Here is a 112,870-nt window from a genome sequence, read left to right on the forward strand (position 1 = left end):
GCTTCACGCCGCCTGCAGTGCCTCGCCGAGGTCGCGGAGGGTGCCGGCGTCCTGGGCGCGCAGGTGCTGGAGCGCGCTGCGCTCCAGTTGCCGGACCCGCTCGCGGGAGAGGTTGATCATCTCGCCGATCTCCCGGAGCTGCCGCGGCTCGCCGTCGCGAAGCCCGAACCGCAGCTCCAGGATGCAGCGTTCCCGTTCCGGCAGCGTGGCCAGCGCTTCGACCAGCCGGGCGCGCAGGTCGGCGACCTCGCTGCTGACCTGCGGGTCCACCGCGTCGGGATCCGGCAACAGGCTGCCGAGCGTGGCGTCGCCGTCCTCGCCGACGGGCAGGTCCAACGACCGGACGGGGCGCAGGGCGATCCTGACGTCGGCGACGCGATCCACCGGCAGGCCCACCTCGGCGGCCACCTCGTGGTCCTCGGGCTCGCGCAGCAGTCGGTCGCGCAGCGCCTGCTCGGCCCGGCGAACCACGGCCGCCTGCTCCCACACCCGCGAGGGGGCGCGGATCGTGCGGCTGCGGCTCGCCAGCCCCCGCTGGATCGCCTGCCGGATCCACCAGACGGCGTAGGTGCTGAACTTGTAGCCCTTGGTGGGGTCGAACTTCTGTACCGCCCGGATCAGGCCGAGGTTGCCCTCCTGGATCGCCTCCAGCAGCGGCAGGTCGCTGCCGGCGTACTTCTTGGCGGTCGGCACCACGAGGCGCAGGTTCGACTCCACGAGCCGGTCGAAGGCGGCCTCGCCGTCACGGGCGATGCGCCGCAGACGGGCACGCGCCGTCGCGTCGTGGCCGTCCTCCGCCAGCAGCCGGCGTGCCTCCTCGCCGGCGAGGAAACGCTTGGACAGGTCGGCCTCCTGCTCGGGCTCCAGCAGGTCGTGCCGTGCGGCCCGGCGCAGGTACGCGGCCAACGGGTCGTTCAGGTCCGCACTGGCGACGTCCTGCGGCGCGGTGGTCGCGGCGGTCGTCGCGGCCGTCGAGGCCGTCGCGGCCGTCTCCTCGAGTGCGGCCTCGACGTCGTCGGCGCGTGCGTCCTCCACGATCGTCACGCCGAGGTCGGCCAGCTCCTCCTCGAGGTCCGGCATCGAGCCCGGGACGTGCACGTCGGCGTCCTCGATCGCGGCCAGCTGCGAGCGCAGCACGAACCCCTGCGCCCTGGCCTGGTCGAGCAGCTCGGCCCGCGTGGCGTCGGACACGCCTTCGAGCAGGCCGGTCTGCATCGGGGCTCCTTCGGGTCCGCCGGGGGTGCGTCCCCGTCAGCATGCTGCTCCCGCGGGGAGCGGCGCACCGATCGACCGGCACGATCGTCCCCGGCCGGACGTTCTGCGGCCCGGCCGGACGCCTCCCGTGGCCGGCAGCCGTGGTCAGTCGTAGGTCACGACCATGCGCACCGGGTCGCCTTCGCGGGCCTCCAGCCGGCGCAGCGCAGCGGGGAACTCCTCGATGCCCAGCCGGTCGGTGACGGACCGGCTGAGGTCGAGGCGGCCGGTCTCCACCAGGTCGTAGAGTTCGCCGAGGTCCTGCTGCGTGTAACCGAACGAGCCGACCAGTTCGGTCTCCTGGGACACGAACAGGGCGACCGGCACGGTCTGGATCGCCTGTGGTCCGAGCCCGACGACGGTGGCGCGACCGCCGGGGCGCAGCGCCTTGACGGCCTGGTCGACGGTCGAGGCGAGCCCGACGAACTCGAAGCTGCGGTCGACGCCGCCCTCGCTGAGCTCCCGGATGCGGCGCGCGACCCCGCCCTCGCCCGCGTCGACCACCTCGTCGGCACCCCAGTCGAGCGCACGCTGCAGGTTCGCCGGGGCGACGTCGACCCCGACCACGTGGGCGCCGGCGAGCTTGGCCAGCAGCACCGCGTGCATACCCAGCCCGCCGAGCCCGACCACGGCGACCGTCATGTCCGGCCCGACGCCGCCGCGCTTCAACGCGTGGTAGGGCGTGGCCACCGCGTCGGTGACGATCGCCGCCTGGTCGAAGGGCAGGTCGGCCGGCAGTGGGACGAGGAAGCGCGCGTCGGCGACGGCGTACTCCGCCTGCACGCCGTCGACGTCCACGCCCGCGACCGCGGTCGTGACGCAGAGGTTCTCACGCCCGGCACGGCAGTACCCGCACGTCCCGCACGGGCGGGACATGACCCAGGCGACGCGGTCGCCGACCTGCCAGTCGTCCACGCCGGAGCCGACGCCGGCGATCACGCCGGCGGGCTCGTGACCGAGGATCTGGGGCAGCTCCGGGCCGTGCGGCGTCACGCCGGTCACCACGTGCAGGTCGCTGGCACAGATCCCGCAGGCCTTGACCTGCACGAGCACCTCGCCGTAGCCGGGTGCGGGGACCGGGATCTCGTCGATGCGTACGTCCTCGGGCTGCTCGGCGGTCCTCGGCCGGTGCAGGCGGGCGGCACGCATGGTCTCGGGCAGGCTCATCGTCGCTCCGGGGACGGCGGCGGACGCGCACCCTAGGACACCCCGCCGCCATGCCGGATCGCGAGCGTCCCCGTCAGTCGCGCGGCGCTGCCGGCGGGGGAGGCGGCGAGGACGGGCCGCCGCCGGCGTCGTCGGCGTCGCCGGGCCACGGCGGCAGGTCTTCCAGGTTGACCCGTCGGGGACGCACGCCGCGGTCGTAGTCCTTCATCCGGCGCGGGTAGCCGACCTTCGCCGCGTCGTAGAGCGGGATGTTGGTCCGCTTGCAGAACTCGGCCGCCTGCCCACGGTCGCGGACCGGCCGGCGCAGGTACTCGCCGTCGTCGGCGACCAACAGCAGCGTCGTCGAGTAGATGGCCGTCTTCGGCTCCAGGTAGGCCTCCACCCCGGCACGCGAGCCCACGAAGCCCTCGAGTTCCTTCACGGTGGTGCGGCTGGCACGGTCCGTGCTGGGGCTGGGTGCCGAGCGCTTGGTCTCACCCTTGAACCAGGCGCGCATGCGGTCGGAGAAGCCCATGTGGGACCTCAGTGCGGGTCGTCGACGAGGGGCGCGGAAGCGTGCGACGAGGCTACCGGAGGTGCGGGTCCCCGCCGTCCGGAACGGTCGGCCGGCCGCGGTCGGCGACGCCCGTAGACGGTCTGCGCACGCCTCTCGCGCGCGGTCAGTGCGCCTCGGCGTCCTCGACCAGCTCGACGAGGACGCCGCCGGTGCCCTTCGGGTGCACGAAGGCGACCGTGTGCCCACCACCGCCGGGGCGCGGCTCCTCGTCGATGAGGCGCACATCCTCGTCCCGGAGGTGGTCGAGGGCGTCACCGACGGACGCGACGCCGAAGCCGAGGTGGTGCAGGCCGGGCCCGTTCTTGGCGAGGTACTTCGCGATCGGCGAGTCGTCCCGCGTCGGCTGCAGCAACTGCAGGTAGACACCGCCCACGTTCAGCATGGCCTCCTCGACACCGTCGGAGTCGACCCGCTCGCGGTACTCCGGCGTGAGCCCGAAGGCGCGCTCGTAGAACGCCAGCGCCTCGTCGAGGTCGGGGACGGCGATGGCGATCTGGTCGATGCGGGTCACCTGCATGCTTGGCCTCCTGGCGGCTCGTCGCGGCCATCCTGCCTCGCCGCGGGCGGCGCGCGAAAACCGGCTCAGCCGGGGTTCGGGAGGGAGGCCTCCAGACGGGTCAGGATCGACCGTGGGACGGCCGCGGGCCGGCCGAGGAAGTAGCCCTGCCCACCCAGGCGCGGCGAGACGAGGTTCGGGTCGTGCGTGGCGTGGAAGCTGCGCAGGTCGCCCGCCGTCTCGATCCCCTCGGCGATCACCCAGCCGCCGGTGCGGGCCGCGAACATCCGCGCGGCCGCCAGGGTCGCGTCGGCGGCCGGATCGATGCCGCTGCGTCCGACCACGGCCCGATCGAGCTTGACGACGTCGAAGTCGATGTTGCCGAGCGCGCGCAGCCCGGCGTTGCCGGCCCCGAGGTCGTCCAGCGCCAGCAGGAATCCCGCCTCGCGCAGGCTCTTGAGCGCCCGGATGTCCTCCGCGCGGTCCAGGTCGGCCTGCTCGGTGACCTCGACGACGACCTCCGAGGCCTGCAGCCCGGCCGCCTCGACGTCCGCGACCAGGTCCGCCACGCGCAGGGTGCGCAGGCTCGCGGGATGCATGTTGAGGAACAGCAGCCCGTACCAGGCGCAGTCGGCGACCCGCTGCAGCACGGCTTCGCGTCCGAGGGCGTCCAGCAGCGGTGCGCAACCGAGCCGGTCGGCCAGCCGCAGGGCCTCCGAAGGACCGTCGAGCGGCGCGTCGACGGGCAGGCGCAGCAGCGCCTCGTGGCCGAGGACCCGCCCCTGCGCGAGGTCCCAGATCGGCTGGAAGACGACGCCGAAACCGTGGTCGCCCGTGAGCAGGTCCTGGGTCGCGGCAAGCTTGTCCGCCGTCACCGCCACGCCCTCGGCGATGCTGGCGAACAGCACGGTCTGCCGACGGCCCCGGCGCTTGGCCTCGTAGAGCGCGGCGTCGGCGCGCTCCCACAGTTCGTCGGGGTCGACGGCGCCGCCGGTGGGTGCGGACGCCACCCCGATGCTCATGGTGACGTCGAGTTGCGCGACGGTGAACGCGGCCCGGGCCCGCTCGAGCACGCTGGCGGCCTGCTGCTCGTCGACGCCGGGCAGCAGCACGGCGAACTCGTCGCCGCCGATCCGGAAGGCCAGGTCGGTCTCGCGCAGGTGCTGAAAGCTGTCGGCCAACTCCCGCAACACCCGGTCGCCGTGACGATGGCCGAGGCGGTCGTTGATGTACTTGAAGTCGTCGAGGTCGATCAGCGCGAGCGCCCACTGGTCCGGTTCGGGTGCCGCCAGCGCGGCGCGCAACGCGGGCGCGAACGGACGGCGGCCGAGCAACCCGGTCAGCGCGTCCGTGTCGGCCGACCGCTGGTCGCGCCGCTGGTCGCGCAACAGCCACCATCCACCCAAGGCGAACGACAGCGGCACCGCCACGCCGGCGACCACCAGCAGACCGGCGCCGTGCAGCCGGCGCAGGTCCGCCAGCAGCGTCTGCACCAGGTCGGAGGGCATGTCCACCGCGAGCACCATCGGACCGCCCGGCGCGCGCACCGGCACCAGGTGCTCGTGGACGATGCGCTCGTCGGCGCCGCGGCCGTCGCGGTCGACCCTCGCCGTCGCGCGACCGCTGCGGCGAACCTCGCGGATGGCAGCAGCGTCCGGCGCGTGGTCGACGCGCCCGACGCTGGCGATCACCGCACCGCCGGGCCCGTGGAGCGTGACGTGACGCGCGCCGCGCAGTCGCCTCACGTCGTCGAGGCGGTCCAAGAGGTCGGCCTGGGCGGTTCCGCTCTGGGCGTCGGGGCGCCGCAGCAGTTCCTCGACGCCGCGCACGCTGCGGGACAGTTCGGCGGTCGTCTGGGCGAGCACCCGTTGCTCGACGATGCGGCTGACGGCGAGGAACTCCACCACCCCCACGAGCAGCACGGCCGCGCCGATGGCGGCTGCCCAGCGCAACAGCATGGAACGAAAGGTGCGCGCGTCCGTCCGCCCGCGCTTCCGTCGCCCGTCGTGCGTCTGGGCAACCCGTGCCCGCGACATACCTGGCCCCTGTCCCCGGTCGCCCCCGTTCGCGACCGTCGCCCCGCCACGCCCGGTGGCAGCGCGACCGCCAACCGTACACGCCACGGCGGCGGCATGAGGACGGTTGCAGGATTTGCACCGTTGGCCCGGGAGGCGCTCGCCGGCCGCGCCGGCCGCGGGCACCTTTGCCGGCATGAGGACACCTGCCGAACTCCCGATGACCGCGGCGACCGCCGGGGACCCGCTGCCCTGTCCGGTCGCCGACGTCATGCGGCGGGTGCAGGCGCAACTGCGGGCGGGGGAGGCACCCTCGTTCGAGGCGCTGCTCGCCCTCGGCGAGCCCCGCTCGACGTCACGGCTGACGGCCGCCTGAGCCTGCCGAAGCAGGGTCCGCCCGTCCGGTCGGTTCGGCCGCGTCCCGCGTCGAGCCCTACCATGGCCCGCGACGCAGCGCCGTGCCGGCCACGGCGTCGAAGAGTCGAGGGAGGGCGTCGTGAACGAGGTCGTCGTCGTCGGAGCTGCCCGCACCCCCGTCGGCAAGTTCGGTGGGTCGCTGGCGTCGCTGAGTGCGATGCAACTCGGCGGCCGCGCGATCGCCGGCGCGCTGACCAGCGGCGGGGTGCCGGCCGACCAGGTCGGCTACGTCGTGATGGGCCACGTGCTGCAGGCGGGCCAGGGTCAGATCACCTCGCGCCAGGCCGCCGTCGAGGGCGGGATCGCCATGGGCGTCGCCTCGGAGACCGTGAACAAGGTCTGCCTGTCGGGCATGACGGCCGTCGCCCGCGCACGTGATCTGATCCGCGTCGGGGACTTCGACCTCGTCGTCGCCGGCGGCATGGAGTCGATGTCGCGGGCGCCCTACGTGCTGGACAAGGCCCGGTTCGGGCTGCGGATGGGCGACGCCACGCTCACCGACGTGATGATGCACGACGGGCTGACCTGCGCCTTCGACGGGTGCGCGATGGGCCTGGCCACCGACAACCACCAGACCGCGAAGGGTCTCGGGATCACGCGCGAGCAGCAGGACGCGTGGGCCGCGCGCTCGCACGAGCGTGCCGCCCGTGCCTGGAAGGACGGGCTCTTCGACGACGAGGTCGTGCCGGTCGAGGTGCCCCAGCGCAAGGGCGACCCGTTGACCGTGCGCGAGGACGAAGGCATCCGCGAGGGCACCACGGCGGAGTCGCTGGCGGGTCTGCGCGCCGCCTTCACCAAGGACGGCACCATCACCGCCGGCAACGCCTCGCAGATCTCCGACGGCGCGGCGGCACTGGTCCTGGCCAGTCGCGCGAAGGCCGACGAACTCGGCCTGCCGGTGCTGGCCACCATCCGCTCGTGGGGCACGGTCGCCGGCCCGGACACCTCGCTGCACCTGCAACCCTCGGCCGCGATCCGCGACGCCGCCCGGCGCATCGACGCCGACCCGGCCGGCTTCGACCTCTACGAGATCAACGAGGCGTTCGCGTCGGTGGCCATCGCCTCCGGCGGCGACCTGGGACTCGACGAGGACAAGGTCAACGTCCACGGCGGCGGGATCGCGCTCGGGCACCCCATCGGCTGCTCCGGCGCCCGCATCACGGTCTCGCTCATCAACGCTCTGCGCCAGCGCGGCGGCGGCACCGGCGCGGCCGCGCTCTGCGGCGGCGGCGGCCAGGGCGATGCACTGATCGTCTCGGTGGCGTAGCGCGCCTCCTGCGGGATGCGACCCCCGTCGCGAGGGGTCGGCCGGCTGCGGTCTCCGTCGTGGTCGCGGGACCGTTGCGCTGGGTTGAAAAAACCGAGCGCTCGCTCTTTACTTCTCCACGGGAGAGGGAGCGGCGCATGGCACCGGCCAGGACCCAGGAGCAGCGGCGGGCCGCGACGCGGGCGAAGCTGCTCGCGGCGACGGCCGCGTGCCTGACCGAGCACGGCTACGTCGGGACGACGGTCGGGCGCGTCTGCAAGCGTGCGGGCGTGTCGTCGGGTGGCTTGTTCGCCCACTTCGACTCGAAGGCCGAGCTGCTCGCGGCCACCGCGGCCGAGATCCTGCGCCGCGCGCGTGAGGACGCCGCGGCCGACTTCCTGGCGCGGGACCACGGCGACCCGATCGCCGACGCCGTGGCGGTGGCCTGGCGGTTCTACCGCCGCCACGACCTGCGGGCCGCGCTCGAGCTGTTCGTCGCGGGCCGCACCGACCCGGAGCTCGCGGCCCATCTCGACGCCGTCGACGCCCCGCACCGCGAGCAGCTCGGCCACCTGGTCCGGCTGATGCTGCCGGCGCAGGCGGGGCACCCCGACTTCGACGACGTGGTGGAGCTCGTGCTCGCGACGATGTTCGGCCTCGCGCTGGACGTCGGGACGATCCGATCGGCCGAGCTGCGCGAGCGCGAGGTCGCACTGCTGACGGAGCTGGTCCGTCACCGTCTGGGAGGTACGGACGCATGATGGAAGCGTTGCGCGGGTCGTTGGCGGAGGTGGTCGAGCTCGACCTCATCACCCCGGCCATCCCGGTGTTCATCCTGCTGATGGTGCTCGAGGCGTACGTGCTGCACCGGGAGAAGCGCATCGACGACCTCGAGGAGCTGGCCGAGCAGGGCCGCCTGGTCGCCGGCTACGAGCTGCGCGACACGGTCGCGAGCCTGTCGATGGGCATCGGCAGCCTGGTCGTGCCGGTGGTCATCACCTCGCTGCTCGGACTGGGCGGCTACCTCCTGGTGTGGAACCTGACCCCGCTGGACCTCGGCTCGGGGTGGCTGGCCTGGACGGTCGCGCTGGCGGGCAAGGATCTCGGCTACTACGCCTTCCACCGGGCCAGCCACGAGAACCGGTTCCTGTGGGCGGCCCACGTCGTCCACCACTCGAGCCAGCGCTACAACCTGTCGACGGCGCTGCGCCAGAGCTGGACGCCACTGACGAGCTGGATCTTCTACGTCCCGCTCGTGCTGCTGGGCGTGAACCCGGCGATCCTGGTGATGAGCGGCGCCATCAACCTGCTGTACCAGTTCTGGATCCACACGGAGGCGATCGACAAGCTGCCGCGCCCGATCGAGTACGTGTTCAACACGCCCAGCCACCACCGTGTCCACCACGGCAGCAACCCGCAGTACCTCGACCGGAACTACGGCGGCATCCTCATCGTGTGGGACCGGTGGTTCGGCACCTTCGAACCCGAGGTGGAGCCGGTCCGCTACGGGCTGACGAAGAACATCGAGACCTACAACCCGTTGCGGATCGCCACCCACGAGTACGCCGCGATCTGGCGCGAGGCGCGGGCGGATGCGTCCTGGGGGGCGCGGCTCGGCCGCCTGTGGCACGGCCCCGGCTGGCAGCCCGAGGTCGCGGAGCGGGTGTGAGCGCACTCGCGCAGTAGCCTCCCGGCCCACGACGACACCGGGCGGTCGAGGCGTTGGCACAGACGGTCGAGGAACTGGTCGAAGGGCTCGGCCGCGGCGAGCGGCGGGCGCTTGCGCGGCTGCTCACCCTGGTCGAGGACGGCAGTCCCGAACGGCTCCGCGAGGTGGTCGCGAGCCTCTATCCGCGCACCGGCAACGCCCGGGTGATCGGCATCACGGGTTCCCCGGGCGTGGGCAAGTCCACGCTGACCAACGCGATCGCCACCGCGTTGCGGGGCCGCGACCGGTCGGTCGCGATCCTCGCGGTCGATCCTTCGTCGCCGTTCTCGGGCGGGGCGCTGCTGGGGGACCGGGTGCGGATGCAGGGCCACCACGCCGATCCCGACGTGTTCATCCGCTCGATGGCCTCGCGTGGGCACCTCGGCGGGCTGTCGTTCGCGACCCCCCAGGCGGTGCTGGTGCTGGACGCCGCCGGGTTCGACGACGTGATCGTGGAGACGGTCGGCGTCGGTCAGTCGGAGGTGGAGATCGCCGCGACGGCCGACACCACCGTCGTCGCCCTCGCACCCGGCATGGGCGACGGCATCCAGGCGGCCAAGGCCGGGATCCTCGAGGTGGCCGACGTCTTCGTGATCAACAAGGCCGACGCGTCCGGCGCGGGCAAGCTCGAGTCGGAACTGCGCGGCATGCTGGAGATGGGCCACGCGCTGGAGGATCCGGCCGGCCCCAGCCCCTGGTGGCCGCCGATCGTGCGCACGGTCGCGGTCCGTGGCGAGGGGATCGGCGACGTCGTCGAGGCCTTCGGTACCCACGCCGACTGGTTGGAGGACACCGGCCGGGGCCGCCAGCGGCGCCGCGACCGGGCGCTGCACCTCATCCGCGAGATCGCGCTCGAGCAGGTGCGGCTGCGCTTCGCGCGGCTCGACCGCGGCGACGACCCGCTCCTGGACAAGCTCGCCGAGCAGGTGGCCGACCGCGAGGTGGACCCCTACACGGCGGCCGACGACCTGCTCGACGCACTCGAGGGGGGTGAAGCATGAGCCTGCAGGACGAGCTGCTGGACCAGGAACGCGCCTTCTGGGGGGCCGGTGGCGACGCCGACTTCTACCGTGAGCACTTCGCCGACGACGGCCACTGCGTGTTCGCCGTCGGCATCCTCGACAAGGACGCCGTGCTGCAGGCCATCGCCGCCGGGGCGCCGTGGACCGACCTCCAGGTCGACGAGGTGTCGGTCGCGCCGATCGGGGACGACGCGGCCGCGATCGCGTACCGCGCCAGCGCCCTGCCCGAGGGCGGCGACGTGCGCTACGAGACCTACGTCAGCAGCGTCTACGTCCGCCGCGACGGCCGTTGGCAGCTGTTCCTGCACCAGCACGTCCCGCCGGCCTGACCCACGCGCCCACGGGCTCGGTCACACCGCCCGCCGCAGCAGGCGTCGGGTCGCCAGCCATCCCAGCACGACCAGTTGCGCGCAGCCGACGAACAGCAGCGGCCAGAGCGATCGCCCGTCCGCGGACGCCAGCAGCGTCCACACCGGGAACGCCGTGGGCAGCACCCCGAACGGCCACACCAGCGTGCCCGGCAGCGCGACCGCCAGCACGGGCAGCGCCAGCGGGAGGGTGAGCGCCTTCGTCACGGCGATGCCCTCGAGGCGGTCGCCGGCCAGTGAGCCGACCAGCAGCGCCACGACCTCCGAACAGCCGGCCGCCAGCACGCCCGTGACCAGCACCCCGGCGACCGCCACGCCGCCGTGGAGGAGCAGGGCGAGCACCGTCACCACGCCCCCGATCGCGGCTGTCCAGGCGCCGCGGACGACGAGGTAGGTCCGCAGTCCCGCCGGTGACACCGCGACCGCCGGCAGCACGCCGCTCTCGCGGTCCTCGAGCAGCAGCAGCCCGGCCATCGTGCCGGCGAACAGCGGCAGCGCGACCGCGGCGATGAAGGCCATCACGGCTGGCCGGTAGGGGCGCAGGTCGAGGTCGTAGGCGCCGGCCAGCCACCCTTCGACCAACGGGACGCCGACGACCAGCGCACCGATCATCGCGACCGGCGCGAGCAGCAGCAGACGCAACATCGGGTCGCGGCCCAGCGCCCGCAGGTCCGCGGCGGCGAACGCCGTCGTCGCGCCCACCTAGAGCCTCCCCGCCCGCAGCAGGTCACGGGAGACCCGCACGACGGCGAGACGCCCGAGCACGACCGACGTGACGACGGCGCCCAATACGGCCGCGACCGTCGCCGTGGGCGAGGGCAGCGGCCCGCCGACCCCGGCCCGCAGCAGCAGGTAGGGGCCGTGGGTCGGGCTCAGCCACCCGCTCCACGACGGCAACCATCCGGCGGTCACCACCAGGGGGAGCGCCGCGGGCAGCAGCGGGCCCTGCAGGCCGAACAGGTAGCCGGTGACCGTCGCGGCGCGCGCCACGACGACCAACGCGAACAGCAGCACCGGCACCGACAGCAGCAGCACGCCCGCGAGCAGGGCGGCCCAGCGCACCGTGCCCGGGCGCGCCACCACCACGATGACCGCGGTGGCGGCGAGCGCCAGCACGGTCAGCGAGGCGACCTTCGACGCCACGTACGTCGCCGGCCGCACGGGTGCGACGGCCAGCGCCTCCAGGCTGCCCTGCCGCCGTTCGATGAGCACCATGCCGCCGAGGAACAGCAGGCCGACGATGGCGGCGTCGAGGTACAGAGCCGGTGCGGCGAGGTCGGCCCGGATCGTCGGAGGCAGCGCCGCCAGCAGCCCGGCCCAGGTGGCGGTGACGACCGCGACGGCTGCGACGACGCCGTGGCGGGCGAGCAGCGTGGCGTCCAGGCGCAGCAGCGGTACGAGCGTGCCCGTCACGGCCGCGCCCCTCCTTCCGGCGCGGCCGGCGGCCGCGGTGCCGTCTCCGGGGCGGCGTCGAGCTGCTCGCCCGTGAGGCGGACGAACAGGTCCGCCAGCGACGGCTCGGTGGTGTGGACGGTGGCGACGTCCGGCCGTCGCAGCAGGGCCAGGAACGCGGGATCGTCCCCCGCCCCGGCCAGCGGTCGGGCGAGACGGTCGCCGCGGGCGGTGGTGACCACGATCGAGCGGTCACCGGCGGCCAGCGCGAGTTCGTGCGGCGGCCCGTGGGCCACGAGCCGTCCGTGGGCCAGCAGCGCCACCCGGTCCGACAGGGCCGTGGCCAGGTCCATGTCGTGCGTGGTCAGCAGGACCGCCGCGCCGCGGTCGCGCTCGGCGGCGACGACCTCGCGGACGAGCGCCGCCGAGGCGGGGTCCAGCCCGCCGGTGGGCTCGTCGAGGAACAACACCTCGGGGCGGTGCAGCAGGGCCCGGGCGAGATCGAGACGCACCCGCATCCCCTTCGAGAACGACGTCACGCGCTGGTCGGCGGCGTCGGCGAGGCCGAGCCGACCGAGCACCTCCACGGGGTCGCGGGCGTCGCCGCGGCCGCCGAGCGCGGCGAAGAACGCCAGCTGCTCGCGTGCGGTGAGCTTCGGGAACAGGGCCGGCTGCTCGAACGACACGCCGATGCGGATCCGGTCGGCGGGGCGCAGCCGGGTGGGCTCGACACCGAGCACCTCGCGACGTCCCGTTCCGCCGCGCAACCGCCCGGTCAGGAGCTGTTGGGTCGTGGACTTGCCGGCGCCCGACGGGCCGAGGAAGCCCAGGATCTCGCCCGGCGCGACCGTGAACGACAGCCCCTCGACGGCCGGCTGACGGGCGCGCGGGTAGGTGAAGCCCAGCGCCTCCACCACGATCGCCGGCGCGCCGGTGGCGGACGGGGTCGTCACGGTGGTGGCCTCGGCGGCGGACATTGGCGGCTCGGCGGGGGACGGGAACGTGCCACGGCGGCAACGTCGGGAGGCGACGACCGGCACCGTCGCACGGCATGGCAGTCAGTGTCAAGTGGCATTCTGTGACAGCGATGCTAGGGTGCCGGTATGGACGCCCACCTCCCCAGCACCGACCTCGCCGCCGACGAATCCGCCAGCAGCGACCGCCGCCAGCGCAACCGGCGGCGCACCCGCCGGGCGCTGATCGACGCCGCCCTCGACCTGTGCGTGCGCGACGGCTTCGACGCCGTGTCCGTGGAGCGGATCGCCGACGCGGCCGGCGTGTCGCCACGGACGTTCTTCCGCTACTTCCCGACCAAGGACGAGGTCCTCTTCGCCGACTACGAGCAGGAGTTCGACGTCTGGTCGCAGATCACCGCGAACCCCCGGGCGGGCGAGACGCTGCTGGACACGATCCGGCGCGGCACCCACCAGGTCGCGGCCGACTACCTCGACCGCCAGGCGCACTGGGACCGGTGGTTCGACCTGGTCCGGGGCGATCCGCGGCTGCAGCGACGCTTCCTCGAGTCGCGCGCGCGGCTGCAGGTCCGGGCCGCGGCGGCCATCGCTGGGCTCCTCGGCCTCGACGTCAGCCGCGACCCGCGCCCGCTGGCGATCGCGGCGGCCGCCATGGCCGTCACCGACGCCGCCATCCGCCGCTGGGACGCCGACGGCCGCACCCGCCCGCGGGGTGAGGTGGTCGACGAGGCGCTCGACGCGCTGCTCGACCTCAACCCGCTGCTGGCTGCGCCGGTCCGGGCGCCGAGCGACGGAGCACGGTGAGCTCGCGGTCGAGCACCTCCAGCGTGTGCCCGAGCCGTTCCTGCGTCGTCCGCAGGTTGCCCAGCGCCAGCCGCAGCACGTAGCGGCCCCGCAGTTCGGTGTGCGACAGGTACGCCTCGCCGCCGGCGTTGACGCGCGCGAGCCAGCCGCGGTTGAGCTCGCGCAGTTCGTCCTCGTCGGCGCCGGCGAACCACGACGGCGCCGCACGGAAGCAGACCGTCGACAGGGGCGTGGGCGCCATCAGCTCCAGATCGGGGTGGTCCGCGACCCACGCCGCGACCTGGCGTGCCTGCGCGACGTGGTCGCGGATGCGCGCCGCCAAGCCGTCCGCGCCGAAGTAGCGGATCACCAGCCACAGCTTGAGCGCCCGGAAGCGGCGGCCCAGCTGCACGCCCCAGTCCATGTAGTCGGTCACGCCCTCGTCGTCGGTCGTCAGGTACTCCGGGACCAGGCTGAACGCGCGGGTGAGCAGCTGCGGGTCGCGAACGAACAACGCCGAGCAGTCGATCGGCGTGAACAGCCACTTGTGCGGGTTCGTGACGAACGAGTCCGCACGGTCGACCCCGTCGAGGACGTGGCGCAGCTCGGGGCAGATGGCCGCCATGCCGCCGTAGGCGCCGTCGACGTGCAGCCACAGCGGATGGCCGAGCTCCTCGACGAGGCGGTCGCGCAGGTCCGCGATGGCCGGGACCGGGTCGATCGAGGTCGTCGAGGTGCTGCCGACGGTCGGGACGATCGCGATCGGCCGGTACCCGAACCGCACGTCCTCGCGGATGGCCTCTTCCAGCGCCGTGACGTCCATGCGGAAGACGTCGTCGACCGGCACGGTGCGGACACCGTCGCGACCGAGCCCGAGGGTGATCGCGGCCTTCTCCACCGAGGAGTGGGCGTGCTCGGAGGTGTAGACGCGCAACAGGGGCACGTCGGGGCGCCCGGCCAGGCCACGCTGTCGGATGTCGAGGTCGGCCTGCTCACGGGCGGCCGCGAGCCCGAGCAGCGTCGACATCGAGGCGGTGTCGCTGATGATCCCCCGGAAGTCCCCGGACAGCCCGAGCAGCTGCCGCAGCCAGTCCAGCGTCAGCTCCTCCAGCTCGGTTGCCGACGGCGAGGTGCGCCACAGCATGCCGTTGACGTTCAGGGCCGCGGTCAGGGCCTCGCCGAGGATGCCCGGCCCGGAGCCCGTGATCGCGAAGTAGGCGTGGAAGGCCGGGTGGTTCCAGTGCGTGATGCCGGGCAGCAGGACCGCGTCCAGGTCCGCCAGCGCGTCCGCGAACGGCTCGGGAGCGGCCGGCGGGGCGGCGGGCAGGGCCGCGCGTACCTCTCCGGGGCGCACCTGGGCCAGCACCGGCCGGTCCCCGACGCCGGCCAGGTAGTCGGCGATCCACTCCACGACCTCGTGGCCGTGGCGGCGAAAGGCCTCCGCGTCCATGTCGCCGAGGCCGAGCTGGGCGGGGTCCAGGGATCCGTCCCGGTCGGCGGCGCTCACGGGCTGTCGCCCGTCTCCGCGCCGCCCCCGTCGGGATCGGCGGGCGGCTCGGGCTCCGTCGGCGGCTCGGTCGGCTGCGGCTGCGTCGTCGGCTCCGGCGACGGCTCCGGCTCGGCCGTCTCCTGCGGCGGCGGAGGTGCCGAGGTGGGCGAGGGCGCCGGTGCCGTCGTGGCGGTCGTGGTCGGGGTGGGCGTCGGCGTCGCGGTGGCCGTCGGCTCGGGCTCCGCCGTCGGCTCGGCCTCGACGGTCGGCTCCTGCGGCGCGGCAGGTTCGGCCGCGTCGTCGGACACGCTGGGGAACGTGAAGGTCGGCGTGGGCTGGACGTCGTCCTCCGGCTCCACCTCGACGGCGGCCTCGTCCACGATCGGGTGGGCCCGCAACTCCTCGGTCGCGCGTTCCGGCGTCTCACCCGCCAGCACGACCAGCGTCGGGACCAGCGCCGCGAGGGCCACCAGGCAGGCGACCAGCGCCACCCGGCGCAGGCCGGTTCGCTGCGGCCGCCGGCGTCCCGGCCAGGCGGCGACGAGGCTGGCCCAGATCGCGTCCCGCTCCTCTTCGCGCAGCGGGACGATCGGGTCCGGGACCGTCTCCACGCCGGCGATGTCGAGCAGCCACGTGCGCACGGGGACGTCGGGGTCCATGCCCGGCAGCTCGGCCAGGGCGGTCATGAACACGTCGCGCGTGGCCACGATCGGGTCGGGCGCGTCGGCGACGGCACTGCGCACGGCCGGACCGTGACGGTGGAGCAGCACGGCGAAGGCCGGGGCCCACCCGGCCTGGGCTGACGCCATCAGTTCCGCGTCGGTGCGGTCGCCGTAGCGCACGGTGGCTCCCGGACGTCGATGGCCGCGAGCGTACCGCCGGACGGACACCGTCTGGTGCTGGCGTGCCCGTCCGCGACCGAGCGCACGCGCCGGGTGCCTAGGCTGCCGGCGCCGCTCCCGGCGGGTCGCGACGAGGAGGCAGGGCGGTATGGAGGATCCCGGCACCCGGCTGGCGTTCGACCCGATCGCCGAGGCCGAACGCAACTGGCGGGCGCACGGCTGGCCGGCCCCCGCGGCGATGGCCGCCGTGACCTCGATCACCCGTGCCCACCAGATCCTGCTGCGCCGCGTCGACGAGGTGCTGCGTCCGCTCGGACTGACGTTCGCCCGCTACGAGGCGCTCGTGCTGCTGCACTTCTCCCGCGAAGGGGAGCTGCCGCTGGGCAAGATGGGGGCGCGGCTGCAGGTGCATCCGGCGTCGGTGACCAACGCCGTGGACCGCCTGGAAGCGGCGGGCTACGTCCGCCGCGCGGCGCACCCGACCGACGGCCGTACGACGCTGGCGAGGATCACCCCGACCGGTCGCGAGGTGGTGGAGACGGCGACGGCCGCACTCGGCGAGATCCGCTTCGGGGCCGCCGGCCTGGACGACGCGGCCGCCGCGCGGGTCACGGACGAGCTGCGGGCCATGCGCGAGGCCGCCGGCGACTTCTGACCAGCCTGCCGGGACCGGCGTCGGGTGGCGGAAGCTTTGACGTCCAAGTACTTTTCCCTCGGAGCCCCCGGGAGGAGCCGTCGATGTCGTGGCAGGAGCAGTACGAGCGCTGGAAGTCGGCCTACGAGCGGGCCGGTGAGCGCGACGCCGATTTCACGACGCTGTCCGGCATCCCACTCGAGCCGCTGTACGGCCCGCACAACGTGTCCCTCGACCCCGAACGCATCGGGTACCCGGGCGCCTTCCCCTACACCCGCGGCGTGTACGCCTCGATGTACCGGACCCGCCCCTGGACGATCCGGCAGTTCGCCGGCTTCGCGGACCCGGGGGAGACCAACAAGCGGTTCCACGACCTGGTCCAGGGGGGCCAGCACGGCCTGTCGGTCGCATTCGACATGCCGACGCTGATGGGGCTGGACTCCGACGACCCCCGCTCCGAGGGCGAGGTCGGTCACTGCGGGGTCGCGATCGACACCGTCGCCGACATGGACCGGCTCTTCGACGGCCTGCCGCTGGGCGAACTGACCACGTCAATGACCATCAACGCGCCCGCGGTCACCTTGTTCTGCATGTACGCGGTCGCGGCCGAGCGGCAGGGCTGGAGCCTCGCCGACCTCGGCGGGACCCTGCAGACCGACATCCTGAAGGAGTACATCGCGCAGAAGGAGTGGCTCTTCCCGCCCGAGCCCCACCTGCGCCTGATCGGCGACCTGGTCGAGTTCTGCACGCGCGAGGTGCCGCGCTACCACCCGGTCTCGATCTCCGGCTACCACATCCGCGAAGCCGGCTCGACCGCGGTGCAGGAGCTCGCCTACACGCTCGCCGACGGCTTCGCCTACGTGGAGCTCGGCATGCAGCGCGGCCTGCACCCCGACCAGTTCGTGCCCCGTTTCAGCTTCTTCTTCGACGCGCACATCGACTTCTTCGAGGAGATCGCCAAGTTCCGCGCCGGCCGGCGCATCTGGGCCCGCTGGCTGCGCGAGCGCTACGGCGCGACCGCGGAGAAGGCGATGCTCATGCGGTTCCACACCCAGACCGCCGGCGTGTCGCTCACGGCCCAGCAGCCGGACAACAACATCGTGCGCACCGCCATCGAGGCGCTGGCGGGCGTGCTCGGCGGGACCCAGTCGCTGCACACCAACGCGCTCGACGAGGTGCTCGCGCTGCCCTCCGACCACGCCGCCAAGGTCGCGCTGCGCACCCAGCAGGTGATCGCCGAGGAGACCGGCGTCACCAACGTCATCGACCCGCTCGGCGGCTCCTGGTACGTCGAGTGGCTCACCGACGAGATCGAGCGCCGCTGCGAAGAGGAGTTCGCCCGCATCCTCGCGCTCTCCGCGGACGAGACGATGCTGGGCGGCATCCTGCGGGGCATCGAGGACGGCTACTTCACCTCGGAGATCGCCGACGCCGCGTTCGAGTTCCAGAACCGGATGGAGAAGGGCCGGTTCAAGATGGTCGGCGTCAACGCCCACGTCGACCGGGACGACGACGAGCTGGAGATCCTGCGCATCGGCGCCGAGGTGGAACGCGGTCAGGTCGAGCGACTCCAGCGCATCAAGTCCGACCGCGACCCGCACCGGCTCGAGGCCGCGATGGAGCGTCTGCGGGCGGCGGCCGACGGCGAGGAGAACCTCGTGCCGCTCATCATGGACGCGGTCCGGGCCGACGCCACGGTGGGCGAGATCTCGCGGCTGCTGCAGGACGCCTGGGGCAGCTACTCGGAGACGCCCCGGCTCTGAGCCTGCTCCGGGGCGGCGAGCTCGCGCAACTCGTCGCTGCGGCCGGTGAGCACCACCAGTTCGTCGCCGTCCTGCAGCAGGGTGTCACCGGTCGGCACGACCACCTCGCCGTTGCGGCGGACACTGGTGAGCACGCTGCGTTCCGGCCAGGCGACCTCGCGAACGGCCCGGCCCGTCAACGCCGAGCCGGGTTGCAGTACCACCTCGACGAAGCCGACGCCGGCCAGGTCGCGCAGCCGCCCGGACGCCGCCCGCTGCTGGGCGCCCAGGCTGCGGGCGATGCCGCGCTGGTAGGCACGGACCACGTCCCCGCGGCGGAGCACGCCCACGACCTCGCGGGTCAGGGGGTCGACGACCGGCAGCCGGCCGACGTCGAGGCTGGCCATGCGGCGCACGGCCCGGAAGACCGGGTCCTGGGCCGTCACCGTCAGCACCTTGCGGGTGGCCAGATCCTGCGCCGTCGTGCCGGGCCGGGCGAGGTCGGAGCGCGACACGACCCCCACCAGCCGGCCGCGCTCGTCGACGACACTGACCCCGTGCGAGCCGCTGCTGGCGAAGTGGGCCCGCAACGCGTCGGCCGAGGTCGTGGCCGGCACGACGTGGCCCTCGGGCGCGGACATCACCTCGCCGACCGTGACGGTCTGCAGCACGTCGAGTTCGTCGATCTGGCCGTACACGACCCCGCGCTGGCGCAGCTGGTGCAGGTACAGCGAGTCCCAGCCGAGCAGTTCCGTGACGAACATGGCGATCCCGACGGCCAGCATGAGCGGCAGCACGAGGTCGTAGCTGCCGGTCAGCTCGAAGACGATCAGGATCGCCGTCAGGGGCGCACGGGCGGTCGCCGCGTAGACGGCCGCCATGCCGACCAGCGCGAACGCTCCGGACTGGACCAGGTCGGCGCCGAGGAACTGCGCGGCGACGATCCCGAACGCCGCCCCCAGCGCCGCGCCGGTGAACAGCGTGGGCGCGAACGTGCCCACCGCCGACCCGGACCCCACGGCGAACAGGGTCGCCAGCAGCTTGGCCCCCGCCAGGGCCAGCAGCAGCCCGGCGGCCGTCCACGACGTACCGAAGCCGCCGTCGAGCATCGCCTGGATCGGCTCGCGGAAGCCGTCGATGCCCGGCAGGTGCGAACCCTCACCGAGGACCTCGGGGAACACCAGAGCGACCAGCCCGACGCCCAGGCCGCCGAGGGCGACGGTGAACGGCACGCCGATGCGGGACCGCACCCGGGCGAACCGACGGCGGGCGACGTCCTCGCCCCGTCGGAACCCGAACGCGACCACGACGGCCGCCAGGCCCAGGCCGGCGTACAGCAGCAGCTCGGCCGGCGCACCGAGTCCCAGGCCGCTGCTGGCCTGGAACAGCGGCAGGCTCTCGCCGACCAGTTGGCGGGCGGTCACGGCGCTGACGACCGACGCGACCACCACGACCTGCAGGGAGCCGGCCCGGCGGATGCCACCCAGCAGCAACTCGATGGCGAACAGCATCCCGCCGATCGGGGCGTTGAAGGTGGCGCCGATACCGGCGGCCGCGCCGGCCGCGACGAGCGAGCGCATGCGGTCGTCGTCGAGGCGGACGCCACGCCCGACGGCCGAGCCGATCGCGCCGCCGATCAGCACGATCGGTCCCTCGCGCCCGCCCGAGGCGCCGGTCCCCAGGGCGAGGCTGGTCGCCGCCGTGCCCGCCAGCGGGATGCGTCGGGACAGCTGACCGCCGCGGATGGCCAGCGACTCCATCGTCGGCACGACCCCGCCGCCGCTGCTCTCCGGGACGACCTTCCACACCAGCAGCCCCACGAGCAGGCCACCCATGGTGGGCACGACCACGATCTGCCATGCGGGCACGTCGGGGGACCAGGCGACGCGCTGGACGAGCTCGATCCCGCTGATCAGCAGCCAGACGACCACGCCGGTGCCGAAGCCGGTGGCCGCCCCCAGGCCGAGCATGACGGGTTCCATCGCACCCGGGCGATGCAGCCGTCGCCGCAGCGCCGCCAGCAGCTCACCCAGTTGCTCACCCATCAGAACGTGGCGTCCCTCGCCTCGAGGTGCCGAGACGCTACTGCGCGGGACCCGTGGTGTGCGATCCGGCGAGTGCGTCCGCCTTTCCATGCAGGACGGCACGCTCGCGCTCGTTGCCGGCCAGCTCCGCGGCCGCGCGCAACTGCGCGCAGGCCTCCTCGACACGTCCGAGCCTGGCCAGCAGCTCGCCGCGTACGCTCGGCAGGAGGTGGGAGCCGGCCAGGGTGCCCTCGGCGGCCAGCCGCTCCACGATCGGCAGGGCGTCGGCCGGTCCCGTGGCCATCGACACGGCCACGGCTCGGTTGAGGTCGACGACGGGGCTCGGGGCCAGCCGCCCGAGCGCCTCGTAGAGCAGCACGATGCGGTCCCAGTCGGTCGAGGCGACGCTGGGCGCGACCGCGTGACACTCGGCGATGGCCGCCTGCAGGGCGTAGCTGCCCCGACCGCGGCCGAGGGCGTCGACGCGGCGCAGCGCGGCGCGTCCGCGTTCGATCTGGACGCGGTCCCACCGCGAGCGGTTCTGGTCGGCGAGCAGGACCGGCGACCCGTCGCGCGCGACCCTGGCGGCGAATCGGGCTGCCTGGAACTCCATGAGCGCGACGAGCCCGTGCACCTCGGGCTCGCTCGGCATCAGCCCGGCGAGCACCCGGCCGAGCCGCAGTGCCTCGTCGGCGAGCTCGGTGCGGATCCAGCGGTCACCGCGGGTCGCGGCGTAGCCCTCGGTGAAGATCAGGTAGACGACCCCGAGCACGGCCCCGAGCCGCCCGCCCCACTCGTCGGGTTCGGGCGTGACGATCGGCACCCGGGCGGCGGAGAGCGTGCGCTTGGCCCGGACGATCCGCTGCTGCACGGTCGGGACCGGCACGAGCAGCATGCGGGCGATCTCGTCGGTGGTGAGCCCACCGACGAGGCGCAGCGTCAGCGGGATCTGGGCCTCGCGCGACAGGACGGGATGGCAGGCCGTGAAGACCAGCCGGAGCACGTCGTCGTCGATCGGCTGCCAGTCGTCCTCGCGGGCCTCCTCGAGCTGCTGCGCGAGCACGCGGTAGCGCTCGTCGAGGCGTGCCCGGCGCCGCCAGCCGTCGATCGCCCGGCGCTTGGCGACGGCCGTGAGCCAGGCGCCCGCGTTGCGCGGGACGCCCGACTCCGGCCACTGGCGCAGCGCGTCGACCACGGCCTCCTGCGCGAGGTCCTCCGCCAGGCCGACGTCCCCGGTCATCCGGGCCAACGTCGCCACGATGCGCGGGCCCTCGATCCGCCAGATCGCGTCGATCCGGCGGCGCACGTCGGACACCGGCCCCGTCCCGTGCGCCGTCACTTCGTGCCGAGCTGCTCGCGCCAGCCGGCTTCCTTCTGGACGTACTCGTTGTCGGCGTAGGCCTCGAAATCGGCCTCGTCCGTCACGCGGCGCACCTCGAGCTTGCTGCCCGGCCCCAGTGGCGCGCGGCTCGCCCACTCGGCGGCTTCCTCCTTGCTGGCGACCTGGAGGATCCAGAAGCCGCTGAAGAGCTCGTGGGTCTCGCCGTACGGGCCGTCGGTGACGATGGGACGGTCCGCCTCGAAGTCGACGACGAACCCGTCCTCGGGATCGGACAGACCCTCACCGGCCAGCAGGACGCCGGCCTTCATCATCGATTCGTTGTAGGCGCCCATCGCGTCGATGATCTGCTCGAAGTCGAGCTCGGTCGCCGCGGCCTTGGCCTCGTCGGTGGTGCGCAGGATCAGCATGTACTTCATGGTGGTTCCCCTCGTGCGGGTCGAGGCCGCCGGTCGCGACCTTCTACCACCACGTCGAATGGGTCCAGGGCAGATCGACACGGGCGAGAAAGAAGTTCGGTGCCAGGTCGGTCGCCGTGGCCCCGGGCCCTTCTCAGCGGCCGGCCAGCACCTGCAGCAGGGCGTCGGCGTACGCCTCGGACGCCCCTGGAGCCGCCACTTCGACCAGCTGCCGGCCGACACGGACGGTGCAGCGCCAGCCGTCGTCGGCCCGGACCAGGGACAGCAGGGACTCGCCGAGCGCCTCGCGCAGCTGCGACTCCCGCGGCAGCCAGATCGCCTCGGCCTGCTCGATCGCGTCGAGCGCCCACTCCGTCGTGCCGTTGAAGGCGATCAGGTGTCCGGCCGGTGCGGCACGCACCTCCACGACCATCTCGGAGATGGTGAACACCTCGTCGTCCATGCCCCGGTCGGGCAGCACGAAGCGGTCGCCGTCCTGGGGTAGCCAGGCGAGGCCGGCGTCACGCAGGCGGCGGGCGGTGGCGATCGAGATCACGCGGCACGGTCCTCGTCGGGCGAGCGGAACGGTAGGTCATGGTGCCGGCTCGTGGCCCACCGTCGTCAGCTGCGATGCTCGCGGCTCCCGTCCTTCGGAGTCGCTGCCGTGCCTGTCCTCGTCACCGGGGCCCACCGCCCGCTGCCCCGCCGGATCGCGCTGCGGTTGCTGCGGGAGGGCGGCGAGGTGCGTGCGTTCGCCGACGGCGACACCTCGGCGCTGCGGACGGCCGGCGCATTCGTCGCGACCGGCACCCCCGACGACGAGGGCCGCCTCGAGGCAGCGCTGGCCGAGGTGCACACCGTGGTCCACGTCGGTGGCGGCCTGCTGGGGCGGGACGCCGACCGGGACGTGGCTGCGGCGGAGGTCATGACCCGTGCGGCGACCAACGCCGGGGTGCGGCGGATCATCGTGCTGTCGCTGCCCGGCGCCGCCCCGCAGGCGGACGAGCCCTACCGCCGTGCCCGCGGCCGCATCGAGGAACTGGTCGAACACGCGCCGTCGCCGAGCATCGCGCTGCGCGTGTCCCTGCTGGACACCCCCGCCGTCCGCGACGCCCTGGCCACGGCCGGCCTCGGCCCGCGCCATCTGGACACCCCGGTCGCGCCGGTGGCGGTTGACGACCTGGTCGAGCTCGTCGCCGCCTTCGACCGGGCGCGCTCGCGGGCAGGGACCGGGCACCTGGTCGTCGGCGCGGACGGTCCGGTGCGCCTGTCGCTGGGGGAGTGGTTGGACCGGGTCGGGGTCGCCCGGCCCGGCCGTGGCTCGCTGGTCGGGCGGCGGCTCGCCGACCCGACACGGGCACCATTGCTGGCCGACGCGATCGGCGCCGGCCCGTGGTGGAGTGCGCCGCCGGCGGTCCTCGACGGCTGGCAGTTCGCCGGACTGCACCCGCGACCACCGGCGGTCGTGGGCTGACCTCGCCCGGCCGGTCGCCCCGCCCGGGATCAGCCGACGCGCTGCAGCACCCGCCCCACGTCCGGCGCGAGGTGGCCCTCGGGGGCTTTGCCGGCCCGGCCGAAGTGGTCCAGCAGGAACCCGTCGGCGAACGCCTCGTCGAAGCGCTGACAGTCCGCACCGACCAGCCAGCCGCGCAGCGCGAGCGGCGCCGACAGCGGCGCGTCCGTGAACGGCGCGACGATCAGCCCACCGCCGGCGCGATTGGCCAGTCCCGCGCTGTTGCGGTCCTCGGCCCAGTCCTCGAGCGCCGCGACGTCCGGTTCGGACAGCGCGTCGGGGTCGTACCACGCCACGACGCCACCGTGTTCGAGGTTGTGGACGGCGGCGCGTTCGTCCACCGCGCCGCGGTAGACGCCGACGGCCAGCCAGGAGCCGAAGTGGGCGCCCGAGGCCGGCGGCCGCTCCGCGTACAGCTCGTCAGGATCCGGCGCGCCGGCCTGATCGAGGTGGGCGGCCCCGCCCTCCGGCGCGCGCTCGTCGACCGTGCAGCCGGCGTCGTTCGCGCCCGCCGCGGCCGCTTCGGCGTCGATGGTGCGCGTCGCCGAGCACCCCGCCACGGCGGCCAACGCCAGCACCAGCGTGCCCACGCCCAGACCCCGCCGTGCCCCCCGCACGGCCACCCTGCCCCAACGCATCCCGCCACTCCCTCGTAGCCGGCGCGCAGCCTAGTGAGCGGCCCGGTGCCGCCCTGTCCGCATGCCCACGTCGGGCGCAGGCCGCCTCCCCGCCGGCCGGTTAGCGTCGACGGGCGACGAGGAGGCTTCCATGCGACGGACGACCGGCGTGGCCCTGACGGCCGCCGCGGCCCTGGCGGTGGCCGGGTGCGAGACCACCAGCGAGGAGCCCGGCCCGGAGCTGGGCGAGCTGGACGACTCGGCGATCGAACCGACCGACCCGCCCGAGGACCCGTGAGGCCGTCCGCCTACTCGAGCTCTTCGGTGGGCGTGTCGATGAACGGCATCATCTGACGCAGTTGGCGGCCGACCTGCTCGATCTGGTGGTCGCGGCCGGCCTTGCGCATGGCCGCGAACGTCTCGCCGCCGCCCTCGATCTCCGCGACGAACCCCCGGGCGAACGTGCCGTCCTGGATCTCGGTCAGGATGTCCTTCATCGCCGCCCGGGCCTCGTCACCGATGACCCGCGGCCCGGACACGTAGTCGCCGTACTCCGCGGTCGTCGACACGGAGTGGCGCATCCAGGAGATGCCGCCCTCGTACATCATGTCGACGATCAGCTTGAGTTCGTGGAGGCACTCGAAGTAGGCGGCCTCCGGCTGGTAGCCCGCCTCGACCAAGGTCTCGAACCCGGCCTGCACGAGGTGGCTGACGCCGCCGCACAGGACCGCCTGCTCGCCGAAGAGGTCGGTCTCGGTCTCCTCGGCGAAGGTGGTCTGCAGCGTGCCGGCGCGCGTCAGCCCCAGGCCGGCCGCATACGACTTCGCCAGCTCCAGGGCGTTGCCGGAGGCGTCCTGGTGCACCGCGACCAGGCCGGGCACGCCCTGCCCCTGCTCGTAGGTCCGGCGGGCGATGTGGCCGGGCGACTTGGGCGCGACGAGGAACACGTCGACGTCCTCGGGCGGTGCGATGAGGCCGTAGTGGACGTTGAAGCCGTGGCCGAACACGAGCGCCTTGCCGGCCGTGAGGTGCTGGGCCAGGCCGTTCTCCCACATGCCCTTCTGATGGGTGTCGGGCGCCAGGATCACCACGACGTCGGCCTCGGCCGCGGCGTCGTTGGTGTCCAGGACACGAAGCCCCTGCTCCTCGGCGCGCGTGCGCGAGGACGAGCCGGGACGGAGGCCGACGCGCACGTCCACCCCGGAGTCGCGCAGGTTGAGGGCGTGCGCGTGGCCCTGGCTGCCGTAGCCGAGGACGGCGACCTTGCGCCCCTGGATCAGGGAGAGGTCGGCGTCCTGGTCGTAGTAGATCGTGGCCATGAGTGCTCCTGGGGATGACCGGCGGTGTCGGCGGCGCGCCGCAGCCTACGGGTGGTGCGCGCAGCGGCCACAAACGGCCCCCCGACGCCGTGCGGGTTCCGGTACCCCGCGAGCGCCCCGGCCCACCGGGTCTCGGTCGACGGTCCGCCTCCCGCGAGGTGGGGACAGCTGCCCCTGTGAGCGCCGCGGAGGCCGGCAGGACGCTGCGCTTCGTGGGACGAGGTCCCGCCGACGCGACGAGGCGGACGGGGAACGTCGCGGCGAGGCAGCACCGACCGAGCGACGATGCCGAATGGATGCTCCAGCGTCACCACCCCCTGCCACCGACGCGTCGGCCGACCGGCTGACCCTCTCCACCGCACGACAGGATCCGGCCTGGGACCGCTTCCTGCAGCAGTCCGGGGCCAGTCACACGCAGAGCGCCCTGTGGGGGGAGGTGAAGGCGGCGCTCGGTTGGCGCGCCGCGCGGGTGGTCGCCCGCCGGGGCGACACGATCGTGGGCGGTGCCCAACTGCTCATCCGGCCCGTCGCCGGCCTGGGCGCGATCGGTTACGTGGCCAACGGGCCGGTCCTCGCCGCCGACGACCCGGCCCTGGTCGGCGCGGTGCTGACGGGTCTGCGGCGGGCGGCCCGGCGTCTGCGGGTGCAGCACACCACGATCCAGCCCCCGCTGCACGGCGACGCGCTCGCGCGGACCATGCGGGAGCGTGGGTACCTGGTGAGCACCACCCGCGTCACCCCGCCGGCGAGCGTGCTGCTGGACTGCACCGTGGGGCGTGACACGCTGCTGGCCGCCATGAACCCCCGCACCCGCTACAACGTCCAGCTGGGCGCCCGTCGCGGTGTCGTCGTCCGTGAGGGCGACAGCGACGACCTCGACGTCTTCGCGCGGTTGCTGGAGGCCACGGCCCGCCGTCAGCGCTTCACCGCGCTGCCCGGCGACTACTTCCGAACGATGTGGGAGATCCTGCAGCCGTACGGCCACGTGCGGCTCACGTTGGCCGAGTACGACAGCGAGGTCGTCGCCGCGCAGCTCGCGGTCGTCTTCGGCGGCACGGTCACCAACAAGATGAGCGTGTGGTCGGGCCGTCACGGCAAGCACCGCCCCAACGAGGCCCTGCAGTGGGCCACGATCCAGTGGGCCGCGGAGCAGGGCCACCGCTGGTACGACCTCGAGGGCATCGACGTGAAGGCCGCCAGGGCCGTGCTGGCAGGGCGGCCGCTGCCCGAGCGGGCGCACCAGTCCGTCACCTCCTACAAGCTCGGGTTCGGCGGGCGGGTCGTCGTCCTGCCCGACGCGTACGACGACCTCTACAACCCGCTGCTGCGGACCGCCTACGGCTGGACCTACCCCCTGGTCCGCGACCGGCGAGCCGTCCGGCGGCTCGTCAAGCAGGTCCGCAGCCGCCCGCGCCGCCCGTCCGCCCCGGCGCCGTCGTGACCGGGGTGCCGACGACCGTGCTGTTCATCGCCGGCAGCGGCCGCAGCGGCACCACGCTGCTGCAGAACGTGCTCGGCCAACTCGACGGGTTCTTCGCGGCCGGCGAGCTGCGCTACCTCTGGGACCGCGGCGCCGTGAAGGACCGGTTGTGCGCCTGTGGCGAACACTTCCATGCCTGCCCGACGTGGCAGTGCGTCCTCGCCCGCGCCTTCGGCGGCCTGGAGCCCGAGCACGCCCGGCGGACGGCAGCCGCCATCGAGACCTTCCGCATCGCCCACCTGCCCAGGACGTGGCTGCCGGCGACACGGCGCCGGGAGCTGCGACGGCTCGACGGGCTGCTGGCCGATCTGCGCCGGCTGTACGCCGCGATCGTCGACGTGACCGGCTGCCGGGTGATCGTCGACTCCTCCAAGAACCCCGCGTACGGCTACCTGCTGGCGCAGGCGGGTGTCGGCGAGCTGGCCGTGCTGCACGTCGTCCGCGACGCCCGCGCCGCGGCGTTCTCGTGGGGGCAGCGCAAGGAGTTCGAGCCCGGCCACCTCATGCGCCGGCGTTCGGCGGCCACGGCGGCGGTCGAGTGGGACGCGCACAACCTGGCGACGGAGGCGTTCCTGGCCCCCGCCGCGACGCGCTTTCGGCGACTGCGCTACGAGGACCTCGTGGCGCGGCCGCGCGAGGAGCTGACCGCCGTCGTGGACTGGTTGGGGCACGGGACCGTGCCGCTGCCGCTGCGTTCCGACCACGAGGTCGAGCTGTCCGAGCGGACCCACGCCGTCTTCGGCAACGCGTCGCGGTTCCGCGACGGTGCGGTGCCGTTGCGGCGCGACGACCGCTGGCGCACGCAGATGCGCCGCCGCGACGTGGTGACGGTGTCCGCGCTGACCGGCCCGCTCGGCTCCCGCTACGGCTACCCGCTCTCGCGCTGAGCGTCGCGGGGGCCGCGGCCACGGCGTGCACCCGCCGCCGTGGCCCTCAGCCGTCCTGGCGCAGTCGGAGGATCAGCAGCGCAAGCTGGACGTCCAACCGGCGCCGGGCATCGGTCATGAACGGCCCCAGGATCGACTCGAGCTTCTCGATCCGGTAGCGCAGCGTGTTGTAGTGGAAGTGCAGGCGACGGGCGGCCTCCGCCACGTTGCCGCCCGTGTCCAGCAGCGCCTGCAGCGTGCGGCGCAGGTCGCTGGTCGTGTCCGTGTCGTCGGCGAGTTCGCCCAGCACCTCGCGGGCGAACGCGTGCAGTTCCTCGCGGTCTTCGACGAGGGCCAGCAACCGGTAGGCCCCGAGGTCGTCGAAGTGCGTGACGGCCCCGCGGCCGGCGATCTCCCGGCCCAGGGTCACGGCTCGCGAGGCCTGGTCGTAGGCCTGCGCCACGTCGCGCACGTCCTCGACCGGGCGGGACAGTCCGGCGGACACCGTGGCGCCCGCGGCCCGCCCGGCCCGCTCGACCAGTTCGCCGACGAACGCGCGCGCCTCGGCCCGGCCGTCGGCGGCGCTGCCGTTGGCGGGCGGCTCGAACGCGGCCGTCAGCACGACCACCTCGGAGCTGAAGCGGACCACCGCGGCGCGCGGATCACGTTCCAGGATGGGGCCCCGGATCGTGGAGGCCAGCGGCGGGCGGCGGCCGGTGTCGTCGGGGCGCTCGACGCCCGGACGCGCGTCCAGGCGCAGGACCAGCGCGATCAGGCGGCGGTCGAGGTCCCAGCCGAAGCCGGCCGCCCGGCGCAGCACGTCGTCGGGTTCGTCGACACGGCGCAGCAGGTCGTGGACCAGGTCGGACTGGTACTTGCTCTCGACCGCCTGCACCTCCATCCGCTGCGTGAGGACGAGCGCGGCGACGGTCGCGGCCGACTCCAGCGCCAGCAGGTCGTCGGTCCGTCGGCCGTCGGGGGGCACGGCGACGACGTGGCCGTGCTGGCGGGGCCCGGCGACGATGGGCACGGCCACGCACGGCAGCAGTTGGCCGGCGATCCGCAGGTGCCGGTCGTCCTGGGCGATCGAGACGGTGGCGTCGGCGGCGAGCGGGTCCGGCAGCGGCAGGTCCTCGAGGCGGGCCGCCCCGAGCAGCCGGCCCTCGAGGTCGACGACCACGGCCGGGCTCTCCACGAGTGCGGCGAGGTCCTCCGCGATCCGCTGCACGCCCTCGCCACGCAGGACCACCTGCAGGAAGGCCCGGTGGATCCGCTCGGCGCGCGCGAGCCGCTGCGCCTGCGAGTCGAGCATCGTGCCGAGGACGTCGTTCAGGATGTCGTCGAACGCCACGCCCTCGGGCAGCCGCACGATCGGGAAGTCGCGGGCGTCGGCGACCGCGAGCACCTCGTCGGGCAGGTCGTCGAGGTAGCGCCCGAGCTTGAGGCCCAGCCCCGCCAACCCGCGGTCGTCGAGGTCGGCGACCAGTTGCGGCAGCGCCTCGGGCCGCTCGCGCAACGGGTAGCCCGTCGTCAGCAGGAATTCGTCGGGCTTGACGAACGCCAGGACGTCGGGCACTTCCATGACGTTCAGGCGGGTCACGGTGCGATCCAACCCCCGCTCGCCTGCCAGCACGGTCGCGCCGGCGAGCACGGGGGTGGTCAGCACCCCGCGCAGGGGGAGCGCCGAGCGGGTGGCGACGGTCGCGGCCGGGGCGGATTCGTCGACGCGAGGCATGGGCGGACTCCCGGGACCGTGGTGGTTGGCAGGTGACGCTAGCGAAGGTGCGGCCCGGTCGTCGGAAGTTCACATGTCAAGGCCCAGGGCACGCGACTAGCGTCGTGCGACGACGCCCCCAGTCGTGCGAAGAGGAGCCAACCATGCCGTTCGAGGTACGCAAGGTCGAGATCAAGAGCGTCACGGACGCCTCGGGCCTCGCCGAACTGATCGACGACGGGGTGTTCGCCGCCGACGACGTCATCGCCGTGATCGGCAAGACGGAGGGCAACGGCGGCGTCAACGACTACACCCGGATCCTGGCAGACCAGGCCTTCCGCGGCGTGCTGCTCGACAAGGGCAGCCGCTCGGAGGACGAGGTCAAGGAGATCCCGATGGCGTGGTCGGGCGGTTGCGACGGGGTCATCACGCCGCACGCCACGGTCTTCGCCCGCGTGCCCGACGACCAGGGGGTCGACACCGACGAGAAGCGTCTGTCGGTCGGCATCGCGATGTCGGACGTGCTGCTGCCGGAGGACATCGGGCGGCCGGCGATGGTGGAGAAGGTCGCCGAGGGCGTGAAGCGGGCCATGGCCGAGGCCGGCATCACCGACGTCGCCGACGTCCACTACGTGCAGACCAAGACGCCGCTGCTGGTCCTGGAGACCATCCAGGACGCCCACCGCCGCGGCGAGACCGTCTACACCGAGGACACGCTGTACTCGATGGACATCTCCAACGGCACGACGGGCCTGGGCATCGCGTACGCGCTCGGCGAGATCGACCGGGTGCCGGACCCCGAGGAGATCGGCAAGAACCACGACCTGTTCTCCTCGGTGGCCTCCTGCTCCTCGGGCGTGGAGCTCGACCGGGCCCAGATCGTGGTGGTGGGCAACGCGCCCGGCGCGCGCAGCCGCTACCGCGTCGGCCACGGCGTCATGAAGGACGCGATCGACCAGGACGGCATCTGGGACGCCATCCGCAGCGCCGGGATCGAGCTGCCCGAGCGCCCGCACCACAGCGACCTCGACGGCCGGCTGGTGAACGTGTTCCTCAAGTGCGAAGCCGACCCGCGCGGGGAGGTCCGCGGCCGACGGCAGCTGCCACTGGACGACTCCGACGTGCACCACCACCGCCAGATCAAGGGCGCCGTCGGCGGCGTCACCGCCGCCACGGTCGGGGACACGGCGGTGTTCGTGTCCGTCGCCGCCCTGCACCAGGGACCGCTCGGCGGCGGCCCCGTCGCGGCGATCGTGCGCGCGGACTGACCGCGTCGAGCCCCCGGCCCCGTCGCAGGGCGCCAACTTCGACCAAGTTCGACCGGAGGCATCGGCACAATGTGCCGATGCCTCCGTCGTGTCGAGGTTCCTAGGTTTCGCGGGCACTCGGCCGGACACTGGCCGAAAGGGGAAGTACCGTTCCACGGGCGGCGGGGCGAATCGGGAGAAACGGACATCGCCGTCCCAAGGGGGGAGTGTGTCACCCGGCACACGCGGGTCGCGAGCAGCGGCCGGAGACGACCGCGAAGGAGAGGGAACATGAGCGCAGAGGCGCCCTCACGCCCCAACGGGCTGAACTACGGACTCGACGACATCCCGAAGCCGTTCCCGAAGGCACTCGGCCTCGGGTTGCAGCACGTGCTGACCATGTTCGGCGCCACGATCGCGGTGCCGTTCATCCTCTCACCGTTCCTGGAGTTCGACGGCGGCCAGCTGGCGATCCTGATCAGCTCGGTGTTCATCTGCTCGGCCGTCGCCACGTTCCTGCAGGTGCAGTTCGGGTCACGGCTGCCGATCGTGCAGGGCGTGTCCTTCGCCTTCCTCGGCCCCTTCATCGGCCTGGCGTCCACCTACCAGGGTGTCGACGCCATGCGCTACATCGCCGGCGGCATCATGGCCGGCGCCGTCGTGGAGATGATCGTCGGCTTCGGCGGCATCGGCGGGCTGCTGCGGCGCTACGTGACGCCGATCACGATCGCGCCGGTGATCGCGTTGATCGGTCTGTCGCTGTTCGACGCCGCCACGTTCAACTCGTCACTGAACTGGTGGGTCGCGCTGAGCACGCTCGGCGTGATCTTCGTGTACTCGCTGATCCTGGCGCCCCGCGTCCGGATGTTCTCCCTGTTCCCGATCCTGCTGGCCGTGCTGACGGTCTACGCCGTGCTGCTGGTCATGTCGCTGGCCGGCGCCATCCCGGAGGACAGCGCCGCCTTCGTGTCGTTCGGGGCGGTCGGAACCACGCCGTGGATCCGCGGGCTGGTCCCCGGTGAGGGGGGCATCTTCCTGCCCTGGGGCTCGCCGCTGCTGCCGCCGCTCGGCTTCATCTTCGCCATCCTGGCGGCCTACCTGGCCTCCACGATCGAGTCCTTCGGCGACTACCACGCCGTGTCGCGCATCGCCGGCGCCGGCGACCCCGACGCCCGCACCATCAACCGCGGCATCGGCTTCGAGGGCGTGGGCTGCTTCTTCACCGGGCTCCTCGGCGGGTTCTCCTCGACCTCCTACAGCGAGAACATCGGCCTCGTGGGGCTGACCAAGGTCGCGAGCCGCTTCGTCGTGCTGCTCGGTGCCGGCTTCCTGCTGGTCTTCGGTCTGGTCGCCAAGGTCGGTGCGGTGATCGCCTCGATCCCGACCCCGATCGTCGGTGGCGTGTACCTGGCGCTGTTCGGCCTGATCGCGGCCGTGGGCCTGTCGAACCTGCGCCGGGCCGACCTGGACTCGCAGCGCAACCTGATGATCGTCGGGTTCCTGCTGTTCATGGGCCTGGTCGTGCCCAACTACTTCAACAACTACGTCGGCGAGGACTGGTCGCTGTTCGGCATCGACCTGCTGACCAGCATCGTGCAGGGCATCGGCAGCTCCGGCATCGCCGTCGCGGCCATCCTCGGACTGCTCCTGGACAACCTGATCCCCGGCACCGACGAGGAGCGTGGCGTCGGCGTCTACGACCTCGGGACCAAGGCGCCCGTGATCCCGCCGGAGGACATGCGCGGCATGTGACCCCGCCGGCGTCCCACCACCCCCGGGGCCGCGACCGTCATGGTCGCGGCCCCGGCCGCGTCCTGGAGCGCGAGCGGTGCACGGCCGTGTCGCGTCCTCCCCTCGAACGGGGCCGACACGTCGCAAACCGCGGCCGGCGTCCGACCCTCCGCGTTACGCTCCGACGACGTGGCCGTCCGAGGCCACCCGAGGCCAGGCCGGGGGTTGGAAGAGATCGCCGAGGCGGCGACGGCGCTGTTCCACGCGCTCGCCGACGGAGCCGCCGTGTTCGAGCTGCTGCCAGGGGGCGACGACCTGCGCGTCGTCGTGGCCAACGCGGCCGCGGCAGCCGTCTTCCAGCTGCCCGAGGCGCAACTGCGAGGTCGCCTGGGTAGCGAGCTGTACCCGCCGGACGAACTCGCCGACGTGCTGCGACGTGCCCGTGACACGCTCGCGGCGGGCGGGCCGGTCAGCTACCGGGCCGTCCGCGAGCAGCCGTATGGCCGCCGCGTCGTGGAGGCGACGATGATCCCGTTCGGTCGCGAGCGGGTCGTGGTCCACGGCCGCGACATCTCCGAGCGCGCCGAGGCGCTGCGCCGGCTCGACGAGCTGGAGCGCCTGGCCGACATCGGCAGCTGGGGCTGGAACGTCGCCGACGGCACCGTGACCTGGTCGCGCCAGTACCGCCGCATCCTCGGGATCGCCGACGACGAGCCCGCCTCGATCCCGCGCGTGCTGGACCTGGTCCACCCCGACGATCGCGACCGCGTCCTCGGCCGCATCGACGTGGTGGGGTCGGGACGCGACATCGTGCGGGGGATCACCTACCGCATCGTGCGCCCCAGCGGCGAGGTCCGCGTCGTGCAGTCCCGGGGCGAGGTCGTCACGGATGCGGACGCGCGCCCGGTCCGCGTGTTCGGCACCATGCAGGACGTGACCGAGCAGCAGCGGGCCGAGCAGGCGTGCCGGCAACTCGATCGGGCGCTCGCGCGACAGCGGCAGGCGCTGGAGCTCAACGACAACGTCGTGCAGGGCCTCTCGGCGGCATGGCTGGCGTTCGAGCTGGGACAGCACCAGGAGGGCATCGACCTCGTCCAGCGCACCACGCTCGATGCACAGGGGTTCATCAGCCGCCTGTTGCGCGAGGCCGCCGAGGACGAGCCGCTGCAGCCGGGCGCGCTGGCCCGCGTCGCACCCGCCAACGTCGACCACCCGGAGGGCGGATGAGCTGGCGTCTGGTGCTGGCCGACGACGACGCGACCCTCCGGCGCCTGCTGCGGCTGCTGCTCGAACGCGACGGACGGTTCGAGGTCGTCGGCGAGGCCGCGGACGGTCGCGAGGCGCTGACGGCGCTGACGGAGACCGACCCCGACCTGCTGCTGCTCGATCTGGCCATGCCGAACATGGACGGCCTCGAGGTGCTGGCGGAACTCGACGGGACCGACCGTCCGGTCGTCGTCGTGCTGACGGGGTTCGCCGAGGACGACCTGTGCCGACAGGTGCTGTCGCTGGGCGCGCGGGCGTGCCTGCAGAAGGGCAACGACTTCGCGAGCCTGACCGAGCGGCTGGCCGCCGCCGTGGCGGCCTGACGCGACTACGGGCGGAGCCGGTCGGCCAGCGCCGGGAGCCAGTCGACGAGGTCGTCGGCGACGACCGCGTCGGCGACGCGGTCGTACGGCGTCGGTTCGGCGTTGGCGATCACCAGCCGGGCACCGGCTTCCAGGGCGGTGCGCGGCAGCAACGCCACGGGATGCACGGTGAGCGAGGTCCCGAGCGCGAGGAACACCTCGCAGCCGATCGCGGCCTCGTGGGCCCGCTGCAACTGCCCGGGGTCCAGGGACTGGCCGAACGAGACCGTCGCCGCCTTCAGCAGTCCGCCGCAACGCTCGCAGTGCGGGTCGTCGTCGCCCGCGGCGACCCTCGCCAGCACGTCCGGCATCGGTCGGCGGTCGCCGCATTCGAGGCACCGGGTGAACCGGTTCGTGCCGTGCACCTCGACGACGCGTGCGGGGTCGCTGCCGGCGTCCTGGTGCAGGCCGTCGGTGTTCTGCGTGACCAGCACGTCGAGGTGGCCGAGGCGTTCGAGGTCCGCGAGCGCCACGTGTGCCTCGTTCGGGCGTGGCCGCAGGTGGGCGTCGGCGGCGCGCTGCCGCCAGAGGTCCCGGCGCGTGTCCGGCTCGGTCAGCCAGACGTCGATGCTCGAGCGGCGCTCCGCGGCGGGGTCCCGGGTCCAGACACCCTGCGGCCCGCGGTAGTCGGGGATCCCGGAGGCCGTGGAGACGCCGGCGCCGGTCAGTGCAACGACCCGGCGCGCGGTGCGGATCCACCCCGCGACCTCGTCGACATCCACCGCTTTCGTCGCCTTCCCGCGTCCGCGTCGGGCGCACGGTAGGCGCCGGCCCCGCGGGCTGCAGATCCGGCATGGTCGCACAGCGCACCGGTACCCGGTTCGGCAGAGGTTGACGACGCCCCGGGGGTCCGGCCTTCGCTAGCGTCCCACGCTCGGAGGCGAGGGAGATCATGTGAAGCCCCCGGTGTTCGCCTACCACGCACCGCGGTCGGTCGAGGAGACGCTCGAGCTGTTGGCGCAGCTCGGCGCCGAGGCGAAGGTGCTCGCCGGCGGCCAGTCGCTGGTGCCGATGCTCAACATGCGACTGGTGGCGCCGGCCGTCCTGGTCGACATCCGGCACCTCGACGACCTCGACACCGTCGAGGTCGCCGACGGCCGCGTCCGCGTCGGCGCCCGGGTGCGCCACCGCCGCCTGGAGCGTGACGACGCGGCCCATGCGGCCCAACCGGTGCTGCGCGAGGCGCTGGAGCTGGTCGCCCACCCCGTCATCCGCAACCGCGGCACCAGCGTCGGCTCCATCGTCCACGCCGACCCGGCCGCCGAGCTGCCGGCCGTCGTCGCACTGCTGGACGCGCGGCTGGAGCTGACGTCGCGTGACGGCGTGCGGCACGTGACGGGCGCGGACGCGTTCCTCGGCCCCTTGGAGAGCGCGCTGCGGCCCGGCGAGCTGGCGACGGCCGTGGAGTTCCCGGTCCGGTCCCCGTACGGCGGCGCCGCCGTCGAGGAGTTGGCGCGCCGGCACGGCGACTACGCACTCGCGGGCGTGGCGGCACAGGTCGACCTCGACGAGGACCGCCGGGTGACCGCGGCGAAGGCGGCGTTCTTCGGGGTCGGTGGCGAACCGGCCGCGATCGACGTGGGCCAGGCGCTGGCCGGTCAGCCCGCCGACGCGCTGCGCGTCGACGACGCGGTCGGCCTCGCCCGCGACGGGCTGGACCCCGACGACGACATCCACGCGACCGCGTCCTACCGGCGCCACCTCGCCGGGGTGCTGCTGGGCCGGGCGCTGGTCCGCGCCGCCGCGGCCGCCACGACGCCGACCGCGGCCTCGACGCCCGACCCGGCCCGGGAGGTGCACGCGTGACCGAGGAATTGCACGACGTCACCGTGACGGTCAACGGCGCGCTGCACCGCGCGTCCGTGCCGGCGCGGCGCCTGCTGTCCGACTTCCTGCGCCACGACCTGCGACTGACCGGCACCCACGTGGGCTGCGAGCACGGCGTCTGCGGGGCCTGCACCGTCCTGCTCGACGGAGAGCCGGTCCGTTCGTGCCTGACGTTCGCCGTGTCGGTCGACGGCGCGGCCGTCACCACCGTGGAGGGTCTGGCCGCCGAGGACGGCACGCTGCACCCGGTGCAGCAGGCGTTCCAGGACTGCCACGGCCTGCAGTGCGGGTTCTGCACCCCCGGCTTCGTGATGAGCGCCTGCGGGTTCCTGGCCGAGCACGCGGAGCCACGGCCGGACCAGATCCGCGAGGGCATGGCCGGCAACCTGTGCCGCTGCACCGGCTACGCCGGCATCCTGGCGGCCGTCGAGCAGGCCGCCGGGGTGCTGCGCGAGACCGGCGCCGACCCGCGGGACCGGCACGTCGCACGCGACCGCGGGCACGACGAGGCGGAGGTGTCGTCGTGACCACGCGCCAGTTCGGGACCGCGGTCGCCCGCGTCGAGGACCCGCGTCTGTTGCGCGGCGAGGGGCGCTACCTCGACGACCTCGGCCACGACGCGCTGGCCGTGGCCATCCTGCGCAGCCCCCATGCGCACGCACGGATCCGCGACATCGACGTGACCGCCGCCGTCGACGTGGACGGGCTGGTCGCGATCTACACCTACGAGGACCTGCCGCCACGACTGCAGCAGGCGATGCCGCTGCTCATCCCGCACCCGTCGCTGACCGCGCCCGTGACCCAGAAGGTGCTGGCCGACGGCGAGGTCAACCACGTCGGCGAAGCGGTCGCGATGGTCGTCGCCAGCGACCGGTACGTCGCCGAGGACGTCCTCGACCGCATCCGCGTCGACTACGAGATCCTGCCGGCCGTCGTCGACCTCGAGGTGGCCGTCGGGAACGGGGGCGCCGTCCACGACGCCGTGCCGGGCAACGTGGCCGCGGAGATGGAGCAGACCATCGGCGACGCGCCGTCCGCGATCGAGGCGGCCCCGCACCGGCTCTCGCTGCGGCTGGACATCGAGCGTTCCGCGTCCACGCCGATGGAGGGCCGCGGCGTCCACGCCCGGTGGGACCCCGACGACCGGCGGCTGCGGGTCCACACCTCCACACAGGCCCCCACCAGCGTCCGCGCCGCCATCGCCACCTTCCTGGAGCTCGACTTCGCTCAGGTCGAGGTGGTCGTGCCCGACGTCGGCGGCGGCTTCGGCGTGAAGATCATGCACCCGTGGCCCGAGGAGATCCTCGTGCCCTGGGCGGCGCGGCTGCTGGGACACGACGTCAAGTTCACCGAGGACCGCCACGAGCACTTCGTCTCGGCCAACCACGAGCGCGGCCAGGTCCAGTGGGTCGAGGTCGGTTTCGACGACGACGGACGCATCCTCGGCCTGGACGTGCGGTTCCTCCACGACCACGGGGCCTACATCCCGTACGGCCTGATCGTGCCGATCATCACGTCCACGCAGCTGCTGGGGCCCTACCGGATCGAGCACTACCGGGTCCGCTTCCAGAGCGTCTACACGAACAAGACGCCCGTGACCCCCTACCGCGGCGCCGGCCGTCCCCAGGGCTGCTTCCTGATGGAGCGCACGGTCGACGCCATCGCCGCGCAGCTCGGCCTCGACCGCACCGAGGTGCGCGCCCGCAACTTCATCCAGCCCGACGAGATGCCCTACGCCTTCGGCCTGACCTTCCAGGACGGCCGCGACTACACCTACGACTCCGGCGACTTCCCCGCCTCGCTGGCCAAGCTCAAGGAACTGGTCGACTGGGACGGCTTCGCCGCCCGCAAGGAGGCGGCCGCCGCCGAGGGTCGCCTGCTGGGCATCGGCCTCGCCTGCTACGTCGAGGGCACGGGCGTCGGTCCGTACGAGGGCGGCCACGTCCTGGTCGAACCCAACGGCACCGTGCAGGTCGCAACCGGCCTGGGCACCCAGGGGCAGGGGCACCAGACCGCGTTCGCGCAGATCGCCGCCGACGAGCTGGGGGTGCCGCTCGAGCAGGTGAAGGTCGTCACGGGCGACACGCGCCGGTTCCAGTACGCCGTCGGCACCTTCGCGTCGCGCGCCGCGGTCATGTCCGGCAACGCGATCCACCTCGCCGCCCGCAAGGTGCGGGAAAAGGCCCTGCAGCTGGCCTCCGACGCCCTGGAGGTCGACGTCGAGGATCTCGAGCTGGCCGACGGGCGCGTCCAGGTCGTCGGCAGCCCGGACACCGGTTTGCCGCTCTCCATGCTGGCGACGCTGTCCAACCCGCTGCGCTACGCCTTCGACGAGCACGCCAAGGCCGCGACCCAGTTCGCCGGCCCCAACGACCCGAACAAGCCGCCCGTCGCCGAAGGGCAGGCCCCGGGCCTGGAGGGCACGGACTACTACTCGCCGGTGCGCTCGACGTTCGCCAACGGCATGCACGCCGTCGAGGTCGAGGTCGACCCAGCCACCTCCGACATCCGCATCCAGCGCTACGCGGTGGTGCACGACTGCGGCAACCTCATCAACCCCCGCATCGTCCAGGGCCAGGTCCTGGGCGGGGTGGCCCAGGGCGTCGGTGGCGCGCTGTACGAGCGCATGGCCTACGACGAGCACGGCCAGCTGCTCAACGCGTCGTTCATGGACTTCCTCATGCCCTATGCGACCGAAGTCCCGCCGGTGGAGATCGACCACCTGGAGACGCCGTCGCCGCTGAACCCGCTGGGGATCAAGGGTGCCGGCGAGGCCGGGGTCATCCCCGGCTCGGCCGCCATCGCCGCCGCCATCGAGGACGCGACGGGGGTCCCCATCCACGCCATGCCGATCTCGCCGTCGCAGCTGCACGAGCTGCGCACGGCCGCAGGAGGTGCCCAGTGAAGGTGTCCGGGACGTACACGCTCGCCGCGCCGCGCCAGCAGGTCTGGGAGGCACTGCAGGACCCGTCCGTGCTCGCACGCACGATCCCGGGCTGCGAAGCGCTGGAGGTCACCGGCGACGACGCGTACGCCGCCACCGTCACGGCGGGGGTGGCCAGCGTGAAGGGCACCTACCAGGGGCAGGTCCAGCTGCGCGACAAGCAGGTGCCCTCCAGCTACCGGCTGCAGGCCGAGGGCGCCGGCGCGCCCGGCACCATCCGCGCGGACGCGCTGATCCGCCTCGAGGACCACGACGGCGACCGTACGCGGGTGACCTTCGACGCCGACGCCGTCATCGGCGGGATGATCGGCGGGGTCGGCCAACGGATGCTCGCCGGCGTCGCGAAGAAGACGGCCGGCGAGTTCTTCGCCGCGGTCGAACGCGAGCTGCTCGGCGTCCCGGCCGAGGTGGCGGCCGAGGTACCGGCCGCGGCCCCCGCGGCCCCCGCGGCCCCCGCGGTCGCGGCGGCGGGCGAGGCGCCCGCCGCGGCCGCGCCCGTGGTCGGCCAGGTCTTCCGCGGGGCGCCGCGCCCGGCGGCGGCCGCCCCCAGCCGCCTGACCGAGCTGCTGGCGGCCTTCGGGCTCGGCGCGCTGGTCGCGATCGTCGGAGTGATCGTCGGCCGCCGGATGCGGCCGTGAGTCTCGTACGGGACACCGGCGTCCGGACCATCCGCGACCGGATCGCCGCCGGTGAGGCCTCGGTCGTCGAGGTGGTGCAGGACCACCTCGACGCCATCGTGGACCGCGAGGACGACCTGCACGCGTGGGCGCACCTCGACCCCGACCTCGCCCTCGCCCAGGCGCGGGCCCTCGACGCCCTCCCGGAGGACGAGCGCGGCCCGCTGCACGGCGTCCCGGTCGGGGTGAAGGACATCCTCGACACCCACGACCAACCGACCGCGCACGGCTCGCCGATCTACGCGGGCCACCGGCCCGCCGCCGACGCGGTCGCCGTCGCACGGCTGCGGGCGGCCGGGGCCGTGGTGCTCGGCAAGACCGTCACCACCGAGTTCGCGCTGTTCCAGCCCGGCCCGACCCGCAACCCGTTCGACCGCACGCGCACGCCGGGTGGCTCGTCCAGCGGTTCGGCCGCCGCGGTCGGTGCCGGGACCGTGCCGCTGGCGATCGGCACGCAGACGGCCGGCTCGGTCGTGCGGCCCGCGTCCTTCTGCGGGACCGTCGGCGCCAAGCCCACGTTCGGGGCGGTGCCGCTCGACGGCGTGAAGCTGTGCTCGCCGAGTCTCGACACGGTCGGCCTGCTCGGCCGCGACGTCGACGACGTCGCCCTCGGCCTGGGCGTCATGGCCGGCGACGTCGATCGCTTCCGCCCGGCCGAGCTCGGGGATCGTCCGGTCGTCGGCTTCCTGCGCACGCCCTGGTGGCACGAGGTCGAACGCCCGGCCCGCGGGGCCGTCGAGGCGGCCGTGACACGACTGGCCGGCGACGTCGACGTGGTCGAGGTCCGCCTGCCGGACGCGTTCGCGGGGCTCGTCGAGGCCCAGCAGGTCGTCATGGGTGTCGAGGTGCTCGACGCGCTGCGGCCGGAGATCGAGCAGCACACCTCACGGCTGAGCGCCCGGCTGCGGGCCTACCTCGACGACGCGCGCCGGCTCGTCGACGCCTACGACGACGCGATCGCGCTGCGTGACCGGTGCCGGGCCCAGCTCGACGAGGCCTTCGGCGACGTGCGGGTCGTGCTGGCACCCAGCGTGCTCGGCGAGGCCCCCGACGCCGCGACCACCGGCGACCCGATGCTGTGCCGGCCCTGGACCCTGCTGGGTACCCCGACCGTCGCCGTCCCCGGGTTGACCGGCGCGGGCGGTCTGCCGCTGGGCGTGCAGACGGTCGCGCGACCCGGCGACGACGCCGGCGCCCTCGGCACCGCCCGCCTGCTCCACCGCCTGCTGACGGCGTAGCGTCAGGCGAACGCGAACAGCGGCGGGAGCACGACCACCACGGCCGCCGCCCACACCGCGAAGACCGGCAGGTAGCCGGTCTGCCACCGCTCGAGCCGGTTGACGCCGGCGCCGGCGGTGAGGAAGCGCGCGGACAGCCAGGCCGCGCCGGCGAGGTTCACGAGCAGCACGAGGTTGAGGCCGAGCGCCGCGGCGCGGTTCGGCGTGAAGCCGAGCTCGCCGATCCGGGCCAGCATGGAGGCCAGCACCATCCCGTCGAGGACCAGCGCGCACGCGACGGCGACGAGCTGGATGCGGTCCATCCAGCCCGGCGGGGCCGCCGGCTCGCGGGCGGACAGGCCGTAGAGGACCAGCCCGAGGACGACCACCAGCAGCGCGTCGAACGCGCCGAGGAGTTCGCGGTCGAAGTCGCCCATGATGCCCGTCGCGACGTAGACGATCGCGGCCCCGGCCAGCATCACCGCGAACAGCGGGGTGAAGACCATGGTGAGCACGGGGGCCATGTTCTCCACGACCCGCTGCTTCGACTCGACCAGCCACGCCGCCACGACCACCGCACCGGCCGCGCCGGAGGGCACCACCCACTCGATGATCCGCTCCGCGACGTCCGCGCCCATCGGCTCGAGGATGAGGGACGTCAGCCCCATCAGCACGCCACCGCCGAGCGCGAGCAGCACGTAGTAGATGAACCACTCGCCGGTGAAGCGGACGAAGTCCATCCGCCGCTCGTGCGATCGCAGGTCGCCACCCGTGTACGGGTGGGCGAGCGCGAACCACAGCACGACCGGCAGATGGGCGGCCACCAGCAGTTCCGTCGAGCCGCCGGCGTCGAAGGGGTAGAGATTGACCACCCCCGCCGCGAGCACGAACGGCACGGCGGCCACCAACCATCGACGCGCCGGCAGTCGCCGTCGGTACGCGAAGAAGCCGGCGAGGAAGGGCAACACGAGCAGGCCGGCGTTGCGCACCAGCCACGTGGACTCCTCCTCGGGGAAACCCGTCGCCAGCCGCGCGAGCAGCACCGAGACGGCCGCCGCCACCGCGAACGCCAGCGCCGCCACCATCCCGTTCGACGTCCGCGTCGCCGGCGCGCCGCCCGCCAGCACGAGCTGCTTCCACAGACGTCCGCTGTGCTCGCGCGCGAACTCGCGCGACACCGCGTCGATGCTGCCCATCCGCTTCACGGCCACGAGGAACGCCTCGTCGGCGGCCAGGCCGGCCGCCTCCAGTTCGGCGATCTGCTCGCGCAGGTGCGCCTCGAGCTCCTCGACCTCGTCCGCGGCGAGGACCGAGTCACGCGCGACGAACCCGCGCCACTCGGCGATCTGCGCTTCCACGGCGCTCACGGTCACGCCCTCCCGACGGCCGGCAGTGGACCGGAGCCGTCCCACAGGTTCGCCAGGGTCTGCGCGACCGCCGCCCACTGCCGCTGGTGCTCCGCGAGCGCCGAGCGTCCCGCGTCGGTGATCGCGTAGTAGCGGCGCCGGCGGCCCTCGGGCGGCGTCCGCCACTCCGTCGTCACGTACCCGAGTCGCTGCAGGCGGTGCAGCAGGGGATAGAGCATCCCGTCGGTCCACTCCAGCTGACCGTCGGACAGGTCCCGCACGCGTTTGAGGATGCCGTAGCCGTAGTTCTCCCCGTCCGCCAGGATCCCCAGCACGAGCGGGGTCGCCGACGCCGCGACCAGGTCCTTCTCGATCCGCACCCGTCCACCTCACCCTCGGAGTGGAATGCATAGAACTACAAGGTGTGAAGGCGGTCAAGCCTCCGGGTGTCGGCGGCGCCCGGCGAACGGCCGGTCGGCGGCCTAGTCGACCACCCGGTAGGTCACCCGGGCGCCGTCGGGCAGGTCGCGCAGTTGCCGCGCCAGGGCCCCGCGCCGGCGCATCCCCTCGACCGCGTCGAGTGCGTGGAGATTCTCCACGGTGAACTCACCACCGAGGACGAACGGGATCTTCGGGACGAGACGCTGCCCTGCTTGGAGCGGACCGTGCTGCGCCTGCCACGCGTGAGCGAGCGGGTGGCCGGTGAGGACCGCGTAGTCGTCGAGAACGGCCTCGGCCCAGCCCTCGAGGTCGGGGGCCAGCCAGTCCCTGGCTCCGGTCTCGGGGTCGAAGGTGGAAACCTCCCCGTGCAGCAGGACGAACTGACCGCCGAAGACGTCCTCGGCGAAGCAGAGCCCCTCCGCCGCGAGATCGTCGTAGACGGCGCGCCACAGCGCGGGTTCGTTCCAGGCCTGCATCGACCGTTCCCCGGCGGCGCCCGTCGCCAGCGGGTGGACGTACAGGGCGGACTCGAAGGCGTGGAAGCCGTCGCGCTGCGCCCACGGACGGGTGACGGGGGTGATCCGGTCCGCCCCGACCGCCGCCGCCCTGGGACGCCCGGGTGTCGCCAGGGCGACACCGGCGATCTCGAGCAGTCGGTCCAGTGGAGAGGTCATGGCGCGGACCTTGCCACAGCCGGCCGCGCGGCCGAGGCGGTCGCGTCGCCGACCTGCGGCGTCGCGCAGCCCGCGTAGCGACCTTCGCCGAACACCGCACGGCGCCTTCGGCGGAGAGTGCCGACGACCACCTCGCCGGCACGTCCTACCGTGGGCGCGACGCCGAGGTGCCGAGGCAGCAGCGTGGGAGAGCGGACGGTCATCGCCCTGGGCGGCAACGCCATCGCCCCCGCGGGCACGGCGGGCACGGCCGAGGAGCAGACGGTCAACATCTGGCGGACCATGCGCCAGATCGCCGAGCTGGTGGCCGACGGGCTCGACCAGCTCGTGTTGACCCACGGCAACGGCCCGCAGGTCGGCAACGTGCTCATCAAGAACGAGTTGGCCCGCGACGTGGTGCCGCCCGTGCCGCTCGACTGGTGCGTCGCGCAGACGCAGGCCACGATCGGCTTCACCATCGCCGACACCCTCGGACACGAGTTGCGACGTCTCGGGCACGAACGTCCCGTGGTCCCCGTGGTCAGCCGTGTGCTCGTGGCCGCCGACGACCCCGCCTTCGCGCTACCCACCAAGCCGATCGGCCCCTACCTGGGCGATCCCGACGACGTCGCCCGTCGCGAGCGCGACGGCCAGCAGTTCGTCCGGGTCGGCGAGCGCGGCTGGCGGCGGGTCGTCCCCTCGCCGCAGCCGCTGGCGTGCGTGGACCGGCCGGCCGTCGACCTCCTCCTCGACGACGGGGCCATCGTGGTCGCCAACGGCGGTGGCGGCATCCCGGTCGTCGAGCAGCCCGACGGACCGCTCGGCGGCGTCGAGGCCGTCATCGACAAGGACCTCGCCGGCGCGCTGCTCGCCGAGGAGCTCGGCGCCACCACCTTCGTGATCCTCACCGACGTCCCGGCCGTCGCCATCGACTACGGCACGCCGCAGCAGCGCTGGCTCGGGGAGGTCTCCCTTGCCGAGCTGCGCGGGCTGCAGGACGGGGGCCACTTCTCCGCCGGTTCGATGGGCCCGAAGGTCGAGGCGGCCTGCCGGTTCGTCGAACGCACCGGCGGCCGGGCGGCGATCGCCTCGCTGGACGACGTGGTAGCGGCCGCCGGCGGGACGGCCGGCACCCGGATCCTGGCCTCGACGTGACGCGGCCCGCGGACGACGGATCCGCCGTGGTCGGGGCCACGGCCAGTACCGGTGTCGCCGACGTGCTGCGCGGTTCGCGTCGGCGGGCGCGTGTGCTGGCGGCCTTCCCGGCCGCGCTGTACCTCGAGCACGACGACGGACTGCTGGCACTGGTGAGCCCCGACGGGATCGCCCACCCCAACGCGGTCGTGCTGGCGCAGCCGGTGGCGTCTCCCGGGCTGACCGGCCACGCCCCCGGGACCGTCGGGCACGTCGGCGACCTCGGCGTGGCGTTGCCTGGACTGCACGCCCGCGTCACGCGCTGGTTCGACCCGCGCCCGCGATTGCGTCCGGTCCGGGCGTCGGTGCTGGCGACCCGCAGCGCCGCGGCGCTCGCGCTGGTCGAGCGACGTGCCGGACCGACGCCGGAGCTCCTGGCCACCCGCCTGCGCGAACTCGTCGCGGCATCCACGACCGGGGACGTCGCGGTCACCACGGCCGTCGCTCGGCGACTGGTCGGACTCGGGCCCGGCCTCACCCCGGCGGGCGACGACGTGCTCGCGGGCCTCTTCGCGGGCACGCCGGCCCTGGCCGCGGCGCTGGGCCGGCCCCACGCGCCGTCCGTGACGGCCCTCCGGGGCGTGGCCGACCGGGTGCTGCCCACCGTGGGGCACGCCACCACCGCCGTCTCGGCGGCGCTGCTGCGCCACGCCGCGCGCGGCGAGGTCGCCGCGCCCGCCGCCGCGGTGCTGCGGGCCCTGACGGCCGCGGAGGTGCCCGACGCCGTGCCGTCCGACGGCACCGCCGGCCCGGCACTGTGCACCGGGCTCGACGACCTGCTCGCGGTCGGCTCGACGTCAGGGCGCGACCTCGCACTCGGGCTGCTGGCCGCGGCCGAGGTGCTGCTGCACGAGGCCGCCCCTCGCGCGGCGGCTGCTGCGTCGCGGCCCCTCCACGACCTCCCACCGATCCGAGGACGAACCTGATGGTCGACCACCTCGACATCCGCCGCGGGGTCTATGCCGACTCCGTCAGCCTCATGCAGGTCAGCCGCCGGGTCGCCGACGTCGACGGCGTCGACGGCGCCCTGGTCGCCATGGCCACCGAGTTGAACCTCGAACTGCTCGCCGGCATGGGCTTCGAGGCGACCGACGCCGGCCCGAACGACCTGGTCGTGGCGGTGCGCGCCGCCGACGACGACGTGCTGCAGGCCGCGCTGGCCGAGCTGGAGGCCGCGCTGGCCGCCAGCCGCGGCGGCGGCGCCGCGGCCAGCTTCGGGGACGCGCCACCGCCGCGCACGGTCCGCGACGCCGCCGCCCTCGGCGGCGACCTGGCGCTGGTGTCCGTCCCGGGCGAGCACGCCTACGTCGAGGCGCTCGACGCGTTGCGCGCCGGCCTGCACGTCATGCTGTTCAGCGACAACGTGCCGCTGGACGCGGAGATCGACCTGAAGCGGCAGGCCGAGCAGCGCGGCCTGCTGGTCATGGGCCCCGACGCCGGGACCGCGATCGTCTCGGGCGTCGGGCTCGGCTTCGCCAACGTCGTGCCACCCGGCCCCGTGGGCGTGGTCGCCGCGTCGGGAACCGGCGCCCAGCAGCTGACCTGCCTCCTCGACGACGCGGGTGTCGGCGTGTCGCACGTGCTGGGCGTCGGCGGTCGCGACCTCAAGGAGGAGGTCGGGGGTCGCTCGACGCTGCAGGCGCTGCAGGCCCTGGACGCCGACCCGGCCACCGAGGTCGTGGTGATCCTCTCCAAGCCGCCCGCGGCGTCGGTCGCCGACCGGGTGCGCGCGGCCGCCGCCGAGTGCAAGACGCCGGTGGTCATGGGCCTGCTCGGTCCGGGCCAGGACGACCTCAGCGCGATCACGGCCGAGGTGCTGGGCCGGCTCGGCCGCGAGGTGCCCGCGTGGCGGACGTGGGGCGAGCCCGTCCGGGCCGGCGGCGGCGACCGGCTCGTCGGCCTGTTCGCGGGCGGGACGCTGTGCGCGGAGGCGTTGCTGATCGCCGAGGCGGCGCTCGGTCCCGTGACCGCCAACGTCGGCGAGCGCGCCGACGCGGACGCGGCCGCCGACCCCACCGCCAGCGGGCACGTCCTGGTCGACCTCGGCGAGGACGAGTACACCCGCGGCCGGCCCCACCCGATGATCGACCAGCAGCTGCGCCTCGAGCGCATCGCCGCGGAGGCCGCCCGGGACGACACGGCCGTGCTGCTGCTGGACGTCGTCCTCGGGCACGGCGCGCACCCGGACCCGGCCGGTGAGCTGGCGCCCGCCATCGCCGACGCCCGCCGGACGGCTGCCGCGGCCGGGCGGGAGCTGGCGGTCGTGGTCTCGTTGTGCGGCACAGTCGGCGACCCCCAGGGCCGCGACCGTCAGGCCGCCGCGCTGGCGGAGGCCGGCGCGCAGGTGTTCGTGTCGAACGCCGCCGCGGCCCGCGCCGCCGTCGCCTGCCTCGGCTGAGCCACCGCCCAGTCTCTCCCTCCCGACCGCCGCACCCCACCCGGACCCGCCACGCGCCGGACCCGCGCCGTTCACCGCCCACGAATCGAGGGACCCGTGACCGACCAGACCGACACCGCCCCGCTCGCCGCGCTGCTCGACGGTCCGCCCCGGGTCGTGGCGGCCGGCGTCGAACTGTTCGAGACGACCCTCCGCGACCAGGGCGTCGACGTGGTGCCCGTGGATTGGCGCCCGCCGGTCGACGGGCTTGCGGCCGAGCTCGCCCGTGTCGCCGCCGACCCCCGCACCGAGGAGGCCAACCGGGTGGCGCTGGAGCGGGTCATCGCCGCCGAGCCCCACTGGGTCGGCATCCGCACGGCCCGCGAGGCGGTCGGGATCGAGACGGGCCAGTTCCTGCACGCCGGCCCGCCGATCACCTGGGAGCGGGCCTCGGGACCGCTGCGCGGCGCACTGATCGGCGCGATGCTCTACGAGGGGATGGCGGAGACGCCCGAGGAGGCGCAGCGCATCGGCGAGCGCGGCGAGCTCGAGCTGGCGCCCTGCCACCACCACCGCGCCGTCGGACCGATGGCCGGTGTCGTATCGCCGTCGATGCCGATGTTCGTCGTGGAGAACGGCGCGTTCGGCAACGTGGCGCACTGCTCGCTCAACGAGGGCCTCGGCAAGGTGCTGCGCTACGGCGCCTACGCGCCGGAGGTCGTCGAGCGCCTGCAGTGGATGGCGCAGGTGCTCGGCCCCGCGTTGGGCGCCGCGGTCGGCCGGCTGGGTTCGCTGGACCTGCGGGCCGTCATCTCGCAGGCCCTGCAGATGGGCGACGAGCTGCACAACCGCAACCGGGCGGCGTCGGCCCTGATCGTGCGCGAGATCGTGCCGCCGCTGCTGGAGGCCGGCATCGACCCGGGCGACCTCGCCGACGTCGTGCGCTTCGTCAACGGCAACGAGCACTTCTTCCTCAACCTCGGCATGCCCGCGGCCAAGTCCGCCATGGACCCCGCGCGCGACCTGCCCGGCTCCACGATGGTCGTCGCCATGGCCCGCAACGGCACCGACTTCGGGGTGCAGGTGTCGGGCACCGGCGACCAGTGGTTCACCGGCCCCGCCGAGGTGCCCGACGGGCTGTTCCTCGGCAACTACACCGCCGAGGACGCCAACCCGGACATCGGCGACTCCACGATCATGGAGACGGCCGGAGTCGGCGGGTTCGCCATGGCCGCCGCCCCCGCCATCGTCCGCTTCGTCGGCGGGCAGGCGTCCGACGCGCTGGACGCGACCCGCTCCATGTACTCGATCGCGCTCGGCGAGCACCCGCACTACCAGGTGCCGATCCTGGAGTTCCGTGGCACGCCGGTCGGCATCGACGTGACCCGCATCGTGCGCACCGGGACGCTGCCGTTCGTCAACACCGGCATCGCGGGCAAGGAGGCCGGCACCGGGCAGGTCGGGGCGGGGCTGGTGTCGCCGCCGATATCGGCGTTCGCCGACGCCGTCCGGGCGCTGGCGGCCGCCGCCGAGGCGCCGGTGGGGTGAACGCCGCGGACGACCGGCCGATCCTCGTCACCGGTGCCGGCGGCAAGACCGGCCGCGCGGTCCTGCGCGCGCTCGTCGACGCCGGTGCGCCCGCGCGGGCCCTGCTCCGCGGCCCCGACCGGCTGGCGGACGCCCCCGGACTGCACGGCACGGTCGAGACGGTCGTCGGCGACCAGCGTGACCGCGACGACCTCGAAGCGGCACTGGACGGGGTGGCCGCCGTGTACGCGATCGCGCCGAACCTGCACCCCGACGAGGTCGTCATGGGCCGGGCGCTGGTCGACGCGTGCCGACGCCGTGGCCTGACGCGGGTCGTCTACCACTCGGTGATCCACCCGCAGGTGCGGGCCATGCCGCACCACGCCGACAAGGGCCGCGTCGAGGAACTGCTGGTCACCAGCGACCTCGACTGGACGATCCTGCAGCCCAACGCCTACCTGCAGAACCTGCGCGGCTACGTCGACGGACTGCGCGACGGCGTCTACGCGGTGCCCTACGCCACCGACCGGCGCCTGGCGATGGTCGACCTGGACGAGGTCGCCGAGGTGGCCGCCCGGTGTCTCGTCGAGGGCCTGGGCGTCCACGCCAGCTTCGAACTGTCCGGGCCGGCCGAGGTGAGTGCCGATGACGTCGCGGCGGCCGCCGCGCGGGCGCTCGGGCGGCCCGTGACCGCCGTTCGCCGCGACCCGGCCACCTGGGTGGCCGGCCAGTCGGGGCTGTGCGAGGAGACGCGCCGCCGCCTGCTGGCGATGCTCACCGCCTACGACCAACACGGCTCGCCGGGCGATGCCACCGTGTTGGGCGCCCTGCTCGGCCGCGCACCTCGCGGTCTCGACGACGTGCTCCCCGCGCTCCTGGCCTGACCGGGGTCCCGACGGGGCAGGATGCAGGACACTCCCACCTCCTTCTCGGCAGATGTTGCCGAGCATCGCGTCCATACCGATGCATGACTGCCAGTCACGGCCCGGTCGGCCCGCCATAGGGTGCCGGGGTGAGGGAGCGGCCCGCCGTGGCGCGGAGCCGGGCCGGCCGGACGAAGGAGCACAGCTCGTGAGACGCATCCGCATCGGCATCGACACCGGCGGCACCTTCACGGACGTCGTCGCGTTCGACGAGTCCACCGGCTCGCTGACCACGACGAAGACCCCGTCGACGCCCAGCGACCCGGGGGAGGGCTTCCTCAACGGGGTCGACAAGGTGCTCGGCCTGCTCGGCGCCGGCGGCGAGGAGGTCGCGGCCGTCTCGCACGGCACGACGGTGGCCACCAACGCCCTGCTCGAGGATCGCATCGAGCACATGGGGCTGATCACCACGACCGGCTACCGGTTCATCCTCGAGATCGCTCGCCAGTCCGTGCCCGACGGTTACGGCAACAGCTACTTCTGGGTGAAGCCCGACCGCATCGTCCCCGTCGACCGGGTCAAGGAGGTCGGCGGCCGGCTGGACGTCCGCGGCGAGGAGGTCGCCCCCTTCGACGAGGAGGACGCGGTCGCCGTCGCGCGCTGGTTCAGGGGCCGCGGCATCGAAACCATCGGGGTCTGCTTCCTGCACGCCTACGCCAACGACGTCCACGAGCGGCGCATGCTCGAGGTGCTGCAGCGGGAGCACCCGGACGCAGTCGTCTCGCTGTCCAGCGAGGTGCTGCGCGAGTACCGCGAGTACGAACGCACCGTCACGACGCTGGTCGACGCCTCGGTCAAACCGCGTGTCGGGCGCTACATCCGCGGGATCGCGCAGCGCCTGGACGCCTACACCACCGGCAACGGCGACGGCGGCGCCACCGAGGTCAGCGTCCCGTTCTACATCATGAAGTCCAACGGTGGGGTCATCAGCTCCAACGAGGTCGTGCACCAGCCGATCACGACCGTGCTGTCGGGTCCCGCCGCAGGTGCCCTGGGTGCCGCGCTGGTGGCGGGCGAGGCCGGCTACGACCGCATCCTCACCTGCGACGGCGGCGGGACCTCGACCGACGTGTCCGTGGTCCTCGGCGGCGAGCCGACGCTGACGACCGAGGGCTCGATCGGCCGCTTCCCGTCCAAGATCCCGATGATCGACATCGTGACCGTCGGGGCCGGCGGCGGCTCGATCGCCTGGATCAGCCCCGAGGGCAACCTCAAGGTCGGGCCGCGCTCCGCCGGCGCCGACCCGGGACCGCTGTGCTACGCCAAAGGCGGCACCGAACCGACCGTCACCGACGCGCACGTCTTCCTCGGGCGCATCCCGCCGCACCTGCTGGGCGGCGAGATCCCGCTCGACCGCGACGCCGCCCGGGCCGGCATCGAGCGGCTGGCCGGCGAGCTCGGCCTCAGCTCCGAGGACGCCGCCCGCGGCATCCTGGAGATCTCCGCCTGGAACCAGGCCAACGCCATCCGCCAGATCACGGTCAAACGTGGCCTGGACGTGCGCGAGTTCGCGATGGCCGCGTTCGGCGGCTCCGGGCCGCTGCTGGTCTGCCGGCTCATCGACATCCTCGGCCTGCAGGCCGTGGTCGTGCCGCTCGATCCCGGCAACCTGTCGGCCTTCGGCCTGCTCACGGTCGACGTGAAGAACGACTACGTGCAGACCCACGTGGTCCCGGACGCGAGCCTCGACCTCGACCAGATCGCCGCGGTCTACGGCGCCCTGGAGGAGCGGGCCGCCGACGCGCTGGACCGCGAGGGCTTCGACCCCGCCGACCATCGCTTCGTGCGCACCGCCGACCTGCGCTACGACGGGCAGGCCTTCGAGGTACGCGTGCCGGCCTCCGCCGGACCCGTCGACGCCGACTTCCAGCGCGCCGTCGTCGCCGCCTTCCACGACGAGCACGAACGCCTCTACGGCTACTGCTACCGCGACGAGCCGCGCCACGGCGTGGAGTGGGTGAACCTGCGCGTCAGCGGCGTCGGCCCGATCCAGCGGCCGAGCCTGCGGCGCCTGGAGCCGGGCGACGGCGACACCTCGGGGGCCCGCACCGGGACCCGCCCGGTCGTCTTCGGCGGTGACGCCGTCGACACCCCGATCTACGCCCGCGAGCGGCTGCGCGCCGGCGACCTCGTCGAGGGACCGGCGATCGTCGAGGAGTTCGGGTCCACGGTCCCGATCCACCCCGGCTTCTCCGCGCGCGTGGACGAACTGGCCAACCTCGTCGTCACCTCGGTGCACGCCGACACGACCGCCGAAGGAGCGCGGTGATGAGCAACCACGAACCGCTCGCACCCGAAGCCCCGCACGCCGCATCCAAGGGCGTCGACCCGATCGTGCTGGAGATCGTGCAGGGCACGCTCGCCTCGATCGAGAAGGAGGTCGAGGACGCGATCGGCCGGACGTCGCGCTCGCCGATGATCCGCGACGCGCACGACTACCGCGCCGGCATCCACGACGCGAAGCTGCGCAAACTCACGGGCCGGTCGTACTCCGCGCTGGTGCACCCGGTCGCGCGCGACTTCCCGCCGGAGACCATGCACCCGGGCGACGTCTTCTTCCACAACGACGTCTACCTCTCCGAGGGCGGCATCGGCCACCTGCCGGACCTGTGCGTCACCGTGCCGGTGTTCCACGAGGACCGCGTCGTCGCCTACGTGCAGGCCTTCGGCCACCACGACGACATCGGTGGTTGCGTGCCCGGCTCCATGCCCTCGGGCGCACGTAGCGTCTTCGAGGAAGGCTTGATGGTCCCGCCCATCAAGCTGTGGGACCGGGGCGTTCCCAACCGTGCCGCGCTCACCATCATGACCCGCAACTCGCGCATGCCCGACTCGCTGGCCGGTGACCTCGACGCGGAGTGCTCCGCCTGCCTGATGGGCTCGCGGCGCCTGTCCGAGCTGTTCGAGCGCTACGGCCTGGAGACCGTCGAGGCCTGCTTCGACGCGATCATCGCCAACAACGCGGAGACCTACCGGCGAGAGATCCTGCCCAAGATCCCCGAGGGGACCTACGTGTGGGAGGACTACGCGGAGCACGACGGCGTCGACGAACCGAAGCTGCACCGCCAGCGCATCACGCTGACCAAGGTGCCGGACAAGCTGATCATCGACTTCACCGGGACCTCGCCGCAGGCCAAGGGCCCGATCAACCACTGCGGCGACTACGCCGACGGCAACTTCCTCAAGAAGTGGCTCGGCCCGATCCTGCGCAACCTCGCCGACACGCCCGAGCGGATGGCGGAGCTCGACGTCAACGAGGGCATCGTGGACCTGATCGAGATGCGCTTCCCGGAGAAGGGCACCCTGCTCACGCCGATCTTCCCGGCGCCGACCAACGCCCGCACGTTCGTGATCCTGCGGCTGCTCGGCGTGCTCGCCGGGGTGTTGGCCAAGGCCACCGACGGGCGCATGCCCGCCGACCAGGAGACGATCCGCTACACGGGCGTCTACGGCCGGCGCGCCGACGGCAGCTCCTACCTCATGCGCGAGGTGCTCGGCGGCGGCTCGGGCGGGCGCTACTACAGCGACGGCGAGGACACGATCCACGTCGTGCCCGACTCGCGCAACCTGCCGACCGAGTTCACCGAGTCGCGCTTCCCGTTCCGGGTGGAGAAGCTCGGGCTGGCGGTCGACTCCGGCGGGCCCGGCCAGTTCCGCGGCGGGCTCGGCTACGACAAGTGGATCCGGATGCTCGAGCCGGCGTCGTTCATGTCGATCGCCGACCGCTCGATCCTGGCCTGCTGGGGGGTCAACGGCGGCCGCGCCGGCGCGCCGTTCCGGGTCACCGTCGACCCGGGCGGCCCCACCGAGCGCGAGCTCGAGGGCCTGGTCGACGACGAGCCGATCGCTGCCGGCGAGGTGATCCGGATCCGCACCACCGGCGGCGGTGGCTGGGGCGACCCCCTGGACCGCGACGTCGACCTGGTCGGCCGCGACGTGCTCTGGGGCAAGGTCAGCCGTGACGGTGCGCGGGAGGACTACGGCGTCGTGGTCACCGGCCCCGACGACGAGCCCGTGGTCGACCACGACGCCACCGTCGATCTGCGCGCCCGCCTGCGCGAGGAACGCGGCGAGCAGCCGGCGTTCTTCGACCGCGGCCCCGGCTACGCGCGGCTCGACCCGGACGGTCAGCCCTTCCCCGAGGTCGACCGGCGCTGACTCGGGGTCGGCACCGGGTACTCCCGGAGTGACCGTGGCCCGCGGACGGTGGATGCTCGTGATGTCGGACGAAACCGAGATCGCAGACAGGAGCACCACCGTGTCGCAGCAGCCGTCCTCCGGCGCCACCGGGTCCGTCCCGCCGGCCGCGCCGCAACCGCCGCGCCGCCTGTACCGCTCCCGCACCGACCGCGTGATCGGCGGCGTGTGCGGTGGGCTGGCGGCCTACTTCGACGTCGACCCGACCCTGGTCCGCGTGCTGGCCGTCGTCTCGCTCGTGCTGCCGGGCCCGCAGATCCTGGCCTACCTCGTGGCCTGGATCGTCATGCCCGAGGAGCCGTGGCAGCCCGCGCCCGCCCCGCAGACCCCGGTCGCCTCGCCGCCCGCGAACCCGCCGGCGGCCGACCACTAGGCTCGAACGACGCCGACGTCGCCCGGACCAGGAGCCCCCATGACCGAGCAGCGCACCGGACCCGGCCCCCTCGCGGGCATCCGCGTCGTCGACCTGTCCCGCGCCCTGTCGGGCCCGTACGCGAGCATGATGCTCGCCGATGCCGGTGCCGAGGTGATCAAGGTCGAGCGCCCGGGATCCGGAGACGACACCCGCGGGTGGGGGCCACCGTTCGTCGGCGACGACCAGGCGGAGTCGGCCTATTACCTGTCGATCAACCGCTCGAAGAAGTCCGTCACGCTGGACCTGAAGGACGCCGACGACCTGGCGCGTCTGCGTGCCCTGATCCAGGATGCGGACGTGCTGGTGGAGAACTTCCGCCCCGGCGTGATGGACCGTCTCGGGCTGGGTGAGCAGGCGCTGGCCGAGCTCAACGACCGGCTGGTGATCCTCTCGATCACCGGCTTCGGCGAGGGTGGTCCCGACGGACAGCGCTCCGGCTTCGACCAGATCATCCAGGGCGAGGCCGGCCTCATGGGGATCACGGGCCCGGTCGGGGGCCCGCCCACGAAGATGGGCGTGCCGATCACCGACATCCTGTCGGGGATGTTCGGTGCCTACGGCGTGGTGGCCGCCCTGCACGAACGTGAACGGACCGGCACGGGGCAACGCGTCACCACCTCGCTGCTGGCCTCGGCGGTGGCCGTGCACACCTTCCAGGGCACCCGCTGGACGCTGGCCGGCGAGGTCCCCGAGCCGGGCGGCAACCGCCATCCCACCATCGCGCCCTACGGCGCGTTCACCTGCGCCGACGGCTGGGTCAACGTCGCGGTCGGCTCGGAGGGGCTGTGGCAGCGGTTCGCGCCGGTCGCCGGTCTGGACGTCGACGACCCGCGTTACTCGACCAACCGTGACCGCGTCGCCAACTGGGACGAGCTGGAGGCGGAGATCAACGCCGTGCTGGCGAAGGACACCGTCGACGCCTGGATGGAGCGGTTCAACGAGGCCGGGGTGCCGGCCGGGCGTATCCGCACGATGGACCAGGTCTACGGCTGGGAACAGCTCGAGCACCTCGGCCTCGTCGACCGGGTCGCGCACCCGACCGCCGGCGACCTCGCGCTGCCGGGCGCGCCGGTGTCCTGGTCCCGATCGGGCCGCCGGCCCGCCACGCCGCCGCCGCTGCTGGGCGAGCACGACGACGAGGTCTTCGACGAGCACTGACGCACCCGGCCGGTTCAGAACAGCAGGCGTGTGCGCAGCAGTCCGGCGGCCTCGACCGGCGTGGCCTGCAAGGACACCGGTGTGCGTCCATCGGCGGCCCCGCCCACGTCAGCACGCCCGGACAGGACCCAGCAGAAGTCGAGCGCGTCCAGTTCGAGCTGCTGGGTCGCCGCGCCGTTCGTCACGCGCAACTCGACCGCGCCGGTGAGCGTGAGCAGGAGGGGCGCGCCGTGACGCTCCATCCACTCGCGTACGACGTCCTCCACGATGCGCCGGTCCAGGGTCGGTGCCTGGGGCCGTGGCCGGCCGGTGGCGCGGGCGACGTCGAGCGTGTGCATCCACACGTCGCGCGTGTAGATGACGTCCATCAGCCGTCCGAGCGCGAAGTGCGTCGGCATCCCGGCGGCCGTGGATCCCTGCGGCGCGATGGGCAGCCGCGCGCGTCGCAGCGGTGACGGCAGCCGCATCCGCCCCCGGACGGCGGCCGGCGCCAGCGCCCGCAGCCGCGCCAGCCGCTGCTGCGGGGACAGGTGCGCGTGCTCGCGGACCTGCAGCGCGTTCGTGGCGTCCAGGCCGTTGCCGTCGAACTCGTCGGCGTGCCGGCGGCCCCACCACTGCTGGCGCACCAGCTCCGGCACGGACGCGCAGGACCGCGCCGCACCGATCACGTGACCGACCAGGTCGGCCACGTTCCAGGCCCGGCACACGGTCGGTGCGCGCCACTCGTCGGGTTCGAGCTGCTCCAGCAGAGCCACGAGTTGCGTGTAGGCCGCTGCCGCCAGCTCGGGGGCGTCGGTGTCGCGGGCGACCCGGTCGAGGTCCCCGGCGGAGCGGGTCGTCTCCAGCGTCATCCTCTGCCCTCCGGCCGCGGGGCTCGTGGCGGCCTGGCGGCCCGGTCGCCGCGCCGGGCTACCGGCCCTGGGTGGCCAGGTCCCCGGTCGGTCCGAGCCAGCCCAATCGCCGCGAGACGGTGTCCGCGGTCTCGCGGACCAGCGCTCCCGCGTCCGCCAGTTGCCGCGGCTCGAGACGGTACTCCGGGCCCGAGGCGACGATCGCGGCGACCACGACGCCGTCCGGGTCGCGGACCGGTGCCGCCACCGCGTGCAGTCCCCGTTCGAGTTCGCCGATCGTCACCGCATAGCCGCGCGAACGCGCCCGCTCGAGGTCACGCCGCAGTTCGTCCGGATCGGTGATGGTCCGTTTCGTCCGTGCCTGGAGAGGCCGCCCCAGGACGTCCTGGCGCAGGTCCGCCGGCCCCCACGTGAGGAAGACCTTCCCGCTCGCGGTGGCGTGCAGCGGATGACGTTGCCCGATCCAGTCCACGGAGATCAGCGACGTGGAGAGGTCCGCCTGCACAATGCTGATGACCTCGCCCTCCTCGAGCACGGCGAGGTTCACCGGCTCGTCTAGCCGTTCGCTGAGCTGCTCGCAGGCCGGGCGGGCCACCTCGACCAGGTCGATCTCGCCACGGATGCCGGCCGCGAGCCGCGCCATGGCGAATCCGAGGCGGTACTTGTTGCTCGACGGGTCCTGCTCGACGATGCCGCGGGCCTCGAGCGTGGAGACGAGCCGGAACACGGTCGACTTGTGGACGTCCAGTTCCCGGGCGATCTCGGTGACGCCCGACCAGCCGTCACGGGCGAGGATCTCCATGATCGAGACGGCACGGTCGACCGACTGCACGGCAGCGGCCCGCCTCCGAGGGTCGCTCGCCGTTCCGTCGCTGGCCATGCCCGGCACCCTAGCGATCCTTGACCGCGTGGCGCGTGTGCCGCAGACTGTTGCGCATGACGAGAAACGTTGTCCATCGCGCAACTCGGTCGGTCGGCGCATGAACGCATGAGTCAGCCGAGCGACCTCGACATCGCCCGTCGGGCGCGGCTCGAGCCGCTGACCTCGATCGCCGCGCAGATGGGCATCGGCCCGCACCTGCTGGAGCACTACGGCGAGGGCGTGGCCAAGATCAAGCTGGCCGCGATCGAGGAGCTGGCGGACCGCCCGCGCGCGAAGTACGTGGTCGTTTCCGCCATCACCCCCACACCGCTGGGGGAGGGCAAGACCACCACGACCGTTGGCCTCGGGCAGGGGTTCACCCACGTCGGGCGGCGCGCCACGGTCGCGATCCGGCAGCCCTCCATGGGTCCGACGTTCGGTATCAAGGGCGGTGCCGCCGGTGGCGGTCACAGCCAGGTAGTACCGATGGAGCTGCTCAACCTCCACCTCACGGGCGACATGCACGCGGTCACCGCGGCCCACAACCTGCTGGCCGCGATGATCGACAACCACGTGCACCACAGCGACGACTTCTTCCACGTCGACCGTCACTCCATCACCTGGCGTCGGGTGCTGGACGTCAACGACCGGGCGCTGCGCAACATCATCACGGGCCTCGGCACCCGGACCGACGGGGTGATCCGCGAGACCGGCTTCGACATCACCGCGGCGTCCGAGGTCATGGCGGTGCTGGCGCTGGCGACCTCGCTGCGGGACCTGCGCGAGCGCATGGGTCGCATCGTGATCGGCGCCACCACCGAGGGCAAACCCATCACGGCCGAGGACCTCAAGGCCGCGGGCGCCATGACCGTGATCATGCGCGAGGCCATCAAGCCCAACCTGATGCAGACGCTGGAGCACACGCCGGTACTGGTCCACGCCGGCCCGTTCGGCAACATCGCCCACGGCAACTCGTCGGTCGTCGCCGACCTGATCGGCATCCACACCGGCGACTACCTCGTCACCGAGGCCGGCTTCGGCGCCGACATGGGCGCCGAACGGTTCTTCAACATCAAGTGTCGGACCTCCGGCCTGGAGCCGGACGCCGCGGTCCTCGTCACCACCGTCCGCGCCCTCAAGGCCCACTCGGGTCGCTACGAGATCGTGGCCGGGCGTCCCCTGCCCGACGCCCTGCTGCGCGAGGCGCCCGACGACGTCCACGCCGGGGCCGCCAACCTGCGCAAGCAGGTGGACAACATCCGTCTCCACGGGGTCCCGGCCGTCGTCGCCATCAACGCGTTCCCGACCGACCATCCCAGCGAGCACCAGGCGATCCGCGAGATCGCGCAGGAGCTGGGCGTGCGGGTGGCGGTGAGCACCCACTTCGCCGACGGTGGCCGCGGCGCCGCTGAACTGGCCGAGGCCGTGGCCGAGGCCGCCGACGAGCCCAGCGAGTTCCGCCTGCTGTATCCGGACCATGCCAGCCTGCGTCAGAAGATCGAGACGGTCGCGACCCGCGTGTACGGCGCGGACGGGGTCGCCTACGACCTGGCGGCCCAGCGTCAACTGGACCGCTACGAGGCCAACGGGTTCGGCGCCCTCCCGGTCTGCATCGCCAAGACGCACCTGTCGATCTCCTCGGACCCGCTGCTGAAGGGGGCGCCGAGCGGCTGGACGCTGCCGGTCCGTGAGGTCCGAGCCTCGGTGGGTGCCGGCTTCGTCTACCCCATCTGCGGTGACATGCGCACGATGCCGGGGCTGAGCTCGCACCCGGCCGCCCACCGCATCGACATCGACGCGAACGGCGAGATCGTGGGGCTGTCCTGAACCTGCGTGACCTCACCCTCGAGCGGTTCCTCGACCAGGTCGCGGCGCGCGAAGCCGCGCCGGCCGGTGGGGTCGTCGTCGCGACGACGATCGCCGCTGCGGCCGGGCTGGTGGCGATGGCCGCCCGCTTCGCCGACGACCTCGAGGACGGCCAGGAGCTCGCCGCCGCGGCCGACCGGACCCGCGACGAGTCGCTCGACCTCGGAGAGCAGGACGCCGTCGCCTATGGCGAGGTGCTGCGGGCTGCGCGTTCGGCGCAGGACGGGGACCGTCGTCAGCGCATCCGCGCGGCGCTGACGACCGCCGCCGAGGTGCCACTGGGCATGATCGCCCGCGCCCAGGACGTCGGTCGGCTCGCCGCGCGGCTCGCACGCGAGGGCAACCCCAACCTCCGGGGCGACGCCCTCACGGCGCTCACCCTCGCCGAGGCGGCGGCGCGCAGCGCCGCGCTGCTGGTCCGGCTCAACGTCGAGGCGGGGGCCCTGGACCCCGACCTGCTGTCCCGGGCATGGGGCGGCTGCCGCGACCTGGCTGCCGAGCTCGACGGGGCTCTGGGGGAGTAGAACGCCGGATCGTGTTGCGGAACACGGAACGGTTCTGGCATACGCATTGACGACGCACGGATATATCTCTACCGTCGGCAACGGAGGGGATCGGAGTGCCCGTGACCACCGATGCCGCGTCACCGCTCGTCACGGGCGCGCCGGCGTCCCTGGACCGACTCACTGTCCTGGTCCCCGAAGACGCCGCGACGGCGTCGCTGAGCGAGCAGGCGTACTACGTCCTTCGCGACCGGATCGTGACGCTGCAGCTGGCGCCGGGCACGCTCGTCAACGAGCGCACGCTGATGGCCGAGACCGGATTCGGGCGCACGCCGATCCGTGAGGCGCTGCGACGACTGGCCGACGAGGACCTCGTGGAGGTCCACCCCCGCCGGGCGATCCACGTCACCCCGGTCGACGTCGGAGACCTGCGCGCCATCTCCGAGCTCCGGGTCGAGCTCGAGGGGTTCGTCGCACGGCTGGCCGCCCGACGCGGCAACGAACGCGACCGCACCGATCTCGCGCGCCTGCTGGAGGAGACGTCGGGAACCGACGGCGCCGCCGCGCAGCGGGACCTGATCGAACTCGACCAGCGGATCCATCGGGTGATCCGCCGGGCGGCGCACAACCCGTTCCTGGAGGCGGCCCTCGACCGCAGTTACGTGCTGGCGCTGCGGCTGTGGTTCCTCGCCCTCGACCGGGTTCCACGCCTCGAGGACGCCGTCCACGAGCACGAGCAGTTGCTGCGGGCCATCCTGGCGGGCGAGGCCGACGCCGCCGAGGCGATCGCGCGCGACCACGTCGCCGGGTTCGAGCACCAGATCCGTCAGCTGTTGTGACCGGCGCCCCACGGGGGCAGGAGGTGGCAGACCGTGGCCGAGCTCCCGGAGCAGGCGCACGTCGTCGTGATCGGTGCGGGCATCGTCGGCAACTCGCTGGTCGGGCATCTCGCCGACCTCGGGTGGCGGAATCTGCTGCTCGTGGACAAAGGGCCGTTGCCCGACCCGGGCGGGTCGACGGGCCACGCGTCGAACTTCATCTTCCCGGTCGATCACGGCAAGGAACTGGCGCTGCTCACGCTCGACTCCCAGCGCCAGTACGAACAGCTGGGCGTGCAGACCACCTGTGGAGGGATCGAGGTCGCCCGGACGCCGGAACGCATGGAGGAGCTACGCCGCCGGATGGCCTCGGCGCGGGTCTGGGGGGTCGACGCCGAGCTGATCGGGCCCAAGGAGGTCGGCGAACTGGTCCCGTTCGTCGACACCGACATCCTTCTCGGCGGCTTCTACACGCCGTCGGTGTCGGTCGTCGACTCGCTCCAGGCGGGCACGATCATGCGGCAGCGCGCGATCGACGCCGGTGCCCTGCAGGTGTCGCCGTGGACCGAGGTGTCGGGCGTCGACGTCGAACGGGGCCGCGTGACGGCCGTGCGCACCGACAAGGGCACGGTGCGATGCGAGCTGGTCGTGATCGCCTGCGGCGTGTGGAGCCCGCGGATCGCGGCGATGGCCGGGGCCAGCATCCCGCTCACGCCGGCGGTGCACCAGATGATCGACGTCGGACCGATCCCGCTGCTCGAGCAGACGCGCGCGGAGATTGCCTTTCCGATCGTCCGCGACGTCGACACCAACATGTACGAGCGCCAGAACGGCGGCGACATGGAGGTGGGCTCCTACGCGCACCGGCCGATCCTGCACTGGCCGGACGAGATCCCCTCGATCGAGCAGGCGGCGCTGTCGCCGACGCAGCTGCCGTTCACGGCCGAGGACTTCGACCCGCAGATGGAGGACGCGCTCGCGCTGATGCCGACGCTGCTGGACACCCCGGGTGCCGGCATCAAGCACGCCATCAACGGGCTGCTCTCGCTGACCCCGGACGGCTCGCCGCTGCTGGGCGAGACGCCGGAGGTGAAGGGGCTGTGGTCGGCGGCGGCCGTCTGGATCAAGGAAGGTCCCGGGGTCGGGCGGGCGCTGGCCGAGTGGATGACGCAGGGACAGCCGGAGCTCGACCTCCACGGCGCCGACATCGCCCGGTTCACGCCCAACCGCCGGACCCCGACCCACGTCCGCGCCCGCGCCGCGGAGGGCTTCAACAAGACCTACGGGATCGTGCATCCCCGCGAGCAGTGGGCGTCGGACCGTGGCAGCCGGCTCGCGCCCTTCCACCGACGTACCGAGGCGCTGGGCGCCGTCTACTTCGAGGCCGGCGGGTGGGAACGCCCGCAGTGGTACGCGTCCAACGAGCACCTGCTCGACGAGTTCGGCGACCGCGTCACCCGCCGCGAGCACGAGTGGGACGCCCGCTGGTGGTCACCGATCATCGACGCCGAGCACCTGGCGCTGCGCGAACGCGTGGCGATGATCGACCTCACGGCCTTCACGATCTTCGAGGTCACGGGACCGGGCGCGCTCGACTACCTGCAGTACCTGACGGTCGCCAACCTGGACCGCCCGGTCGGCCGCATCGTCTACACGCCCGTGCTGACCTCCAACGGCGGCTTCCGCAGCGACCTCACGATCGTCAGGCTCGGCTGGGACCACTTCCGCATCATCACGGGCGGTGCCGACCGGGGGCGCGACCTGAAGTGGTTCCGTGACCACCTGCCCGCCGACGGCTCGGCGCACCTGGTGGACGCGACCGGGGCCTGGACCACGATCGGGGTGTGGGGGCCACAGGCACGCGCGATGGTTTCCAGCATCACGAACGCCGACGTGTCGAACGAGGGCTTCCCCTTCGGCGCCGCGCGCTGGGTCGACCTCAACGGCGTGCAGACCCTGATGGTGCGCATCTCCTACGTCGGCGACCTCGGCTGGGAGCTGCACGCGCCGATCGAACAGGGCGAACGGCTGTGGGACACGCTGTGGGAGGCGGGCCAGCCGTTCGGGGTCGTGCCCGCCGGCGCCGGCGTGTACGGCACGACGGGACGGCTGGAGAAGGGCTACCGGCTCGTGGGCGCCGAACTGGAGGCAGAGTACGACCCGGTCGAGGCCGGGCTCGCCCTGCCGAAGGTCAAGGACGCCGACTTCGTCGGCAAGCAGGCCTACCTGGCCGCGCGCGAACGGGAACCGGTCGCGGTGCTGTGCACGCTGACCGTCGAGGACCACGTCTCGGCGTCGGGGATGCGCCGCCATCCCCAGGGCGGCGAGCCGATCCTGACGCTCGGTGGCGGCCGGATCGTGGACCGGCGCGGCCGCCCGTCACGGGTCACGTCGACGGGCTCGGGACCGTCGGTGGGCAAACAGTTGATCCTCGCGTACCTGCCACCGGAGCACGCGGCGGTCGGCACCGACCTGCTGGTCGAGTACATGGGCGAGCGGTATCCCGTGAAGGTCGCCGTCGCGGGCCGCACGCCGCTGTTCGATCCCGAAGACGCGCGCATGAAGGCGTGACCCGGGGAGGAACCCACACGATGAGGATCCTGGTGTGCGTCAAGCGAGTGCCGGCCCCCGGGGCCAGGATCGTGCTGAGCGAGGACGGCACGGCGATCGACGACCGGCATCTCGCCTACACCGTCAGCCCGCACGAGGAGTGCGCCGTCGAGGAGGCCGTGCGGCTGGCCGCCGAGCACGGCGGCAGTTCGACCGTGCTCACGCTCGGTCCGCCCGCCGCCGAGGAACAACTGCGCACGGGGATTTCGATGGGGATCGACCACGCGGTGCTGCTGCCGACCGAGGAACCCGAATGGGATCCGCGGGCGGTGGCCACCGCGATCGCCGAGGCCGTCCGGCTCCTCGAGGCGGAGGGCGGCACGTTCGACCTCGTGCTCTTCGGCAACGAGTCCGCGGACGCCGCGAACTACCAGGTCGGCATCCGCGTGGCGACGGTGCTGGGCCGCCCCGTGGTCGGTGGCGTGAAGCGGATCGAGCTGACCGCGGCCGGGGCGGCCTTCCACCGGGGCGTGAGCGACGGGTTCGAGCGCTGCGACGTCCCGCTGCCGGCGATCGCCGCGGTCAAGGAGGGCATCAACGTGCCGCGCTACCCGGCCATGCGCGGGCGACTGCTGGCCCGGAAAGCGGAGATCCGCCGGTTGGCGCCGACGCGGCGGCCCGACGCGCTACGGCTGGTGCGACTCCGGCAGCCGGTCCAGGCCGAGACGACGACCGTCGTGCTGGGCGCCGGCGCCGAGGCGGCGCCGGCGGTCGCGACGCTGCTGGAGGAGGTGGGGTTGCTGTGAGTGGGGTGCTGGCGCTGCTCGACCTCGATCGGGAGGGGCTCGCCGCCGGTCCGACCGAGCGGCTGCTGACCTTCGCCCGCCGGGTCGCCGAGGCGGACGGCGTGCCGCTGGAGGCGGTCATGATCGGCGCCCTGGACGGGCGCGGGCCCGCGATCCTGGCCGCGCAGGGGGTCGAGGTGGTGCACGTGGTCGACGCCCCGCTGCTGGCCGACTATGCGCCGGCGGCCTGGGCTGCGGCGGTCGTGCAGGTCCTGGGTGCCAGCGCGGCGCGGGTGCTGCTCGCCCCGGCCAGCGCCCGCGGCAACGAGGTGCTCGCGCACCTCGCCGCCCGCACCGACCTGCCGATGGCCGCCAACGTCGTCGCGTTGCAGCCGGCCGCCGACGGCTGGGAGCTGACGCGGCACCGGTGGGGCGGGATCCTGCTCGAGGACGCCCACCTCGCCGCGGAGGTCGCGCTGGCCACGGTGGTCGCGCACACGGTCACCGCCGAGCCGGCCGCGTCCCCCGGTTCGGCCGAGGTGCGGGCGACCACCCCGGAGCTGACCGACGAGTTGACGGTGGGACGGGTCCGTGAGCACGTCCGCCGCACGGCCGGGGTCGGTCTCGCGACCGCGTCGGTCGTGGTCGCCGGCGGCCGAGGGGTCGGCAGCGCCGAGGGGTTCGCCGCCCTGGAGGAGCTGGCCGAGCTGCTCGGCGGCGCGGTCGGCTGCTCGCGTGTCGCGACCAACAACGGCTGGCGCTCGCACAACGACCAGGTCGGCCAGACCGGCACCCGGGTCGCCCCCGACCTCTACATCGCGCTGGGCATCAGCGGTGCGACCCAGCACTGGGTCGGTTGCATGGCTGCCAAGCGCATCCTGGCGGTCAACACCGATCCGGACGCGCCAATGGTGACGCGCGCCGATTACGCGGTGATCGGCGACCTCCACCCCTTCGTGGCCGCGCTGGTCGAGGAGGTCCGCAAGCGCAAGTCGGTGCCGGTTTGAACCGCCGGGACCCGTGTGCTCGCGTCGCTTCGGCGGGGACGCCGCGGCGGTCGTGGACCGGGCCCCAACCGACGCAGGCGGGCGGAAGATCCGGCATTCGAGTTGTTGGTGCCGCGGCTCGTCGCGGACGAGCTCGTGGAAGCGGATGCCGCTGGGTGCGTGACCGCGCCGCTCGTGGAAGGTGCGCGCGGGGGCGGTGGTTGTCGGAGGTGATCTCGGGCCGCCATGCGCCGGCGTCGAAGGCCCAGGTCTCGAACTCGGTCACCAGGCGTGAGCCCACGCCCATACCCGCGGCCTCCCTCCTGCGTCAGGTCACGAGGGCGCGGGCGACGAGCGCGAACCGTTCGTCACGTACCCGACGGCCCCCACAGCTGGGGGACGTCGCTGAGGTCGTGCACGGTGAGCGTGTCGACCAGCGGTGCCACCACGGCAGTCAGGGTGCATGCAGGGCGGGGCTCGCGGCGGTGGTTACGGACGGAGGATGACGTTGCCGACCTTGCGTCCGCTGTCGACGCGCTGGTGAGCCTCGACGACGTCGTCCAGCCCGTAGGTGCGGTCGTTCACGACGGTGAGTGCACCTTCGGCGACCAGTTGCAGTAGGAACCGGAAGTCGTCCGTGCGCTCGGGTGAGGTGCCGGTGACGACCTGGCCGCGGGCGCGGATCGTGTCGCCGAGGTTCGCCACGGCGAGCAGCAGCATCCCGTTCGTGCGCAGCAAGCGCCGTGCGGCGGTGACGGGCAGGTTGCCGACCGTGTCGAGCACCACGTCGAAGCGCTCGGTCGTCGCGAGCAGGTTCTGCCGTGTGTGGTCGATGAGGTGGTCGGCTCCGAGTTCACCCACCAGGGTCAGGTTCGGGGTGCTGGTGACACCGGTGACCGTCGCACCGAGGTGTTTCGCGAGCTGGACGGCGTTGGTGCCGATCGCCCCGGAAGCGCCGTTGACGAGCACGGTGGTGCCGGGCCGCACGGCTGCCTTGTCGCGCAGGAAGAACGACGCGGTGGTGCCTCCGAACAGCACTCCGGCCGCGTCGTCGTGGCTGACCGCTGGAGGCTTGGCCACGAGCCGGCTTGCGGGGACGGCCACGTACTGCGCGTGTGCGCCCATCGCGAGGCCGCTCATGCCGCACACCTCGTCGCCAGGCATGAAGCCCTGCACGCCGGGACCGACCGCTTCGACCGCTCCGGAGACGCAGCTGCCCAGGATCGGGCGGCGAGGCCGGCGCACACCGAACACCAGCCGGGCGGGTAGCCCGAACCCATCAGGGAACCGCGCACCGCGGACACGCGAGTCCGCCGAGGTCACCGCTGCCGCTCGGATGCGAACCAGCACCTGACCGGTCCGCGGAGCGGGGCGTGGGACCTCGAGGACGCGAACGACCTCGGGTGGGCCGTATGCGTCGATGACCGCTGCCTGCATCGTTCGTCCTTCGCTGAGAGTCACACGTGGAAGCCAGAGTGGTGCCGTCACCCAGTCGTGCGCAGTGCCGTCGCAGGTTGGATCGCGGCGGCGCGCGACGCGGGCCATGCGGTGGCCGCGAGGGCCGCGGCCAGCGGTAGGGCGATGATGAGCAGCAGTGCAGCCCATGGGGTGTGGAAGGGCAGCTGCCCGTCGCCGAACGCCTCCGCGCCGGCCAGCAGCTGCCGCGTGGTGAGCAGTCCGAGCACGACGCCGATGGCCGTGCCCTGCACGGCGATCATCCCGGCCTCGATGAGCAGCGCGGCACGCACCGTCCGCGATGGGACGCCCATCGCGCGCAGCATGCCGATGGCTCGGCGTCGCTCGCGAACCGCGCGGACCATCACGACGGCGAGGCCGGAGATCCCCACGAGAAGCCCCGACGCGAGGAAGCCCTGCACGAGCGCCATGAACCCCAGCTGCTGGCGCACTCCAGCGGTCACCAGGGTCGCGAAGCTCACCGCCTCGGCGCCGTTGGGTAGGAACGCCGAGTCCACCGCGGCGGCGACGACCTCCGCGTCAGCGCCGTCGGCCACAGCGAGGTAGCTGCGGGAGTCAGCGCCGCGGTCGCCGAGCACCTCGTCAGCCGTGCTGCGGCTGACGAGCGCGCCGTTGCCGAGCCAGTCGATGTCTGCGAGCGCAGCTATCCGCAGCTCGCGCTGCTGCCCGTCGGCCCCGACGACGGTGAACGTGTCACCCACGCCGAGCGCCGCGGTGCCCATCGTGGTCACGAGGAAGCCCTCCGGCACGATCACCAGCTCCGGGTCGTCCAGCACCGCACGGAACACCTCGGTGTCGGTGGCGTAGGCGGGATCGCGGCGGAACAGTGCGGGCGTGCCCCGCTCGAGGAGCCCGGCATCGATGCCGGTGAGCGGCGCGGGCAGCGCGCCCGGCAGGTGCGGGGCCTCGAAGGCGGCGACGCCGCGCGTGAAGCTGGTGACAGCCGCGACGTCCTCGCGGGCGAGCAGGTCATCGGCTGCCACGGGATCGGCGGGGCTGCTGTCGAGTAGCACGTCCCAGCCTGCAGCAACGTCGGCGACCATGTCGTCGATCGTGCGCTCGAAGGTCGCGGTGACGGCCGAGATGATCGTCACGGTGAACAGGACGAGGGAGAACATCGCGAGCAGCATCCCGGTGCGGAAGCGGCGCGCCAGCGGGTAGGCGACGCCGAGCCGCGTGGCGAGCCCTCGCCGGCCGCCGAGCCGGTCGAGCAGCAGGCTCCACACGCCGTCCAGGGCGACGGCCATCGCCACCGCACCCGCGGTGAGCACGACACCCTGGGTGACGAAGGCCGCATCGTCGAGACCGCCCATGATGTCGGGGAACAGCGGCAGCGCACCGAGCCCCCAGCCGAGGACGGCCCCGGCGACGAGCAGCCGCGCGACCCGCTCGGGTAGCACCCGGCGCAGGAGCGGACCCGCCGAGAACGCTGCGGCAGGGACGCCGAGCAGCAGGGCGACCGGATCCTCGCTGAGATAGCCGAGGACGCCGACGGCGGCGCCGAGCAGCACGCCGAGGCCGCCGAGCACGAGCGTGGACCGGCGCAGCCGGACCGCCCGCGGCTCGGGCAGCTCACGGATGGCACGGATCACGTTGAGCCGGGCGATGCGCACGCTGGTGAGCCAGATCGTGGTCAACGAGATGACGAGGCCGGCGAGGGCGCCGACGGCGAGGCTCGTCGGCTCGACCACCAGCGGCAGGTCCAGGCTGCGGCCAGGCTGCGCGAACAGCCCGCCCGCGGCCAGCGCCACGAGCCAGCCGACACCGACGCCGGCGAGTGCGCCCAGCACGGCGGCGGGCAGGGCGTACAGCGCCCCTTCGATGGCGAACGTGCGCGACAGCCGCCGGCGGGTGAAGCCGAGCGCGCGGAGCATCCCGAGCTCCGCTCGGCGCTCCTCGGCGAGCATGACGAACAGGTTGACGAGCAGCAGGATCCCGGCGAGGACGCTGAACGCGCCCACGGTGGTGAACAGCTGGGTGATCGCGGCGCCGTCACGGCGGGCGGCGTCGATGATCGTGGCCTTCTCCGCGGTGACCTCCACGGGGTCGCCCGGCAGCGCGGCAACGGCGGCACGCACCTGCGCGGCGGCATCGTCAGTGGCGTCCCTCGTGTCGAGGACCCCGCCGGACAGTGAGATGAGCAGGTGCTCACGTGGCGGCTCGCCGGCGGCGACGTCGACCGCGAGGCGGGCGATCGTGCCAGGCGCCACGACCGCGCCGCCGTGGCCGGCCAGGCCGACCTCGTCGCGGACGTCGGCGACGGTCAGGTCGACCGTCGATCCGTAGGCGTGCAGGCGCACGACGTCCCCGACGGTGACGTCGAGCCGATCGGCCACGGCGGTGTTGACCAGCAACGCGTCGCCGGCGACCGCAGGTGCGTCGGCGAGGCCCGTGATGGCGGGTTGGCTGCCGAAGCCGCGGGCCGCGTCCAGGTCGACCTCGAGGAGGCGAACCCGCGGTGCGGCCGTGCTCCCGTCTGCGGCGGCGATCGTCGCCGTCGCGGTGACGGCCGGCAGGACGTCCTCGATCGCGGGGATGGCGGCCTGGTCGATGGCGGCGCGGACCGGCGCGGTGCTCGTGCCGGCGGGCACGGTGACGGTGAGGTCGATGGGGCCGTGCTGGGTCCGCGCGACGTCGGTGAGGGAGCCTTCGAGGACGTCGCCGACGACCAGCGAGGAGGTGATGATCGCGGTGCCGAGCAGGGCTCCGCCGACGACGAGCAGTGCCTCTGACGGCCGGCGGCGGATGTTGCGGACGGCCAGCGCGGCGAGTGTGCGCTGGCGCGCAGCAGCGAACGCGAGCGGCGCCAGGAGCGCTGCGGCGAGGGCGGTGAGGACGGCGGTCATGCACTCACCTCGGCGGTCGCGGTGGCGCTGGCGTCGGGCGCGCCGTCGAAGACGACGCGGCCGTCGCGGACCTCGACGAGGCGCTGTCCCGTCCGGCCGAGCGTCTCGTCATGGGTGACGACGACGAGGGCCTGGCCGGCGGCGTGGACCTCGCGGAGCAGGTCGACGACTCCAGCGGCCGTGCGACTGTCGAGGGCACCGGTCGGCTCGTCGGCCCACACGAGGGCGGGCTCGGCGACGAGCGCGCGAGCGACGGTGACGCGCTGCTGCTCGCCACCGGAGAGCTCACCGGGTCGGTGGCCACCACGGTCGGCCAGGCCGACCCGGGCGAGCATGTCGGCCGCCCGCTTGCGGGCCTGCGTCGGCGACGCGCCGGTGAGGAGCAGGGGCAGTTCGACGTTCTCGGCGGCGGACAGCACGGGGATGAGGTTGAACGCCTGGAAGATGAACCCCATGCGTCGTGCCCGGTGGCGGGTGCGGTCGGCGTCGGACATCGCGAACAGGTCGACGCCGTCGACGGAGACGGTGCCGGCGTCGATGTCGTCGAGACCCGACAGGCAGTTGAGCAGCGTCGTCTTGCCGTTGCCGGAGGGACCCATGACCATCACGAGCTCGCCAGGGTGGACGTCGAGGTCGATACCCAGCAGCGCGTGCACGTCCTCGCCGCCGGTCCGGTAGGTCTTCGCCACGCCGCGAGCGGACAAGATGGGTGCGGGCGAGGTCGTCCTGCCGGCAGTTCGGGCCGGGTCGCGCCGGGTGGTGCGCATCGTGTCGTTCCTCTCGTCGGGCGACGTCGCGGCGGATGGCGACGGCATGCACCGACGTTGGGGGAACGGGCGGGCACGCACATCGGTCCCGGGGCTGGACCTGCACCGGCCGGACGAGGGGCACCGAGGTCATGCTTTCGGCTGACGCACCAGCACACAGCTCCTCCGTAGGCTGACGCGATGGTGAACACGGTGCGATCACTGCTGGCAGAACCTCGGCCTGACCAGCCGCCGGTGCCCCGATGGCGGGACTTCGCGCTGGTCGCCGGGCTGCTCGCCTCGTCGGCGATCGAGGTCGCCGTTCGCGATGGGGTCTCGTGGGGGCCGGCGAGGGTGTCCTTCGTGGCGCTGCTGGCGGTCTGTCTGCTCCGACGGCGGGCGCGACCGCTGGGTGCGGTAGCGGTGATGTGGAGCGCGGTAGGGGTGCTGGCAGCGCTTGCCCTGCTCGGGGTCGATACGACCGCCTACGAGTTGAACTCCTACGTGTGGATCCTCGTCCTGCCCTACGCCCTGGTCCGTTGGGGCTCGGGGGTCGAGGTCGCCACCGGGATGGCGATCGTGCTGGCAGCTGGTGTGTTGGGTTTCGCCAGTGATCCCCCGACGGCCGAGGACGCGATCGGCGGGTCGGTCGCGCTCGCCTTCCCGGCTGTGCTCGCTGCGTCGACCAGGTTCCGCGCGATGGCGCGCCGCCGGGAGCTCGACGAGGTGAAGCTGCGGGAGCGCGAGCAGATCGCCCGGGACCTGCATGACACCATCGCGCACCACGTGGCGGCCATCACCATCCAGGCGCAGGCCGGGCGGGCGGTGGCGGCGAGGGCACCAGACCGGGCGGTCGAGGCGCTGGCGGTGATCGAAGAGGAGGCGTCGCGGACGCTCGAGGAGATGCGGTCGATGGTCGGCGTGCTTCGTGATCGCGAGGGGCGGGAGGACCCTCACGGCTCCGACGTCCGTGAGGCTCCGACGGCGCCGCGGCCGGGGGTGGGCGAGATCCCGGCGCTCGCGCGTGTGGGCGGGGACTGGCCGCGCATCGAGGTGGCGCTGCGCGGCGAGCTCGAGGACCTGAGCCCCACGGTGGACGCGGCGGTGTACCGGCTCGCACAGGAGTCGATCACCAACGCGGTGCGCCACGCCCGCCACGCGACCCGTGTCGAGGTCGTCGTCGAAGGCGACGCGGACGCCGTGCGCCTCACGGTCCGCGACGACGGGGACGTGCGGACGGGAGACCGCGGAGTTCGGCAGGGCTACGGGCTGGTCGGGATGACCGAGCGCGCGACCTTGCTCGGAGGGACGTTGTCGGCCGGGCCGGGTGCGGATGGCGGCTGGACGGTTCGGGCGGTGCTGCCGCGGGCAGGTGCACGCCCATGACCATCCGCGTCCTCGTCGCCGACGATCAGGACATCGTGCGCAGCGGGCTCACCATGCTCCTCGACGCCCAACCGGACATCGCGGTGGTCGGGCAGGCCCGCGACGGCCGGGAAGCGGTACGCCTGGCGCGGGAGCTGCAGCCCGACGTTTGCCTGTTCGACATCCGCATGCCGGAGCTCGACGGGATCGAAGCGACACGACAGCTCGCCGGTCCAGAGGTCGACGACCCCCTGGCGGTCGTCGTCATCACGACGTTCGACCTCGACGAGTACGTCCACGGCGCCCTCAAGGCCGGCGCCCGCGGGTTCCTCCTCAAGGACGCTGGCCCTGACCTGCTGGCTCAGGCCGTGCACGCGGCGGCCAACGGCGACGCACTCATCGCGCCGAGCGTGACGGCGCGGCTGCTCTCGACCTTCTCGCGCGTCGAGCCGCAGCGTCCACCGGCACAGCCGATCGAGCCGCTGACCGCTCGCGAGGAGGAGGTCCTCCTGGCCGTGGCCCGAGGCTGGACGAACGTCGAGATCGCCGACGGGCTCTTCATCAGCCTGTCCACCGTGAAGACCCACATCGCGAGCCTCATGCGCAAGCTCGGTGCACGCAACCGCGTCGAGATCGCCATGTGGGCCTACGAGAGCGACCGCATCCGCGGGTGACGCCAACCGATCGGGCCGTCTCTCGGTCCATCAGCCGGAAGGATGAGCTGCGTACCGGCCCTCCGGCTGGCCAGGTCGAGCCCGCAGACCGATGTGCCCGGCGGCTCCGCTGGCCATCGTGAACTCCCCGGCGATCACTGCTCCGAGCCTGCCGCTCGACGAGAAGGAGGAAGCACGATGAGTGCACCCCAGAAGCCAGACGCAGCCCAGCTCGATGACCCGCAGGTCCCAGTGCCGTTGAAGCTCGCGGCAGCCTGGACCAGCTTCATGTTCCTCTACATCTACGTCGACTACCTCACCCTGTACGAGCCCGGCTTCATCGACGACATCCTGGCCGGCATCGTCTGGGAGTTCGACGTCAGCCAAACCTTCGTCGTCAGTGCGCTCACGCTCGTGGCGATCCCGATCCTGATGGTGGTCCTGTCGGTGACGCTGCCCGCGCGGGCGAACCGCGCGACGAACCTCGTGGTGGCGTCCATCTACGTCCCCGTCTCGGTCTTCAACGTGGTGGGCGAGTCGTGGACGTACTTCTTCGGCCTCGGCGTGGCGCTCGAGGTTCTCTTGCTCACCGGGATCATCCGCTGCGCCTACCGCTGGCCCAGGACCGCTCGAGTCGCTGTTCGGACTGCACACGTCGAGGCGTGGGGGTGACAGCACACCACCCTTCGCGGCGCCGGCCGGTGACCGCTCTCGCGCTCTGGCTGGCGTAACGGAGAGGCGCGCGCGTCCGACCTCGTGCCCGACGGTTCGGCGCGCGTTCCGGCCCGGGCGCGGTCGTAGACGGTCGCGTGACCACATGGCGGCAGCGCCATGATGCGCCGATCTCGCGCCCGCCCAGCCCGATCACACGGGGCGCACCTCGGCCCGGGTGGTCAGCCGAGTTCGTCGGGCATCTCGGCCTTGCGGCGCGAGACGAACTCCCGCAGCTCCTCGTCGACCGCCTCGTCGATCGGCGGGGGCTCGTAGGCGGCGAGCTGCCGCTTCCACACCGCGTTCGCGCGCTGCGCGGCGTCGAGACGGCCTTCCTCCTCCCACTGCTCGAAGCTGGTGTTGTCCGCGATGGTCGAGCGGTAGAACGCCTGCTCGAAGTTCGCGAGGGTGTGCGCGCTGCCCAGGAAGTGTTGGCCCGGGCCGGTTTCACGGATCGCGTCGAGGGCCTGGCCGTTCTCGCTCAGGTCCACGCCGCGGACGAAGACCTCCATCATCCCGAGCTGGTCGGCGTCCATGACGAACTTCTCGAAGCTGAGCGCGAGCCCCCCCTCGAGCCACCCGGCAGCGTGGAGGACGAAGTTGACGCCGGCGAGGATCGTCGGCAGCAGCGTGTTCGCGCTCTCGTAGGCCGCCTGCGCGTCGGGCAGCTTCGAAGCCGTCAGCGAGCCGCCCGAACGGAACGGCACGCCCAGCCGCCGGGCGAGCGCCGCGACCACGTAGAGCACCAACGCCGGTTCGGGGGTGCCGAAGGTCGGCGCGCCGGTCTGCATCGACATCGAGCTGGCGAACGAGCCGAACACGACCGGCGCCCCCGGCCTGACCAGCTGCACGAACGTCATGCCGGCCAGCGCCTCCGCGAGGGTCTGGGCGGCGACGCCCGCGGTCGTCACGGGCGCCATCGCGCCGGCGAGGATGAAGGGGGTGATGATGCAGGCCTGCTTCTGCTCGGCATAGACCTGCGCGGCCGCGAGCATCGACGCGTCCCAGACCAGCGGGGACGACGCGTTGATGAGGCTCGTCAGCACCGTGCGTCCGGCGAGGTCGCCGCCGAAGGCGATCCGTGCGAGCTCGACGCTGTCTGCGGCCCGTTCGCCCGACGTCACCGAGCCCATGAACGGCTTGTCGCCGTAGCGCAGGTGGGCGTAGACCATGTCGAGGTGCCGCTTGTTGACCGGCACGTCGACCGGCTCGCACACGGTCCCGCCCGAGTGGTGGATCGTCGGCGTGAGGGAGACCAGCTTCACCAGGTTCTGGAAGTCCTCCAGGGTCGCGTAGCGCCGGCCACGGTCGAGGTCGGTCACGAACGGTGAGCCGTAGTTGGGCGCGAACACGGTCGCGTCCCCGCCGATCGTGACGCTGCGCTGGGGGTTGCGGGCGTGCTGCACGTAGGAGGCCGGGGCGTGTTCGCCGACGATCCGACGGCACAGCCCGCGCGGAAAGTGCACCCGTTCGCCGTCGACCTCGGCGCCGGCGTCGGCCAGCAGCCGCAGGGCCTCCGGGTGGCCGCGGAACTCGATGCCGACCTCCTCGAGGATCGTGTCGGCGTTGTGCTCGATCAGCTCGAGGCCCTCGTCGCTCAGCACCTCGAACGGGCGCATCGTCCGGGTCAGGAACGGCGGATGCGTGGCCGTCGCCGCGCTGCGGCTGGCCCGCCGTGCCTCGCGGCCACCGCCGCGACGTCCGCGGCCACGCGCATCGGTCACCGAGGGCTCCATCGCGCTCACCTCCACTCAGCTCGGTCGGGGTCGGGCACGGTGCCCGGTGCGTCGCCGTCGGGCCGGGGCACCCACCGCGCCGTGTTCGGCCCGCTCGGGCAGCGGAACGACCTCGGCGAGGTGCGGCGACGCGGCGTCGCGGTGCGGGAACGCGAGGGCGGCGACGAACAGCTCCTGGAAGCGGGGCTCGGTGGCGGTCTCGATCTTGGTGATGCCGCGCACGACGGCCTCGACCTCGGCACGCTGTGTGCCGGACAGCAGCGCCCGGACGGCGCCGGAGCCGGCGGCGTTGCCGACCGAGCGCACGGCGGCGAGCGGGACGTCGGGCACCAGCCCGAGCACGAGCGCGTACAGCGGGTCGAGGTGGGTGCCGAAGGCGCCCGCCAGGCGGACGTCGTCGATCCGGTCCAGCGCGGCACGCTCACGCAGCAGGTCGACCCCGGCGCGCAGCGCCGCCTTCGCGAGCTGGATCGCGCGTACGTCGGCCTGCGTGATGCGCAACTCGGGGCCGCCGTCGGTGGGCCGGTGGAGGACGTAGCTCGCGGTGCGGCCGTCCGGAACGACCCGGTCGGTGCGGGCCGCGAGCTCGGGACGGATGACGCCCTGCGCGTCGATCACCCCCGCGAGGAACAGCTCGCCGATGACCTCGACGATGCCCGAACCACACACGCCGGTGACGCCGGTGGCGGCGACGGCGCGCGGGAAGTCGACCTCGTCGGACCAGCGCTCGCAACCGATCACCTTGACGCGCGGCTCCAGCGTGCTGCGGTCGATCCGTACCCGTTCGATCGCGCCGGCGGTCGCGCGCTGCCCGCAGCTGATCTGCGCCCCCTCGAAGGCGGGGCCGGTCGGACTGGAGGCGGCGAACAGCGCCCGGTCGTTGCCGAGCACGATCTCCGCGTTGGTGCCGACGTCCACGAGCAGCTGGACCGCCGAGCTGCGGTGCGGTCCCTCGGCGAGGATCGCAGCGGCCGTGTCCGCACCGACGTGACCGGCGACGCACGGCGCGACGTAGAGCCGCCCCGCCGGCGCGTCGATCCCCACGTCGGTGGCACGTGCCTCGACCCGGTCGCTGGTCGCCAGCGCGAAGGGCGCCTGACCGAGCGGGGTGGGGTCGATGCCCAGCACGAGGTGGTGCATGATCGGGTTGCCGACGACCACGACCTCGAGCAGCTGCGAACGCGGCAGGTCCGCGGCGTCGAGGAGTTCGCCGACGAGCCCGTCCAGCGCCTCGCGGACCACCGCCGTCAGCGCGCCGGCGCCGTCCGGGTGCAGCATCACGTACGACACCCGGCTCATCAGGTCCTCGCCGAACCGCAGCTGGGGGTTCATCAGGCCGGCGCTGGCGAGCACCTCGCCGCTGGCCAGATCGCACAGGTGCCCGGCGATCGTGGTCGAGCCGACGTCGATCGCCACGCCGGCGATCCGGTCGACGTAGCCGGGCCACACCGCGACCAGCCGCTGGTCCCGGAGCGCGACCGTGACGCGACCGTCCTCGGCGGCCACCGCCGCGTACAGCGTGCGCAGGACCTCGGTCGTCGGTTCGAAACCGGCAACGCCCCACGTGCGCGCCAGCGCCCGGCGCAGGCCGTCCAGCACGTTCGGGGCCGTCTCCCCGGGCTGCAACTCGACGTAGCGGGCCACGACCACCGGATCGATCGTCACCCCCTCGAGCCCGATCTCCTTGCGGACCACCTGCTTGTGGATCTGACTGGCCGGCGGGACGTCGACCACCAGGTCGCCGACGATCCGCAGGGCGCAACCGAGGCGGTGCCCCTCGACGAGGGGGCGGCGCCCCCGGTAGCCGGCCTCGATCGCGTCCGGGTCGGTGACGTGGTCGGGCTGCACGATCACGCCCCACTTCGGGAACGACCCGATGCTCGGCACCACCTGGCAGCGACCGCAGATTCCGCGCCCGCCGCACACGGAGTCGAGGTCGACGCCCAGCTGCCGGGCGGCCTCGAGGACCGTGGTCCCGGCCGCGACCCGGCCGCTGAGCCCGGACGGGGTGAACACGACGCGATGCTGGTCGTGTCCGCTCCCGTTCGTGCGGATCGTCATAGGGCCTCGCCCGCCATCCGTGCCCGCCGGCCGCCGCGACGCCGTGCGCCCTCGGCGCCGGCACCGTCGCCGCCGGGCGCACGGTGCGTGGCGATCCACGTGGCGCAGTTGACGTCGTGACCCGCCAGCACGTCGGCCGCCATGACCGCCGAGCGGACCTCGGGGTGCAGCGGGTTCATGATCGCCGAGGTCAGGCCGTGCCCGATCGCCATGGCCAGGAAGGTTCCCGTCACCGTGTGCCGGTCGGGGAGCCCGAAGCTCACGTTGGAGGCCCCACAGGTGGTGTTCACCCGCAGTTCCTCGCGCAGCCGCCGGACGAGACGGAAGACCTGCTGCCCGGCGCTGGCCATCGCCCCGATCGGCATCACCAGCGGGTCCACGACGACGTCGGCGCGTGGGATGCCGTGATCGGCGGCGCGCTCGACGATGCTTCGTGCCACCTCGAAGCGGACGTCGGGGTCCTCGGAGATGCCGGTCTCGTCGTTGGAGATGGCCACGACCGCCGCGCCGTGCCGGGCGACCAGCGGCAGGACGCGCTCGAGCACGGCCTCCTCACCGGTCACCGAGTTGACCAGCGGTTTGCCCTGGTAGACGGCGAGGCCCGCCTCGAGCGCCTCCACGATCGACGAGTCGATGGACAGGGGGACGTCGGTCACCGACTGCACGAGTTGGACGGCGCGGGCCAGCAGCGCCGGCTCGTCGGCCAGTGGGATGCCGGCGTTGACGTCCAGCATGTGGGCGCCACCGGCCACCTGGGCGACCGCGTCGGCCTCGACCCGGGTGAAGTCGCCGGCCTTCATCTCCTCGGCCAGGATCGAGCGCCCGGTCGGGTTGATGCGCTCGCCGATCATCACGAACGGCCGCCCGAACCCGAGGACGACCTCCCGGGTCGCGGAGCTGACGACGGTGTCGGTCACGTGATCCCTCCCGCGGCGCGCCGCCCCGCGTCGTGGTCGGTGCCGCCGCCATGGGCGTCCGTGCTCGGCTCCAGCCCGCCGTTGCGGACGAGGTCGGCCAGCCGCGTCCGCGAGTAGCTCCGGTCGAGCTCCGCGACCCGGGCCGTCACGACGTCGCCCGGGTCGCCGGCGAGCGGCTCCTCGCGGCGCCGCCACTCGGCCACGTAGGCGTGCAGCTCGGTCTTGCCGGCGACCCTGGCGGCCCGGTCGATCGCCCGTTGGAAGCGGGTGGGCAGCAGCGCCTTCTCGTGCCGCGCACCGTCGGTGGCCGTCACCTGCGCCGGGATGTCGCGCCACAGGATCGTCACCAGGGACGGAGCGCTTCGCCGCCGGCTCATCGCGGCGCCCCGACGGCGTGCAGGCTGCGTCGCAGCCCGTCGACGCCGGTCGCTCGCCGTTCGTGGACGAGCCCGAGCCGCTTCGCCGCCGCGCGGGCGCGTCGGTCGAGGTCGTCGTCCTCGTGCTGTGCGAGGTGGACCAGGCGGCGATAGTTGCCGAAGTAGACCGCCTGCAGCTCGGGGTGCCGGTCGAGCCCCAGACCGGCGACCACCAGGCGATCGAAGTTCCGTACCAGGTAGTCGGTGACGTAGAAGGTGCCCGGTTCGCGCTCGTGCAGGGCGGCGAACACCTCGGGCCCGGCGAACAGCTCGTAACAGTGGGCACCGGGCAACCGCTCGACGCCCTCCTCCGCGCAGACGGCGTCGAGCCGCCCTCCGGTCCCGCAGTCCGCGTAGCCGACCAGCACGTGCTCCCCGGCGGCCTTCGCCGACCGAACCCGGGCACGGACCAGGTCGGGGATGCGCTCGGGTCGGTCGTGCAGCGCGGCCGGCAGACACTCGACGCGGACGTCGCCGAGGGCCGCGTCGCGCAGCACCTCGGTCAGCTCGCGGGCGAGCGCGCCGCAGGCGATGATCCGGACCCGCGATCGCCGCGCACCCATCAGGGGACCAGTGCTCGTCGTTCGCGGACCAGCCGCGTGGCCGTCTCGGCCGCCACGGCCGCGTCGCGGCAGTAGGCGTCGGCGCCGATGGCGGCGCCGAACTCCTCGTTGAGCGGCGCACCGCCGACCAGGACGATGAACTCGTCGCGCCGGCCCTTGGCCTGCAGGGTGTCGATCACGACCTTCATGTACGGCATCGTGGTCGTCAGCAGCGCCGACATGCCCAGGATGTCGGGCTGATGCTCGTCGAGCGCGGCGAGGTAGGCGTCGACGTCCGTGTTGATCCCGATGTCGACGACCTCGAACCCCGCACCCTCCAGCATCATGGCGACGAGGTTCTTGCCGATGTCGTGGATGTCGCCCTTGACCGTCCCGATCACCACCTTGCCGATCGGCTGCGCACCGGTCTCCGCCAGCAGCGGCCGTAGGATCGCCATGCCGGCCTTCATGGCGTTGGCGGCGAGCAGGACCTCGGGCACGAACAGCACGCCGTCGCGGAAGTCGATCCCGACGATGCGCATGCCTTCCACGAGAGCGTCGTCGAGCACGCGCTTCGGGTGCCACCCTCGCTCGAGCAGGATCGTCGTGCCCTCGGCGATCTCGTTCGCGAGCCCGTCGTAGAGGTCCTCGTGCATCTGCTCGGCGAGCTCGGCGTCGTCGAGTTCGCGGAGGTCGAGGTCGTCGTCGGGCGGGTCGGCCATCGGCGATCCTTCGCTGCTGGCGATGCGTCCGGGCACCGGTCGGAATCCCGGAGTGCGCGGTGCCCGTGTCCACGCCGTCGTCGCAGTATGGACAACGGTTGCGTTCAGCACAACATGTTCATGGCCGTGTCACGCGTTGGCGTCCACCTGTGCTGCCCGAGGCGACTGGCCGGGCGCCTGGCGCGGCAACCGGGACGCCCGTGTGCGCGGGCGCCCACGACCCCGGCCGGGTCTGCGTGTTCCGTGACGGTTTGCCCCGCTCGGGGGCCCCTCCGAGGGGTATCGTCGACGGCGGAACGCGCCGCCGAGCAGGGAGAGCGGGGTGTCCGACAGTCGTGTGCCGGTCGACGGCCGGGAGAAGGTCGTCTGCGACGGCTTGTGGAAGGTCTTCGGCAGCCGGCCCGAGCGGGTGGTCGGCACCCCCGAGGGCGAGCTTCCGCGCGATGAGCTGCTGGCGATGACCGGGTGCGTCGCCGCGGTCCGTGACGTCTCGTTCACCGTTCGCGCCGGCGAGGTGTTCGTCGTCATGGGGCTCTCGGGCAGCGGCAAGTCCACGCTCGTGCGCTGCCTGACCCGGCTGATCGAGCCGACCGCCGGACGCATCGTCCTCGACGGGCACGAGGTCACGGCGTGCTCGCCGGCGCAACTGCGCGAACTGCGCCGCCACAACGTCAGCATGGTCTTCCAGCACTTCGGGCTGCTACCGAACCGTCGGGTCATCGACAACGTCGCCTACGGGCTCGAGATCCAGGGGGTCGACCGCCGGGCCCGCCGTGAGCGCGCCGGCGCCGTGATCGACCTGGTCGGGCTCACCGGCTTCGCCGACCACTACCCCGACGAGCTGTCGGGCGGCATGCAGCAGCGGGTCGGCCTGGCCCGGGCCCTGGCCACCGATCCCGGCCTGCTCCTGCTCGACGAGCCCTTCAGCGCGCTCGATCCGCTGATCCGCCGTGACATGCAGGCCGAGGTCTGTCGGCTCCAGGAGCAGATGGGCACGACGATGGTGTTCATCACGCACGACCTGCACGAGGCCCTGCGGCTGGGCGACCGTGTCGCCGTGATGCGCGACGGCGCCATCGTCCAGATCGGCACGCCGGCGCAGTTGTTGGCCGCGCCGGCCGACGACTACGTCGCCGACTTCACCCGCGACGTCCCACGGGCGCTGGTCCTCACCGCCGGTGACCTGTGCCGGCCGCCACTCGGCGACGCCGTCGGTCCGCTCGACAGCCCGACCGAAGGCGACGTCGGGGCCGCGACCCTCCTGCGCGATCTGATCCCCCGGGTCGCGAACGGTGGCTCGCTGCGGGTGGTCGACGGCGACGGCACGGTCGGCATCGTCACGCGCGACCAGGTCCTGCGTGCCATGTACGGGGGCACGCTGCCAGAGCCGGCCCGCTGATGGCCGCCGTCACCGAGGCCCGCCGACTGTCGGTGCCCCGCTGGGTCGGCGACCACCGCTGGCTGCTGCTCGCCGTCGTCCTGCTGGCCGCCGGCGCGCTCGCCAGCGGCTGGGCGTCGGGGTACGCGGCGGACTTCTACCTGCCCGTACGGGAGCGGTTCGACGCGCTGCAGGTCTGGATCATCGACAACCGCGGCAGCCATCCGCTGTTCACGGGCGTGTTCCGGCCGATGGCGGTCGGAGCCGCGTACGGGCTCGCCGAGCTCGAGGCGCAGCTGCGCCTGCTCGGATGGCCGGGCGTGCTGCTGGTGTTCGGCGCGATCGCGGCCGCCGTCGCCGGCTGGCGGATCGCGGCGGTCGTCGTGGCCGCGCTCGCCGGCATCGCGCTGCTCGGTCAGTGGGACGACGCGATGACCACGCTCGCGTTGATGGGGGTCGGCGTGCTGGCGTCGGTCGCGATCGGCGTGCCGATCGGGATCCTGGCCGCGCGTTCGCCAGCCGTCGCGACGGTGGTTCGGCCCGTCCTCGACGCGATGCAGACCGTCCCCGTCTACGTCTACCGGCTGCCGCTGGTGTTCGTGTTCGGGCAGGGCAACCCTGCGGCGATCGTCGCGACCGTCATCTACGCCGTGCCGCCGGCCGTCCGGCTGACCACGCTCGGTATCCAGCAGGTGCCGCCGGTCAAGCTGGAGGTCGGCCGCTCGCTCGGGGCGACCAGCCGGCAGCTGCTGCGGACCGTGCAACTCCCGCTGGCGATGCCGTCGATCCGCGTGGGCGTCAACCAGACCATCATGATGGCGCTGTCGATGGTGGTGATCGCCTCGCTGGTCGGGGCCACCGGTCTCGGTCGCGAGGTGCTGCGGGGACTGCAGACCCTCGACGTGGGCCGCGCCCTGGACGCCGGACTCGCCATCGTGCTGCTGGCGGTCGTCCTCGACCGCATCACCTTCTCCGCGGGCGCCCGCGGCCGGCACCTGCTGCGTGGCTGGTGGCTGGTGGCCGCGATCGCCGGCGCACTGGTCGTCGGCCGCGGACTCGGAATGCTGCCGTTCGCCGACGAACCGCCGTTCGCGGGCGCCCTGTCGGTCGCGCAACTCGCGGACCAGGCGTTCGCCTGGGCCCGGACCGAGCTGTTCGGGTTCACGTCGGCGTTCAGCGAGTGGACCATCCGCTACGCGCTCGACCCGCTGCGGTTCGTGCTGAGCGTCCTGCCGTGGTGGCTCCTCGCCGGCCTGGTCGCCGCCGTGGCCTGGCGAGTCGTGGGGCAGGGCCTCGCCCTGTTCGTCGTCGTGGCCGCCGCCGTGATCGGGGCGATGGGTGCCTGGCCGGACACGATGAACACCCTCAGCCAGGTCCTCGTGGCCGCGGTCGTCTCGATCGCGCTGGCCGTGCCGCTCGGCGTGCTGGCGAGCCAGAGCGACGCGTTCGACCGCGCCCTGCGCCCGATCCTGGACGGGATGCAGACGCTGCCGGCGTTCGTCTACCTCATCCCGGTCGTCGCACTGTTCACGATCGGCCGCGTCCCCGGCCTGATCGCCTCGGTGATCTACGCGCTACCTCCCGGCGTGCGCATGACCGACGCCGGCATCCGCGAGGTGCCCCACGAGACCGTCGAAGCCGCCCGGTCCCAGGGCGCCACCCGGTGGCAGGTGCTGCGCACGGTGCAGCTGCCGCTGGCACGTCCGACGATCCTGATGGGTGTGAACCAGACCACGATGATGGTGTTGGCCGGCGTCATCATCGCCGGGCTGATCGGCTCGGGAGGCCTCGGCATCGAGGCCGTCCGGGGCCTGACCCGCAGCGAGATCGGTCGCGGCGCCGTCGCCGGCATCGCGATCGTGCTGCTCGGCATGGTGTTGGACCGCATCACCCAGGCGCTGGGCGGCGGTGACGACGAGTTCGTCGAGACCCAGCGCGCGACGATGAAGACCGCCTAGCGCGGTGTGCCGATCGAACGGAGCGACCATGGGCGCGACGAGCACTTCCCTCCGCCGGCTGGCGCCGGCACTGCTGGCCTTCGGCCTCGCGCTCAGCGCCTGTGCCGCCGACCCCGACCAGATCGACGCCGGCGAGCTCGGCGCCGACAGCGATGACGGGGGCGGCGCCGCTGACGGCGCCGCTGACGGCGGCGACGGCGGCGGCGAGGGCGCCGAGGGCGAGACCGTCCGGCTCGTCGCCAACCCGTGGCCGGGCTCGTACGCCAACGCGCACGTCGCCGCCATCGTCCTGGAGCAGGAGATGGGGGCCGACGTCGAGATCGTGGAGCTCGACGAGAACGCGCAGTGGGCCGGGCTCGACGACGGCAGCCTCGACGCGGTCCTGGAGATCTGGCCCTCGGGCCACGCCGAGAACCGGGCCACCTACATCGACGACCGCGGCACCGTCGAGGACATCGGCGAGCTCGGGGTCATCGGTCAGATCGGCTGGTTCGTCCCCAGCTACGTCATCGACGAGCATCCCGAGATGACGAGCTGGGAGGGGCTGGAGGGCAACGAGCAGATCTTCGCCACGGCGGAGACGGGCAACGCGGGACAGTTCCTCGCCGCCGACCCGTCGTTCGTGCAGTACGACGAAACCATCATCGAGAACCTCGGGTTGAACCTGCAGGTCGTGCAGTCCGGGTCCGAGGCCGCGCAGCTGACCGCGGTCGAATCCGCGATCGAGCGTGAGGAACCGGTGCTGTTCTACTTCTACACGCCGCACTGGATGCACGCCCAGTACGACCTGACCATGATCGAGCTGCCGCCGTACGAGGAGGGCTGCGAGGAACCGGCGGAGGAACGCACGTGCGGCTACCCGCCGGACGTGTTGTACAAGGCCGCGTCCGCCGAGCTGGCCGACCGGCTGCCCGACGTCCACACGTTCCTCAGCAACTTCCAGCTCGAGAACGAGGACCAGGACGGGATCGCCTACGCCATGGACGTCGAAGGCCAGTCGCCCGAGGGCGCCGCGCAGGCGTGGGTCGACGAGAACGAGGACGTCTGGCAGGCCTGGCTGCCGTGACCGGGTGGGTGCGGCGTGGCCATGCGAACGAGTAGCGTGGCCGGCCGTGCCCACTGACGAGTCGAGCAAGCGAGCACCGACGTGCCCACGCCCACGCCCCACATCAGCGCTGCACCCGGTGACTTCGCCGAGGCGGTCCTGCTCCCCGGTGACCCGCTGCGGGCGAAGCACATCGCGGAGACCCACCTCGAGGACGCCAAGCAGGTCAACGCCGTCCGCAACGCGTTCGCCTACACCGGCACCCACCAGGGCATGCCCGTCTCCGTGCTGGGCACCGGCATGGGCATCCCGTCGGCGTCGATCTACTCCTCCGAACTGATCGTCGAGTACGGCGTCCGGCGCCTCGTACGCGTCGGCTCGTGCGGCGCCGTGCAGGACCACGTCGCGCTGCGCGACGTGATCCTGGCGGTCGGCGCGTGCACCGACTCCAACGTCAACCGCGCCCGCTACGGCGGCCTGGACTTCGCGGCGACCGCCGACTTCGGCCTGCTGCGCACCGCGGCGGAGGCCGCGGAGGCGCGTGGCATCGAGGTCCACGCCGGCAACGTGCACTCCAGTGACCTGTTCTACGACCCGCGCGCCGCCGCCGGCTACTTCGACCAGATGAACAAGATGGGCGTACTCGCCGTGGAGATGGAGGCCGCCGGCATCTACGGCGTGGCGGCGGAGAACGGCGCCCGGGCGCTGACGGTCCTCACGGTCAGCGACCACATCCGCAGCGGCGAGGCGACCACCTCCGACGAGCGGCAGACCACCTTCGACGACATGGTCCGCATCGCGCTCGACGGCCTCGTCCTCGACGCCCAGCGCGGTGGCGCCTGACGCCCACGCCCAGGCTCACGGCACCCGCAGTAACCACCGCGCGGGCACGATCTCGACGAGCACCTCGAAGTCCCCGTCCGGGTCGTCGGTCGCGGTGATGTCCCAGTCGAACTTCGCGCGGAACGCCCGCACCACCGCTTCGGGGTAGGGACGCGCGTGCACGATCGCGCGTCCCTCCGCGACGACGGGCCGATCGCCGTCCTGCAGCGCGAGCGCGACGCGAGGGTCGCGGCGCAGGTTGCGGGCCTTTGCCGTGTCGGAGCTGGTGCAGACCCAGAAGGCCCGACCGTCCCAGACGAACCAGATCGGGGTCAGGTGGGGCGACCCGTCGGGCCGCGGGGAGACGAACCAGACGTTGCGCTCGCGGGCCAGACGAGCCTCGAGGCCCCCGTCGCCCTCGGGGATGGTCGTGGTCACCGCGAGCCGCCGTCGTGGAAACCGCCGCGGCGGCCGTTGCGGTCGGCCAGGAGGCCGGCGAGCGTCGACAGGGCGATCTCGGCCGGCGCCTTCGACCCGATGTCCAGGCCGATGGGGCGGCGCACCGTCGCGATCAGGTCCTCGTCGACGGCCTGCTCGCGCAGCGCCGCCCGGTGCGGCCCCTCGTGGCGCGGCGAACCCATGATGCCGATCCACCGTGGCCGCGCCCGCACGAGCGGTGCCAGGACACCGCCCAGGTCGTCGCGATGGTGGTCGGTCACCACCACGTCGGCGTCGGCGAGCGAGACGCCCTCGGGGCGGTGCAGGACCGCGTCGGCCCCGGCGCGGTGGCCGCGCGTGACCCGCGCGGGATCCGGTTCCAGCAACACGGTCCGGAACCCCAGTTCGCGGCCCCAGTGCAGCAGGTACGACGACACGGCGTTGGCGTAGACGGCGACCAGCACCCGCTCGGCCGGGTCGGCGGCGGGCGCCGCCCCGTGGGCGACGTCGCACGCCGGGTCGGACGTGGTCACCTGCGTCCCCTCCGCTCGATCTGCGTTTCGGGCCCGCGGCGACGATACTGCCCGTTCCTCGACGAGGGAGCGTCACGTGGGACTTCCCGACGGGCCGGCCGCGCTGGCCGACGCGCTGGCGCAGCGCGCGTACCTCGCGGACCGCGGCCTGGTCACCGCCCTCCACCTCGCCCACCGGCTGGGGCGACCGGTGCTGCTCGAGGGCGACGCCGGTGTCGGCAAGACGGAGGCCGCCAAGGCGATGGCGGACGTGTTGGGGGCGCGGCTGGTGCGCCTGCAGTGCTACGAGGGCATCGACCGCGCCCAGGCCCTCTACGCCTGGGACCATCCCCGCCAGCTGCTGCACCTGCGCACGCTGGAGGCCTCGGGGGAGCGGCCCGACCAGCACGAGAGCGAGCTGTACACGCGCCGGTTCCTGCTGCCACGGCCGCTGCTGGAGGCGCTGGAGCTGGGGGACCGGGCGGTTCTGCTCGTCGACGAGATCGACCGCGCCGACGACGAGTTCGAGGCGTTCCTGCTGGAGCTGCTCAGCGACTTCCAGGTGACGATCCCGGAGCTCGGCACGATCCGCGCCGAGCAGCCGCCGACGGTGGTGCTGACCTCCAACCGGACCCGCGAGCTGTCGGAGGCGCTGCGCCGCCGCTGCCTGTACCACTGGATCGACCACCCCGACCAGGCGCGGGAGGCGGCGATCGTGCGGGTGCGGGTGCCCGAGGTCCCCGATGGACTGGCCGAGCGCGTCGCCGGCGTCGTCGCGCAGCTGCGGACCCTCGACCTGCACAAGCCGCCCGGGGTGGCGGAGACGGTGGACTGGGCCCGGGTGGTGACCGACCTGGGCGGGCGCCTGGACATCGAGGTGGCCGCCGACACGCTGGGCGTGGTCGTCAAGGACCGCGACGACCTCGACACGGTGCGCGCGCACCTCGACCGCGTCCTCGAGGCCTGACCGTGCCGGCCGGTCCGGTGTCGCCACCGCCGCCCCGTGGGGGCGAGGCGCCTGCGCCGGGCGACGGTGCCGCGCACGTCGCCGCGCTGGCCGCCGGCCTGCGCCGGGCGGGGGTCAACGTCGGTACGGGCCAGGTCACCGCCTGCGCGGCGGCGCTGGCCGAGGTCGATCCGAAGGACGTTGCCGCGCGCTACTGGACCGGCCGCGTGTGCCTGTGCTCGGAGCCTGCCCATCTGCCCGTCTACGACCGGGTCTTCGCCGCGGTGCTGTCCGGCGGGCAGCCCGAGCCGCCGACGGCGCCGGTACCGGCCCCGGCTGGTGGCGTCGACGCCGGCTCCGACCGGCCCGGTGGTGCCGACCCCGGCGGCGGGGACGAGGTGCATGCCGGCGGTCTCGCCATGGCCCACGAGCGACTGCGTCATCGCCGCTTCGACCGGCTCGACCAGGACGAGCGCGCCGAGGTCGACCGGCTGGTGGACGCCCTGCGGCTGCGGACGCCGGCCCGCCGGACCCGGCGGCGCATGCCGGGGCCCGGTGGCGACCTGGACCTGGCGCGCACGCTCGACCGCGCGATGCGCTTCGAGGGCGAGGTGCTGCAGTTCGACCGCCTGACCCGGCGGCCGCGGCCCCGGCCGCTGGTGGTCGTGCTGGACGTGTCGGGGTCGATGGCCGCGTTCGCGCGTCCGCTGCTGCGCTTCGCCGTGGCGGCCGCCTCCGACACCGCCCGTCCGCGACGCCGTGTGGAGGTGTTCGCGTTCGGGACCCGGCTGACGCGGCTCACGGACGCGCTCGCGGTGCGCGATCCCGACGCCGCGCTGGCCGACGCCGCCGCCCGGGTCGTGGACTGGGACGGCGGCACGCGCATCGCGGCCAGCCTCGAGCAGCTGGTGCGCGTGTGGGGCCGGCGCGGGCTGCTGCGCGGGGCGGTCGTGCTGCTGTGCTCGGACGGGCTGGAGCGGGGCGACGGGGCGCGCCTGGGAGCGACCGTGGCCCGGCTGCGACGCAGCGTGCACCGGCTGGTCTGGGTCAACCCGCTGGCGGGCGACCCGCGCTACGCGCCGACGCAGCGCGGCATGGCGGCGGCGCTGCCACACGTCGACGTCTTCGTCCCGGGCCACGACCTGGCCAGCCTGGAGGACCTCGTCGACGTGCTCGCCGGCCTGCGCTGAGCCGCGCCGGCCGTCGCGGTCACTCGATCTGGGCGATGTCGCGGAGTCGCTGCGCCAGTGCCGTGTCGCCGTCGATCGCCAGGGCCGCCGCGTCGGCCCGGCCCCACAGCCACCGGTCCAGGTCCCAGGCCGGCCCGGTCACGGTCACCTCGGCGGCGGGGATGTCGGCCACCACGGCCACGGTGTCCTCGTCGTAGGCGACGCCGGAGTACGGCGAGGTGCCGGCGAACCGCCCGAAGCGCAGCGACCAGGCGTCGCCCGTGTCGTCGGCGACCAGCCGGGCGGAGCGGCCGTCGGCGCTGAACGCGCCCCAGTCCGGCACACCGTCCAGGAACACGCGGACGAGTTCGTCGACGCCGTCGGCTGCCAGGGCCGGGGTGACGTCGGCGACCTGCGCGCCGGCGACGAGTTCCGCGTCCACCCGGTGGATCAGCGCCTCGTGGGCCTGCCGGCGAGCGACCCAGCCGACGGACTGTCCCTCGTCGGCCCACGACCAGCACCACTCGTCGGGGTCGCGGCGTCGCAGCGCGTGCAGCAGCGCCAGCGTCTGCTCCTCGAGCAACTGCGGCAGCAGCGCGGCGTCGCCGGGCCGTGCGAGGTCGGGCACGTGGTCGGGATCCTCGACGCCGCCGGCGATGCGCGCCCAGAAGTACTGCACCTCGGCGACGTGCCACAACAGGTCGGCGGCCCGCCAGGTGGGACACGAGGGCACCTCGGCCGCGGCCGGTGCCGTCACGGCGACGCGCACGAGCTGGGCGGTCTCGACGGCGATGACGTCGAGGTACTGGTCGTGGTCCATGGCGACACGATAGGCGCGCTGGCACGTCCGGACCGCCCCCCGCTCGGCCGTCAGCCGGCGTTCGCCCAGACGGGGTCCAGCGCCAGCAGTTCCTCGGCGATCAGGCGGTGCCCGTCGTTGCTCGGGTGCAGGCCGTCGACGGAGATCAAGCCGGCGTCGACGGGTTCGTCCAGGCCGTCGGGTCCGTGGAAGGCGGTGAACACCTGCGCGACCGGGACGTCGCGCTGGGCGGCGGCGTCGGCGATCGTCGCATTGACCGCGTCCAGCGACGGGCGCAGCCGGTCGAGGTCGTCACCGAAGCGCCCGTCGTGGGGGAACGGCTGGTACAGATCCAGGGTCAGCACGCCAGTCGGGTCGCCGCCGCGCAGGTCCACCACCTCGTCGAGGATGTGGTCCCAGCGCTGGGCGAACTCGTCCGCCGCGTCGCGCAGGCACTGCAGGTCGTCGTCCCCGCCACAGTTGCCGCTGAAGTAGACCGGCAGTTGTCTCAGCAGGTCGTTGCCGCCGATGTCGAGCGTCACGAGGTCGGCTTCGGCGACCGCCGCACGCACCCCGTCGTCGTCGCGCAGGGAGTCGAGGAGGTCCTGGCTGGTCCAGCCGTCGACGGCGAAATTCGTCACGGCCACGTCCGCGCCGGTTCGGTCGCCGAGCGCCTCGGCGAACTCCTCGACGTAGGACGTGGCCGCGCCGGCGCCCGTCGCGAGCGAGTCCCCGAGTGCCACGTAATCCACGACGTCGTTCCCGGCGACAGCGTCGGTCACGTCGCGATCGTCGCCCTCGACGTCGGCCTGGTCACCGCTCGGCTCGTCGACGTCGATGGTGGTGTCGGCCGGATCGGCCTCGGGCGGGTCCTCCGCCGGTCCGCGATCGCAGGACGACAGCACCAGCGCGCCGAGAAGGAGCAGCAGGAGCAGGTGCGGTGCGGGCGGCAGCCGGCGGCGGCCGGGCGCCTGCCGGCGTCGGTTCGCAGCGCGGGTCAACTGGCCGTGCCCGCCTCCAGCAGGGACCGCGTCATGGGGCCCATCTGGTCGTTGCGGGTCGGCAGCCGCTTCAGCGTGGGCAGCAGGTCCTCCTCGAAGACGTCGACCAGCCGCGCCAGTTCCTTCACCGGGTCGCGGGCGTCGTCGATGCGCACGTCCCACAGCGGGTAGTCCTCCGTGTCGACGACCAGGATCGTCGCGGACCGCGCACCGTCGCGGTCGGCGCCGGTCTCCTCGCCGGCCTGCAGGGCCGCCAGCAGGCGACGGGCGACGCCCAGGTCCGCAGGCGCGTCGAGGTAGGCCTGCCGGGTCGCCTCCAGCGTCTCCGGACCGACGAGTCGGTTGCCCTGGACCGTCATGCCCCGGCCGAGCAGGTGACCCGACCAGTCGGGACAGGCGGGCCCGGTCCAGGCGGCGACGCCGCCCACCGCGTCCACGACACCGACCTGCCGCGCGTCACGACCCGGGTCGCCGGCGACGAGTCGCTCCAGCACCTCCTCGGCACCCAGGCCCTCGTCGAGCAGGGAGAGCCCGTCCAGGCCCAGGTAGGGGTTGATGGCGGCCTGTGTCGCGACCGCTCCGGCCCGCCGGCGGGCATGGGACACGAGCTTGCCGACGGCCGGTTCGGCGGTCACGGCGCCGACGCCGAGCCGGCCGCTCACCGGGTCGTGAACGGTCAGGGAGAAGGTCACGGTCGGGCTTTCGTCGCGGGGGAGGCCGGTCACACCAGGGTTCGAGACCCACGGACCGGACGCCCCGTCCGTGCCGGGACGTTCGGACAGCCGCGCATGTCGGCCCCGTCCGGATGGGCGGAAGGGACGCCGCCGTCCTTCAAGCCGGCTTCAGGCGCCGTAGCGCTGGTGCCGACGCGCGAGCCGGTCCGGCTGCCCGTCGAGGTCGGCGAGCGTGGCCGCAAGCTCCGCCCGCAGCGCGGTCGCGGCGGTGTGGGCGTCGAACGTGGTCGGACCCGGCACGACACGGTCGCAGATGCGCAGCCGCCGCAGCTCCGACGCGGTCGGCTTCAGCAGCGGTGCGACCTCCTCGGCCCGGGTGGGGTCGCGGTGCAGGATCGAGGCGGCACCCTCCGGGGCGATCACCTCGAAGACCGCGTCGTCCTGCATCAGCAGCCGGTCGCACGCGCCGATCGCGAGCGCGCCGCCGGAGCCGCCCTCGCCGGTCACGACGGCGACGGTCGGTGCGGGCACGGACAGGACCGCGACGAACGTCTCCGCGATGGCGGCGGCGAGCCCGGCCCGGTCGGAATCGGGGGACGGATCGGCGCCCGGCGTGTCGACGAAGGTGACCAGCGGCAGGTCCCAGCGGCGGGCCAGCTCCGCGGCGCGGCGCAGCTTGCGGAAGCCCGCGGCGGTCGGCTGGCCGGGCCGGCGCCCGGGCGCGTCGGCGACACCTCGGCGGTCGAAGCCCAGGACCATCACGCGACGCTGGCCCAGACGGGCGACGGCCGCGACGACGGCGGGGTCGTCCTCGCCGGCGCGGTCACCACGCACCTCGAGGTGGTCGTCGAAGACTTCGGCCAGTAGGTCGCGTGCGGACGGCCGGTCGGGCCGGCGTGCGGCGCGGACGGCCTGCCAGGCGTCGTGCTCGACGACCGGCTCCTCGACGTGGTCGGCGGCCGGCAGCGGTCCGTGGCGCCGGGCCGGGTGCAGCAACTGCACCCAGTCGGCCAGCAGGATCGGCGCGTCGCCGTCCACGGCGACCTGGTCGACCAGGCCGGCGCGCAGGGCCGCCTCGGCGGTGTGGCTGTCCTCGCCGACCGGCTCGCCGGTGAAGGCCTCCACGACCCTGGGCCCCGCGAAACCGACGGTCGCGCCCTCGTCGGCGACCACGACGTCCGCGAGCGCGCCGTAGGAGGCGTGCACGCCGCCCGTGGTGGGGTGCGTGAAGTGGGCGAGCACCGGCAGCCCGGCGTCGCGCAGCCGTCGGACACCCTCCGCCGCCCGCGCCATCTGCACGAGCGAGACCATGCCCTCCTGCATCCGCGCGCCACCGGAGGCGGTGACGGCCAGGAACGGCAGGCGCCGCTCGAGGGCGACCGCCATCGCTTGCGCCACGCGGTCGCCGTGCACCTGCCCCATGGAGCCGCCCAGGAACGTGAAGTCGCCGAGCGCGACGACGACGTCCTCGCCGCCGAGCGTGGCCAGCCCCACGGCCACCGACTCGTCGCGGTCCGCGAGGTCGGCGAGCTTGTCCGCGTAGCCGGGGAAGCCCAGCGGGTCGGGGCGGCCGGTGGTGGCTGCCGTCGCGACCGGCAGGGGACGCAGGTCCTCGCGCCGGAGCCGGCCCGGCGAGGTGAGGCGGGTCATGGTGCTCATCGTGCGTCCTCCTCCTCGGCCGTGCCGGCTTCGGGGTAGATCTCGAACAGTCGCAGGTCGGCGACGTGGTCGAGGTGGGCGCGCATCGCGTCGGCGGCCGCGGCGGCGTCCCCGGCGGTGATGGCGTCGGCGATCGCCTCGTGGTCGGCCAGCGAGCGCGGCGGGCGTCCCTGCTGGGACAACGACTCGCCGCGGGTCTCCGCCACCGACTCGCGGAGCCGGTCCATGAGGTCGGCCAGGATCGGGTTGTGCGCCGCCCGCGTCACGGCCTCGTGGAAGGCGCCATCGCCTTCCAGGCCGATCTCGCCGGCCTCGACCTGCCGGCGCATCAGGGCGAGCCCGTCCTCGATCGCCCGCAGGTCGTCCGGGGTCCGGCGCTCGGCGGCCAGCGCGGCGATGGGGATCTCCAGCGCCCGGCGGGCCTCGAGCACGGCCGGCAGGCGGTTGCGGCGGTCGACGACCTTCGCGAGCGGCCCCGACGAGGGGTCCAGCTCGCGCAGGAACGTCCCGCCGCCGTGACGCACCTCGACGATGCCCTGGGTCTGCAGGGCGACGATGGCCTGGCGCACCGTCGTGCGCGACACGCCGAGGCGGCGGGCGAGCTCCCGCTCGCCGGGCAGGCGGTCGCCGACCCGCAGGTCGGACTGCACGACGTGGGAGAGCAGCCGTTCGGCGATCGCCTCGTAGAGCGGCGCGCGGGCGAGCGGGCGCAGGGCCGGCGCGCTGTCGGCGACGGGGGCGGCGCCGTCGGCCATCCTCGTGCTCCTCCCGGGCGGTCGTCGTGACGGGGTGGAAGTTGACGTCGGTGTCAAAGTGGTCCACTGACTGGACCAGTATGCCATTGGAACGATCGGCGCGCCACCGTCCCGCTGGCCGGCCGCCCGCGCGGCGTGGCTAGGCTCGCGCCCGACGCCACCGGGAGGCACGCACACGTGGGAGAGTTCGTCCGTCTCGAGGTCGACACGGAGCGCCGTGTCGGCACGATCCGACTGGACCGGCCGCCGATGAACGCCATCTCCAACCAGGTGTGGCTGGAGATCGGCGAGTGCGCCCAGGAGGCCGCCGACCACCCGGACGTCGGCGCCGTCGTGGTCTGGGGCGGGCCCAAGGTCTTCGCGGCCGGGGCGGACATCAAGCAGTTCCCGGAGATCGACTACCAGGCCATGAAGGCCGGCGGGGCGGTGCTGCAGCGGGCGATGGACACCCTGGCGCGGGTGCCGCTGGTCACCATCGCGGTGGTCAACGGCTACGCCCTGGGTGGCGGCTGCGAGGTGGCGCTGGCGTGCGACTTCCGGTTCGCGGCCGACAACGCCAAGCTGGGTCAGCCGGAGGTGCTGCTCGGCCTGATCCCGGGGGCCGGCGGCACTCAGCGGCTCCCACGGCTCGTCGGGTTGTCCCGCGCCAAGGAGCTGCTGTTCTCCGGCCGCATGGTCGACATGGTGGAGGCGCAGCAGATCGGCCTGGTCGACGAGGTCCACCCGGCCGACGAGGTGTACGACCGTGCGGTCGAGGCGGCGGCCCGCTATGCGGCCGGCCCGTTCGCGTTGCGCCTGATCAAGCAGGCCGTCGAGGACGGCACCGAGCTCCCCATCGACCAGGCCCTGCGTCTCGAGCAGTCGCTGTTCGCGGAGGCGTTCGGGACCGACGACGCCCGCACCGGCATCGCCTCGTTCATCGAGAACGGCCCCGGCAAGGCGAAGTTCACCGGCCGCTGACTCCGCCGACCGGTCGGCGCGACGGGGGTGACCGGCATTGGGTCAGTGGTCGACGACGATGACGTCCAGGACGCGGGGGCCGTGGACGCCCTCGACCCGGTCGAGTTCGATGTCCGAGGTGGCAGACGGGCCGCTGATCATCGTCAGGGGCCGGACGGGATCCAGGCGTGCCAGCCCCTCCGGCACCGTCTGTACGACCTGGTCGGCCCGCACGACGCAGACGTGGTGGTCGGGCACCAGCGTGATCGCGCGACGACCCTGGTCGGGCCGTCCGTCGAGCACGACCGTGCCCGTCTCCGCGATCCCGACCGCCGCGGCCGTGACGACCGTGTCGAAGCCGTCGAGGTCGGCCGGCGTCAGTGCGCCGGCGTCGGCCACCACCTCGACGTCGCCGGACACCGGCACCAGCCAGCCGTCGTCCAACCCTTCGGGCACCACGATCCGTCGGGCGTCGCCCAGCGCGGCGGCGATGGTCGCGGCCAGGTCGTCGGCGTCGCAACGGTGCACCCGGGCGCGATAGTCGTCGACACGTTCGAGGAACAGAGCCACGGTGGCGTCCGCGTCGAGGTCGCCGTGCTGCCGGTAGTCGCGCGGCACCTCGGGGACCTGCGGGGCGTCGCCGACGGCGGCGCGTACGCGCCCGAGCACGACGTCACGGGCGCTCATCGGCCGTCTCCCGGTCCGCGGGTGCGCCGCCACCATTCGCGGAACGTCTCGGCCGGGGGTCGCGGTGCGTCGCGGGCGGCGGTCCACGCCGCCAGCGGTCCCGGCAGCGAGCGGATCCGTCCCGCCTCGCGGTCACGGCGCCGTCCGAGCAGCCGACCGGCTCGGGACGCGGTCTGGGCCTTCTCCCAGCGTGCGGCGTCGGACATCGTCCAGGCCGCGGCGGCCATGCCGATCGCCTCGGCCGACGGCACCCGGCGGGTCGTGCGCTGCTGCTCGACGTGCTCCTTGCGCAGGTGCACCAGGATCGAAGGGATGTCGATCCTCACCGGGCAGACGTCGTAGCAGGCGCCGCAGAGGCTGGACGCGTACGGCAGCGACGCGTTGTCCTCGATGCCCGTCAGCTGCGGGGACAGGATCGCCCCGATCGGGCCCGGGTAGACGCTGCCGTAGGCGTGCCCGCCGGTGCGCTCGTAGACCGGGCAGACGTTGAGGCACGCCGAGCAGCGGATGCAGTGCAGCGCGGCGCGGCCGGCCTCGTCCGCCAGCACGGCACTGCGCCCGTTGTCGAGCAGCACGAGGTGGAACGCCTGCGGCCCGTCGCCGGGCGTGACCCCGGTCCACAGCGAGGTGTAGGGGTTCATCCGCTCGCCGGTCGACGAGCGCGGCAACAGTTGCAGGAACACCTCGAGGTCACGCCAGGTGGGCACGAGCTTCTCGATGCCCATCACCGTGATCAGCGTCCTGGGCAGGGTCAGGCACATGCGCCCGTTGCCCTCGGACTCGACCACGGACAGCGTGCCGGTCTCCGCGACCGCGAAGTTCGCGCCCGACACGGCCACCTCGGCGGCCAGGAACCGCGCCCGCAGATGGGCGCGCGCCGCGGCCGCCAGCGCGCGCGGATCGTCGGTGAGTTCGGGATCCGCGCCCGGCAGCGTGCGGACGAACAGCTCGCGGATCTCGGCGCGGTTGCGGTGGATGGCCGGCACGAGGATGTGGCTCGGCAGGTCGTCGCCGAGCTGCACGATCAGCTCCGCCAGGTCGGTCTCGTAGGCCGCGATGCCGGCGTCGGCGAGCGCCTCGTTGAGCCCGATCTCCTGGGTCGCCATCGACTTGACCTTGACGACCTCGTCGTGGCCGGTGTCGCGTACGAGCCGGGTGACGATCGCGTTGGCCTCGTTGGCGTCACGCGCCCAGTGCACCTCGCCGCCGGCCGCGACGACGCGCTCCTCGAGCTGGGTCAGAAGCTCGGGCAGCCGTGCCATCGTGGCGGTCTTGATGGCCTCCCCGGCGGCCCGCAGCTGCTCCCAGTCGTCGACCTCCTCGACGACCCTGGCCCGCTTGGTGCGGATGGTCGCGGTGGCGTGTCCGAGGTTGCGGCGCAGCTGCGTGTCGGCCAGCGCGTCGCGGGCGGCGTCGGGGAAGGTGCGCCCGCCCCGGAGGTGGCCGACCCCGGGAGGCGCGTGACCGACCACCGGCAGCAACCTGCGTCCGTCCGGCCCCACGGTCATCGTGTGGCCCTCGCCTCGGCGGCGGCCGCGCCCATCACGTCGGTCGCGGCCAGCACCTCGGCCAGGTGCACGGTGCGGATCCCACTGCGCAACCGCGACAGCCCGCCGCCGATGTGCATCAGGCACGAGCTGTCCGAGGCGACGCAGACCTCGGCGTCCGTCGCCAGCACGGCGGCCATCTTGTCGGCCAGCATCGCGGTGGACGTGTCGGCGTTCCTCACCGCGAACGTGCCACCGAAACCGCAGCACTGGTCGGCCTCGGGCAACTCGACCAGCCGCAGGCCGCGGACGGCGCGCAACAGCCGCAGCGGCTTGTCCCCGACCCGCAGCATCCGCAGCGAGTGGCAGGTGGGGTGGTAGGTCACCGTGTGCGGGTAGGCGGCGCCGACGTCGGTCACGCCGAGCTGGTCGACGAGGTACTCCGACAGCTCGAACGTCTTCGCGGCGACCGCCTCGGCACGGCGTGCGAGGTCCTCGTCGCCGGCCGTTCGGGCCACCATCGCGTGCTGGTGCCGGATCGAGCCGACGCACGAGCCCGACGGCGCCACGACCGCGTCGTAGGCCTCGAAGGTGGCCACGAAGTTGCGCACCAGCGGCAGCGCGTCGCGCTGGTAGCCGGTGTTGACGTGGGCCTGCCCACAGCAGGTCTGCGCGGCCGGGAACTCGACCGTCACGCCCAGCCGCTCCAGCACCGCGACGGTGGCCTTGCCGACGTCGGGGAACAGCGTGTCCGCCAGGCACGTCACGAACAGCGCGACCCTCGGGCGACCCTCGCTCACGGGCGGCCTCCTCTCCGTGCGCCCAGTGAAGGCGCTCGGCACAGGCGGCGCTACCGTCACCCGCACGACGCGTCGCCGTGGAGGAGGCCGCATGTCCGCCGAACTGCACGCCGTGCCCGACACCACGGCCATGGACATCAAGCAGAAGCAGGAGGCCTACCACGACTGGGAGGCCAGGACGTACGACGAGAAGTTCTCCATCTCGTACGACCAGCGCTGCATCGACTACGCCCGCGACCGCTTCCGCAAGGTCGTCCCCGAGGGGGCGGTGTTCCACCGCGTGCTCGAGGTCGGCGCCGGGACCGGCTTCTTCCTGATCAACCTCGCGCTGGGCGACTGCCTCGGCGACGCCGCCCTGGAGGCCACCGACATCTCCGAGGGGATGCTCGAGGTCTGCCGCCGCAACGGCGAGGAACACGGGCTGACGATCGCGACCCGCCAGGGCGACGCCGAGGCGCTGCCCTACGAGGACGACAGCTTCGACCTCGTCATCGGCCACGCCTTCATCCACCACCTGCCCGTACCCGGCGCCGCGATCCGCGAGATGTACCGGGTGCTCAAGCCCGGCGGCACGCTGGTGATCGCCGGCGAGCCGACCGAGCTCGGCGACAAGCTGTCGTGGGTGGTGAAGCGCAACACCTATCGGGCGTTCCGAGCCGTGACCGCCCTTCCCGGGCTGACGCAGTACCGCAAGCCGGGCATCGTCGAGGCCGGCGGTTCGGTCGAGGACGCGGTCCTGGCCGGGCTGGAGCACGAGGTCGACCTGCACACCTTCCGGCCCGCGGACGTGGAGAAGATGGCGCGGCTGGCCGGCTTCCGCGAGGCGCGAGTCGTCACCGAGGAACTGACCGCCAACTGGGTCGGGTGGGCCGTGCGCACCATCGAAGGCGCGATCCGGCCGGGGGTCCTCGGCATGCGGTGGGCGTTCGGCGCCTTCCACGCCTACACGCGCCTGCACCGGTTCGACGACCGGGTGCTCGCGCGTTTCGTGCCCCGCGACGTCTTCTACAACCTCATCCTGCACGCGACGAAGTGACGCTGCCCGTCGGCACCGGCGACACGCCGGACGAGCCCGACGACCGGGGCGAGGACCTGGTCGCCGAGCTCGACCTGCCGCTGCCGCACCTCGGCCCGGAGCTGCCGACGCGTCCCGAGGACGTCGAGGCAGTCGCGCAGCAGGCGGTGCGCGAGCACACGGAGGCCGTGATCCGCGCGGAGACGGCGCGTGAGGGCCAGCGGCGCGCGAGCCTGCTGGCCGCGGACCTGCTCGCCCAGCGCCCCCTGCCCGATCACGTCCGCCGGCCGCCCTTGCGGCTGCGCTACCCGCGGTTCGGCTGGCGCCGCGCGATCCGGCACGCGGTCGAGCGGCGCATGCTGACCGGCCAGTACCTGACCCTGTACCGGCGTTTCCTGTGGCAGCGCGCCCGCGCGGCCGCCACCGGCAACCACGTCGAGTTCCAGGGCATCGTGTTCACCGGCCGTCGCGTCGAGTTCCGCGGCCGGCCGGGGCATGGCCGCCTGGTCGTCGGGCCCTGGTGCTGGATCGGCGACGACAACAAGCTGCGCGCCCACGAGGGGCAGCTCACGCTCGGCGCCAAGGTCGTCATGGGCCGCGACAACGTCGTGAACACCTACCTCGACATCGAGATCGGCGACGCCTCGATCCTGGCCGACTGGATCTACGTCTGCGACTTCGACCACCGCTTCGACCGGCTGGACGTGCCCATCAAGGACCAGGGCATCGTCAAGTCGCCGGTGCGCATCGGCGGTGACGTCTGGGTGGGGGAGAAGGCGACGATCCTGCGTGGCGTCGACGTCGGGCACGGCTCCGTGATCGCGAGCCACTGCCTGGTCAACGCCGACATCCCGCCGTTCTCGATCGCCGTCGGGATCCCGGCCCGGGTCGTGAAGTCCCGCCTGCCGGACGGCATGGATCCGGAGGAGGCCCTGGACCGCGTGCGGCGCGGCCTGCCGATCCCGGGCGACCCGATCGGCTGACCCGGCGGCTCGAACCGCCTGGTCGACTCCAGGCTCGACGCAGCGGAGACGCGCGCGGAGCGAGAGAGGTGGCGGGGGTGCCCTCGGAGGCGTGACGTCAGGGGCAGACGTCACGGTCTGCGTGTGCCGCGGCGTGCGACGCGACCCCCGCCACCGGTCTTGGGGCCTGCTGGGCAGGCCCGGTCTCCCTCGATGGTCGACCACGATGTCTGGGTAAGTGAAACCGCCCGGTACCTCGTGTCGATAGGGGCACCTGACCCGACCTGGGGGTGCTCGCCACACCGCGTGCCCCGAGGTACCACGGGACGTCGCCGGTTCGAGGGCGTACGGTGCCGTCATGGACACGCGCGAACTGCTCACGGACGCCTTCCACCGCATCCCGGAGCTGACCCGGTCCCTCACGGACGGCGCCGGGTCGGAACTCCTGCACTACCGGCCCGATCGCGATGCGAACCCCATCGCCTGGCTGCTCTGGCACGCCGCCCGCGTCCAGGACGACCACGTCGCCGCCCTCGCCGGCCGGGAACAGGTCTGGACCGCCCAGGGCTGGATGGAGCGCTTCGACCTCCCGTTCGATCCCCAGGACATCGGCTACGGCCAGAGCAGCGAAGAGGTCGGCCAGGTCCGCGTCGAGGATCCGTCGCTGGTGGTCGGCTACCAGGACGCGGTCACCGCCATGGTCGACGAGTACCTGGCCACCGTCGACGACCAGGAGCTCGGGCGGGTCGTCGACGACGCGTGGGACCCGCCCGTGACCGCCGGCGTGCGCCTGGTCAGCGTCATCGGCGACGTCATGCAGCACCTCGGACAGGCCGGCTACGTCAGGGGCCTCTACGAGCGGCGAGGATGAAGCGTCGGGGCGCGCGGCCGGCGGCACGAACGATCGGGGCCTTCATGAGTGAGCACGGCGTCCACACCGACGACTCCCGGGCGCACCACCACGACGCGCACGACCTCGACGCACCCGACTGCGAGGCGCACGACTTCGATGCGCGGGCGGCGACGTGGGACGACGACCCGGCCAAGGTCGAACGGGCCCGGGTCGTGGCCGACGCCATCCGTGACGCCGTGCCGTTGACGCCGACCATGCGGCTACTGGACTACGGCGCCGGCACGGGCCTGCTGTCCGAACGGCTCGTCGACGACGTCGGTGCGCTCGTCCTCGCGGATCCGTCTGCCGGCATGCGCGCCGTCGCCGAGGCCAAGGTCGCCAGTGGGGCGCTGCCCGACGCGCAGGTGCTCGACCTCGACCTCGCCCGGGACGCCGCCCCGGCGGGTGAGCGGTTCGACCTCGTCGTCACGATGCTGACCCTGCACCACGTGCCCGACGTTCGCACCGTCCTGGCGCGGTTCGCGCAGCTGCTCGAGCCGCACGGCTGGCTCGCCGTCGCCGACCTGGTCGCCGAGGACGGCTCCTTCCACGGCACCGGCTTCGAGGGCCATCACGGCTTCGACACCGGCGAGCTGAGCGAGTGGCTGCGGGCCGTCGGCTTCGGCCCCGTGACGGTCACGATCTGCCACCAGGTCCGCAAGAACGACCGGGACTATCCGCTGTTCCTCGCCACCTGCCGCCGGGAACCGGCCGGCTGAGCCGCGACCGGCCCCGCGCAGGTCATGGCGCGACGGGGCCGGCGTCCTTCTCGGACTCGACCGCGCGCATGGCCTCCAGCGTGCGCCGCGAGCGTTCGCGGCGGGCGAGGTCGTCGGCGTGCTCCTGCTCCTTGGCCCACCGCATGAACAGCGTGGCGATGATGCCCCACAGCACGAACCCGCCCACCACGTTCATCACGATCCCCGCCGCCTGTTGGTCCTGGATGGCGTCGAACCCGAGCCACAGCGGGGGCGCGAGCTCGTACAGGCCGTACAGCGGCAGCGGGTTGAAGGTCAGGAAGGCGGCGGGCACGAACATCAGCACCGAGCTGGCGAACAGGTAGAAGGCCCGGATCGGCTCGTGGATGGCGTTGCGTTCCGGCTCGCGACGCAGCGCCGGCCACCACCAGATCAGGGCCGCGCCCAGATGCATCACGTCGATGGAGAACGAGCCGAGCTGGCTGGTCTTGAGCGTGTCGACGACCACCGGGATGTGGGTGCCGAACAGCACGACGTTGAAGACGATCAGCGCCACCGGCCAACGGGTGATGGCCGACACGGCCCGTTGCCGCCGCGTCCCCCACGGCAGCCAGCGGTCCAGCAGCCAGGTCGGCAGCCCGGCCAGCAGCAGCGGCGCGGCGACGAACGAGTACACGATGTAGCGGGCGATGCCGAGCGTTGCGAGGTAGCCCACGCCGAGCTGCCCGATCGGCCACTCGGAGACCACGACCAACGCCAGGACGCCGAGGCACCACTTGCGCAAGCGCGCCGGGTCCAGCGGCTGGCCGGCCCGACGGTGGGCCAGCACGTAGCTGCCGACGAACGCCGCCGCCACGACCCACACGCCGATGAACGGGGTGTAGCGCCAGGTCCAGACCTGTCCGGTCGAGGAGCACCACCACGCGACGTTGTTCATGCGTCGGTCTCCCGCGACCACTCCTCGACGATGCCGGGCAGGTCGAACACCCAGTCCGAGCGCCGCGCGCCGAACGGCCACACGCGCTGCGCCTGGCCGTCGGCGTCGAAGCCGATCATCTGCGCCGGGTGCCCGATGAGGTCGCCCTCGCCACGCGGGTCGGGGCCCTCCACCACCGGGCCGGGCAGGTCGAGCTGCCGCAGCGCGTCCTCGACCACCTCGAGGTCGCCGTGCAGGCCGACGAACCGCGTGTCGAAGTTGGCGAGGTAGTCGTCGATGCGTTCGGGGGTGTCGCGCTCCGGATCGACGGAGACGAACAGGACCTGGACCTGTTCGGTGGTGACGCCGACCTCGCGCATGGCGGCCGACAGCACCGCCAGGTGGATCGGACAGATGTCGGGACAGCTCGTGTAGCCGAAGAACAGCAGCGTGGGGGTGCCCTCGGTGGCCTCGCGCAGGTCCACCTCGTCGCCGGACGTGTCCAGCAGGGTCACGTCCGGCATCTCGCGCTCGACCTCCAGCGGCACGCCGCGCCACCCGTCGGGCTGGCGCTGCAGGCCCTGGGCGGAGATGGCGGTCGCGGTGGTCGGCTCGCAGGCGGTGACGAACACGGCCAGGGCGAGGAGGGGGAGCAGCAGGCGTCGCAGGGTCATGACCGCGTGGATTCCTGACCGTCGTCGTGTGGCGGCGGGTCAGCCGTCGGTGCCCGCCTCGTCGCCGGCGTCGTCGAACGCGTCCTCGGCGAGGTCGAGCAGCGGCACCACCTCGACCGGGATCGTCCGGTCGCCGGACCGCTCGAAGTGGAGCGTGAGATCGAAGGTACCGCCCTCGGAGACGGTCGCGTCCGGCACGACGAGCATCAGGTGCAAGCCGCCCGGCCGGAACTGCACGGTCTCGCCGGCGGGGATGTCGACGGTCTGCTGCTGGGTCATCGTCGCCCGGCCGTCGGCCACCTCGGTGAGGTGGACCTCGACGCCGGCGGCGGCCGGCGTGTCGGCGCCCAGCAGCACGTCGTCGCCGCTGCCGTCGTTGCGCACGGACACGACGACCTGCGACGACCCGGCGGCCGGCGGGGCCGCCTGGGCGTCGCCGATGTGCAGGTCGGGGTCGCCGCTGCCACCGCAGGCGACCGCGAGCAGGGCCACCAGCAGCAGGAGCGCGATGCGCAGGTGAGCGTTCACGGCGCGCATGCTCGCACGCCGCTGGTCCGCCACGCAACGCGGGGCCGGGCGGGGGACGCCGCCGACCGCGAGGTCCCGCCGGCCCGGCACGGAGCCTGCCGCCGCCGGTCGTAGACTCCCGCCGCTCGGCCGGTCCGGGCGCGTGTGCCCGACGACGACGTGGACGGTGGCGGTGGAACTCGACGGGACCCTCGGGCTCGTGCTCGGCCTGCTGCTCGTCGCGCTGGGCGCGACCGGCGCGACCGTCACGCAGCGCCGCTTCGAGCAGGAGGGCCGCTCGCAGCGCGCTCCGCTGTGGCTGGTGCCGTTCGGTGTCCTCGTCGGCGCCGGCGCCGCGCTCGTTCGCGGCTGGGACCTCGGCGGCTCCATGCTCGCCGGCGCCATCCTCGTGCCACTCGTCGGGGCGGCCGGCCGGCTGCTGGAGATCCGGCGGCGTCGGCGCCGCGAAGACTGACGCGCCGATACCGAACGGCATGGCGGACGGCGGCGATCGCCTAGGCTCGGCGCGGGGCACTGTGTCGACCAGGTTCGACGCGTCCGCGACCGCCCCGAGGGCATGTCTCCCGACGATCTGCGCGCGCTCCTGGCGCTGTTGACCGACCGCGGCACGGCGGCCTGGGTCCTCGACCGGCCCGGCCGGCCGGCGCCGGAACTCGTGGTCGACCACAGCGGCCTCGACAGCGTCGTGCGCGCACTGGTCGGTCGCGGCTTCACGGCCGACGTGGGCGAGCTCCCGGCCCGGATCGACTGCCGACACCCGCGTCTGGGCGCCGTGACGATCCGACCCTGCACCTTCGACGCGTCCGGGGCCGCCTACGGCTACGACGACGACGGACCGCTGCTGCTGCCGGCGGACGCCTTCGACCCGATCGACCACCCCTTCCGCAGCGTCCGCCCGACCGACGGAGCCGATCGATGACCGCACCGCCCAGCGCCCCACGCCCGGCCTCGCCGCCGCCCGGGCCGCCCGGCACCGCGACCCCGGCGATCGCCGTGCGCGGCTTGAGCAAGACGTACGGCGGGCAGACCGTGGTCGACCGGATCAGCTTCGACGTGCCCGCGGGAGGCGTGGTCGGCTTCCTCGGCCCCAACGGCGCCGGCAAGTCCACCACGATGCGGATGATCATCGGGCTCACCGCGCCCTCGTCCGGCGAGGCGCACATCCTCGGTCGGCCGTTCGCGAAGCTCGCGGACCCGGTCCACACCGTCGGCTCCATCGTCGATGGTGTCGGTCACCACCCCGGTCGGCGCGCCATCGAGGAGCTGCGGGTCAACGCCCGCGCCGTCGGGATCCCGTTCGACCGCTGCGAGGAGGTCCTGCACCTGGTCGGGCTCGAACAGGCCGCCCACAAGAAGGTCGGGGCGTTCAGCCTGGGGATGCGGCAACGGCTCGGGATCGCGCTGGCGATGCTGGGCGATCCGCAGGTGCTGCTCCTCGACGAGCCCGCCAACGGCCTGGACCCGCAGGGCATCCTCTGGGTGCGCCAGTTCCTGCGCCAGCTGGCCGACGAGGGCCGCTCGGTGCTGGTGTCCTCGCACCTCATCAACGAGGTGGCTCGCCTGGCCGACGACGTCATCGTGATCCGCCAGGGCCGGATCGTGACCGAGGCATCGGTCGCCGAGCTGACGGCGGTCTCCGGCGGTGCGGCCGTCGCGGTCACCAGCCGCGACGACCGGCGGCTGCAGGAGGTCCTGACCGCCCAGGGTGCCGAGGTCGTCGGCGGCGCAACGGGCCTGACCGTGCGCAACCTCGACGCGGTGCAGGTCGGCGACGCCGCCCTGGCGGCCGGCATCGCCCTGCGTGAGTTGCGGCCGATCACGGCCGAACTCGAGGACGTCTTCATGGAACTCACGGCCGGAGGAGAGATCGCATGAGCGCCGCCATCAGCGCCGTCCACCTGCTCGCCTCCGAGACCCGCAAGCTGCGGACGGTCGCCACGACCTGGGTCCTGACCGCCATCGGGTGGGGGTTGGTCGTGCTCAGCGCCCTGCTCCCGTACCTGATCCCGGCCATGGGCTCGCCGTTCACCGGGTCGGCCGAGCAGGTCGCCAGCACCATCGACGCGATCGGCGCCAACTCGATCATCGTCATGATCGTCGGCATCCTCGTCGTCACCACCGAGTTCCGTCACGGCACCATCGGGCGGACCCTCCAGCTGGTGCCCTCGCGCATGCGGGTACTGGGTGCCAAGCTTGCCGCGGGGATCGTCTACAGCCTCGCGTTCGTGCTCACCAGCCTGGTGATCGTCACGGTGATCCTGTTCGCGATGTCGATCGCCGGCGATGCCCCGTTGCACTGGGGGGCACCGGTCGGGACCGCACTGTGGCAGGCGTTCGCCGGGCTCGCGCTGACGTCCGTCCTCGGCGTCGCGGTCGGGGCGCTGATCCGCAGCCAGGTGATCGCGATCACGGTGTCGCTGATCTGGATCTTCGTGGTCGAGCAGCTGGTGTTCGGGCTGCGACCCAGCGCCGGGCAGTGGCTGCCCTTCCAGGCGCTCAACTCCGTGTTCCTGACCGCCGAGACGCGGGCCCAGATGCCCCCGAACGCGCAGTTCCTCGAGCCGGGTGTGGCCCTGGCCGCCTTCCTCGGCTACGTGGTCGTCTTCACGGTCGTCGCTGCGGTCCTCATGCGCGCGCGCGACGTGTGATCGTGCTCGTCGCGGGCGACCTCCGGCCGACCGTCGTGCGGCGGCGGCCCGCCGCACGCGGGACGTAGGCTGGAGATCGACGTCCGAGGAGGGGAGCCGCATGGGTGACCCGGCGTGCTGGAGTGGCCTGGTCTGCGAGGACTGCGGCCGGGTCGTCGAGGTGCCCGAGGACCACGCCGGCTGTGCGACCGCGCCATCCGGCGAGGACGCGGGCGCCCCGGTCGTGCGCTTCGACGGGGACGCGCGGCCCGTCGATGCCGTCACCCGGCCGCGGCCGGAGCGGTGCTCGGATCCAGGGCGGCCAGGAACGCGCTGACGTCGCGAGGTGCGTCGTCGACGGCCGCGAGGCGGGTGACCTCCGGTACGTCGTCGCGGCCCTCCTCGATCAGCCGGCACAGGTTGGCCAGCGCGTCGGCATGCCCGCGGACGCGTTCCTCGGCGTAGCCGGCCGCGTTCCCGCGCAACACCATGTAGGGCCAGTCGGAGGTCATCAGCAGCGCGAGCTCCCGGGCGACCTGCTCGCGGGCCTCGGGCCGGCCGCGTCCACCGGCCAGTGCCGCGCGGGCCGTGGCGATCGCCTCGTCGATCGCCTGCCACATCGGCCGGGTCGTGTCGGCGACCCAGCTGGCGTGGCTCTTCGCATGGCCCCACGACGACTCGGGCAGCCGCAGTCGGCGCGTCGGCGGGTGGCGCTCGCGACGTGACGCCAGCGTCGTCGTCCGCAATTCCGGGTCGGTGGCGACCCGGCGCAGCACCGCCTCCAGCCAGGCGGGCCCCTCGAACCACCAGTGGCCGAACAACTCGGTGTCGTAGGCACAGACGACGACACCGCCGGGACGGTCCGCCAGCGTCCGGCGGAGCTCGCCGTGGAAGTGTTGCGCGTGCGCCTCGACCCGCTCGGCGGCCGCGGCCGGGACGTACGGCTGCTTCGCGTCCGGGGGCAGCGAACGGTCGGTGACCCGCCACGACGGGTGCGTGCCGAACGTGCCGTGCGCGAAGTAGTCGCGGTACCAGACGTCGGCGGGATAGCCGGCGGCGGCCGACCACACGTGGCAGCCGACGTTGAGGTCGCGGGCGAAGGCCGCGACCTCGCCATCGCCGATCAGGACCCCCTCGTGCAGCGCAGGCAGGTCGGCGTACTCGCCGGATGCGAGCACCTCGTTGGCGGTCCAGTCGCGCCCGGGCCGGCCCTCCCCGGCCCACAGCGTGGCCGTGTCGATCAGCACGTGGTCGATGCCGTGGGCGGCGTAGTGCTCCTCGAGGCCGGGAAGCGCCGGTCCCCGCGGCGGCAGGGTCGGGGTGCCGTACCGGTCGACGCGCACCGGTGCGGCGGTGGGGTCGCCGACCGGGCCGCGGGGGCGGTAGCCCATCTCCGGGACCCACAGGCCACGGCTGGGGGCCGGTGCCCAGCCGGCGTGGTCGCCCAGCCCGCTGGCGAGCTGGGCGTCGATCAGCGTCGGGTCCGCGACCAGCGGCAGGTACGGGTGGGTGGCGGGCCCGCCCAGCAGCTGCACCACCCCGCGGGCCGCGAGGTCGGCCCACACCGCGGTCAGCCCGCCGCGTGCCTCGACGTCCTGGTGGTAGGCGAGCAGGTCCGCGAAGTGACGCCAGTAGAACGTGGCGAGTTCGACCACCTCGGGGCCCATGTCCGTGTGCCAGCGCTGCTCCTCGCTGCGCCACATCTGCCCGCCCAGCCACGTGCCGAGGTCACGGGCGAGCCGCGGGTCGCGGACCTGGTGGGCGGCCAGCGGGGTCACGCCGAGCGTGAGGACGTCGCGGTGGCCGTCGTCGGCCAGGCGCTCCAGCATGCGGGTCACCGGGAGCCAGGAGCCCGCCCAGGCCTGGAACAGCCACTCCTCGCCGACCGGCCAGACGCCGTGGCCCTTGAGGTGGGGGAGGTGAGTGTGCAGGACGAGGGCGAACTCGCCGCTCACGCGGGCACCCGGCACACGGCGACGAGGTCCAAGCTGGCGTCGAGGTCGGTGTCGCGTACCTCGAAGTCCGCCGGCGCGACCGCGTGCACCGTGCGGCGCAGCCAGCCCGGCCACCGCCCGGGTTCGCGAGCCGCCAGCAGCTCCGGCAGCGGGCATGCGGCCGCGGCCTCGACGCCGGCCAGCCACCGTCCGTGGTGGACGCCGAGCATCCGTTCCATCACGAGTCCGGCGTCGGTCAGCTCGTCGGCCAGCTCGGCGGCGGTGAACTCGCGGGTGTGGAACGGGTTGACCGGCACGTCGCTGCCAGGCGTGAAGGTCAGCCGGTTCGGCGTCGCGATTACGACCGTGCCGTCCGGACGTGTCACCCGTCGCAGCGAGCGCAGGTAGCCCGGGATGTCGTAGAGGTGCTCGATGACCTGGAACGACACGGTCAGGTCGACCGCGTCGTCGGCCAGGGGCAGGGCCATCAGTTCGGCGGCGTGGACCTCGACGGCCGGGTGCTCGGCTGCGTGGGTGGCGGCGACGTGGGCGACCACCGTCGGGTCCAGGTCGACGCCGACGACCCGGTGGGCGCCGGCCGCGGCCAGCATGCTCAGCCCGTAGCCCTCGCCGCAGCCGGCGTCGAGCACGACCGGCGCGCACCCGCGGGCGACCAGGTCAACGGCGAGGTCGTAGGCCACGACGTGCCGCTGGAACCAGTAGTTCTCGTCCGGGATGCCCGGCAGGGTCCGCTCACCGGTGAGCACCAGGCCGCCGGAGGCGTCCGAGATCGCCGCCGTGCCCGGAGGGACGGGGGCGGGCGGGGCAGGGTGCCGATGCGCGCGAGCCATGTCGGCGAGCCTACGGTGGGCCCGGGTCCGCTCCGGCATCGGTCCTCGCGCCGCGGCGGCGGCACGACGGGCCCCCGAACCGACGGGCTCGGCGATTTGACTTTGAGCGTCCGCTCCAATTCGATCGCTCGCGAGAGATCACCTGGCAGCACCGCGCCGCCATGTTCGGTGGTGCGCCGGACCACGAGAGGGAAGCGCGTAGATGAAGGTCATCGTCCCGGTCAAGCGCGTGCCGGACACGGCAGGCGAGAAGAACATCGACCCGAACGACAAGACCGTGGATCGGGACGGGATCGAGTCGGTCCTGTGCCCGATCAACGAGTTCTCGATCGAGGAGGCGGTGCGGCTCAAGGAGTCGGCGGGTGCCGAGGTGAAGGTCCTGCTGATGGGGCCGGAGTCGGCGCAGCCGATCGTGCGAAAGGCACTGTCGTACGGGCTGGACGGCGCGGTGCAGATCACCGATGACGCGCTGGCCGGCTCGGACGCGATCGGCACCGCGAAGGCGATCGCGGCGGCGCTGCAGAACGAGGAGTTCGACCTGGTGATCTTCGGCAACCAGGCCACCGACGCGCGCACCTGCGTGGTCCCGGCCGCGGTCGCGGAGATCCTCGGGCTGCCCTCGCTGACCTACGCCCGCCACCTCGAGGTCGACGGCGACAAGGTCGTCGTGCACCGCGAGCACGAGGAGGGCTACGACGTGGTGGAGTCGACGCTGCCGGCCGTCGTGTCGGTTGTGGAGGCGATCAACGAGCCGCGCTACCCGTCGTTCAAGGGGATCATGGCCGCCAAGTCCAAGCCGCTGGAGGTCAAGTCGGCGGCCGACATCGGGCTGGACACGTCCGAGGTCGGACAGGCCAACGCCTGGGCGGTGTTGACCGAGTTCGAGCAGCGGCCCCCGAAGGAGGCCGGGACGATCGTCGAGGACGACGGCTCCGGGTCCGCGGCGACGCAGCTGGCCGACTGGATGCAGGCCAAGAAGTTCGTCTGATCCGGGTTGCGGCCGCTTCCGCAGCGACGGAGTGGGTCCACGAGCTCGGGTGGGCCCGAACGGTCAGCGGCCGCGCGACATGCCCGGTGAAGATCGGGCGGCAACGTCAGAGAGGGAAGAGACTTCCATGGGTGAGCTGCTCGTACTGATCGACCATTCCGAGGGCCAGCCGCGCAAGCTGTCCCTGCAGATGCTCACGGCCGCCAACCAGGTCGCGGCCCAGACCGGCGACACCGTCTCGGCGGTGTGGCTGGGCGAGGGTGCCAGCGCCGGGGCCGAGGTCGTGGGCCGCTACGGCGCGACCAAGCTGTACGCCTGGGACTCGCCGGACGCGCTCGGCTACGTCACGCTGCCGCAGGTCGAAGCCCTGCAGCAGGTGATGGAGAGCGCCGGTGCGCAGATCCTGTTCTTCGCGTCGACGAACCTGGTCAAGGACGTCGCCGCGCGGCTGGCCATCCGCGTCGACGGTGGCGTGATCACCGACGCCACCAACGTCGAGGTGGTGGACGGCAAGATCCAGGCCACCAAGGAGATCTTCGGTGGCGAGCTGATCACGAAGTGCACCTTCGCGGACGGCAAGAAGCAGCTGGTCGGGATCTCCAACAACGCGTTCCCGGCCGAGGAGACCGGTGGCGGTGCGGCCGAGGTCGTGAACCTCGACGTGTCGCTGTCGGACACGGCGACCGCGGCGCGGGTCACCAGCGTGGAGAAGCAGGTCACGGCGGACCGGCCCGACATCGCCGAGGCCGCGATCGTGGTGTCCGGTGGGCGTGGGCTGGGCGACGAGAAGGGCTTCGAGCTGCTCGAGCAGCTCGCGGACCTGATGGGCGCCGGGGTCGGCGCGTCGCGCGCCGCGACCGACGCGGGCTGGTACCCGCACCGCTACCAGATCGGCCAGACCGGCCGGACCGTGTCGCCGATGCTCTACATCGGGTCGGGCATCTCCGGTGCCATCCAGCACCGGGCCGGGATGCAGACCTCCCAGAACATCGTCGCGATCAACAAGGACGCCGAGGCGCCGATCTTCCAGATCGCGGACTTCGGCATCGTCGGCGACCTCTACACCATCGTGCCCAAGCTGATCGAGGAGATCCAGGCACGCAAGGGCTGACGAACGTTCTGCTGGTCCCTGTCGGCGGGCGCCTCCGTGCAACGCGGGGGCGCCCGCCTCGTTGTGTCACCTGACCGCCGCGCTCGCTCGGACGGCAGGAGGTGGCGATGACCTGGGATCGACGCGACGACGCCGAACAGCGACGGGTGCTCGAGCGGACGTTGGGGGACTGGCTGCCGCTGACGCTCGCCGCCACGCCGTTCTGGCGCGCGGCCGCGGACCAGCTCGGTCTGGCCGCACCGGAGGCCCGCGACCTGGCCGCCCTGGCCCGCTTGCCGGCCGTCCGTGAACTCGACCTGGTGGCCGACGATCCGGCCGGGGCGGGGGCGGTGCTCGCGCCCACCGAGGACCAGGTGAAGGCGCATGCGCCCGCGTCGTCACTGCGCGAGATGGCCGTGGCGCTGCGCGGCCGCGGCGCCGACGGTGGCCGTCAGGTGCTGCGCCAGACCTACCGTCCGTTGCACCTGCAGACGGCCGGGGCGCACGGCAGCTTCCTGGTGGCGTCGTCCCGCAGCGATCTCGACCGCATGCACCGGGCCGGAGCGCGCGCGGCCGCGGTCGCCGGCCTGCGAGACGACGACGTGCTGGTCTCGGCGCTGCGGTGCGGGCCGACGGGCGCCCACGTCGGCGTGACCCACCTCGCCATGGGCGCGGGCCTCACGGCCGCGCACCCGCGGACCGGCGACGCACTCGACGAGGTGGTCCGCGCGGTGGGCGTGCTGTCGCCCAGCGTGTTGGTGGTGGCCGTCGAGGAGGCGACCGCCCTGGCCGAGGAACTGCGTGCGGCCCGCGTGCCAACATCGTCGCTACGGCGCGTGCTGGTGTACGGCCCACCACCGGACGAGGCGGGACGCGAGGCGATCGTCGGCGCGTTCGCGGTCGGTGGCGCCAGCGTCGCCGTGCGCGCGATCTGGGCGCCGTCCGAGGCGCGGGCGCTGTGGGCCGAGTGCGCCCCCGGCTCCGGTCTGCACACCTACCCGGACCTGGCGTACCTCGAGGTGGTCGACCCGCTCACGGGCGCCCCGACGGACGGTGACGGCGACCTGGTCCTGACCAGCGTCGGCTGGCACGGCACGGTGCTGCTGCGCTACCGCACCGGGGCCTGGGTCGACGCGCCCGCGACCGAACCCTGCCCCCAGTGCGGCCGTACGGTGCCACGACTGGTGGGGCAGGTCGACCCGAGCGCCTGGCAGCTCGCGTACGCCGCCGCGAACGGGCCGCGGGTCGTCGACCTTCGAGGGGTCGCCACCGCACTGGAGCGGGCGCCCGGGATCGCGGCCTGGCGTGCGGAGCTCCACCCGCCGGCCGACGACACCGGCGTCGACCGGCTCCGTGTCGTGCTGGCCGGCGAGCCGGCCGCCGACGTCGCGGTCCTGGCGGACCGGGTCGGGGCGGCCTGCGGCATGCCGACCGAGGTCGGCGTGGCCGCTACCGCCGCCGCGGTCGCCGCCGAGGTCGACCGCGTCGGCGGGGTGTTCGCGGACCTGCGGTGAGGGGCGAGACCGCATCGGCACGACATGGCCCGCCCGATGCGGCCCGCCGGATGCGGCCCGCCCGATGCGGTCAGCCGTCGGTGGGCTGGAGGAACTCGAGTCGGTTGCCGAAGCAGTCGTCGACGTAGAAGCGCCGATGGCCGGGGAGCAGGCCGTCGGGTCGCGCCTCGATGCCGGCGGCGGTCAATCGGGCCCGCACGGTGTCGAGGTCGTCGACCTGGATGCCGGGATGCGCCTTGCGTGCCGGCGCGAACGGGTCCTCGACACCGAGGTGGACCTCCAGTGCACCGCCGCGGAACCACGCGCCGCCACGCGCCGCCAGCTCCGGCGGCTTGGCGACCTCCTGGAGCCCGAGCACGTCGCCGTAGAAGGCCCGGGCGCGATCCTCCTGGCCGGCGGGCATGGCGAGCTGGACGTGGTGCAGGGCGTACATCGGCTCTCGATCGTCGCGGCGGGGCCTCCGAGCATGTCAGAGGGCATGGCCTGGTTCCAGCGTCGTCTCGGGTGCCGCGGGGGCGCGCGTCGCCTCGGTGCGGCGGACGACGACGATGCCGGTGATGATGCAGATGCCGCCGACGACCTGGGAGGGCCCCGGGACCTGGGCGAGCAGCGCCCACGCGACCAGGGCCGCGAACAGCACCTCGGTGAGTGCCACGAACGAGGCGGATCGCGTGCCGAGGCGCCGGACCGCGCCGATGCCGGTGAGGTAGGCGATGCTGGTGGAGACCAGCACCAGCCACAGCGCCGGCAGCAGCCAGGTGGTGGCGTTTCCGGCGAGGGTGACGTCGGCGGCCGCGAAGCCCAGCGGCACGATGCCGAGCAGGCCGGTCAGCGCGATGACTCCCGCCCCGATGGCGGTGCCGCCGGCGGCCATGACGATCGGCGGCAGGTCGTCGTGCTGCCGCTCGGAGAGCACGAAGAACGCGGCGAGGCAGACCGCCGCGAGCAGCCCCCACGCCACGCCGGCGGGGTCGACGCCGCCCGCGCCGGCGAGGTCGAGGACGAACCCGAGCCCGACCATGGTCAGGGCGGCCCCGATCAGGGTCGGGGCCGGCGGCCGGCGGCGGGTGCGGGCGGCGGTCCACAGCACCAGCAGCACCGGGGCCGTGAACTCCAGCAGGAGGGCGACGCCCACGTCGAGCGTGCGGACGGCGTTGAAGAACGACAGCTGTGCGCCCGCCATGGCCACGACGCCGTAGGCGACGAGCGTGCGCAGCGAGGCCGACGACAGCCGCAGTCGGCCGCGCTGCAGGATCGCAGCGACCACGCCGAGCACGATCGCGGAGCCACCCAGGCGCACCAGCACGGCGGCGCCGGCCGTCCACCCCGTGTCGATCAGCGCCTTGGCCATCGGGCCGGACGAGCCGAAGGTGAACGCCGACACCAGCGCCATCGGCAGACCGAACCGCGTCGTGCGGGCAGGGGCGTCGAGGCTCGTCATGGGCGTCTCGCGGTGGACGCGTCCACCGCGGTGGACGTCAGGAGTGTTCCGGCAGTACGGTCGTGACGATACGCCACCCGGGTGACAGGAGTCAACGTGCGTTTCGCTCATGACACCGAGGTGGCGCTCGCGGGCGCGGCCGCGCTGGTGAACACCAGCCGTGGCGGCGTCGAACGCCTGCCGGACACCGCAGCGCTGGCGGTGTTCCTCGACGCCGAGGGCTACAGCGGCACTCGCGCCGGTACGGCCGAGGAGCTCGAGGCGGTCCGCGACCTGCGTGCCCGCCTCGCCGCCCTGTGGACGCTCGACGACCGCGACGAGGTGGTGGCGGTCGTCAACCGCATGCTCGCCGACGCCCACGCGCTGCCGCGGCTGACCCGCCACGACGACTGGGACTGGCACCTGCACCTGACGCCGCCGGACGCGCCGTTGGTGGACCGGATGGCGACGGAGGCGGCGATGGCGATCGCGGACCTCGTACGCGCCCAGGACCTCGACCGCCTCAAGCGGTGCGAGGGCGAGGACTGCGACGCCGTCCTCGTCGATCTCTCCCGCAACCGGTCACGGCGGTTCTGCGACCTCGGCAACTGCGCCAACCGTGCCCACGTCGCGGCCTACCGCGCGCGCAAGGCCGCGGCACACCGCACCTGAGTTCCGGTTCGCTTCCTGCCCGCTGGGCGCAAGGCTGCCACGGATGGCCTCGGGAGGGGGCAGTCGCGCGACACTGCCGGTATCACCTCGCACGGGCCGGTCGAGATCCTCGGCTGACGTCCGGCTGCTTCATGGACTCGCGAGGACCTTCTCGTAGAGCACGTGATGATCATGCTGGTCGGCATAACCGAGCGAACGGTAGAAGGCATGGGCAGCCGCCCGCTCAGGTCGCCGTCCGCTGTTCACCTGCATCAGGGTGCTCGCCCTCACCGCGGCAATGCGTTCCGCCTCGGTGACCAGGCGACGCCCGATCCCGGCACGACGAACGGCGGGATCGGTGGCGAGCGCGGTGATCCGCGAGAACATGCCGGGCTCGGCGAAGCGGGGCGTGAGGCTCAGAGCGAGCACGCCGACGACCTGCCCGCCGAGCTCCGCCAGCAGGACGTGGTCACGGGCAGACGCGTCGAAGGACGCGATGCGCTCGCGGACGGCCGATACCTCGGCGGGATAGCCGAGCGCCGTGAGCAAGCGACAGACGTCCGGCGCGTCCGTCGGAGTGGCTCCTCGAACCGTGACCAGTTGTCGCGCTCGGTCGCCGAAGCTGCTCGTCGTCAAGGTGGCCCCCTCGCGGTTAGTGGGAGCCTGCCAGTTTGAGGCACCCGGATCGCCACGCCATCGCGCCGTCGTGCGAGGTCCTCGCGTGCCCGACACTCCTCCTCGCGCTCCTGTCC

At 73.4% G+C, this 112,870-nt stretch carries 109 protein-coding genes; 59 read left to right on the forward strand and 50 right to left on the reverse strand.

Annotation, left to right across the window (positions count from 1 at the left end; translation table 11 throughout):
• Positions 1-3: 3 nt before the first annotated feature.
• From ACERM0_RS08890 to ACERM0_RS08910, 5 genes are all read right to left on the reverse strand, one after another.
• The gene (locus tag ACERM0_RS08890) at positions 4-1,215 is read right to left on the reverse strand and encodes an RNA polymerase sigma factor RpoD/SigA (protein ID WP_373678217.1); all 1,212 of its coding nucleotides are present in this window, start codon (positions 1,213-1,215) and stop codon (positions 4-6) included.
• Between the two features lie 144 nt (positions 1,216-1,359).
• Positions 1,360-2,421 (reverse strand): zinc-binding dehydrogenase, encoded by a 1,062-nt coding sequence (locus tag ACERM0_RS08895; protein WP_373678218.1) that lies wholly within the window; start codon positions 2,419-2,421, stop codon positions 1,360-1,362.
• A 73-nt stretch (positions 2,422-2,494) separates the two neighbouring features.
• Positions 2,495-2,935 (reverse strand): oxidoreductase, encoded by a 441-nt coding sequence (locus ACERM0_RS08900; RefSeq protein ID WP_373678219.1) that lies wholly within the window; start codon positions 2,933-2,935, stop codon positions 2,495-2,497.
• Positions 2,936-3,080: 145 nt separating this feature from the next.
• Positions 3,081-3,494: a methylmalonyl-CoA epimerase gene (gene mce / locus ACERM0_RS08905; RefSeq protein ID WP_373678220.1), complete on the reverse strand. Its 414-nt coding sequence runs from the start codon at positions 3,492-3,494 to the stop codon at positions 3,081-3,083.
• A gap of 65 nt (positions 3,495-3,559) precedes the next feature.
• Positions 3,560-5,431: a diguanylate cyclase domain-containing protein gene (locus ACERM0_RS08910; protein ID WP_373678221.1), complete on the reverse strand. Its 1,872-nt coding sequence runs from the start codon at positions 5,429-5,431 to the stop codon at positions 3,560-3,562.
• Between the two features lie 253 nt (positions 5,432-5,684).
• Between ACERM0_RS08910 and ACERM0_RS08915 the strand changes: the two genes are divergently transcribed.
• From ACERM0_RS08915 to ACERM0_RS08940, 6 genes are all read left to right on the forward strand, one after another.
• A complete protein-coding gene (locus ACERM0_RS08915) occupies positions 5,685-5,864 on the forward strand; it encodes a hypothetical protein (RefSeq protein ID WP_373678222.1) in 180 nt (59 codons plus the stop codon).
• A 120-nt stretch (positions 5,865-5,984) separates the two neighbouring features.
• Positions 5,985-7,172 (forward strand): acetyl-CoA C-acetyltransferase, encoded by a 1,188-nt coding sequence (locus tag ACERM0_RS08920; protein ID WP_373678223.1) that lies wholly within the window; start codon positions 5,985-5,987, stop codon positions 7,170-7,172.
• A 137-nt stretch (positions 7,173-7,309) separates the two neighbouring features.
• Entirely contained in the window at positions 7,310-7,912 is a 603-nt protein-coding gene (locus tag ACERM0_RS08925) for a TetR/AcrR family transcriptional regulator (RefSeq protein WP_373678224.1), read from the forward strand.
• Positions 7,909-8,820 (forward strand): sterol desaturase family protein, encoded by a 912-nt coding sequence (locus tag ACERM0_RS08930; protein ID WP_373678225.1) that lies wholly within the window; start codon positions 7,909-7,911, stop codon positions 8,818-8,820. The genes ACERM0_RS08925 and ACERM0_RS08930 overlap by 4 nt, the downstream gene beginning before the upstream one ends.
• A 53-nt stretch (positions 8,821-8,873) precedes the next feature.
• A complete protein-coding gene (gene meaB, locus ACERM0_RS08935) occupies positions 8,874-9,860 on the forward strand; it encodes a methylmalonyl Co-A mutase-associated GTPase MeaB (RefSeq protein WP_373678226.1) in 987 nt (328 codons plus the stop codon).
• Positions 9,857-10,210: a nuclear transport factor 2 family protein gene (locus ACERM0_RS08940; protein ID WP_373678227.1), complete on the forward strand. Its 354-nt coding sequence runs from the start codon at positions 9,857-9,859 to the stop codon at positions 10,208-10,210. The genes meaB and ACERM0_RS08940 overlap by 4 nt, the downstream gene beginning before the upstream one ends.
• A gap of 21 nt (positions 10,211-10,231) precedes the next feature.
• Here the strand turns inward: ACERM0_RS08940 and ACERM0_RS08945 are convergent, their stop codons facing one another.
• The 3 genes from ACERM0_RS08945 to ACERM0_RS08955 are packed head-to-tail and all read right to left on the reverse strand — an operon-like array spanning position 10,232 to position 12,618.
• A complete protein-coding gene (locus ACERM0_RS08945) occupies positions 10,232-10,951 on the reverse strand; it encodes a hypothetical protein (protein WP_373678228.1) in 720 nt (239 codons plus the stop codon).
• Entirely contained in the window at positions 10,952-11,662 is a 711-nt protein-coding gene (locus tag ACERM0_RS08950) for a hypothetical protein (protein WP_373678229.1), read from the reverse strand.
• A complete protein-coding gene (locus tag ACERM0_RS08955) occupies positions 11,659-12,618 on the reverse strand; it encodes an ABC transporter ATP-binding protein (protein WP_373678230.1) in 960 nt (319 codons plus the stop codon). Before ACERM0_RS08955 ends, ACERM0_RS08950 begins: the two co-directional genes overlap by 4 nt.
• A gap of 126 nt (positions 12,619-12,744) precedes the next feature.
• Between ACERM0_RS08955 and ACERM0_RS08960 the strand changes: the two genes are divergently transcribed.
• On the forward strand, positions 12,745-13,419 hold the full coding sequence (locus ACERM0_RS08960) for a TetR/AcrR family transcriptional regulator (RefSeq protein WP_373678231.1): 675 nt from the start codon (positions 12,745-12,747) through the stop codon (positions 13,417-13,419).
• On the opposite strand, the gene ACERM0_RS08965 is transcribed toward ACERM0_RS08960, so the two are convergent.
• Together ACERM0_RS08965 and ACERM0_RS08970 are read right to left on the reverse strand one after the other, a co-directional pair.
• Positions 13,367-14,905, reverse strand: a complete 1,539-nt coding sequence (locus tag ACERM0_RS08965) for an aspartate aminotransferase family protein (RefSeq protein WP_373678232.1) — start codon at positions 14,903-14,905, stop codon at positions 13,367-13,369. The genes ACERM0_RS08960 and ACERM0_RS08965 overlap by 53 nt on opposite strands.
• On the reverse strand, positions 14,902-15,729 hold the full coding sequence (locus ACERM0_RS08970) for an RNA polymerase sigma factor (RefSeq protein ID WP_373678233.1): 828 nt from the start codon (positions 15,727-15,729) through the stop codon (positions 14,902-14,904). The genes ACERM0_RS08965 and ACERM0_RS08970 overlap by 4 nt, the downstream gene beginning before the upstream one ends.
• Positions 15,730-15,877: 148 nt before the next feature.
• Between ACERM0_RS08970 and ACERM0_RS08975 the strand changes: the two genes are divergently transcribed.
• Both ACERM0_RS08975 and ACERM0_RS08980 read left to right on the forward strand, forming a co-directional pair.
• Positions 15,878-16,384, forward strand: coding sequence for a MarR family winged helix-turn-helix transcriptional regulator (locus ACERM0_RS08975; protein WP_373678234.1), 507 nt, complete (start codon positions 15,878-15,880; stop codon positions 16,382-16,384).
• A gap of 83 nt (positions 16,385-16,467) precedes the next feature.
• Complete coding sequence (locus ACERM0_RS08980) at positions 16,468-18,126, forward strand: methylmalonyl-CoA mutase (RefSeq protein WP_373678235.1); 1,659 nt, start codon at positions 16,468-16,470, stop codon at positions 18,124-18,126.
• Here ACERM0_RS08980 and ACERM0_RS08985 read toward each other — a convergent pair.
• The 4 genes from ACERM0_RS08985 to ACERM0_RS09000 all read right to left on the reverse strand — a co-directional run bounded on the left by ACERM0_RS08985 (position 18,102) and on the right by ACERM0_RS09000 (position 22,422).
• Positions 18,102-20,150 carry a chloride channel protein gene (locus tag ACERM0_RS08985; protein ID WP_373678236.1) on the reverse strand — a complete coding sequence of 683 codons (2,049 nt, stop codon included), beginning with the start codon at positions 20,148-20,150 and terminating at the stop codon, positions 18,102-18,104. The two genes, ACERM0_RS08980 and ACERM0_RS08985, sit on opposite strands and share 25 nt — an antisense overlap.
• 37 nt (positions 20,151-20,187) lie before the next feature.
• A complete protein-coding gene (locus ACERM0_RS08990; RefSeq protein WP_373678237.1) occupies positions 20,188-21,444 on the reverse strand; it encodes an RNA polymerase sigma factor in 1,257 nt (418 codons plus the stop codon).
• A gap of 20 nt (positions 21,445-21,464) precedes the next feature.
• On the reverse strand, positions 21,465-21,887 hold the full coding sequence (locus ACERM0_RS08995; RefSeq protein WP_373678238.1) for a YciI family protein: 423 nt from the start codon (positions 21,885-21,887) through the stop codon (positions 21,465-21,467).
• A gap of 133 nt (positions 21,888-22,020) precedes the next feature.
• A complete protein-coding gene (locus ACERM0_RS09000; RefSeq protein ID WP_373678239.1) occupies positions 22,021-22,422 on the reverse strand; it encodes a pilus assembly protein CpaE in 402 nt (133 codons plus the stop codon).
• A 108-nt stretch (positions 22,423-22,530) separates the two neighbouring features.
• On the opposite strand from ACERM0_RS09000, the gene ACERM0_RS09005 reads away from it, so the two are divergent.
• Positions 22,531-23,340 carry an SDR family oxidoreductase gene (locus tag ACERM0_RS09005; protein ID WP_373678240.1) on the forward strand — a complete coding sequence of 270 codons (810 nt, stop codon included), beginning with the start codon at positions 22,531-22,533 and terminating at the stop codon, positions 23,338-23,340.
• 29 nt (positions 23,341-23,369) lie between these two features.
• Here ACERM0_RS09005 and ACERM0_RS09010 read toward each other — a convergent pair whose 3' ends face one another.
• Positions 23,370-24,017, reverse strand: coding sequence for a DUF3105 domain-containing protein (locus ACERM0_RS09010; RefSeq protein ID WP_373678241.1), 648 nt, complete (start codon positions 24,015-24,017; stop codon positions 23,370-23,372).
• A gap of 130 nt (positions 24,018-24,147) precedes the next feature.
• On the opposite strand from ACERM0_RS09010, the gene ACERM0_RS09015 reads away from it, so the two are divergent.
• Complete coding sequence (locus ACERM0_RS09015) at positions 24,148-24,294, forward strand: hypothetical protein (RefSeq protein ID WP_373678242.1); 147 nt, start codon at positions 24,148-24,150, stop codon at positions 24,292-24,294.
• A gap of 10 nt (positions 24,295-24,304) precedes the next feature.
• Here ACERM0_RS09015 and ilvC read toward each other — a convergent pair whose 3' ends face one another.
• Positions 24,305-25,315: a ketol-acid reductoisomerase gene (gene ilvC, locus ACERM0_RS09020; protein WP_373678243.1), complete on the reverse strand. Its 1,011-nt coding sequence runs from the start codon at positions 25,313-25,315 to the stop codon at positions 24,305-24,307.
• A 292-nt stretch (positions 25,316-25,607) separates the two neighbouring features.
• On the opposite strand from ilvC, the gene ACERM0_RS09025 reads away from it, so the two are divergent.
• Positions 25,608-26,756 (forward strand): lipid II:glycine glycyltransferase FemX, encoded by a 1,149-nt coding sequence (locus ACERM0_RS09025; protein ID WP_373678244.1) that lies wholly within the window; start codon positions 25,608-25,610, stop codon positions 26,754-26,756.
• A 5-nt stretch (positions 26,757-26,761) separates the two neighbouring features.
• Positions 26,762-27,682, forward strand: a complete 921-nt coding sequence (locus ACERM0_RS09030; RefSeq protein ID WP_373678245.1) for a sulfotransferase — start codon at positions 26,762-26,764, stop codon at positions 27,680-27,682.
• A gap of 46 nt (positions 27,683-27,728) precedes the next feature.
• Here the strand turns inward: ACERM0_RS09030 and ACERM0_RS09035 are convergent, their stop codons facing one another.
• Positions 27,729-29,396, reverse strand: coding sequence for a PucR family transcriptional regulator (locus tag ACERM0_RS09035; protein ID WP_373678246.1), 1,668 nt, complete (start codon positions 29,394-29,396; stop codon positions 27,729-27,731).
• A gap of 143 nt (positions 29,397-29,539) precedes the next feature.
• On the opposite strand from ACERM0_RS09035, the gene ACERM0_RS09040 reads away from it, so the two are divergent.
• From ACERM0_RS09040 to ACERM0_RS09055, 4 genes are all read left to right on the forward strand, one after another.
• Positions 29,540-30,643 (forward strand): ring-opening amidohydrolase, encoded by a 1,104-nt coding sequence (locus ACERM0_RS09040; RefSeq protein WP_373678247.1) that lies wholly within the window; start codon positions 29,540-29,542, stop codon positions 30,641-30,643.
• Between the two features lie 270 nt (positions 30,644-30,913).
• Complete coding sequence (locus ACERM0_RS09045) at positions 30,914-32,374, forward strand: uracil-xanthine permease family protein (RefSeq protein ID WP_373678248.1); 1,461 nt, start codon at positions 30,914-30,916, stop codon at positions 32,372-32,374.
• A 204-nt stretch (positions 32,375-32,578) separates the two neighbouring features.
• A complete protein-coding gene (locus ACERM0_RS09050; RefSeq protein ID WP_373678249.1) occupies positions 32,579-33,580 on the forward strand; it encodes a PAS domain-containing protein in 1,002 nt (333 codons plus the stop codon).
• Positions 33,577-33,942 carry a response regulator gene (locus tag ACERM0_RS09055; protein WP_373678250.1) on the forward strand — a complete coding sequence of 122 codons (366 nt, stop codon included), beginning with the start codon at positions 33,577-33,579 and terminating at the stop codon, positions 33,940-33,942. The genes ACERM0_RS09050 and ACERM0_RS09055 overlap by 4 nt, the downstream gene beginning before the upstream one ends.
• Before the next feature lie 5 nt (positions 33,943-33,947).
• Here ACERM0_RS09055 and ACERM0_RS09060 read toward each other — a convergent pair whose 3' ends face one another.
• Positions 33,948-34,703 carry an NAD-dependent deacetylase gene (locus tag ACERM0_RS09060; protein ID WP_373678251.1) on the reverse strand — a complete coding sequence of 252 codons (756 nt, stop codon included), beginning with the start codon at positions 34,701-34,703 and terminating at the stop codon, positions 33,948-33,950.
• Positions 34,704-34,875: 172 nt separating this feature from the next.
• Here ACERM0_RS09060 and ACERM0_RS09065 point away from each other — a divergent pair, with 172 nt between their 5' ends.
• The 5 genes from ACERM0_RS09065 to ACERM0_RS09085 are packed head-to-tail and all read left to right on the forward strand — an operon-like array spanning position 34,876 to position 40,667.
• Entirely contained in the window at positions 34,876-35,787 is a 912-nt protein-coding gene (locus tag ACERM0_RS09065; protein ID WP_373678252.1) for a xanthine dehydrogenase family protein subunit M, read from the forward strand.
• On the forward strand, positions 35,784-36,335 hold the full coding sequence (locus tag ACERM0_RS09070) for a (2Fe-2S)-binding protein (RefSeq protein WP_373678253.1): 552 nt from the start codon (positions 35,784-35,786) through the stop codon (positions 36,333-36,335). The genes ACERM0_RS09065 and ACERM0_RS09070 overlap by 4 nt, the downstream gene beginning before the upstream one ends.
• Entirely contained in the window at positions 36,332-38,713 is a 2,382-nt protein-coding gene (gene cutA, locus ACERM0_RS09075) for an aerobic carbon-monoxide dehydrogenase large subunit (RefSeq protein WP_373678254.1), read from the forward strand. Before ACERM0_RS09070 ends, cutA begins: the two co-directional genes overlap by 4 nt.
• A complete protein-coding gene (locus ACERM0_RS09080; RefSeq protein ID WP_373678255.1) occupies positions 38,710-39,390 on the forward strand; it encodes a carbon monoxide dehydrogenase subunit G in 681 nt (226 codons plus the stop codon). The genes cutA and ACERM0_RS09080 overlap by 4 nt, the downstream gene beginning before the upstream one ends.
• The gene (locus ACERM0_RS09085; RefSeq protein ID WP_373678256.1) at positions 39,387-40,667 is read left to right on the forward strand and encodes an amidase; all 1,281 of its coding nucleotides are present in this window, start codon (positions 39,387-39,389) and stop codon (positions 40,665-40,667) included. Before ACERM0_RS09080 ends, ACERM0_RS09085 begins: the two co-directional genes overlap by 4 nt.
• A 2-nt stretch (positions 40,668-40,669) precedes the next feature.
• Here the strand turns inward: ACERM0_RS09085 and ACERM0_RS09090 are convergent, their stop codons facing one another.
• From ACERM0_RS09090 to ACERM0_RS09100, 3 genes are all read right to left on the reverse strand, one after another.
• On the reverse strand, positions 40,670-42,019 hold the full coding sequence (locus ACERM0_RS09090) for a permease prefix domain 1-containing protein (RefSeq protein ID WP_373678257.1): 1,350 nt from the start codon (positions 42,017-42,019) through the stop codon (positions 40,670-40,672).
• A complete protein-coding gene (locus tag ACERM0_RS09095; protein ID WP_373678258.1) occupies positions 42,016-42,372 on the reverse strand; it encodes a PadR family transcriptional regulator in 357 nt (118 codons plus the stop codon). The genes ACERM0_RS09090 and ACERM0_RS09095 overlap by 4 nt, the downstream gene beginning before the upstream one ends.
• Positions 42,373-42,474: 102 nt before the next feature.
• Positions 42,475-43,107 carry an SMI1/KNR4 family protein gene (locus ACERM0_RS09100; protein ID WP_373678259.1) on the reverse strand — a complete coding sequence of 211 codons (633 nt, stop codon included), beginning with the start codon at positions 43,105-43,107 and terminating at the stop codon, positions 42,475-42,477.
• Positions 43,108-43,290: 183 nt separating this feature from the next.
• On the opposite strand from ACERM0_RS09100, the gene ACERM0_RS09105 reads away from it, so the two are divergent.
• The 9 genes from ACERM0_RS09105 to ACERM0_RS09145 all read left to right on the forward strand — a co-directional run bounded on the left by ACERM0_RS09105 (position 43,291) and on the right by ACERM0_RS09145 (position 54,877).
• Positions 43,291-44,241 carry a carbamate kinase gene (locus ACERM0_RS09105; RefSeq protein WP_373678260.1) on the forward strand — a complete coding sequence of 317 codons (951 nt, stop codon included), beginning with the start codon at positions 43,291-43,293 and terminating at the stop codon, positions 44,239-44,241.
• Positions 44,238-45,206 (forward strand): DUF2877 domain-containing protein, encoded by a 969-nt coding sequence (locus ACERM0_RS09110; protein WP_373678261.1) that lies wholly within the window; start codon positions 44,238-44,240, stop codon positions 45,204-45,206. Before ACERM0_RS09105 ends, ACERM0_RS09110 begins: the two co-directional genes overlap by 4 nt.
• Positions 45,206-46,678, forward strand: coding sequence for an FdrA family protein (locus ACERM0_RS09115; RefSeq protein WP_373678262.1), 1,473 nt, complete (start codon positions 45,206-45,208; stop codon positions 46,676-46,678). The genes ACERM0_RS09110 and ACERM0_RS09115 overlap by 1 nt, the downstream gene beginning before the upstream one ends.
• Before the next feature lie 96 nt (positions 46,679-46,774).
• Complete coding sequence (locus tag ACERM0_RS09120) at positions 46,775-48,205, forward strand: DUF1116 domain-containing protein (RefSeq protein WP_373678263.1); 1,431 nt, start codon at positions 46,775-46,777, stop codon at positions 48,203-48,205.
• Positions 48,202-49,068, forward strand: a complete 867-nt coding sequence (locus tag ACERM0_RS09125) for an SDR family oxidoreductase (RefSeq protein WP_373678264.1) — start codon at positions 48,202-48,204, stop codon at positions 49,066-49,068. Before ACERM0_RS09120 ends, ACERM0_RS09125 begins: the two co-directional genes overlap by 4 nt.
• 187 nt (positions 49,069-49,255) lie before the next feature.
• A complete protein-coding gene (locus ACERM0_RS09130; protein WP_373678265.1) occupies positions 49,256-51,376 on the forward strand; it encodes a hydantoinase/oxoprolinase family protein in 2,121 nt (706 codons plus the stop codon).
• Entirely contained in the window at positions 51,376-53,265 is a 1,890-nt protein-coding gene (locus tag ACERM0_RS09135; RefSeq protein ID WP_373678266.1) for a hydantoinase B/oxoprolinase family protein, read from the forward strand. Before ACERM0_RS09130 ends, ACERM0_RS09135 begins: the two co-directional genes overlap by 1 nt.
• Before the next feature lie 100 nt (positions 53,266-53,365).
• A complete protein-coding gene (locus ACERM0_RS09140; RefSeq protein ID WP_373678267.1) occupies positions 53,366-53,677 on the forward strand; it encodes a PspC domain-containing protein in 312 nt (103 codons plus the stop codon).
• A gap of 39 nt (positions 53,678-53,716) precedes the next feature.
• A complete protein-coding gene (locus ACERM0_RS09145; RefSeq protein ID WP_373678268.1) occupies positions 53,717-54,877 on the forward strand; it encodes a CaiB/BaiF CoA transferase family protein in 1,161 nt (386 codons plus the stop codon).
• A gap of 14 nt (positions 54,878-54,891) precedes the next feature.
• On the opposite strand, the gene ACERM0_RS09150 is transcribed toward ACERM0_RS09145, so the two are convergent.
• Together ACERM0_RS09150 and ACERM0_RS09155 are read right to left on the reverse strand one after the other, a co-directional pair.
• Positions 54,892-55,728 (reverse strand): maleylpyruvate isomerase family mycothiol-dependent enzyme, encoded by an 837-nt coding sequence (locus ACERM0_RS09150; protein ID WP_373678269.1) that lies wholly within the window; start codon positions 55,726-55,728, stop codon positions 54,892-54,894.
• Positions 55,729-55,786: 58 nt separating this feature from the next.
• Entirely contained in the window at positions 55,787-56,608 is an 822-nt protein-coding gene (locus tag ACERM0_RS09155) for an IclR family transcriptional regulator (protein ID WP_373678270.1), read from the reverse strand.
• A 108-nt stretch (positions 56,609-56,716) separates the two neighbouring features.
• Here ACERM0_RS09155 and ACERM0_RS09160 point away from each other — a divergent pair, with 108 nt between their 5' ends.
• The 6 genes from ACERM0_RS09160 to ACERM0_RS09185 all read left to right on the forward strand — a co-directional run bounded on the left by ACERM0_RS09160 (position 56,717) and on the right by ACERM0_RS09185 (position 64,119).
• The gene (locus ACERM0_RS09160; RefSeq protein ID WP_373678271.1) at positions 56,717-58,417 is read left to right on the forward strand and encodes a formate--tetrahydrofolate ligase; all 1,701 of its coding nucleotides are present in this window, start codon (positions 56,717-56,719) and stop codon (positions 58,415-58,417) included.
• 2 nt (positions 58,418-58,419) lie between these two features.
• Positions 58,420-58,980 carry a cyclodeaminase/cyclohydrolase family protein gene (locus ACERM0_RS09165; protein ID WP_373678431.1) on the forward strand — a complete coding sequence of 187 codons (561 nt, stop codon included), beginning with the start codon at positions 58,420-58,422 and terminating at the stop codon, positions 58,978-58,980.
• 101 nt (positions 58,981-59,081) lie between these two features.
• Positions 59,082-59,798: a GntR family transcriptional regulator gene (locus tag ACERM0_RS09170; RefSeq protein ID WP_373678272.1), complete on the forward strand. Its 717-nt coding sequence runs from the start codon at positions 59,082-59,084 to the stop codon at positions 59,796-59,798.
• Positions 59,799-59,831: 33 nt separating this feature from the next.
• Positions 59,832-62,348, forward strand: a complete 2,517-nt coding sequence (locus tag ACERM0_RS09175) for an FAD-dependent oxidoreductase (RefSeq protein WP_373678273.1) — start codon at positions 59,832-59,834, stop codon at positions 62,346-62,348.
• 20 nt (positions 62,349-62,368) lie between these two features.
• Positions 62,369-63,133, forward strand: a complete 765-nt coding sequence (locus tag ACERM0_RS09180; RefSeq protein ID WP_373678274.1) for an electron transfer flavoprotein beta subunit/FixA family protein — start codon at positions 62,369-62,371, stop codon at positions 63,131-63,133.
• Complete coding sequence (locus ACERM0_RS09185; protein ID WP_373678275.1) at positions 63,130-64,119, forward strand: electron transfer flavoprotein subunit alpha/FixB family protein; 990 nt, start codon at positions 63,130-63,132, stop codon at positions 64,117-64,119. Before ACERM0_RS09180 ends, ACERM0_RS09185 begins: the two co-directional genes overlap by 4 nt.
• 468 nt (positions 64,120-64,587) lie before the next feature.
• Here ACERM0_RS09185 and ACERM0_RS09190 read toward each other — a convergent pair whose 3' ends face one another.
• The 3 genes from ACERM0_RS09190 to ACERM0_RS09200 are packed head-to-tail and all read right to left on the reverse strand — an operon-like array spanning position 64,588 to position 69,109.
• Complete coding sequence (locus ACERM0_RS09190) at positions 64,588-65,535, reverse strand: NAD(P)-dependent alcohol dehydrogenase (RefSeq protein ID WP_373678276.1); 948 nt, start codon at positions 65,533-65,535, stop codon at positions 64,588-64,590.
• Positions 65,536-65,582: 47 nt separating this feature from the next.
• Entirely contained in the window at positions 65,583-68,420 is a 2,838-nt protein-coding gene (locus tag ACERM0_RS09195; protein WP_373678277.1) for an FtsX-like permease family protein, read from the reverse strand.
• Positions 68,417-69,109 carry an ABC transporter ATP-binding protein gene (locus ACERM0_RS09200; RefSeq protein WP_373678278.1) on the reverse strand — a complete coding sequence of 231 codons (693 nt, stop codon included), beginning with the start codon at positions 69,107-69,109 and terminating at the stop codon, positions 68,417-68,419. Before ACERM0_RS09200 ends, ACERM0_RS09195 begins: the two co-directional genes overlap by 4 nt.
• Before the next feature lie 270 nt (positions 69,110-69,379).
• Here ACERM0_RS09200 and ACERM0_RS09205 point away from each other — a divergent pair, with 270 nt between their 5' ends.
• From ACERM0_RS09205 to ACERM0_RS09215, 3 genes are all read left to right on the forward strand, one after another.
• Entirely contained in the window at positions 69,380-70,552 is a 1,173-nt protein-coding gene (locus ACERM0_RS09205) for a sensor histidine kinase (RefSeq protein ID WP_373678279.1), read from the forward strand.
• On the forward strand, positions 70,549-71,205 hold the full coding sequence (locus ACERM0_RS09210; RefSeq protein WP_373678280.1) for a response regulator: 657 nt from the start codon (positions 70,549-70,551) through the stop codon (positions 71,203-71,205). The genes ACERM0_RS09205 and ACERM0_RS09210 overlap by 4 nt, the downstream gene beginning before the upstream one ends.
• 177 nt (positions 71,206-71,382) lie before the next feature.
• Positions 71,383-71,856, forward strand: a complete 474-nt coding sequence (locus ACERM0_RS09215; protein ID WP_373678281.1) for a DUF6326 family protein — start codon at positions 71,383-71,385, stop codon at positions 71,854-71,856.
• A 221-nt stretch (positions 71,857-72,077) separates the two neighbouring features.
• Here ACERM0_RS09215 and ACERM0_RS09220 read toward each other — a convergent pair whose 3' ends face one another.
• The 6 genes from ACERM0_RS09220 to ACERM0_RS09245 are packed head-to-tail and all read right to left on the reverse strand — an operon-like array spanning position 72,078 to position 78,289.
• Positions 72,078-73,631, reverse strand: a complete 1,554-nt coding sequence (locus tag ACERM0_RS09220; protein WP_373678282.1) for a trimethylamine methyltransferase family protein — start codon at positions 73,629-73,631, stop codon at positions 72,078-72,080.
• A gap of 15 nt (positions 73,632-73,646) precedes the next feature.
• Positions 73,647-75,692 (reverse strand): ASKHA domain-containing protein, encoded by a 2,046-nt coding sequence (locus tag ACERM0_RS09225; RefSeq protein ID WP_373678283.1) that lies wholly within the window; start codon positions 75,690-75,692, stop codon positions 73,647-73,649.
• The gene (locus ACERM0_RS09230) at positions 75,689-76,609 is read right to left on the reverse strand and encodes a dihydropteroate synthase (RefSeq protein WP_373678284.1); all 921 of its coding nucleotides are present in this window, start codon (positions 76,607-76,609) and stop codon (positions 75,689-75,691) included. Before ACERM0_RS09230 ends, ACERM0_RS09225 begins: the two co-directional genes overlap by 4 nt.
• Entirely contained in the window at positions 76,606-76,956 is a 351-nt protein-coding gene (locus tag ACERM0_RS09235) for a virulence factor (protein ID WP_373678285.1), read from the reverse strand. Before ACERM0_RS09235 ends, ACERM0_RS09230 begins: the two co-directional genes overlap by 4 nt.
• Positions 76,957-76,982: 26 nt before the next feature.
• On the reverse strand, positions 76,983-77,588 hold the full coding sequence (locus tag ACERM0_RS09240; RefSeq protein WP_373678286.1) for a DUF1638 domain-containing protein: 606 nt from the start codon (positions 77,586-77,588) through the stop codon (positions 76,983-76,985).
• A complete protein-coding gene (locus ACERM0_RS09245) occupies positions 77,588-78,289 on the reverse strand; it encodes a corrinoid protein (RefSeq protein WP_373678287.1) in 702 nt (233 codons plus the stop codon). Before ACERM0_RS09245 ends, ACERM0_RS09240 begins: the two co-directional genes overlap by 1 nt.
• Positions 78,290-78,611: 322 nt before the next feature.
• Here ACERM0_RS09245 and ACERM0_RS09250 point away from each other — a divergent pair, with 322 nt between their 5' ends.
• The 4 genes from ACERM0_RS09250 (at position 78,612) to deoD (ending at position 83,513) form a co-directional block, all read left to right on the forward strand.
• Positions 78,612-79,688 (forward strand): glycine betaine/L-proline ABC transporter ATP-binding protein, encoded by a 1,077-nt coding sequence (locus tag ACERM0_RS09250; RefSeq protein ID WP_373678288.1) that lies wholly within the window; start codon positions 78,612-78,614, stop codon positions 79,686-79,688.
• Positions 79,688-81,625, forward strand: coding sequence for an ABC transporter permease (locus tag ACERM0_RS09255; RefSeq protein WP_373678289.1), 1,938 nt, complete (start codon positions 79,688-79,690; stop codon positions 81,623-81,625). Before ACERM0_RS09250 ends, ACERM0_RS09255 begins: the two co-directional genes overlap by 1 nt.
• Positions 81,626-81,653: 28 nt before the next feature.
• A complete protein-coding gene (locus ACERM0_RS09260) occupies positions 81,654-82,691 on the forward strand; it encodes an ABC transporter substrate-binding protein (protein ID WP_373678290.1) in 1,038 nt (345 codons plus the stop codon).
• Positions 82,692-82,772: 81 nt separating this feature from the next.
• The gene (gene deoD / locus ACERM0_RS09265; protein ID WP_373678291.1) at positions 82,773-83,513 is read left to right on the forward strand and encodes a purine-nucleoside phosphorylase; all 741 of its coding nucleotides are present in this window, start codon (positions 82,773-82,775) and stop codon (positions 83,511-83,513) included.
• 15 nt (positions 83,514-83,528) lie between these two features.
• On the opposite strand, the gene ACERM0_RS09270 is transcribed toward deoD, so the two are convergent.
• Both ACERM0_RS09270 and ACERM0_RS09275 read right to left on the reverse strand, forming a co-directional pair.
• Entirely contained in the window at positions 83,529-83,930 is a 402-nt protein-coding gene (locus ACERM0_RS09270) for a TIGR03618 family F420-dependent PPOX class oxidoreductase (protein ID WP_373678292.1), read from the reverse strand.
• Positions 83,927-84,463: an XdhC family protein gene (locus ACERM0_RS09275; RefSeq protein WP_373678293.1), complete on the reverse strand. Its 537-nt coding sequence runs from the start codon at positions 84,461-84,463 to the stop codon at positions 83,927-83,929. The genes ACERM0_RS09270 and ACERM0_RS09275 overlap by 4 nt, the downstream gene beginning before the upstream one ends.
• Before the next feature lie 76 nt (positions 84,464-84,539).
• Here ACERM0_RS09275 and ACERM0_RS09280 point away from each other — a divergent pair, with 76 nt between their 5' ends.
• Together ACERM0_RS09280 and ACERM0_RS09285 are read left to right on the forward strand one after the other, a co-directional pair.
• Positions 84,540-85,409 carry an AAA family ATPase gene (locus ACERM0_RS09280; RefSeq protein WP_373678294.1) on the forward strand — a complete coding sequence of 290 codons (870 nt, stop codon included), beginning with the start codon at positions 84,540-84,542 and terminating at the stop codon, positions 85,407-85,409.
• A gap of 2 nt (positions 85,410-85,411) precedes the next feature.
• A complete protein-coding gene (locus tag ACERM0_RS09285) occupies positions 85,412-86,578 on the forward strand; it encodes a VWA domain-containing protein (RefSeq protein WP_373678295.1) in 1,167 nt (388 codons plus the stop codon).
• 19 nt (positions 86,579-86,597) lie between these two features.
• Here the strand turns inward: ACERM0_RS09285 and ACERM0_RS09290 are convergent, their stop codons facing one another.
• The 5 genes from ACERM0_RS09290 to ACERM0_RS09310 form a co-directional block, all read right to left on the reverse strand.
• On the reverse strand, positions 86,598-87,377 hold the full coding sequence (locus ACERM0_RS09290; RefSeq protein WP_373678296.1) for a maleylpyruvate isomerase N-terminal domain-containing protein: 780 nt from the start codon (positions 87,375-87,377) through the stop codon (positions 86,598-86,600).
• A gap of 50 nt (positions 87,378-87,427) precedes the next feature.
• Positions 87,428-88,357 carry an SGNH/GDSL hydrolase family protein gene (locus tag ACERM0_RS09295; protein ID WP_373678297.1) on the reverse strand — a complete coding sequence of 310 codons (930 nt, stop codon included), beginning with the start codon at positions 88,355-88,357 and terminating at the stop codon, positions 87,428-87,430.
• A complete protein-coding gene (locus ACERM0_RS09300; protein WP_373678298.1) occupies positions 88,354-89,049 on the reverse strand; it encodes a DUF1028 domain-containing protein in 696 nt (231 codons plus the stop codon). Before ACERM0_RS09300 ends, ACERM0_RS09295 begins: the two co-directional genes overlap by 4 nt.
• Before the next feature lie 150 nt (positions 89,050-89,199).
• Positions 89,200-90,690, reverse strand: a complete 1,491-nt coding sequence (locus ACERM0_RS09305) for a carboxyl transferase domain-containing protein (RefSeq protein WP_373678299.1) — start codon at positions 90,688-90,690, stop codon at positions 89,200-89,202.
• Positions 90,687-91,445, reverse strand: coding sequence for a FadR/GntR family transcriptional regulator (locus ACERM0_RS09310; RefSeq protein ID WP_373678300.1), 759 nt, complete (start codon positions 91,443-91,445; stop codon positions 90,687-90,689). The genes ACERM0_RS09305 and ACERM0_RS09310 overlap by 4 nt, the downstream gene beginning before the upstream one ends.
• Before the next feature lie 177 nt (positions 91,446-91,622).
• Here ACERM0_RS09310 and ACERM0_RS09315 point away from each other — a divergent pair, with 177 nt between their 5' ends.
• Positions 91,623-92,405 (forward strand): enoyl-CoA hydratase/isomerase family protein, encoded by a 783-nt coding sequence (locus tag ACERM0_RS09315; protein WP_373678301.1) that lies wholly within the window; start codon positions 91,623-91,625, stop codon positions 92,403-92,405.
• Positions 92,406-92,447: 42 nt separating this feature from the next.
• Here ACERM0_RS09315 and ACERM0_RS09320 read toward each other — a convergent pair whose 3' ends face one another.
• From ACERM0_RS09320 to ACERM0_RS09330, 3 genes are read right to left on the reverse strand one after another with little or no spacing between them, the layout of a single operon-like run.
• Entirely contained in the window at positions 92,448-93,071 is a 624-nt protein-coding gene (locus ACERM0_RS09320) for a lactate utilization protein C (protein WP_373678302.1), read from the reverse strand.
• Positions 93,068-94,579, reverse strand: a complete 1,512-nt coding sequence (locus ACERM0_RS09325) for a LutB/LldF family L-lactate oxidation iron-sulfur protein (RefSeq protein WP_373678303.1) — start codon at positions 94,577-94,579, stop codon at positions 93,068-93,070. The genes ACERM0_RS09320 and ACERM0_RS09325 overlap by 4 nt, the downstream gene beginning before the upstream one ends.
• Positions 94,576-95,358 carry a (Fe-S)-binding protein gene (locus ACERM0_RS09330; RefSeq protein WP_373678304.1) on the reverse strand — a complete coding sequence of 261 codons (783 nt, stop codon included), beginning with the start codon at positions 95,356-95,358 and terminating at the stop codon, positions 94,576-94,578. The genes ACERM0_RS09325 and ACERM0_RS09330 overlap by 4 nt, the downstream gene beginning before the upstream one ends.
• Before the next feature lie 91 nt (positions 95,359-95,449).
• Between ACERM0_RS09330 and ACERM0_RS09335 the strand changes: the two genes are divergently transcribed.
• The 4 genes from ACERM0_RS09335 (at position 95,450) to ACERM0_RS09350 (ending at position 98,946) form a co-directional block, all read left to right on the forward strand.
• On the forward strand, positions 95,450-96,394 hold the full coding sequence (locus ACERM0_RS09335) for a class I SAM-dependent methyltransferase (RefSeq protein ID WP_373678305.1): 945 nt from the start codon (positions 95,450-95,452) through the stop codon (positions 96,392-96,394).
• Positions 96,391-97,356 (forward strand): acyltransferase, encoded by a 966-nt coding sequence (locus ACERM0_RS09340; protein WP_373678306.1) that lies wholly within the window; start codon positions 96,391-96,393, stop codon positions 97,354-97,356. The genes ACERM0_RS09335 and ACERM0_RS09340 overlap by 4 nt, the downstream gene beginning before the upstream one ends.
• A 337-nt stretch (positions 97,357-97,693) precedes the next feature.
• A complete protein-coding gene (locus ACERM0_RS09345) occupies positions 97,694-98,206 on the forward strand; it encodes a DinB family protein (RefSeq protein WP_373678307.1) in 513 nt (170 codons plus the stop codon).
• A gap of 44 nt (positions 98,207-98,250) precedes the next feature.
• Positions 98,251-98,946, forward strand: a complete 696-nt coding sequence (locus tag ACERM0_RS09350) for a class I SAM-dependent methyltransferase (RefSeq protein ID WP_373678308.1) — start codon at positions 98,251-98,253, stop codon at positions 98,944-98,946.
• 22 nt (positions 98,947-98,968) lie between these two features.
• Here ACERM0_RS09350 and ACERM0_RS09355 read toward each other — a convergent pair whose 3' ends face one another.
• From ACERM0_RS09355 to ACERM0_RS09365, 3 genes are read right to left on the reverse strand one after another with little or no spacing between them, the layout of a single operon-like run.
• Positions 98,969-99,862 carry a cytochrome c oxidase assembly protein gene (locus tag ACERM0_RS09355; protein ID WP_373678309.1) on the reverse strand — a complete coding sequence of 298 codons (894 nt, stop codon included), beginning with the start codon at positions 99,860-99,862 and terminating at the stop codon, positions 98,969-98,971.
• Complete coding sequence (locus tag ACERM0_RS09360; protein ID WP_373678310.1) at positions 99,859-100,515, reverse strand: SCO family protein; 657 nt, start codon at positions 100,513-100,515, stop codon at positions 99,859-99,861. The genes ACERM0_RS09355 and ACERM0_RS09360 overlap by 4 nt, the downstream gene beginning before the upstream one ends.
• A 39-nt stretch (positions 100,516-100,554) precedes the next feature.
• On the reverse strand, positions 100,555-101,043 hold the full coding sequence (locus ACERM0_RS09365; protein ID WP_373678311.1) for a copper chaperone PCu(A)C: 489 nt from the start codon (positions 101,041-101,043) through the stop codon (positions 100,555-100,557).
• A 166-nt stretch (positions 101,044-101,209) separates the two neighbouring features.
• On the opposite strand from ACERM0_RS09365, the gene ACERM0_RS09370 reads away from it, so the two are divergent.
• From ACERM0_RS09370 to ACERM0_RS09385, 4 genes are all read left to right on the forward strand, one after another.
• Positions 101,210-101,497 (forward strand): hypothetical protein, encoded by a 288-nt coding sequence (locus ACERM0_RS09370; protein WP_373678312.1) that lies wholly within the window; start codon positions 101,210-101,212, stop codon positions 101,495-101,497.
• A gap of 102 nt (positions 101,498-101,599) precedes the next feature.
• Positions 101,600-101,962 carry a hypothetical protein gene (locus ACERM0_RS09375; protein ID WP_373678313.1) on the forward strand — a complete coding sequence of 121 codons (363 nt, stop codon included), beginning with the start codon at positions 101,600-101,602 and terminating at the stop codon, positions 101,960-101,962.
• Positions 101,959-102,918 carry an ABC transporter ATP-binding protein gene (locus tag ACERM0_RS09380; RefSeq protein WP_373678314.1) on the forward strand — a complete coding sequence of 320 codons (960 nt, stop codon included), beginning with the start codon at positions 101,959-101,961 and terminating at the stop codon, positions 102,916-102,918. The genes ACERM0_RS09375 and ACERM0_RS09380 overlap by 4 nt, the downstream gene beginning before the upstream one ends.
• Entirely contained in the window at positions 102,915-103,691 is a 777-nt protein-coding gene (locus tag ACERM0_RS09385; RefSeq protein WP_373678315.1) for an ABC transporter permease, read from the forward strand. Before ACERM0_RS09380 ends, ACERM0_RS09385 begins: the two co-directional genes overlap by 4 nt.
• A 260-nt stretch (positions 103,692-103,951) precedes the next feature.
• Here the strand turns inward: ACERM0_RS09385 and ACERM0_RS09390 are convergent, their stop codons facing one another.
• Complete coding sequence (locus ACERM0_RS09390; protein WP_373678316.1) at positions 103,952-105,625, reverse strand: 1,4-alpha-glucan branching protein domain-containing protein; 1,674 nt, start codon at positions 105,623-105,625, stop codon at positions 103,952-103,954.
• Positions 105,622-106,455 carry a class I SAM-dependent methyltransferase gene (locus ACERM0_RS09395; protein ID WP_373678317.1) on the reverse strand — a complete coding sequence of 278 codons (834 nt, stop codon included), beginning with the start codon at positions 106,453-106,455 and terminating at the stop codon, positions 105,622-105,624. Before ACERM0_RS09395 ends, ACERM0_RS09390 begins: the two co-directional genes overlap by 4 nt.
• Before the next feature lie 202 nt (positions 106,456-106,657).
• On the opposite strand from ACERM0_RS09395, the gene ACERM0_RS09400 reads away from it, so the two are divergent.
• The 3 genes from ACERM0_RS09400 to ACERM0_RS09410 all read left to right on the forward strand — a co-directional run bounded on the left by ACERM0_RS09400 (position 106,658) and on the right by ACERM0_RS09410 (position 110,047).
• Positions 106,658-107,443, forward strand: coding sequence for an electron transfer flavoprotein subunit beta (locus tag ACERM0_RS09400; RefSeq protein WP_373678318.1), 786 nt, complete (start codon positions 106,658-106,660; stop codon positions 107,441-107,443).
• A 127-nt stretch (positions 107,444-107,570) separates the two neighbouring features.
• A complete protein-coding gene (locus tag ACERM0_RS09405; protein WP_373678319.1) occupies positions 107,571-108,554 on the forward strand; it encodes an electron transfer flavoprotein subunit alpha/FixB family protein in 984 nt (327 codons plus the stop codon).
• A 107-nt stretch (positions 108,555-108,661) separates the two neighbouring features.
• A complete protein-coding gene (locus ACERM0_RS09410; protein WP_373678320.1) occupies positions 108,662-110,047 on the forward strand; it encodes a hypothetical protein in 1,386 nt (461 codons plus the stop codon).
• A 70-nt stretch (positions 110,048-110,117) separates the two neighbouring features.
• On the opposite strand, the gene ACERM0_RS09415 is transcribed toward ACERM0_RS09410, so the two are convergent.
• Positions 110,118-110,480, reverse strand: coding sequence for a VOC family protein (locus tag ACERM0_RS09415; protein ID WP_373678321.1), 363 nt, complete (start codon positions 110,478-110,480; stop codon positions 110,118-110,120).
• A 36-nt stretch (positions 110,481-110,516) separates the two neighbouring features.
• The gene (locus tag ACERM0_RS09420; RefSeq protein WP_373678322.1) at positions 110,517-111,488 is read right to left on the reverse strand and encodes a DMT family transporter; all 972 of its coding nucleotides are present in this window, start codon (positions 111,486-111,488) and stop codon (positions 110,517-110,519) included.
• Positions 111,489-111,584: 96 nt separating this feature from the next.
• Between ACERM0_RS09420 and ACERM0_RS09425 the strand changes: the two genes are divergently transcribed.
• Positions 111,585-112,139, forward strand: coding sequence for a CGNR zinc finger domain-containing protein (locus ACERM0_RS09425; RefSeq protein WP_373678323.1), 555 nt, complete (start codon positions 111,585-111,587; stop codon positions 112,137-112,139).
• A 129-nt stretch (positions 112,140-112,268) separates the two neighbouring features.
• Here the strand turns inward: ACERM0_RS09425 and ACERM0_RS09430 are convergent, their stop codons facing one another.
• Complete coding sequence (locus ACERM0_RS09430) at positions 112,269-112,667, reverse strand: GNAT family N-acetyltransferase (RefSeq protein ID WP_373678324.1); 399 nt, start codon at positions 112,665-112,667, stop codon at positions 112,269-112,271.
• Positions 112,668-112,870: the final 203 nt, after the last annotated feature.

The sequence above is a fragment of the Egicoccus sp. AB-alg2 genome, from assembly GCF_041821065.1.
In the GTDB taxonomy this organism is placed as follows: domain Bacteria; phylum Actinomycetota; class Nitriliruptoria; order Nitriliruptorales; family Nitriliruptoraceae; genus Egicoccus.

What these genes read in the sequence shown, in the direction of transcription:
- ACERM0_RS08980 (WP_373678235.1), top strand. Translation starts at nt 16,468, where the DNA reads ATGTCGTGGCAGGAGCAGTACGAGCGCTGGAAGTCGGCCTACGAGCGG.
- ACERM0_RS09320 (WP_373678302.1), bottom strand. Translation starts at nt 93,071, where the DNA reads ATGAGCGCCCGTGACGTCGTGCTCGGGCGCGTACGCGCCGCCGTCGGC.
- ilvC (WP_373678243.1), bottom strand. Translation starts at nt 25,315, where the DNA reads ATGGCCACGATCTACTACGACCAGGACGCCGACCTCTCCCTGATCCAG.
- ACERM0_RS09135 (WP_373678266.1), top strand. Translation starts at nt 51,376, where the DNA reads ATGAGCAACCACGAACCGCTCGCACCCGAAGCCCCGCACGCCGCATCC.
- ACERM0_RS08975 (WP_373678234.1), top strand. Translation starts at nt 15,878, where the DNA reads ATGGAGGATCCCGGCACCCGGCTGGCGTTCGACCCGATCGCCGAGGCC.
- ACERM0_RS09405 (WP_373678319.1), top strand. Translation starts at nt 107,571, where the DNA reads ATGGGTGAGCTGCTCGTACTGATCGACCATTCCGAGGGCCAGCCGCGC.
- ACERM0_RS09195 (WP_373678277.1), bottom strand. Translation starts at nt 68,420, where the DNA reads ATGACCGCCGTCCTCACCGCCCTCGCCGCAGCGCTCCTGGCGCCGCTC.
- ACERM0_RS09345 (WP_373678307.1), top strand. Translation starts at nt 97,694, where the DNA reads ATGGACACGCGCGAACTGCTCACGGACGCCTTCCACCGCATCCCGGAG.
- ACERM0_RS09410 (WP_373678320.1), top strand. Translation starts at nt 108,662, where the DNA reads ATGACCTGGGATCGACGCGACGACGCCGAACAGCGACGGGTGCTCGAG.
- ACERM0_RS09240 (WP_373678286.1), bottom strand. Translation starts at nt 77,588, where the DNA reads ATGGGTGCGCGGCGATCGCGGGTCCGGATCATCGCCTGCGGCGCGCTC.
- ACERM0_RS08995 (WP_373678238.1), bottom strand. Translation starts at nt 21,887, where the DNA reads ATGAAGTACATGCTGATCCTGCGCACCACCGACGAGGCCAAGGCCGCG.
- ACERM0_RS08940 (WP_373678227.1), top strand. Translation starts at nt 9,857, where the DNA reads ATGAGCCTGCAGGACGAGCTGCTGGACCAGGAACGCGCCTTCTGGGGG.
- ACERM0_RS09310 (WP_373678300.1), bottom strand. Translation starts at nt 91,445, where the DNA reads ATGGCCGACGGCGCCGCCCCCGTCGCCGACAGCGCGCCGGCCCTGCGC.
- ACERM0_RS09055 (WP_373678250.1), top strand. Translation starts at nt 33,577, where the DNA reads ATGAGCTGGCGTCTGGTGCTGGCCGACGACGACGCGACCCTCCGGCGC.
- ACERM0_RS09305 (WP_373678299.1), bottom strand. Translation starts at nt 90,690, where the DNA reads ATGAGCACCATGACCCGCCTCACCTCGCCGGGCCGGCTCCGGCGCGAG.
- ACERM0_RS08910 (WP_373678221.1), bottom strand. Translation starts at nt 5,431, where the DNA reads ATGCTGTTGCGCTGGGCAGCCGCCATCGGCGCGGCCGTGCTGCTCGTG.
- ACERM0_RS09245 (WP_373678287.1), bottom strand. Translation starts at nt 78,289, where the DNA reads ATGGCCGACCCGCCCGACGACGACCTCGACCTCCGCGAACTCGACGAC.
- ACERM0_RS09155 (WP_373678270.1), bottom strand. Translation starts at nt 56,608, where the DNA reads ATGGCCAGCGACGGAACGGCGAGCGACCCTCGGAGGCGGGCCGCTGCC.
- ACERM0_RS08955 (WP_373678230.1), bottom strand. Translation starts at nt 12,618, where the DNA reads ATGTCCGCCGCCGAGGCCACCACCGTGACGACCCCGTCCGCCACCGGC.
- ACERM0_RS09180 (WP_373678274.1), top strand. Translation starts at nt 62,369, where the DNA reads ATGAGGATCCTGGTGTGCGTCAAGCGAGTGCCGGCCCCCGGGGCCAGG.
- ACERM0_RS09210 (WP_373678280.1), top strand. Translation starts at nt 70,549, where the DNA reads ATGACCATCCGCGTCCTCGTCGCCGACGATCAGGACATCGTGCGCAGC.
- ACERM0_RS09260 (WP_373678290.1), top strand. Translation starts at nt 81,654, where the DNA reads ATGGGCGCGACGAGCACTTCCCTCCGCCGGCTGGCGCCGGCACTGCTG.
- ACERM0_RS09380 (WP_373678314.1), top strand. Translation starts at nt 101,959, where the DNA reads ATGACCGCACCGCCCAGCGCCCCACGCCCGGCCTCGCCGCCGCCCGGG.
- ACERM0_RS09145 (WP_373678268.1), top strand. Translation starts at nt 53,717, where the DNA reads ATGACCGAGCAGCGCACCGGACCCGGCCCCCTCGCGGGCATCCGCGTC.
- ACERM0_RS09350 (WP_373678308.1), top strand. Translation starts at nt 98,251, where the DNA reads ATGAGTGAGCACGGCGTCCACACCGACGACTCCCGGGCGCACCACCAC.
- ACERM0_RS08930 (WP_373678225.1), top strand. Translation starts at nt 7,909, where the DNA reads ATGATGGAAGCGTTGCGCGGGTCGTTGGCGGAGGTGGTCGAGCTCGAC.
- ACERM0_RS09325 (WP_373678303.1), bottom strand. Translation starts at nt 94,579, where the DNA reads ATGACCGTGGGGCCGGACGGACGCAGGTTGCTGCCGGTGGTCGGTCAC.
- ACERM0_RS09035 (WP_373678246.1), bottom strand. Translation starts at nt 29,396, where the DNA reads ATGCCTCGCGTCGACGAATCCGCCCCGGCCGCGACCGTCGCCACCCGC.
- mce (WP_373678220.1), bottom strand. Translation starts at nt 3,494, where the DNA reads ATGCAGGTGACCCGCATCGACCAGATCGCCATCGCCGTCCCCGACCTC.
- ACERM0_RS08900 (WP_373678219.1), bottom strand. Translation starts at nt 2,935, where the DNA reads ATGGGCTTCTCCGACCGCATGCGCGCCTGGTTCAAGGGTGAGACCAAG.
- ACERM0_RS09420 (WP_373678322.1), bottom strand. Translation starts at nt 111,488, where the DNA reads ATGACGAGCCTCGACGCCCCTGCCCGCACGACGCGGTTCGGTCTGCCG.
- ACERM0_RS09040 (WP_373678247.1), top strand. Translation starts at nt 29,540, where the DNA reads ATGCCGTTCGAGGTACGCAAGGTCGAGATCAAGAGCGTCACGGACGCC.
- ACERM0_RS09025 (WP_373678244.1), top strand. Translation starts at nt 25,608, where the DNA reads ATGGATGCTCCAGCGTCACCACCCCCTGCCACCGACGCGTCGGCCGAC.
- ACERM0_RS09015 (WP_373678242.1), top strand. Translation starts at nt 24,148, where the DNA reads ATGCGACGGACGACCGGCGTGGCCCTGACGGCCGCCGCGGCCCTGGCG.
- ACERM0_RS08985 (WP_373678236.1), bottom strand. Translation starts at nt 20,150, where the DNA reads ATGGGTGAGCAACTGGGTGAGCTGCTGGCGGCGCTGCGGCGACGGCTG.
- ACERM0_RS09290 (WP_373678296.1), bottom strand. Translation starts at nt 87,377, where the DNA reads ATGGACCACGACCAGTACCTCGACGTCATCGCCGTCGAGACCGCCCAG.
- ACERM0_RS09100 (WP_373678259.1), bottom strand. Translation starts at nt 43,107, where the DNA reads ATGACCTCTCCACTGGACCGACTGCTCGAGATCGCCGGTGTCGCCCTG.
- ACERM0_RS09215 (WP_373678281.1), top strand. Translation starts at nt 71,383, where the DNA reads ATGAGTGCACCCCAGAAGCCAGACGCAGCCCAGCTCGATGACCCGCAG.
- ACERM0_RS09225 (WP_373678283.1), bottom strand. Translation starts at nt 75,692, where the DNA reads ATGACGATCCGCACGAACGGGAGCGGACACGACCAGCATCGCGTCGTG.
- ACERM0_RS09400 (WP_373678318.1), top strand. Translation starts at nt 106,658, where the DNA reads ATGAAGGTCATCGTCCCGGTCAAGCGCGTGCCGGACACGGCAGGCGAG.
- ACERM0_RS09150 (WP_373678269.1), bottom strand. Translation starts at nt 55,728, where the DNA reads ATGACGCTGGAGACGACCCGCTCCGCCGGGGACCTCGACCGGGTCGCC.
- ACERM0_RS08925 (WP_373678224.1), top strand. Translation starts at nt 7,310, where the DNA reads ATGGCACCGGCCAGGACCCAGGAGCAGCGGCGGGCCGCGACGCGGGCG.
- ACERM0_RS09360 (WP_373678310.1), bottom strand. Translation starts at nt 100,515, where the DNA reads ATGACCCTGCGACGCCTGCTGCTCCCCCTCCTCGCCCTGGCCGTGTTC.
- ACERM0_RS09385 (WP_373678315.1), top strand. Translation starts at nt 102,915, where the DNA reads ATGAGCGCCGCCATCAGCGCCGTCCACCTGCTCGCCTCCGAGACCCGC.
- ACERM0_RS09255 (WP_373678289.1), top strand. Translation starts at nt 79,688, where the DNA reads ATGGCCGCCGTCACCGAGGCCCGCCGACTGTCGGTGCCCCGCTGGGTC.
- ACERM0_RS09160 (WP_373678271.1), top strand. Translation starts at nt 56,717, where the DNA reads ATGAGTCAGCCGAGCGACCTCGACATCGCCCGTCGGGCGCGGCTCGAG.
- ACERM0_RS09335 (WP_373678305.1), top strand. Translation starts at nt 95,450, where the DNA reads ATGTCCGCCGAACTGCACGCCGTGCCCGACACCACGGCCATGGACATC.
- ACERM0_RS08960 (WP_373678231.1), top strand. Translation starts at nt 12,745, where the DNA reads ATGGACGCCCACCTCCCCAGCACCGACCTCGCCGCCGACGAATCCGCC.
- ACERM0_RS09115 (WP_373678262.1), top strand. Translation starts at nt 45,206, where the DNA reads ATGGTCGACCACCTCGACATCCGCCGCGGGGTCTATGCCGACTCCGTC.
- ACERM0_RS08915 (WP_373678222.1), top strand. Translation starts at nt 5,685, where the DNA reads ATGAGGACACCTGCCGAACTCCCGATGACCGCGGCGACCGCCGGGGAC.
- ACERM0_RS09010 (WP_373678241.1), bottom strand. Translation starts at nt 24,017, where the DNA reads ATGCGTTGGGGCAGGGTGGCCGTGCGGGGGGCACGGCGGGGTCTGGGC.
- ACERM0_RS09045 (WP_373678248.1), top strand. Translation starts at nt 30,914, where the DNA reads ATGAGCGCAGAGGCGCCCTCACGCCCCAACGGGCTGAACTACGGACTC.
- ACERM0_RS09220 (WP_373678282.1), bottom strand. Translation starts at nt 73,631, where the DNA reads ATGGAGCCCTCGGTGACCGATGCGCGTGGCCGCGGACGTCGCGGCGGT.
- ACERM0_RS08890 (WP_373678217.1), bottom strand. Translation starts at nt 1,215, where the DNA reads ATGCAGACCGGCCTGCTCGAAGGCGTGTCCGACGCCACGCGGGCCGAG.
- ACERM0_RS09415 (WP_373678321.1), bottom strand. Translation starts at nt 110,480, where the DNA reads ATGTACGCCCTGCACCACGTCCAGCTCGCCATGCCCGCCGGCCAGGAG.
- ACERM0_RS09395 (WP_373678317.1), bottom strand. Translation starts at nt 106,455, where the DNA reads ATGGCTCGCGCGCATCGGCACCCTGCCCCGCCCGCCCCCGTCCCTCCG.
- ACERM0_RS09355 (WP_373678309.1), bottom strand. Translation starts at nt 99,862, where the DNA reads ATGAACAACGTCGCGTGGTGGTGCTCCTCGACCGGACAGGTCTGGACC.
- ACERM0_RS09375 (WP_373678313.1), top strand. Translation starts at nt 101,600, where the DNA reads ATGTCTCCCGACGATCTGCGCGCGCTCCTGGCGCTGTTGACCGACCGC.
- ACERM0_RS09190 (WP_373678276.1), bottom strand. Translation starts at nt 65,535, where the DNA reads ATGCAGGCAGCGGTCATCGACGCATACGGCCCACCCGAGGTCGTTCGC.
- ACERM0_RS08895 (WP_373678218.1), bottom strand. Translation starts at nt 2,421, where the DNA reads ATGAGCCTGCCCGAGACCATGCGTGCCGCCCGCCTGCACCGGCCGAGG.